Here is a 114239-nt window from a genome sequence, read left to right on the forward strand (position 1 = left end):
AAATCGTCGAGACGCGGTCGACCGCGTTCTCGAAATCCTTCTTGTCGACGACGAGCTCCTTGTCGTTGTTCTGCGGAATGACGCGGCCGTAATCGGGGAAGGTGCCGTCGATCAGCTTCGAGGTCAGCACGACGTTGCCGATGGTGAAGCGGATCTTGGCCTGCGACAGCTCGATCGTCATCTCGGCCTCGGTGTCCTCGATCAGGCGCTGCACCTCGCCGACCGTCTTGCGCGGCACGATCACGCCGGGCATGCCCTCGGCGCCCTTGGGCTGCACCAGGTCGAGCTGGGCGAGGCGGTGACCGTCGGTGGCGACACCGCGCAGGGTGGCGGCCTTTGGCGTGCCGGCGGCATGCAGATAGATGCCGTTGAGGTAATAGCGCGTCTCCTCGGTCGAGATCGCGAACTGGGTGCGGTCGATCAGCCGCTTGACGTCCTTGGCGGCGAGCGAGAACGAATGCGACATGTCGCCGGCGGCCAGATCCGGGAAATCGTTCTCCGGCAGCGTCTGCAGCGTGAAGCGCGAGCGGCCGGCGCGGATGGCGAGCACGGCGCGGTCGCCGTCGGCCTCCAGCACGATCTGCGAGCCGTCCGGCAGCTTGCGCACGATGTCGTAGAACATGTGCGCCGGTACCGTGGTGGAGCCCGCGGTCGCGGTTTCCGCCGGCAGCGTCTCGGTCACTTCGAGGTCGAGGTCGGTCGCCTTCAGCGACAATTTCGCGTTCTCGGCGCGCACCAGCACGTTGCCGAGAATCGGGATCGTGTTGCGGCGCTCGACCACGCGGTGGACATGGCCCAGCGACTTCAGCAGTTGTGCGCGTTCGACCGTAACCTTCATTGCACTACTCGCCCGATCCCTTAGGAAAACACAGCGTTGAGAAGGCCGGGCGGCGGGACGCGCGCCACGGCATCGAAGACCCCGACCGGCCGGATCATTCCTGCCGATATGACCAAAGCCGTCTGGGTCGCGCAAGGTGGCGCGGATGGCCCGCAGATTCAAGGCATTGGGGCCAGTTCCCCACGATTTACCGCCTCAAAACGAAGACCGCCGCCCAGGCAAGCCGGGGCGGCGGGAGCAGGGCGGGAGCCCTAGGCCTTTATTCCTGAAGCTGGCGCTTCAGCGATTCCACTTCCTCCGACAGCGCGGTGTCCTTGGAGACCAGCGCCTCGATCTTGCGCACCGCGTGCAGCACCGTGGTGTGGTCGCGTCCGCCGAAGCGGCGGCCGATCTCGGGCAGCGAGCGCAGCGTCAGCGTCTTGGCGAGATACATCGCCACCTGGCGCGGGCGCACCACGTTGGCGGTGCGGCGCGAGGACAAGAGGTCGGAGCGGCTGACATTATACTGCCGCGCCACCACGCGCTGGATGTCCTCGATCTTGATCCGCTTCGGCTCCTGCGGCCGCACCAGGTCGCGCACCTCGTGCTCGGCCATCTCCAGCGTCACCGGCCGGTTGTTGAGCTTGGAATGCGCCAGCAGCCGGTTGATAGCGCCTTCGAGGTCGCGGCCGTTATGGGTGATGGTGCGCGCCAGATAATGCAGCACCTCCTCGGGCACCTCGAACGTGGCGTGATGGGCGCGGGCCGCCGCGACGCGCGACTTCAGGATGCCGTGGCGCAGCTCCTCGCCGAGCGATCCCATCTCGACCACGAGCCCGCCGGCGAGCCGCGAGCGGACGCGATCGTCGAGGCTTTCCAGATCCGATGGCGGACGGTCGGCCGCGATCACGACCTGGCGGCCGGCGTCGATCAGCGCGTTCAGCGTGTGGCAGAACTCGGCCTGCGTCGACTTGCCCTGCAGGAACTGGAGGTCGTCGATGACAAGCACGTCGATGCCGCGCAGCGCTTCCTTGAAGGCCAGCGCCGTCTGCGTCTTCAGCGCGGCGACGAAGCCATACATGAATTTTTCGGCCGTGAGATACAGCACCTTGCGCTCGTTGCCGGAATTGCCGGCCCAGGTCACGGCCTGCAAGAGATGCGTCTTGCCGAGGCCGACGCCGGCATGGATGTAGAGCGGGTTGAACATCACGGGGTCGCCACGACGCCCTTCGGCGACCTGGCGCGCGGCCGCATGGGCCAGCGTGTTGGAGCGGCCGACGACGAAGCTCGCGAAGGTCAGGCGCGGATCGAGCGGCGAGCCGCCGAGCGCGTCGTGATTGGCCGAGACCGGCGCGGTCGCGGTCGAGCGCAATTCCGGCATCGGCGCGCGGCGCGCCTCGACCGGCGCGGGCGCTTCCTTCGGCTGCGCCGAGGGTCGCACGGCGGACCGCACCGTGAGGTCGATGCGATGCACTTCCGGCATCTCGGCCTGCCAGCACGACAGCACGCGCTCGGCATAATGGGCCTGAATCCAGCTCTTCAGGAATCGCGTCGGCACCGAGAGCCGCACGCTCTCGTCCTGCACGCCTTCCAGATCCATGCGCGCAAACCAGCTCGTGTAGACGTCCTCGCCAACGCTCGAGCGCAGCCGACCCTTCACGCGTGACCAGCGATCCTGTTCCATTGTCATCGTCAGAAAACTTCTCTTGAGAGATATAGTTGCGTTTGTGAGCGCCATGCAGGGTTCCTGCCACGGTCCCTGAAGTGACGCGACCTCGAGCGAGTCCATCGTCGGGCATGGCTCGACCGTTCGGCGCGAACGCCGCGGGTCAGATCAGCGATGTCAGAGATGGAGGGGTCGCGAGGTCAGCGCGTACTCGGCGCTCCGTCACGCGCGGGAGGCTGGAAATCCGACGGGGCTGAAACGGCATCGTTGGAAAAGGAAACGTGCTGCAATACCGCGTTGAGTCCGTAAGACATGATACCTCCCCGTCCTGCCGTGATCGCTCACGACAAGGTCCTGCGTGTCCTAAAGACAACCGCGCCGTACTCCTGTCGCGGATGCCTGCCCAAATGTACTAGTCGTCCGCTCGACTTCGCCACCTTGCGTGCCGGGGTAGCTTCGCGATGTCTCTCATATGAGCCTGGCGCGAGTAGATGCGCCTGGCGCGAGCGGGAAAGGTCCCGCTTGGAAACATTCAGACAAAGAGCTACCATTCCCACATTGCTGTGGGTTTTGCACCGACATCACTTTTTGAAGCGTCGCCTACGTGCACACCGCCGCCGATTTGCACGCTCGCCCCGTTTCCTAAACCGCGCTGGTCTGAAGATCGTGGGCGCCGCTGACTGGGTTAAGGAATACACTAAGCGGAAAGACTCGCAACGAAATTGATTCACAGTTGAGCCGTCAAAAAACTTGACCTCGGTTAACGTCGCACAGGAGTTGTTCACAGGCTGCGAAGCAAGTTTTTGAATCCGTGCACAGAATCGAGAAGGCCGCGCGTCATGTGACAATTCTCGTTCAGCGCCAAATTATTTTTATAAATTCGTCATGCGCCCGACGTGCGGGCGATTTTTCCAAATGCTTGTCGCTGCTATGTTGATAAGTGATTATCGAGCCATCGCTTTTCGAGACTCGTTTTGCAGGGTAACTCCACCGTGACACACGTTCCGGTGAATCTACGGTGTGCAGAACTCTCATCGGCCATCGATTCAATTCGCGCCCGCCTCACAGGGGTTTTTTGCAACGCAGTGAAGTTTCCTCTGTTGCAGAACATCGGCAGGTAGAATTACGGAATGAAGACTGACGCAGACGATGTAAATCATCCAAGCGAGGCGTGAGCCTCGCGTGACTGCTTGCGTGAATGTGACAGTCAACAAAAAAGCCCGGCGCGAGGCCGGGCTGTTTGACGCGCTGACCGGATCGACCGATCAGACGATGTCGCCAAGATGACTTAGCAGATTTACTTCGCGAGCTTGGCGATCTGCGCGGTGAGGCGCGAGACTTTGCGGCTGGCGTTGTTCTTGTGAATGATGTTGCGCTGGGCGGCGCGCATCAAGGCGGGCTCGGCCGTCGCGAGCGCCTTCACGGCAGCGGCGCGGTCGCCGCTCTCGATGGCTTCCTCGACGTTGCGCACGGCGCCACGCATCTGGGTGCGGCGCGACTTGTTGACGGCAGTGCGGCGGGCGATCTTGCGCGTCGCTTTCTTGGCGGAAGTGGTATTGGCCATGGTCTCAATGTCCTTTGCGGGTACCGGTCGCGTCTTGGTCGGGTAGCGCCGGCTTGCTTGACCGCGGAATCGACGCTCGGATTTAGGGTGTTCGGTTGCTGGGCCGTTCCCGGAACATGAGCGACCGCCTTGCGGCTGTCTCTGAGGCTCCAAGGTGTCTTCAAGCTCGGATGAGTCCTGAAGCCCAGGGTGCCTGCAACTGCTCAAAGAACAGCGGCGGCGGGATTGCGCCCACCGCCAGTTGGCGCCCTTATAGAGAGGGTCTTTCGCACCGTCAACGCTTTCGGGCGCCGGAAACGCCCCTTTGGCGGCCTGGATGAGTGCCGTAACGCCCTGAAGAGGTTGAATTTCTGCCGTCGCCCGGCTATTGGCTGGCATCGTTCCGAAAAGGTCGTCCGCTTCGACGGCCATCGTAGGTGAGGCATGATCCGCGGCTTTTTCCGACTGATTGGGCTGTTGCTGCTCGCCGGCGGGTTCATCTTCATGGTCTATGACGGCGCCCGCTGGGTGGCCGACCAGACCCTCAAATTCACCCGCTTCGGCCAGTTCTGGAACGATATCAATCAGGCCAGCCAATCGGCCTTCCGCACCTGGGTCGAGGCCAAGGCGCCCTGGCTCTGGACCTCGGTGATCCGCCTGGTGCTGGAGCAGCCGGTCTTCGCCGTCCTCGGCATTCTCGGCATCCTCCTGATGATCTTGTTCCGCCCGCGGAAACCGCTGATCGGCTATTCCCGGGATTGAGCCTGCAGCTGGCGCCGCGTAACAGCGCTGCCTCTTACCCTCCCCCTCCAGGGGAGGGTTGGAGCCCCACTCAACGCTTTATTAACCATAACCGGTGCATCACTGGAGCCGTCTCGTTTCGAGGATGGGTCCGGTGCCGGTTGCACGCGCGTTTCGATGGTCGAACTTGGCGTCCTTGGCAGCGTCCGCCGCGCTCGCTTTGGGCGGCTGCATGCAGACCGCAACTCCCGTCGCGATGGTGCAGCCTCGTCCCGATCTCGATGCCATGGCCTATGGCCAGCCCTATAATGCGCCGCGGCCGGTCGTCGTCGCCAATAACGGCGGTGGCGCGATCGCAGCGCTCAGCAATTCCTTTGCCGCTTCGCCCGCACCGATGCCTGTCGGCTACGCCGCGCCGATGGCGGTGCCGGTGCGCAATGGCCCCTCCTACCATCTCGACGCCGGCGACAAGCTTCGCGTCGTGGTCTACGGCCAGGAAGGTCTCACCAACAGCTATGCGATCGACGCCGGCGGCTCCATCACCATGCCGCTGATCGGCGCGGTGCCCGCCCGCGGCCGCACCACGGCAGGGCTGGCCGGCGAGATCGCCGCACGCCTGCGCAACGGCTACATCCGCGAGCCTTCGGTGGCGGTCGAGATCGAGACCTATCGTCCGTTCTTCATCCTCGGCGAGGTCCTCGCGCCCGGCCAATATCCATACGTGCCGAACATGACGGTTGAGAGCGCGGTCGCCATCGCCGGCGGCTTCTCCCCGCGCGCCAAGCGCGACATGGTCACCGTCACGCACACCGAGAACGGCGGCGCCATGCGCGCCGTGGTGCCGCTCGGCACGCCGCTCGCGCCCGGCGACACCGTGTTCGTCGGCGAGCGCTGGTTCTAGGGCTCTCTCCCCTCGTCATTCCGGGGCGCGCGTAGCGCGAGCCCGGAATCCATTCCTCGACTGGCTCTGATGCCCGATGGATTCCGGGCCTGCACCGCTGCGCGGCGCATCCCGGAATGACGGTGAGAGAGCCGGCCGCTACCTACGTCAAATGCTTCGCGAAAAAATCCATGCTGCGCGGCCAGGCGATGTCTGCGCTGGCCTTGTCGTAGCTGGCGCGCTCGTCGCAATGGAAACCATGCTGGGCGCCTGGATAGATGAAGACCTCCACATCCGGCCGCTTCGACTTGATGGTCTCGACATCGGCGAGCGGAATGCCGGCATCCTTCTCGCCGAAATGCAGCTGGGTCGGCACCTTCGGCGTCTCGTCGGCGAAGCGAACGACGGCGCCGCCGTAATAACCGATTGCCGCCTTCAGGCCGGTCAATCGCGTCGCCGCGACGAAAGCGATGCTGCCGCCTAAGCAAAAGCCGATGATGCCGACGGGCCCGACGCTCTTCACCGCATCGATCGCAGCTTGCGTGTCGCGCAGCATCGCGGCCCAGTCCGGGTTGGCCACGAACTTGCGCGCCTCCGCGATCTCGTCGGGCGAATAGCCCGACTGGAAGTTCGGCGCCGTCCGGTCGAAGATCGACGGCGCGATCGCGACATAGCCTTCCCCGGCGAGGCGGTCGCAGACCGAGCGGATGTGGTGATTGACCCCAAAGATCTCCTGGATCACCACCACCGCGCCCTTCGGTGTGCCGGCGGGTTCAGCGCGATAGGCGCCGAGCTGGAAATTGTCCGAGGCCGTCAGCTTGATGTCCTGTCCCACGCGGGTTGTCCTTCTTGGTTGTCGATCCGAAATTCAGCTCACTCCCCTCATCCTGAGGAGCGCGCACCTGCGCGCGTCTCGAAGGATGAAAGGCCGAGATGCAGCAGCCGGGCCTGCATCCTTCGAGACGCTTGCTGTGCAAGCTCCTCAGGATGAGGGGTAACACCTCACTCCCACATCCAGTTCTCGCCGTAATCCTCCTTCCATCCGGCCAGCCGGCCGTGGCGGAATTGCAGGAACAGGCGGTGGCGATGGGGGATCAGGCCGCTGCCGCCGATATTGCGCAAGGCGAGATAGATCTCGTGGCCGGGACGTCCCCGCACATATTGCAGCCTCTGCCCGAGGGCGCGCGCGGTCTGTTCGGCATCCATGCCGAAGGCGAGCGGCGTGTTGTTCGACAAGGTCGCAACGAAGGGCTGGCGCGGCGGCACGGCGCCGATCGGCTCGGCCTGTGCGGATAGCGACAGCAACATCGTCCCCGCAGCCAGCATCATCAGCTTCATCGCCTGTGTCCCTGCTCGATCGGCCTATGCCGGCAAGTTCTTCAGGAAAGGCACGACCGCGTCAACAAAAGCCTGGGGCTGATCGATGTTGACGGCGTGGCCGGCGGCGGGGATCACGACCTTTTGTGCGCCGGGGATTTTTGCGGCCATGTAGTCGGACGCGGCGAGGAACGGGGTGTCGTCGGCGCCGACCACGATCAGGCTGGGCACCTTAATCTCAGGCAACAGCTCCATCACGCGCGCATCGCGCTGGGTCAGCATGCCGCGCGCGGCGAGCGCAAGCCCGCTGGCGTTGCGATGGTTCGCGGTGGCGCGCTCGCGCGTCGCCGATTTCAGCACATCGAGGCCTTCGCGGTCGAGCCGGTCGGCCGTGGCGAGCGCTCGCGCGTTCCAAGCTTCGCGCGCATCGTCCTTCCTGAAGCCGGGGCCGGTGTCGATGATCAGCAGCGCGCGGGCCCGCTCCGGATGTGCGCGGTAGAACGCCAGCGACATGTAGCCGCCGAGCGAAAGCCCGCCGATGATGGCGCGCTTCGCGCCGACCGCATCGAGGATCGCCGCCATGTCACCGACCGTGAGGTCTTCGCTATAAGCACTCGCATCGTCAGGGTAATCGGACTGGCCGTGGCCGCGCATGTCCCACAGGATCAGCGCGTGGTCCTTCGCCAGCGCGTCGATTTGCCCATGCCACATCGCCGAGGTCGAGGAATAGCCGTGGGTGAGCAGCAGCGGCGGCCCGTTGCCATGAACCTCGTAGTAGATGTTGACGCCGTCGCGATTGATCTCCGGCATTGCTTCCCGCCCTTTCTTTTTCCTCGCCACGACACCGCTGCACCCTCTCCCCTTGCGGGAGAGGGTGACTTCGCTGAAAGCGAAGCCGGGTGAGGGGTCTCTATCCGCGCATGACTCTCTCAATGCGAGTGCGCGGATACAACCCTTCATCCGGCGCTTCACGCCACCGTCTCCCACAAGGGGAGAAGGAAGAAAGCGGCGGCAGCTGCACCTTAGCTCGCCAAGTTACCTCGAAGAAACTGCCTGAATGCGTAGCACGCATGCCGGAGGCATGCGCTGTTGTGTCCAGTGGCTGCGTCGACGCCCTTGGCGCGGCGCACAACGGGCGAGTGTGGCGAGCGCTTTTTCGACTCGTTCCAAATTGCATTTGCCTCCGCGCTGGAACGCGATCATTCTCGCCGGCAAGGCTGACGCCAGCCCGGTGGGCGTCCGCCATTCAAATTGCCGCCGTAAGCGGCTTTCATGCACCGGCAGGGGAAGACGCCTATGCCAACTCTCACCATCAACGGGCGGAGTCTGTCCGTGGATGCGGCGAACGACACGCCGCTCCTCTGGGCGATCCGCGAGCAATTGCAGATGACAGGCACCAAGTTCGGCTGCGGTGCCGGGCTGTGCGGTGCCTGCACCGTGCATGTCAACGGTGAAGCCGTGCGCTCGTGCCAGACCATGCTCAGTGACGTCGCCGGCAAGAAGATCACCACCATCGAAGGTCTCTCCGCCAAGGGCGATCATCCCTTGCAGAAGGCCTGGATCGCCGAGCAGGTGCCGCAATGCGGCTATTGCCAGTCCGGCCAGATCATGCAGGCGGCTTCGCTGCTCGCCAAGAATCCCAATCCGACCAAGGAGGAAGTGGTCGCCCATATGGACGGCAATCTCTGCCGCTGCATGACCTATTCGCGGATCCAGAAGGCGATCATGCGCGCCGCATCCGAGATGCGCACCGCCTCGGCCACCTCGAGCGAGCGGAGGCCCACATGAACGAGCATGTGAAGAAATTGACGCCCGAGACGACGGATCTCAGCCGCCGCTCCTTCCTCGTCGGCACCGCCGCGACCGGCCTCGTGCTCGGCTATGCCGGCGTGCCCGGCATCGAATCGGCAGCCGCCGCGCCCGCCAATTTCGAGCCGAGCGTGTGGTACGCGATCGCGCCGGACGGGCTTGTCACCGTGACCTGCGGCAAGGCCGATATGGGCCAGCACATCGCCTCCACCATGGCGCAGATCGTCTGCGAGGAGCTGGGCGCGAAATGGAGCGACATGCGCGTAGCGCTCGCCTCCAACGATCCCAAGTTCAACGATCCCGTGCTGGGCGCGCAGATCACCGGCGGCAGCTGGTCGACCATGATGAACTTCGAAGCGATGAGCCGGGCCGGCGCCGCCGGTCGCATCGCATTGACCGAAGGTGCCGCCGCCGCCATGGGCGTGCCGGCATCGGAGCTCGTGGTGCGCGATTCCATGATCGTGCATCCGAAATCGAAGAAGCAGATGTCGTTTGCCGATGTCGTGAAAAGCGGCAAGGCGACGAAAACCTTCACGCCCGACGAGCTGAAGGCGATCAAGCTGAAATCGCCGGACCAGTACACCATGATCGGCGTCTCGGTTCCGCAACTCGACATCCCCTCAAAGACCAACGGCACGGCCAAGTACGGTATCGACGTGATGCTGCCGGGCATGGCCTATGGCGCCCTGGTCACGCCGCCGGTGCGCTTCGGCGCCACCGTGAAATCGGTCGACGACAGCGCGGCAAAGAAGGTGTCGGGCTTCATCAAGGCCGTCACGCTCGACGACAAGACCGGGACGACATCGGGCTGGGTCGTCGCCGTCGCCAGCACCTACGCCAACGCCAAGAAAGCGGCGCAGGCGCTGAAGATCGCCTATGACGCGGGACCGAATGCGAAGGTGTCGAGCGAGTCGCTGCTCGACGAGGCCAAGCGGCTCCAGAAGCTGGACGATTCCGGCCAGTTCTTCGTTAAGGACGGCGATCCCAATGCAGCCTTCGGCTCGGCGGCCAAGGTGGTGGAGGCGGAATACACCACCAGCATCAACATCCACGCGCCGCTGGAGCCGATGAACGCCACCGCGGAGTTCAAGGGCGACATCCTGCACATCTATTCCGGCAACCAGTTCGCAACGCGCTCCGGCGCGATCGCGGCGGGAGCTGCCGGGATCGATCCGAAGTTCGTGGTCATGCACCAGATGTGGCTGGGCGGCGGCTTCGGCCGGCGTCTCGATGCCGACATGATGATTCCGGCGGTGCAGGCGGCCAAGGCGGTCGGCAAGCCGGTGAAGGTGATCTACTCGCGCGAGAACGACATGACGATGGATTTCTCGCGTCCCCTCACCTACCAAAAAGTGAAGGCCGGCGTGGATGGCGATGGCAAGCTGATTGCGATCAGCCACGACGTGGTCTCGGCCTGGCCGACCGCGCGCTGGGGAATCCCCGACTTCCTCACGCCCTCGGTCGACAAGAAGGGCCCGCTCGATTCCTTTACTGTGAACGGCGCGGACTTCTTCTACACCGTGCCCAACCATTATGTGCGCGCGATCAAGAACGAGCTCGCGCACAACGCCACGCCCTCCGGCCAGCTTCGCTCGGTGGCGCCGGGCTGGACCTTCTGGGCGGTCGAAAGCATGATCGACGAGATCGCGGCGGCGACGGGCAAGGATCCCGCCCAGTTCCGCATCTCGTTGCTCGACGGCGCCGGCAAGAACGACGGCGGCGCGCAGCGCTTGCGCAACACGCTGCTCGCCGCGATGGGACTGTCCGGCTACGGCACCAAGCAATTGCCGAAAGGCGAGGGCATGGGCGTCGCCTGCGTCTCGTCGCAGGAGCGGGCGACCGCGAGCTGGACGGCGTGCGTGGCTCACGTCGCCGTCGCGCCGTCGGGGGAGGTGACCGTGAAGAAGCTCACGGTCGCAACCGACGTCGGCACGCAGGTGCATCCCGACAATGTCCGCGCCCAGGTCGAGGGTGCGGCGCTGTGGGGCCTGTCGCTGGCGATGTACGAGAAGGCGACGCTGAAGGACGGTGGCATCGAGCAGACCAATTTCGATGGCTACACGCCCTTGCGCATGAGCCAGACGCCCGAGGTCGCGATCGCCGTGATCGCCAATGGCGAGAAGGCCACCGGCGTCGGCGAGCCCGCGGTCACCGTGGTCGCGCCGGCCATCGGCAACGCCATCTTCAATGCCAGCGGCGCCCGCGTCCGCGCCCTGCCGATCACCGCGGAAGCCGTGAAGGCGAGCATGAAGGCGTAAGTCGCGCTGCGATTGCCGAATGAGCTGATCCGCCGGAGGGCAACCTCCGGCGGATTTGTTTTGGAGCCGCCTCCACACCCTCACCGTCATGCCCCGGCTTGACCGGGGCATCCAGTACGCCGCGGCTTCTCGGTTTCAGCCGGACCGTCTCAGCGTACTGGGTCGCCCGGTCAAGCCGGGCGACGACAGCGGAGGGCGGGGCGATAGCGTCCAAAATTCCCCTTATCCATCAATGCCCGTTCTACTGTGCATGGGGTTGTTTTCGCCGGTTGTGAAATTCCCCCCGGAACCCCACTCCGTAAAATTGCGTGCAATTCCCCAAGGTTCCATTGAGCACGCCTCTTAAGGGCCAGAGAACCTGATCCGGCTTAGGCTCATCGGCCAATACGCCCGAGTTTCCGGTCCTTGTGGGGGAAGCCATGAACGCCACAGCCAAATCCGCCGCCAAACGCCGGCTCCTGCTCGCCTCCGATCGGAGCGACGGGAGCAGCGAGCTCGCCAGCATCCTGAAAGCGGTCGGCGACGTCTCCACGGTGAAGACGGACGAAATCCCCGCCCAGCCGTCGCGCGATCTCTCCGGGCTCGTGGTCGACATCAATCTGCGCTCGCCCGACAGCGTGCAGCGGGTCCGCAACAAGCTGCGCGGCGATGCCTATCGTTCGATGCCGCGGCTGTTCGTGCTCGCGGACGCCCTGCATCACGGCACCATGCAGGCCTGGGCGCTCGGGGCCACCGACACCATCTCGCGGCCGCTCCAGGCCGAGGCCATCCTGCAGCGCATCCGCGCCGCCTTCCCGGACACCGCGGCCTATGACGCGACCGATCGCGGCAAGACGCTCAACCGCGGCGTCGAGGCGGCGCATGCGGTGCTGACCAAGATGTTCGAGAAGCTGCCACTCGGCGTGCCCCTGACCTTCGATGACGTCATCGCCGCCGAGAGCAAGATCCTGAAGGCGATCAAGCATTCCTCGCTGCGGGAATGGCTCACCACGGTCGGCTGTCACCATGTCGGCAGCTACCGCCATTGCCTGTTCGTCACCGGCTTCGCCGTCGCCTTCGCCCAGCATCTCGGCATGCGCGAGGACGACCAGCGCCGCCTGACCCGCGCCGCGCTGCTGCACGACGTCGGCAAGGCCTTCGTTCCGGCCTGGCTGCTCGACAAGCCCGGCAAGCTCACCGACGAGGAGATGGCTGAGGTCCGCCAGCATCCGCGCCGCGGCTATGATGCGCTCGCCGCGCAAGGCGGCTTCCCGCCGGAGATGCTGGACGTGGTGCTGCATCACCACGAATTCCTCGACGGCTCCGGCTATCCGAACGGCCTGTCGTCGAACCAGATCAGCGACATCGTGCGCCTGACGACAATCGTCGACATCTACGCCGCGCTCGTCGAGAAGCGCGCCTACCGCATGCCCTTCACCCACTCCCGCGCCTTCACGATGATGGAAGGCATGGGCGGCAAGCTCGACCAGCAGCTGCTGCAGGCGTTCCGCCCGGTCGCGCTGGGGTCGTTCTAGTCGGGATGCCGTAGTCGTAGGGTGGGTTAGCCTCGCGGCTGCGCGAAGCGCAGGCGCCAGGCGTAACCCACCATGCCTCCGCAATTGCCGAACGAAGTAGGTGGGTTACGCCTTCGGCTAACCCACCTACGAGATCACCCCACCAGCTTCCGCAGCTCCGCCTTCGCCACCTTCTCCAGCGTCGAGCGCGGCATGTCGTCGACGAGCCTGATCTCGCGCGGCAGCTTGAAGTCGGCGAGGCCCCTGCGGCAGGCTTCCATCACGCGGTCCTGCAGGTCGGGGGCCGCGCCTGCGACGCCGCCCTGCGGGATGATGAAGACCACCGGCACCTCGTCCAGCATCGGGTGCTTCTTCGCCACCACCGCGGCCTCGCGCACGCCCGGCACGAGCGCGATCACCTGCTCGATCTCGGAAGCCGCAACGTTCTCGCCGCCGACCTTCAGCATGTCCTTGGCGCGGTCGCCGAACTTGATGAAGCCGTTCTCCAATCGCTCGACGCGGTCGCCGGTGAGGAAGAAGCCGTGCTCGTCAAAACTCTCGCGCGTCGCCTTCTCGTTGTGCAGGTACTCGGCGAACAGCGACAGGCCGGGGATGCCCCTGATCGCGAGATTGCCGGTGTCGCCGACCTCCGTCGGCCGTCCGTCGTCGTCGGTGATGCGGATCTGATACTCGGGCGCGGCGCGACCGATCGACATCGGGATGTTGGGCTGATCCACCTCGCCGACGATGCCGTGGGTGATGGTCTCGGTCATGCCCCACCAGCCGATCATCTTGACGCCGAAGGCGGCAAAGGCCGGCGGCTCGTTGATGGCGGTGCCCCACAGGCGGAACTTGTGGTCTTGCGGGACCTCCTGCTCGAGCAGCGCTTTCATGCAGAACGGGATGGTCGAGGTCCAGGTCGCGCCGTGCTCGCGCGCGACGCCCCAGAACCGGCTGGCGGAGAAGCGCGGCTGGATCACGCAAGTGGCGCCGACCCACAGCGTCGCCAGCATGGAATAGGCCAGCGCATTGGTGTGGAACAGGGGCAGGTACGCCTGGTGCACGTCGCGGGCATGAAGGTCCTCGTGCGCGGCGTTGATCTTGGCGCCCCACAGTGCGTTGGCGTGGGTCCACAGCACCGCCTTCGGCCGCGACGTCGTGCCCGAGGTGTATTGCACGCTGCATGGCGCGAGCGGATCGGTCGCGCGCCGGGGGCGATCGGCACTGTCGGCGAACAGCGATTCGAAGCTGTCGCCCCGCGAGACGCCCCGCGCGGGCGCCGCCCCCGCATCGTGCGAGGTCACCGCCAGCCAGCGTATGCTGCGGCAGTTCTGCGCGACGGCTTCCGCATAGGCCGGCTGCGTGATCGCGGCGACCGCGCCGCAATGATCGGCGAAATACGCGATCTCGGCCGGCGCCGAGCGCGTATTGGTGGTGACGGCGACGGCCCCGAGCTCGACGCAGGCGAACCAGGCCAGCATCGCCTCGATGCAATTGTCGAGATGAATGAGCACATACTCGCCCGGCTTGACGCCGCGCCTGGCGAGGCCGGCCGCGAGCGCGCCGACGCGCTCGTGAAACTCGCCGTAGCTCCAGCGCCGCGCCGGCGCGTCGAACGGGGCCCAGATCAGGAACGGATGATCACGCCGGACCTCGGCGCGCAGCTTGAGCAGCCAGGGCACGTCGAGCCCGTCGAACGGGCCCACGATTCCAGCTGTGGTCTGTTGAACTGGCATGGCGACCTCCCGTGCAGCCTGCATCTTGCCGGCGGCTGTCTTTTGATGATTGCGTCTTCCTGCCATTGGACGACGCGGGACGCAATCGGGGGTATGCGTGAGCGCGCTCTCTCCACCGTCATTGCGAGCGCAGCGAAGCAATCCAGACTCTCTCCACGGAGGCAGTCTGGATTGCTTCGTCGCAAGCGCTCCTCGCAATGACGGCGTTCGGGGGCGCGGCGGCCCTATCAGCCGGCGTCCCCGTACGACGAGATCTCGATCAAACTGCCATCGGGATCCCGGCAATAGACCGAGCGCAACGTGCCGCGGGCGCCTTGCCTCGGGCCCGGACCTTCCTCGATCGCGACGCCATGTGCCCGCAAATGCGCCACCACCTCGTCCGGCGTGGCCGAGGTGAGAAAGCACAAATCTTCGCTGCCCACCGTGGGATGGTTCGCGGTGAACCACTCCACCTTGTCGGCATCGCGTTGCCGGACGTTGATCCTCTGGTTACCGAATTCAAGGAAAGTCCGCGGCGCTTTGCCGCCGCCGGGATCGAACGCCTTGACTTCCATGCCGAGAATCTTGCCGTACCACGCAGCACTTGCCGCGACGTCGCTGACATTGATCACGAGATGATCCAGGGCATGAACCTTGACCGGCATGTCTCATCCTTTCGTCGTGATGTGCCCCGCGCACTTTCCGCACGCGGCAAGCTTTGTTACAACCGCAGCGACGCGGCTTTCAAGCCATCCGACTTCAAGAACAACACTGGGAGAACCCTTGAGATGATCACTCGCCGTACCGCGCTGGGCCTGCTCGCCGCCAGTCCGCTTGCAGCCACCCCGCTGTCGAAGGCCTTTGCCGCCGATTATCCGGCCCGTCCGGTGAAATGGGTGGTGGGCTATCCGCCGGGCGGCGCCACCGACATCCTGGCACGGCTGATCGGCCAGCGGCTGTCGGAAAAGCTCGGCCAGCAATTCGTGATCGAGAACAAGCCGGGCGCCGGGAACAACATCGCGACCGAATCGGTCATCAATGCCGAGCCCGACGGCTACACGCTGCAGCTGGTCAACCCGGCCAACTACATCAACGCCTCGCTCTACAAGAATCTCAAGTTCAACTTCGTGAACGATGTCGCGCCGGTCGCCTCGTTCCAGCGCGTGCCGAACGTGATGACCGTGAACAAGGATGTGCCGGCCAAGAACGTCGCCGAGTTCATCGAGTATGTGAAGGCCAATCCCGGCAAGGTGAACATGGCCTCATCCGGCAACGGCACCTCGGTGCATCTGTCCGGCGAGATGTTCATGGCCATGACCGGCTGCAAGATGCAGCACGTGCCCTATCGCGGCGCCGCGCCCGCGATCACTGACATGCTCGCCGGCCAGGTGCAGGTGATCTTCGACAACATGCCTTCGATCATTCAGCACATCCGCTCCGGCAGCCTGCGCGCGATCGGTGTCACCACCACGGAACGCTCGCCGCAGCTGCCCGACGTGCAGCCGATCGCCGACACCGTCAAGGGCTATGAGGCGAGCGCGTTGTTCGGCATGGGCGCGCCGAAGAACACGCCGAAGGAAATCATCGCCAAGCTCAACGCCGAGGTCAACGCGGTGCTCAAGGAGCCCGACATGGCCAAGCGCCTGGTCGAGCTCGGCGGCGAGCCGCGGGTGCAGACGCCCGAGGCGTTCGGCGAGGAGATCAAGGCCGAGACCGAGAAGTGGAAGAAGGTCGTCGACTTCGCCGGCCTGAAGGTCGAGTAGAAATCTCGTGATGACGAGGAAGAGAGCCCTGTCGTTCGGCAGGGCTTTTTTCTTGGCTGCATTGCCAGCAACCCGATCACGCTCTCGTGCGGATCCGCGCCCTGCGCCTTCCGGCTTGACGTTGTCGCGCTCGCGTCTATACTAAACCACATGGTTAAGTATCAGGACGAGACGCTGGACCGGACTTTTGCGGCCCTGTCAGACCCGACGCGTCGTGCCTTGCTGGCGCGCCTCGGCGAGCAGGACGGCCTGTCGGTGAGCGAGCTGGCGGCCCCGTTTGCGGTATCGCTGCCGGCGATCATGAAGCATCTCGACGTGCTCACCGATGCCGGGCTGATCGTGCGCGAGAAGACCGGGCGCACGGTCGCCTGCCGGCTGACCGCGCAGCCGATGGAGCAGGCGATGAACTGGCTCAATCGTTATGCGCAGTTCTGGTCCCACAATCTCGATCGCCTTGCCGCCTTCGTGGAGGAAGAGACATGGCCAACGCAACCGCCAACACCGCCGAACGCCCGGCAGAACGACCAAGCCTCACGCTCACGCGCCGGCTCCGCGCGCCGCCGCAAAAGGTCTACGCCGCCTGGACGCAAGCCGCGCAGCTAGCGCAATGGTTCGGGCCGCCGAACATGAAGCCGGCGACGCTTCAAGCCGAGCTCGACGTCCGCGTCGGCGGCCGGTTTCGCATCAGCTTCACCGGCGACGACGGCGAATATTTCGAGGCCGGCGGCCGCTATCGCGAGCTGGTACCGAACGAGCTTCTGGTCTTCACCTGGGCCTGGCACTCGACGCCGGAGCGTGAATCGCTGGTGACGATTTCGCTGAAGCCGGACGCTGCCGGCACCTTGATGATCTTCCATCACGCCCAGTTCTTCGACGAGACCGCGCGCGACAACCACCAGCGCGGCTGGAGCTCGATTTTCGACAAGCTCGATGCTTTCGTCGCCTGATCCCCAAGGAGAACGCCATGCAGCAACATCAGATCGTTTCGCGCGAGCAATGGATCGTCGCGCGCAAGGCCCTTCTGGCCCACGAGAAGGAATTGACCCAGGCCCGCGAACGGCTTGCCGACGAGCGCCGCCGGCTCCCCTGGGTCAAGGTCGACGAGGCGTACGAATTCGAAGGGCCGAACGGCATCGTGTCCTTGGGCGATCTGTTCAAGGGCCGGCCGCAGCTGATCGTGCAGCACGTGATGTTCGCGCCCGATTGGGACGCGGCCTGCAAGAGCTGTTCGTTCTGGGCCGATGGGTTCGAGCGCATGGTGCCGCATTTGGCCGCGCGCGACACCGCGATGGTTGCGGTCTCGCTGGCGCCAAGCGCAAAGCTCGAGGCCTTCAAGAAGCGGATGGGCTGGACCTTCGACTGGGTTTCCTCAGGCCGCAACGACTTCAACCGCGATTACGGCGTGACGTTCTCACAGGAAGAGGTCGCGACCGGCAAGCCGATGTACAATTTCGGGACCACGCCGTTCTACGGCCCCGAGCTGCCCGGCATCAGCGTGTTCTTCCGCGACGAGGCCGGCGCGATCTTCCACACCTATTCCTGCTTCGCCCGCGGCCTCGACATGATGAACGCCGCATATCAATATCTCGATCTCACCCCGCTCGGCCGTCACGAGGAAGGCCTGCCCTATCCGATGGACTGGGTGCGCCTGCGCGACCAGTACGAGCCGCAGCCGGCGAAGGGTGCGTGCTGCCACGGGTGAGGGGAGCGCTCGACGCACATCAAAGGTGTCATCGCCCGGCTTGACCGGGCGATCCAGTATTCCGAGACGGCAGTGATGAATCGAAAGGCCGCGGCATACTGGATTCCCCGCCTTCGCGGGGAATGACAGCTACGGGTGAGGTGCAGGGTGTGCCTTGCCCCGATAGCTACCGCTTCGCCTCCGCCTGCTCCGCCGCGTTGCACGAGATCAGCATCGTGTACGGCCGGGCGTTGGTGGCGATGTCGGTGGTCTTGAGCTCGCTCTTTGGCTCGGCGGTCTGATAGGGCACGATCGAATTGTCGAGGAAATCGCGCAGCACTCCGGTCTTGATGGCGAAGTTGATGTTTTCAGGGATGTTGCCGGTCGCCACCGCGATCCGCAAGGCTGGAATCTTGCCCGTGACCACGCCCACGACCTGACCCGTGTTGTCGAACAGCGGCCCGCCGCTGTTGCCAGGCTGCACGGGTGCGCTGATTTGCAGGAAGCGCGAGTCGTTGCGCATGCCGCTGAGCGAGCTCACGATGCCGGTGGTCACGCTGAAGTCCGAGGTCAGGATGCCGTGATAGGGAAAGCCGATCGCGATCACGGAATCGCCGGAGCGGATCGAGCGGTCGCGGATCCGGGCAAAATCCTTGAAGGTCGTCGTCGACGGCGCCTGCAACAGGGCGAGGTCGTTGTTGGCATCGCTCGAGACGACGCGCAGCACCATTGCGGCTTCGCCGGTGAGATTGCCCCTGACGTCGCCGACGCAGCCGTCGATCACATGATGGTTGGTGACGACGTGCCCGCTCGCGCTGACGACGAAGCCGCTGCCGCTCCTGGCTCGGGCGGGTTTGCCGCCGGCCGGCGCTGCCGTCTGCTTCTCCGCCGTCGCCGCCGGCTTGGCCGCACCCTTGGTGAAATCGCCGGCCTTGCTGAGCCCGTCTGCCTTCACCCGCGTGACGCAGTTCGCCAGCGCCGCGATCAGGGGGGCCGTCGACGTCAGCACAAATTGGAGTGGCTTGCTCCCGTTGGTCGTGATCACCATCAGGCTTGCCTTCTGGAAGGTGCGAGCGACGTTGGGGGGCAGGATGGTCGTCACCATATTGGTGGTGCCGGCGGTCGCAAACAACCTCGCCTGCTCCTGGCCGTCGAAGATGAAGTCGATGGGCGCGGTATCGCCCTTGTTGAAGCGAAAGCTGGGGCTGGCAAAGCTCAGCAGCCAGGAGCCGGCCGCATTCTGCGCGACGAAGAGACTCACGCCGTTGGCGTAAGGTGCGGTCGCCGCGCAATGGGAGAACGCGCCCGTCTCGTCATTGCTGAATGCGCCGCCTGCCCAGTTGCCGACCTTGACGGTTCCGAACGGCCCCGCCGCGTTCGCCCCGAACACACTCATCTGCAACACGAACGCAACGACCAACGACCTCAACCACATACCCCAGCCCCCGGCAAACGCACTCGCATCCATCTTATCCGCGAGGGCAGGTGAGGCGCAACCGTCAGTTGTCCGCACCAGTCGGTTCGGCTGACCGCAACAATTTGGGCTTGCATTTACTTTGCAGTGCCATATACTTTGCAATACAAAGTAACGGGACCGGTGTCCCGCGAAAGCCGGGGTGGGACGAGGTTTTGGCGTTGCCCATGCGCGATCTCGACAAGGCGCTGGCCGACATCGTGACGATCCGCAGCCAGATCGCGGCAGGCACCGCCTTCCGCGGTTACGGCCCGGCGACGATGGCGGCGACCGGTGCTGTTGCGCTCATCACCGCCGTCCTGCAATTCTGGTTGTTGGATGATCCCACCGGCGAGCCGCTCGTTTTCTTCATCGGCTGGTTCATCGCCGCCGCGCTGTCTGGACTGATCATCGGCATCGAGATGCGCGCCCGGTCGCGACGCCATCATTCCGGTCTCGCCGACGCGATGATCCACCAGGCGGTCGAGCAGTTCCTGCCGGCGGGCGTTGCCGGCGTTCTGCTCGCGGTGGTGATGTGGAAGTTCGCGAGCGAGACGCTGTGGCTGCTGCCGGGCCTGTGGCAGATCCTGGTGTCGCTCGGCATCTTTGCCTCGGTCCGCTCGCTGCCGCGCACGGTGGCGCTCGCCGGCGCCTGGTATTTCGTGTCCGGCTTCGCGGTCGTGGTGCTCGCGAGCCGAACCCACACGCTGTCGCCATGGACCATGGGCCTACCTTTCCTGATCGGCCAATCACTGATGGCGGCCATTCTGCATTTCGCGTCCGGAGACAACGATGTCGAAGACTGACAGCGCGCCCTTCTCCTATGAAGGCCTCGACCGCGTGATCCACGAGAAGGCGAGGCTCGGGCTTCTGACCTCGCTGATGGCGCATCCCAAGGGGCTGGCGTTCGGCGATCTCAAGCAGCTCTGCGGCCTCACCGACGGCAATCTCAGCCGGCACCTTGCCGTGCTGCAGGAAGCCGGACTGGTCGAGGTGACCAAGGGCTACGAGGGCAATCGCCCGCACACCACCTGCCGCCTCACCAAGGCCGGCCGCCGCCGCTTCCTCGACTATCTCGCCGTGCTCGAGCGGCTGGTGCGCGACGCGGCGAAGGCCGCTGGCCGCGAAGCGCCGCCGCTCGGCCGTCTCGGCATCGCCTCGACCTGATCTCCCCTTTTTTGACCGGAGACTTTGCAATGCAAAGTGACATCACGTCCCGCAACGAGAAGCTTCATGTCGGCATCATCATGGACGGCAACGGCCGATGGGCGACGCGGCGCGGCCTGTCGCGCGTGCGCGGCCACGAGGCCGGCGTCGAGACCATCCGCCGCATCGTCGAGGCCGCGCCCAAGCAGGGCATCGGCACGCTGACGCTTTACGCCTTCTCCACCGACAATTGGCGGCGGCCGAAGGCCGAGGTCGCGGCGCTGATGACCCTGCTGCGCTTCTACCTCGCGAACGAAGTGCAGAGCCTCGTCAAGAACGGCGTGCGCCTCTCCGTCATCGGCCGCCGCGATCGCCTGCCCGACGGCATCGCCGCCGCGATCGCGCGCGCCGAGGCGGCCACCGCCGATGGCCGCGCGCTGCATGTGCGCATCGCCGTCGATTATTCCGCGCGCGACGCCATCCTCAATGCCGCGGCCAAGGCGGCCGCGCTGACCAGCCTGACGCGCGAAGCCTTCTCGCAGCTCGTCACGGGCGAGGTTGGCCTTCGCGACGTCGACCTCATCATCCGCACCTCCGGCGAGAAGCGGCTGTCGGACTTCCTGCTTTGGGAAGGCGCCTATGCCGAGCTGTACTTCACCGAGCGGATGTGGCCCGAATTCGACGCGGGCGATCTTGCCGAGGCGCTCGCCGCCTTCCATGGCCGCGAGCGCCGCTTCGGCGGGCTTCAAGCCATTATGCCCGGAGAGGCGCCCTCGCTCTCGCAGGTGTGAGGCGCCTCGGCGCCCGCCGGCTCCCCCACCGATTGCCGCCCGGCACGGATCGTGCTCTAGTCTTCCGGCGTTGTGTACCCCTGCGACGGGAGCGTTCGCACCATGCGCGCAGTCCTCGATTACTGCACCGGCGGAACGGAGCGGCAGCTTGTCGCCGGCACCATCATCGTCGCCGAGGGGGGCACCTCCGGCCATCTCTACGTGCTGATGCAAGGCAGGCTCGAGGTGCTCAAGGGCGAGATGGTGGTCGCCACCGTCACCGAGCCCGGCGCGGTGTTGGGTGAGATGTCCGTGCTGCTGGGCCAGCCGCACACCGCAACGGTACGGGCCTGCTCCGACGCCATCGTCTACGAATTCGAGGATGCCGCCGCGTTCCTCGAGAGGGAGCCGGGCGTGGCGCTGCTGATCGCAAAAATGCTGGCGCAGAGGCTCAACGTCGCCAACACCTACCTCGCCGATCTGAAGCGGCAATATGCCGGCCACGGCACGCATCTGGCCATGGTCGGCGAAGTGCTCCAGAGCATGATCAACCTGCCGCCGGCTGAGGTTTCGCCCGGCTCTGATCGGCAATCCGATCCAAGAATGTGAGCCAGTCGGGCGGCGCCTCGATGGGGGCGGCGGGCCGCCGCAACGGCGCATTCAGGTCGATCCATTGCGCCGCGCCGGCCGCCAGCCAGAACGCCTTGTCGGCATCGAGATCGAGCACGATGCAGGTTGGGGGACGGCCGGGTTGCAGGCCCGTGTTGAAGACCCAGGTCTGGCCCAGCCGGTCGAACCACGATCCATTGCTGATGAAGGGCGATTGATGCACATGGCCCGAGATCACCATCGACGGCTGGTATTGCATGATCCACTGCACCAGCTCGACGTCGCCGAAGAAGCGCTTGCCGCCCCAGCTCGTCGGTGAATCCGCCGGCGGCGCATGATGCGCCCAGATCCAGCGCTGCGGCCTGACGGCTGCGGCATCGCGCAACTGCTCGATGAGGCGTTGCTTGACCTGGGGTCCGTCCCACCATGGGCACACCGTGAACAGGGTATCGCCGACCGTCAGGCCGTCGCCGTCGCAGGCGATGCCGAGCTCGCGCACCTCCGAGATCCAGCGCGAAATCTTCTCACCTTCGGCGTTGCGCTCGTCGAGATCGTGATTGCCGGAGCAGAGGATCACGCGGGTCGTCGCGGCCAGCAGCGCGAGATACTTCTTCACCACCACGATCTGGGCGCGGAAATCCACCATCGAGCCGATGTCGAGCGCGTCGCCGGCGAAGATCACGAGGTCGAATTGCGGCGCCGCGCTGACCAGCCAGTCGAGCTGCGGCAGCGAATAGTGTAGGTCGGCCACGACCAGGCAGCGCATGGAAAATCCGACGGCCAGAGATCAAAATGTCAGGGAATTCCAAAAACGGCATAAAGCAAGAAGCAGACCAGCCCGGCCGCCCCTTTGCATCAATCCAATGAGCGACAGCATGCTGCGTCCCGTCGCAGGGCGCAAGGGGCGGCAACGCGGGGCTGGACCGGATCGCCGAATTCTGGTGTCGTGGCCTGCCCTCAACACCCGTGTTCACATGACCCCCTTCAAGACCATTCGCGCCCGCGCCGAGAAGCGCAAGGGCGGGCCCAAGGCGCTGGACAAGTTGATGCCGGCCAAGCCGGACCTCAAGCAGCTCGCCAAGCTCGGCGACGATCGTATCCTCGCCGAAATGACCAAGCGGGTGTTCTGCGCCGGCTTTGCCTGGAGCGTGATCGACTCCAAATGGGACGGCTTCGAACAGGCCTTCCTGCATTTCCAGCCCGCCAAGCTCACGTTCCAGCCCGAAGACTATTGGGAAGGCCTGCTGCGCGACGCGCGCATCGTGCGCAACGGTGCCAAGATCATGTCGGTGCGCGACAACGCCGCCTTCGTGCAGGAGATCGCGAAGGAGCACGGCAGCTTCGGCAAGTTTCTGACGAAATGGCCGTCCTCCGACGAGATCGGCCTGCTCGACCTCCTCAACAAGCGCGGCAGCCGGCTGGGCGGCAACACCGGCCAGATGCTGCTCCGCTTCGTCGGCTGGGACGGCTTCGTGACGTCGAAGGACGTCGTGGCCTGCCTGCGCGCTGCCGGTCTCGACATCGCCGAGGAGGTCAAGTCGAAGGGCGATCTCGCCAAGGTGCAGGCGCAGTTCAACGCCTGGGCCGAGGAGTCCGGCCTGCCGTACACATATCTGTCACGCATCTGCGCGCTGTCGGTCGGCGAGAACAGCAGCGAGTAGCGCGTCGATCGATAGATCGTGTGCATCCTGTGGCGATCCTGTGCCGCGAACGCGGCCGATGAAACCCGCGATCACGAAATACATTTCGCAGGAACATTTATCCGCAGCACCTGTTCGGGATCAGAGCCAGGCACACAAGGGCGCAGGGAATGCTCGCTCCCGCCTGGCTCGATGAAACCGGATACAACAACGGAGCAGCTCATGAAGCTCACATCTGAACAGGTGAAGCAGACCGTCAACCAGCTCGGCGCTCAGGTGCTGCCCGACGAACATCCGGCGATGCCGCAGCTCAACAGCATGTTCGGCGAGCACACCTTCTTCGTCGACGAGATGGGCCTCAAGGTGCTCGAGCCGACGGGATCGCTCGGCAGCGACCGCCAGAGCGGCGAGGTCGTCAGCCTCGCTGATTGGGGCGATTCCGACCTGACGCGCCTGATGGCGCATGAGCCCGAACCGACCGGCGTGATCGTGGTGTTCGAGCATGTGAGGCATTGAGCAGCCCGACGGGACGTTTTGGAGACACGTGCGCCACGGCACTCCCGTGGCGCGCGGCTTTGGCGTGACTGGTGACGTGGTGATCAGCTCCGCCGTCTTGCGAACGGTCTGGTGCCGGTCGCATTATCTGTCGCGAATGCTCTGTGCGTAGCGCCACATTTCTCCGCGACAGGCCGGAAACAGCGCAACGATCGTGAGCGAAACCGCATATGAAAGGCAGAAGCAGGCTGCCAATTCCGGGATCCCTCCGATCGAACGCGCCAGCAGCCAGCGATGCAGCAGAGACACCGTCACCACGGAAGCGAGGGCTCCGGCGAGATGTGGCCCGACCACTTCCATGAGGTCTCGATGACGCACCGGGCCGCGTCGCCCAATCAGCCACCACAGGATGGGCGTGCGCACGCACTCGCTGATCGAGTATGCGCTGGCGACGCCGACTGGTCCGAACGGCAGCCCGCATATGAAAGCGAGAATCGATGTTGAGACATTGAACAGGCCCCAGCGCATGTATTCCTTGGTGCGGCCCTGGCTGAGGAAAAGCCAGTTGGCGGGGCTGTTGCTGGTCTGCAGCAGACCGGCGATGCTGAGGGCGACGAAGATCGGCGCAGCCTCGCTCCATTGGCCGCCGAGCAGGGTTTCGACCAGCGTATCGGCGGTCGCGATCATGAAGCCGACGCCAGGCAACACGAGCAGGAGCGCCGGCAGCACCGCGCGACGGAACGAATCCCGATAGCGCTCCGGCTCCTTCAGCAGGCCCGACAGCGTCGGCAGCATGATTCGCACCATCGGATTGCTGACTTGCTGAAGCGGAAACAGCAGCAACCGGTAGGCGCGGTTATACGCGCCAAGCGAGGCAGCCCCCCAGACCTTGCCGATCAACACCCCGTCGGTATTGCGGGACAGGAATTCGGCAAGATTGTAGCCGGTCACGCCGAGCCCGAAGTTCAGCATGTCGCGTGCAGCCTTGATCGAGCCGGGCCTCGACGGCAACCATCCCGAACTCAGCCACGCGCCGCTCGCGAGCACCAGACCTGATGTCAGGCTGCCGGCGAGAATGGCCCAATAGCTGTGATAGACGTACGCGACCGCGGCAGAGGTCAGTAATCCAGTCAGTGCGGCCGCGGACTCCAGGCCTGCCAGCGTCCAGAATCTCATCTGTCGCGTCAGCAACGACAAATGCTGGACGTCAGCGCCGCTGAGCAGCAACGTGACGCTCATACCAGATGTCAGTGGGGCGAGATTTGGCGCGCTGTAGAACCTGGCAACGAGCGGCGATAGCGCCACCTGTGTGGCCGCCAGTAGCGCGCCGACCGAGAGGTTCACCCAGAACAGCGCACTCAGCTCGTTGTGCGTCAACTCGTCCTTCTGCACGGTCGCGTGTCCAAGACCGAGATCCTGGAACAGCACCGCGAAGGCGAGCACCGGCGAAGCCATTGCATAAGTACCAAAGTCGACTGGCGTCAGTAGGCGCGAGAGCAGGATCACAGATCCGGTCTGCGTCGCTACACGCACGACCTGAGTGACGATCGCAGCGAGCGCACCTTTCCGTACGTTCCGGGACTGCTCGTCCTCGGACAAGCGCATGTTGAGTTGAGTCACGATCAGCTCCTCGAGCGGCGAACAACGAAAATTTCAAGCGCAGTTCGAAAGCAAGACGGTGAATCAAACGACAGTTTATCTTTTCGATTTCATGCGATTGGCGCTTCATTCATGTGCGATCAACCGGACGCCCTCATGCGCGGACCACCGCACGAGAGAGACATCGAGGCTATCGCGCGTGAGCAGCGTCGCGAAACGCCGACGACTATCCGTCAGTACGTGTCAATTGAATGGCGCGACCAAACTGCGTTCGCAAAAAACTTTACGTCGATCGCGCTCGAACGAACAGCCAATGGAGTGCATCTTGTTCAGAGCAGCGCGTCGAAATCGAAAAAGAGGCTGGTCTGTCAGCTTCACGTCAGGCAGTGCCTCGAAGATCGACACAGAACCGCTCGCAATAGTGTCAAACCTCTAGTCTTCGCGGTCCTCTTGCAACGTGTTCTTCAACGGGAATTTCGATGACGATCTGAGTTCCCGGACTCGCCTTGCTCTCGAGCAGCAAGCGCCCGTTGAGCGATGAGGTGACGAGATTGAACGCGATGTGCAGTCCCAGACCGGCATTGCCTTTCTCGCGACTTGTCGTGACGAATGGATCGAAGATGTGCGCCTGCAGGTGGTCAGGGATTCCGACGCCTTCATCAGCGCAGACAAGGCGGACTGATCTCGGATTCGGTTGGTTTACCGTGATCACGAACCGGCCGCCTCTCTTGTCAGGATACGCATGCGCTGCAGTGTTGAGGGCGAGATTGCTGATCACCTGAGCAAGCGCTCCGGGATAGCTGTTGAGCTTGATTCCCGCCGGGCAGTGTACCTCCACGGTCAGGGCATGATGCGACAGCAATGGCCCGAGCCGGGACATCAACTCCGATAGCCAATCCCTGAGCTCGAAACTGCGCCGGTCCTCATCGGCTTGATGGACCGCGACCTGCCTGAAGCTGTGCACCATTTCGGATGCGCGGTGCAGATTTTCGAAGGTCAGGTTGAGCCCCTGCTTGAGCCGGTCGATGCCCTTGGTTAGATCGGACCGCCGGACCGATGCTCCGCCCAATGCATCACTCATCGTTTGCAGGTCATCCTGCATGGCCGTCGACGTCGTCAAGGCGAGGCCGAGCGGGGTGCTGACCTCGTGAGCGACACCTGCCACCAATTGCCCGAGCGAGGCGAGCTTTTCCGCCTGCACGAGATGCTCCTGGGTCGCGCGCAGATCGCGCAACGATTTCTCGGAGCGTTCCTTTTCCTGTTGCAGCGCCTCGGATGTCCGGAACTGCTTTCGCGCCCGGTACTCGCGCGCAGCCACCGCGTAGAGCGACAATGCGTAGGCGTTGCCGACGAGAGAATGGTTGATGAAGCTCAGGCCGGTCGGCATTGTCGACGCGAATGTCTCGGCGACCAGCAACGCCACCCACGACAGCAGGCAGAAGATCGCCAGCGAGCCGATCCGCAAGGGCAGCATGGTCGAGACGAACAGTATGATCATCATCATGCCGGGCGCGGCAAAGGTGAAGCCCGAGGGAAGCACGAGATAGATGCTCGGCAAAATGCAGCCCGGGATGACGCAATAGATGAGAAAGATCGTCTCCGCCCATGGCTTCATCCGGCGCCGCGACAGCAGCGCCGTCAGCGGGAGCAGGATGACCACGGCGGTTCCACCGCGGATTGCGAGCGTGGTCGGCACGACTTCGGGGTAGAGCACCCAATCCCAGAGCGTGTAGCTGGCATAGGTGGCGGCGCCAAGCAGCATCGCGATCTGCGTCCATCCGAGACTGCCCCGGACATATTGGTCGACAAACCGGCGTTCCTCGATGCGGTCTTCGAAGCGCAGTCCGAGGCGTATCAATAAGGCAAGCATCCAAACTCAATCGCGAAAAGTCATGTCTGGTGTATCTACGACAGGTTTGGCGCCGCGTCGCGGATAAAGATGCCGCGTTCACCGAAGGGGCCTCAAGCCGCGTTCAGATGCCCAGCGTCAGCTGCGGCTCCGACTCGCCGGCGGGGTGGAGCGACGACAACGAGACCCCAAGCAGCCTGACGCGCTTGGGCAGCGGCATCTCGGCTTCGAGCAGGCCGCAGGCCAGCCGCTCCAGATCGTCGCGTCCGGCAACGGACGCCGCGACGGATCGGCTGCGCGTGATGATCTCGAAATCGGCGAACTTGATCTTCAGGGTGACGGTGCGGCCGCGATTGCCCGTCGCCTCGCAATGCCGCCAGACCTTGTCGACGAGCGGCCTTAGCTCGGCGGCAAGCGCGTCGAACGCATCGAGGTCGGTCGAGAACGTGTTCTCCGCGCCGACGGATTTGCGGATCCGGTTGGCGCGGACCGGCCGCTCGTCGACGCCGCGCGATATCCAATAATAATACGCGCCTGACTTGCCGAAATTCGCGTTCATGAACTCCAGGGATTGGTTGCGGATGTCCCGGCCGGTGAACAGGCCGAGCGCGTTCATCTTCGCAGCCGTCGCCGGACCGATGCCGTGGAATTTGCCGACCGGCAGCGGCTCGACGAAGGCCGGCCCCATCTCCGGCGAGATCACGAACTGGCCGTTGGGCTTGCGATGATCGGACGCGAGCTTGGCCAGGAACTTGTTGTAGGAGATACCCGCCGACGCGGTGAGGCCGGTCTCCGCCTTGATCTTCGCGCGGATCTCGAGCGCGATGTCCCGCGCCAGCGGGATGCCTTGCAGGTTCTCCGTCACGTCGAGATAGGCTTCGTCGAGCGACAGCGGCTCGATGACGGGCGTGTGCTCGGCAAAGATGTCGCGGATTTGTCTGGAGATCGCCTTGTAGACCTCGAAGCGCGGCCTGACGAAGATCAGATCGGGACATTGCCGCTTCGCCGTCACCGACGGCATGGCCGAGCGGACGCCGAACTTGCGGGCCTCGTAGCTCGCAGCCGCAACGACGCCGCGTTCCGCGGAGCCGCCGACCGCCACAGGCTTGCCGCGCAGCTCCGGATTGTCACGCTGCTCCACAGAGGCATAGAACGCATCCATGTCGATATGGATGATCTTGCGGACAGGCGAGGGCTCGCCGGTCGTCGGGTCGGATTCGCTCATGGAAAGATGATACGATCGCGTGGGGAGATGCGCGAGCTGAGGGATGCTTCCGTCGATCCGGCGGCTGAATTGAGCTGCACAATCGCGGCAGGGTCAAAAGCTATCTCAGGCTCGTGACGAGAGGCGCTCGTCAGTTCCGTTCAGTCGAGATGGCTTCGGCTCGGCCGCGATCGCTTGGGAGAGGCAGAGGCTCCTACTTGCCACGGATGAACTCAAGGAGCTGGCTTGAGGCTCCGTCGCCAACGCGCTGCGCACCTGCGACCGTGAGGTGATTGACGTCCCAATAGAGCCAGAGGCCGTCCATGGCGGTCGGACACTCGGCTTCTCCGCACAAATAGCGTTCTGGATAGAGCAGAAAGACCTGGTTCGGGTAGCGGCTCCGGATCTCCTCGAGCATGGCGTGGAATTCGCGATTGTCGGCCTGCACGCGATCAAGGGGCACGGCAGGACAGGGCTTGCTTGGTGCGTGCCAGAGGGGTCCCGGTGCGAAGCGGGACATCGGGCTGCGGCAGCCCGGCTCGACTCCGGGCGCTATGATCAGGATGCGCCGTCCGCTGCCGCCGAGCTCATGGATCGTGTTCTCGATGCCGGCCCGCCAGACCTGCAGGGCCGGTGCATTGACCTCCGGCGCGAGCTCGTTGCGGAGCGCATTGCCGTAAGTCATCCAGGATTGGCTGAGCACGATTGGAGCCTGGTTCTGCCTGATCGCGGCGAGGTAGGTATCGCGCTGGCGTTTGCAGTCCTGCGAGCCGTCGAACGCTGTTCGCACCAGCCCGACGAGCAACGGACAACCTTCGGCCGTATAGGCCTCTCCCCGGACGGCGGCGCGCTTTGCCGCCGGGTCCAGCGCTGCGACATAATGCTCGGCGAAGGAGTCGCCGAGCACTTGCACGCCAACGGGGTCGCTCAATGAACCGAAGGCACATTTCGATTGTGCGCTCTTGGCGCACGGCCAGAAGCCGAATCGCTGCAGATCGGCGACATCGCGGGCCTGTGCCGGGAGCCGCCATGGCCAGCCATCTTGGCGGTTGGCCACAAATGCAACAATCGCGAGCGCGACGATCGTCGCGGCGGCGGGGCCGGCGACTCGCAGCAGTGACGAGCGACCCGCGCGATAAGGCTGTTCGATCAGCCGATACATCAGCGCAGCCAGCGCCATCGCGAGGACGACGATCAGCACTTTCACCGCGACCGACTTGGCGTCATCGCCCAGGATGTAGTTTGCGTAGACGATCAGGGGCCAGTGCACGAGGTAGAGCGAGTAGGACACCAGCCCGATCCCCGCACTCAGCGGATTGGTCAGGACAGGCGAAAGGACGTGACGCTCGCCCGCCAAGATCACGCAGGCTGCACCCAGGCATGGGATGAGGGCCGTCGCGCCAGGGAAGGAGGTCGCACTGTCGAAGCTGACGACCGCGTAAGCGATCAAAGCGAATCCGGCGGCAGCCAACAGCGAGCGCGCTCCGGCCGGGAAGGTCAGCCTCTGCTCAGCAAAGATGACCAGCGCTCCGATCGCAAATTCGAAGGCGCGACAGGTCGGCAGGTAGAAAGCACCCGAGCTGTCGGTTGCGAGTGTCGCTTGCGCGACGCCGAGCGAAAGAATTGCGATGCCAAGGATGAGCAAAGGCAGTGCGCGACCGAGCAATCGGCGCCCCAGCAGAATGAACACGGGCCAAAACAGATAGAATTGCTCCTCGACGGCCAGCGACCAGAAGTGAAGCACGGGGCTAGGATCGGTCGAGTTGGCGAAATAGGCGTGGCTGCCGCGCCAGAAGTAGAAATTCGAGACCGATACCAGCGTAGCCACGGCGTCTTGAGTCAGGCCCTTGAAAAGCTCCGGAGAGAACCAGAGGCCACCGACGGCCAAGATGCCGATGATGGTGACGATCGCTGCGGGAAAGAGGCGCCGGATGCGGCGCTCGTAAAATCGCTGGAGCGAAAATTCGCCGCGATCTGCCTCGCTGAGAATGATCCGAGAGATCAGATAGCCGGACACGACGAAAAACAGGTCGACGCCAACGAAGCCGCCGCCGAACGGCGGAACGTCCAAATGATAGAGGAATACGCTCAAGACGGCGATCGCCCGGAGCCCGTCAATGTCGCGTCGATGGGATAACTTTGTAACCAATTGCTGAATCCACTGGCGGCGGTTCGTCCGACTGCGGATCCGCGCGCGCCCGCTTGCCTTTAGCGCGCCCGCATGCGTTCCTCAACCGCAGGACGGGCCGAATTCTCCCCCAATCGGGCTCGCCCCGGTCAGGCCGTCTCCGTCAACGTCGGCAACCCATCCGACGCTGCTGCGAGAAGACGCAGGACTTTGCCATGGCGCTCAGCGCATCGCTTCTCGTCGCACGGCCGCGGCTGCGCCAGGCATCGAGTCGGATTGGCTCATGGAAAGATGTTACAATCGGATGATGAGAAGGGCGAGGTGACGGATGCTTCAGTTGTTGGTCTTCGTGGCGGGCGTCGTCGGCACCGGCTGGTTGATCGGAGCGACCAATCCCCCCGGTGAATGGTATGCCGGCCTTGCCAAGCCGAGCTTCGTCCCGCCGAACTGGGCGTTCCCGATCGCCTGGACCATCCTTTACGTTCTGATCGCTGTTGCGGGATGGCGGACCTTTCGCCGTGAGCCCAGGGGCAAGGCGATGCTGGCCTGGGCGGCGCAAATGGCGCTCAACTTCATTTGGTCTCCGGTCATGTTCACGATGCACCAGATCGGCGCCGCGCTCGTCATTCTCGTCGGCCTGTTCATCGCGATCGTGACCTACATCGGTCTCGAGCTGTCACGCGACAGGCTCGCCGCCGGATTGTTCGTGCCCTACGCAGCCTGGGTCGCGTTCGCCGGTGTGCTCAATGCGGCGATCTGGCGCTTGAATTGAGGCGCTGGGTCTCGACCGATTCAAAAAACAATCTCAGGCTTGTGAGTGGCAAGCATGGGCACGCGACCCAATATGAGCCCGCGGAGGACAGCCCATGCAATACAGCTCCGAGCTCATTCACACCATGCGTCAAGCGCTGGAGACCGTGATGGCGAGTGTGCCGGCCCATCAATCGGTGTTCGGCCTGAAAGCGGCCGTCGCCGAATGCATCCTGAAGGCCGCCGCACACGGCCACACGTCATACGATGGATTGGAGACGGCAGCGTCCGACCAGCTCCAGGCGATCATCGCGATGCTGACGTGAGGGCCGCTGATTTCCTAGACGGTCAGATGGTTGACTGGCGCACCCGACACGATTCGAACGTGTGACCTTTGCCTTCGGAGGGCAACGCTCTATCCAGCTGAGCTACGGGTGCTAGTCGAGGTTCATTTAGCCGATTGGCGCGGGGCGGGCAACCGCTTCTCGATGGAAGCGCGCTTCAGGCCGATTTGCGCTTGACCGGGTCCGGAACCGGCTTGCCGCCGAGGGCGGCGAATTCGGCCAAAACCCGTTCGGCGCAGATGACGCGGTTGCGGCCGAGGCGTTTGGCGACATAGAGCGCCTCGTCGGCCGCGCCGAGCAGCCGGTCGGGGCCGCCGTCGGCACCGCCGGGAATATGGCTTGCGACGCCGACGCTGAGGGTAACGTGGTCGCCGGCGCCGATCGCGCCATGGGCGATCGCCAAGGCCATCACGGCGCAGCGGATCGCCTCGGCCACCATGCAGGCGCTGTCGCAATCCATGTCGGGGAGGATCAGCGCAAACTCCTCGCCGCCATAGCGGCTGGCGAGGTCGAGCGGGCGCACTGCGTGCCGGTTGACGACAGAAGCGACCGCGCGCAGGCACTCGTCGCCGCTCTGATGGCCGTGCTGGTCGTTGAACAGCTTGAAATGATCGACGTCGACGAACAGCAGCGCCAGCGGCTTCTGCGTGCGCTGGGCGCGGGCCCATTCGCCGAGCAGCATCTGGTCGAAGGCGCGGCGGTTCGCGAGGCCAGTGAGCCCGTCCTTGGTCGCGAGCTCCTTCAGCGCCATCTCGGCGCGCTTCTGGTCGGTGAGGTCGCGCAGAGTCTCCACCACCGCGATCAGGTTGCCGGCCTCGTCGTGGATCGGGCCGGCGTCGATGGCGAGATAGAGCTGGCTGCCGAGCTTGGGCATCACGCACCAGTTCTCCGCGGAGAAGCCGAGCCCGTTGTGGCCGCGCGCGGCATATTCCGAATAATACTCCGGCAACTGCTCGGGCCGGTCGAGGGCGACGAGGTCGGCAAGGCAAGGGCGCTTCGTCTCGTAGAACGCCTGCCAGTGCTTGCTGGTGCCGATCACTTCGGCGGCCCCGACGCCGGTCAGCCGCTCGCAGGCTCTGTTCCAGATCACGACGCGGCGCTTCGGGTCAATCACGAAGGTCGGCACCACGAGGTGCTGCATCAGCCGGACGGCGTAGGAATCGGCGACATCGAGCGCCTTGCGCGACTTCGGCATCAGGCCACCGCAGCCACGGGCAAGCCATCGGAGGTACCGAACAGCTTGCGTACCTCGCTGGCCGGCTTCGGTGCACTGAACAGATAGCCCTGCATCTGCGTGCAGCCGAGCGCGCGCAGCATGTCGCGCTGCGCCTCGGTCTCGACGCCCTCGGCGACCGTGGTCATGCTGCTGGCGGCCGCGATGTTCACCACCGCCTGCACGATGATGGGCGAGCCGCTCGCCTCGGCGATGTCGACGACGAAGCAGCGGTCGATCTTGATCTTGTCGAACGGGAAGCGCTTCAGATAGCTCAGCGAGGAATAGCCGGTGCCGAAATCGTCGAGCGCGATGCGCACGCCGATCGACCGCAACTGGTGCAGGATCGAGAGCGCCGCCTCGTCGTCGCGGATCAGCACGGCCTCGGTGATCTCGAGCTCGAGCCGGCGCGGGTCGAGGCCGGAGGCGGCGAGCGCGCCCGCGATTCGCAGCGCCAGCGTGTCGCATTTGAGCTGCACGGGCGAGACGTTGACCGCGAGGCGCACATGCGCCGGCCAGGTCGCGGCCTCGTTGCAGGCGGTGCGCAGCACCCAGTCGCCGAGCTCGGTGATGAGGCCGGTGTCCTCGGCGACCGGAATGAACTCCGCCGGCGACACCATGCCGCGCTGGGGATGGCGCCAGCGCAGCAGCGCCTCGCAGCCGGAGACTTCACCCGAGCGCAGGTCGACCAGCGGCTGATAGTGAATCTCGAAGCCGCCGTTGACGAGGGCCTGGCGTAAATCCTGCTCCATGCTGAGGCGTGCCTTGGCGCAGGCATCCATTGCGGGCTCGAAGAAGCGGTGGGTGCGCCGCCCCTCGGCCTTGGCCCCGTACATCGCGAGGTCGGCGTTCTTGACCAGCTGATCGAGATCGGCGCCGTCCTGGGGTGCCAGCGCGATGCCGATGCTGGCATCGGTGGAGAGCTGATGGCCGAGGCAATGATAAGGCTGCCGGATCGCCTGGTAGATCCGCTTCACGAAGGACAGCACGTCGGCGGAAGACCCGATGTCGGTCTGGATCACGGCGAATTCGTCGCCCCCGAGCCGCGCGATCAAATCGCCCTGCTTGAGACAGCCGCGCAGACGGCCGCCTATCGCCTTCAACAGCTCGTCGCCGACGTGATGACCGAGCGAATCGTTGATGCCCTTGAACTCGTCGACGTCGATGTATAGCAGCGCAAACTGGCCGCCTTCGGCGACCTTCTCCAGCTCGCATTCGATCTGCTCGCGGAACAGGGCCCGGTTCGGCAGGTCGGTCAGCGCGTCGTAATGCGCCATATGCGCGATCTTCTCGTGATCGCGCCGCCGCTCGGTGACGTCCTCGACGACATTGATGATGTAGCGCGGCTCGCCCGACCTGTCGCGGATTCCGATCCGGGTGGACGTGATGTAGCGCCGTCCGATGCTTGGCGTGGTCCACACGTGCTCGTCCAGGAACAGCCCGTCCGGCGATTGCAGCAGCTTGTCGTCGTCCCGGGTGATGATCCCGGCGGTTTCTGCCGGATAGAGATCGAACGCGGTCTTGCCGACGATCGTCTTGCTGGTTTCGCCGAGTTGTTGCTCGGCCACCTGGTTGGCCAGCAGGTAGCGCCGCGTGCGGGCATCCTTCACGGTGATCCGTGACGGGATATGGTCGATGATCTCGCGCAGGAAGGTGTAGTTGCGGTCGCGCTCCTGCTCCAGATTGCGCTGCTCGGTGATGTCCTCGATCGTGGCGACCCAGCCGCCCTGCGCGAGCGGCGTGTTGATGACCTGGAAGGCGCGGCCGTTGGCCAGCTGATGCGTTCTCGTCGAGACCGTGCCTTCGGCGACGACCCTCATGACGTCGGCGCAAAACGCTTCGACATCGCCATCGAATGCGCCGCGCTCCTTGCGATGATACATCGCCTCGCGGATGTGGCAGCCGGGCTTGATGACGTCGTGGGACAGGCCGAACATGTCGGCGTAGCGGCGGTTGCAGGTGACGATGGTGCCGCCCGCGTCGTACAGGATCAGCCCTTGCGACATGTTGTTGAGGGCGGTGTCGAGCCGCAGCCGCTCCGCTTCGATGCGCTGCTGGGCTTCGCGGTTCTGCCGGTTGATCTGGCGGATGATCAGATAGAGGATCAGCGCGATGGTGGCGGCCGAGAGGGCAGCGGTCGCCACCAGGAAGCCGGTCTGCTGGCGCCAGTCCGCGAGCGCGGCCGCTGTGGTGTTGGTGGCGATGATGACCAGCGGAAAGTGCTTCAGCGAGGCGGCCGAACCGAGCCGCTCCTCGCCGTCGATCGGGCTGTTGCCGCGGTGGCTCTGATGACCACCTTGCGCCAGCACCTTCTGCATCAGTGGCGCATCCCTGAAGTTCCGCCCGATCAGCTCTTCGCGATGCGGATGACGCGCCAGCATCTTGCCTTCGCGGTCGAACAGGGAGATTGCCGTACCCTCGCCGAGGGCGACGGAGGCGAAGTAGTGCTGGTAGCTGTCCGGATTGATCCGCCGGACCATCGCGCCGAGGAAGGTGCCGTCCGCGCCGTTCAAGCGGCGTGCGACGATCGTGGTCCATTTGTTGATGATGAAGCTGCGGACCGATTCCAGAAGCACCGGCTCGGACTGCGTATTCAGCTTGAATGTCTTGAAATAGGCGCGTGAGGAGACGTTGATCTTGGGCAGCGGCTGGGCCCGCGACCAGTTGATCAGATCGCCCTCGGCATCGTAGATCGCGATGTCGCCGAGATACGACACGGAGCTGATCTTGCTGCGCAGCATCTGGTTTGCCGCAGGCCCGGACATGCGCTCGCGGAACATCGCAGGCGAGGTGATCTCAGGCAGGTTCATCTGCCCGATCAGGTCGGCGGCGACGGCGTCGGAATCCTCGAATTGCTGATCGAAATGCCGTGCGATCAGCTTCACCGTGTTTTCGAGCTCACGCTCGCGGTTGGCGAGGGTCCGCTCGCGGAATTCGCCGACCGCCATGGCCGTGACGATGAAAATGCCCGCGACCAGAAATACGCCGCACAAGGTCAGCCACAGGACAGGACCGCGGCGCGCCAAGGCCTCCCAGCCGTTCCTCGCGGCTAGAGACATTCCGGCTGCTACCTTGGCAAAGACCTGGCGCATTCCCCCTCCCTGGAAGAACAGGAATACACCGCACAAATGGCGCAAACCTTAGGAAAACCAGTTACCTGAGCGTTAATCCGGTTGCGTGATGGCGCCAATATGTAGCCGCGCTTGTATCGCGCCGGTTGTGCGGCGCCCGCCGCAAACGCCGCGCCGCATCACGAATCATCGGTTAATGCGAGGCGCCGGCGGTCTTCTTGCCGCCGCCATGGCGCAGCCGTCCGACCACGCCGGTCGGGAAGAAATAGACGCTGGCGATGAATAGCAGCCCGAGCCACAGCAGCCAGCGGTCGGGATGCAACAGCCCCGGCAGCAACGGCAGCCCGGCTTCGCCCGCCGCCTTGGAGGCGACGCCCATCAGCGACTGCAGATAATTCTGGGCAAGGATGAAGATGGTGGCGCCGATGATCGCGCCGTAGATCGTGCCCATGCCGCCGATCACCACCATCAGCAGGATGTCGAGCATGATGGAGAAACTCAGCGAGGTGTCGGGACCGGCATAGCGCAGCCACAGCGCATTCAGGATGCCGGCGCTGGCCGCGACGAGGGCGGCGAGGCAGTTGGCGTAGGTGAGGTGGAACACGGTGCGGAAGCCGAGCGCCTCGGCCCGGAAACGATTTTCGCGGATCGCCTGGAGCACGCGCCCGAACGGCGAGTTCACGACGCGCAGCAGCGCGAGGATCATCAGGGCCGAGATCGCGAACACCAGGTAGAAGGTCAGGATGCGGCCGTTGATCTCGAAGCCGAACAGGTTCTTGGAGATCAGCACCGTGCCGGGGCGCAGCAGCTCCGGCAGCTGGAAGCTGCGCCCGTCCTCACCACCGGTCAGCCAGGACAGCTGCGAGGCCAGCACCTGGAAGGCCGAGGCGACCGCAAGCGTGATCATGGCGAAGAAGATCGCAGCGACCCGCAGCGAGAACAGCCCGATCGCGAGCGCAAGCAGGGCTGCGAGCGGCAGGCCGGCGACGATGCCGGTGGCGACCGCGGCCCAGTTCGGACCCATGCCGTACAGCGCGATCGCGATCGCGTAGCTGCCGATGCCGTAGAACATGGTGTGGGCGAACGACACCGACCCGGTATAGCCGAGCAGGAGATCGTAGGAGGCGACGAGGGCTGCGAAGATGCAGATCTTGGCCGCAACGTTCAGTGCCTTGGCGCCCGGGAACAGGAATGGCGTTGCCGCCAGCGCCAGGATGATGACGACGAGAACGAGCGTCAGGACGCGGCTGCGCGGCGGATCGCCTGAGAGGATCATCATCGGCTGGTCACCGCATAGAGGCCGCGCGGCCGCCACATCAGAATGGCGACCATCAGCAGGATGTTGGAGACGAGGGCGAGCTTCGGCACCAGGAAGCCGCCGTAATTGGCGACCATGGCGACGAGGATGGCGCCGATGAAGCAGCCGCCGATCGATCCCAACCCGCCGATGATGACGACGATGAAGATCAGGACGGTGAGGTCGTCACTCATGGAGGCGTGCACCTGCTCGCGGTAAAGCGCCCACATCACGCCGCCGAGGCCGGCCAGCGCCGATCCGGTCATGAACACGCCGAGGAACAGGCGGCGGATGCGGTAGCCGAGCGCCTCCACCATCTCGCGGTTCTCGACGCCGGCGCGGATCAGGAGGCCGAGCTTGGTGCGGTTGAGCACGAGCTGGATCGCGATGAAGACGGAAAGCCCGATCAGCATCGCCAGCACGCGGTACTTGGCGATCGCGACGTCGCCGATGATGAAGGAGCCGCGGAGCGAGGCCGGCAGAGGCATCGGGATGATCTGCGGCCCCCACAGCGCATAGAGCGTCTGCTCGGCGACGATCAGGCCGCCGGTGGTCATCAGGATCTGCTTCAGGTGCTGGCCGTAGACGGGGAGGATCAGCACGCGCTCGACGACGAGGCCGAGCGCACCCGACACCGCCATTGAGAGCAGCGCGGCTGGCCCCAGCACCGCGAGGTTCATCCAGAGCGAATCGGCCTGGATGGACGCCGCGAACGGCGCCAGCACCAGGGTCGCGACATAGGCGCCGACGGCGATGAAGGCGCCGTGGCCGAAATTGAGCACGTCCATCAGGCCGAACACCAGCGTTAGCCCTGAGGCCATGATGAAGATCATCATGCCCATGGCGAGGCTCGCGACGGTCAGCGTCAGCCAGGACGAGGTCGATCCGATCAGCGGGATCATCAGCAGCGCGAGCGCGAGCGGCAGCAGGATCGGCGCGAGATCGCGTTTCGGCTTCGGCAGCGGATCGGTTGCGGCAAGGTCTGTCACTGATGCGCCTCCAGGCTCAGGCCGAGCAGCCGCTCCTGCAGCGGCACGTCGGCGGCGAGTGCCGCCATCTCGCCGCGATGAACGATGGTGCCGTTGTCCATCACCAGCACGTTGTCGCCGAGCTCGCGGGCGGCAAAGAAATTCTGCTCGACCATCAGGATCGTGGCGCCCTTGCGCTTGATCTCCTTCAGGCACTCGATCAGCGCCATCACGATGGCGGGCGCGAGGCCCTTGGTCGGCTCGTCGATCAGGAGCAGCTTGCGCGGCTCGACGATCGCGCGCGCAATCGACAGCATCTGCTTCTGCCCGCCCGACAGGCTTCCCGCGCGCGACAGCCAGAAGCGGCGCAGCGCCGGGAAGAAGCCGAAGATCCAATCCAGCTGCTTGTCGTCGAGCGGCGCGTCGCGCGCCGCCAGCACCAGGTTCTCCTTCACCGTGAGATCGGAGAACACTGCCATGCTCTCCGGCACGTAGCCGACGCCGAGCCGCGCGATGTCGGGCGTCGCAAGGCTCTCGATGCGCTGGCCTGCCAGGGTGATCTCGCCTTTCGAGGCCTGCCACAGCCCCATGATGGTGCGCAGCGTCGTGGTCTTGCCGGCGCCGTTGCGGCCGAGCAGCATCGTGACCTGTCCTTCCGGCACCGTGAGATCGATGCCCTGCAGGATGTGATAGCGCCCGATATGGGTGTGCACGCCGGAAAGCTTGAGGAGATCGCTCATGCTGCGCTCCCTGCAGCGTTCTTGGGCGCGACGCCGAGATAGGCTTCCTGCACGATCGGCGAGGCGATCACCTCCGCAGGTACGCCGTCCGCCACCAGCTGCCCGTTATGCAGCACGATGATGCGGTCGGCGAGCGAGCGCACCACATCCATCTTGTGCTCGACCAGGAGGATGATCTTGCTCTTGTCCTGCTTGAGCTGCGCGATCAGGTTCAGGACGATCGGCACCTCGTCGATGCTCATGCCGGCGGTCGGTTCGTCGAACATGAAGACTTTTGGCTCGAGCGCGATCATCAGCGCCACCTCGAGCTTGCGCTGGTCGCCATGCGACAGCGCGGTCGCAGTGACGCCGCGGCGATTGCCGAGCGCGACCTGGTCGAGAATGGCGTCGGCGCGCGCGATCAGGTCGCGGCGCACCATCCAGGGCCGCAGCATGTCGTAATGCGTGCCCGCTGCCGCCTGCACTGCGAGGCGGACATTCTCTTCCACTGAGAGGTTCGGGAAGAGATTGGTGAGCTGGAAAGCACGTCCGAGACCCGCACGGGTGCGCATTGGTGCGGAATGCTCGGTGATGTCGGCGCCGTCGAACAGGATGCTGCCGCCGGATGCCCGCAGCTGGCCCGAGATCAGATTGAAATAGGTGGTCTTGCCGGCGCCGTTCGGCCCGACGATGGCGGTCAGCTCGCCCGGGCGAAACGTGCAGGAGACATTGTTGACCGCGACATGGCCGCCGAAGCGGATGGTGAGGTCGCGGGTTTCGAGGGTGAGCGGCATGGAGAGTCTGGCAAATGATGAAACGAGATAGATCCGCAGGTCACGCTGCGCTCCCTCCCCCGCTTGCGGGGGAGGGTCGGGGAGAGGGCTGTCTCCGCAGGCGAGAACCCCCAAGAGGAAGGAGTCCTCTCCCGGCCTCTCCGCATCCGCCTTCGCCAAGGCTTCGGCGGACAAGAGCGGGAGAGGTGAAGCAAGAAAGCTTACCGCTTGTTCTTGATCGGAACGTTCATGTCCTCGATCTTCAGCTCGCGCACCGGCTCGAGCACGGCCCAGGCGACGTTCGGATCGACCTTGACCTTGAAGTGATACATGCTCTGCAGCGCCTGATGGTCCTCTTTCCGGAACACCATCTTGCCCTTGGGCGTGTCGAACTCCAGGCCCTCCATCGCGCTGATCAGCTTCTCGGTGTCGGTCGACTTCGCCTTGGTGACGGCAGCGACGACGGACATCGCAGCCGCAAAGCCGCCCGCGGTGAAGAAGTCCGGCGGCGCGTTGAAGCGCTTCTGATGCTCGGCGACGAGCCAGTCGTTCACCGGGTTCTTCGGGATCTCATAGAAGTAGTAGGTCGCGCCTTCCATGCCGGGCAGACCCTTGTAAGCGGCGAGCGCCGGCAGGATGTTGCCGCCGGTGGAGAGCTCGATGCCGTAGCGCTTCGGGTCCATGTCCTGGAGCTTGGCCAGCGGATTGCCGGCGCCGGCCCAGATCACCCAGATCACCTTGCGGCCCGGCTTGTCCTTCAGCGCGTCGAACAGGCGCTGGCCGACCGCGGTGAAGTCGGTGGTCGAGGTCGGGGCATATTCTTCCGCCGCGAGCGTCGCGCCGGTCTTGGCGAGCGCTTCCTTGAACGCGGCGACCCCGTCGCGGCCGAAGGCGTAGTCCTGCGCCAGCGTCGCAACGGTAACGCCCTGCTTGCCGATCGCGACCGCGTTGGAGATCGCGTCCTGCGAGGAGTTGCGCGCCGTGCGAAAGATGTAGCGATTCCATTTCTCGCCGGTAATCTGGTCCGCGACCGCGGGCTCGACGATCAGGATCTTCTTGTTCTCCTCGGCGACGGGAAGAATGGCGAGCGCCGCGGCCGACGAGGTCGTGCCGATCGCGATATCGACCTTGTCATCCTGATAGGCCTCCGAGAGCGCGGCCTTGGCGAGGTCCGGCTTGCCCTGGTCGTCCTTGGTGATGATGACGATCTTGCGGCCGTCGAGCGTCATGCTGCCCTTGGTGGCGTATTCGAATCCCATCTTCAGGCCGGTCTCGGTCTGCTTGGCGTAGGCCTCGAGCGGACCGGTCTTGCCGTAGATCAGCGCGATCTTGAGATCGTCGGCGAGCGCGGAGGTGCCCGCGCCGAGCGCGAGGATGGTTGTTGTTATGATGAGTGATCGACGCACGATGGTCCCTCCTGATGTAAAGTTTCTGCCAACAGCGATTTGCACAACGTCACGAACATTGCAATTGATCCTTCCGGCGGCGTGCGCCGGAGCGAGAGCATGCATCATTTTTGAGCCTGGCTCGCATTGCGCGCCGCGCCGGCCTCGACCTGGCGCCAGTCCGACTGCGCTTCCTCCGCGCTCTCGAAGATGTGCGGCGCGACGCCGCGCTTCTCCAGGGCTTCGCCGAGCTTGATGCGCAGGAAACCCGACGTGGTGTAGCGCGACACGCCGGAATAGAAGCGGTCGACGAGGCTGCGCACCATGGCCGAATAATCGTCCATCAGTTCCGGCAGGATAGAAAAATTGTCATAATTGACGATGGCGTAGACGCGGCGTCCGAGCGGCGCCAGGCGGGCCTCGACGATGGCGGCGATGGTGTCGATCTCCGCCTTGCTGCGCAGCGGATAGCGCTCGAGATTGACGAAGAACAGGTTCTGCTGCTCGTCCAGCGTGAAGCGCTGGTCGAGCGGGATGGTGAGCAGGCGCTCGCGCAGATCCATCAGGCCGTCGCCGAAGATGCGCGCGTCCATCAGGGCGGGGTCGCGCGGGATCAGCGGCTTGAAGTCCATCAGGCGCAGGATGTCGCGCTCGATCTCGATGCCGGGCGCGACCTCGACGAGCTCGAGCCCGTCCTCCCGGAGCTCGAACACGCAGCGCTCGGTGACGTAAAGGGTGCGTTGCTTGCGTGCGGCGGCAAACGGGCCGCTGAAGGTGACGTGCTCGACATTCTCGACGAATTTGCGCGACGTGGCCTCGTCCAGGATGACGAGCTTGCCGTCCTTTACCGCGATGCGTTGCTTGCCCGCACCGAACGTGCCGACGAAGATCACTTCCTTGGCGTTCTGGCTGATGTTGATGAAGCCGCCAGCGCCTGCGAGCTTCGGCCCGAACTTGCTGACATTGAGGTTGCCGGTGCGGTCGACTTGGGCAAGCCCAAGGAAGGCGGCGTCCAAACCGCCGCCGTCGTAGAAGTCGAACTGGTAGGGCTGGTCGATCACCGCCTGCGTGTTGATCGCCGCGCCGAAATCGATGCCGCTCGCCGGGATGCCGCCGATCACGCCCGGCTCCGCCGTCAGCGTGATGAGGTCGATGATCCGCTCTTCATTGGCGACCGAGGCGATCCCCTCGGGCATGCCGATGCCGAGATTGACCACGCTGTTGGCCTTCAGCTCCAGCGCCGCGCGCCGGGCGATGATCTTGCGCTCGCTGATCGGCATCACCGGCAGCGAGGCGGCGCGGACCCGGATCTCGCTCGAGAAGGCCGGATTGTATTGCGTGCCGAAAGTCTGCCAGTGGTTCTCGGGCCTCGACACCACGACACAGTCGACGAGGATCCCGGGAATCCTCACTTGACGCGGATTGAGGCTGCCGGCCTCGGCGACGCGCTCGACCTGGGCGATGACGATGCCGCCGGAATTATGCGCCGCCATGGCGATGGCAAGCGCCTCCAGCGTCAGGGCCTCCTTCTCCATGGTGAGATTGCCGTCGGGATCGCCGGTGGTGGCGCGGATGATCCCGACATCGATCGGGAAGGTCTTGTAGAGCAGGCAGTCCTCGCCGCGCAGCGTGATCAGCTCCACCAGGTCCTCGGTGGTGCGTGCGTTCAGCTTGCCGCCGCCGTGCCGGGGGTCGACGAAGGTGCCCATGCCGACACGGGTGATGTGGCCGGGCCGGTGCGCGGCGATGTCGCGGAACAGGTGCGTGATGACGCCCTGCGGCAGGTTGTAGGCCTCGATCTGGTTCGCAATCGCGAGCTGCTGCAGTTTCGGCGCAAGGCCCCAATGCCCGCCGATCACGCGCCGCACCAGGCCTTCATGTCCGAAATGATTGAGGCCGCGCTGCTTGCCGTCGCCCTGCCCGGCCGCGTAGACCAGCGTTAGATTGCGCGGCTTGCCTTGCGTATAGGGCGCATCGCCCTCATGGGACAGATAGAGCTCCTCCAGTGCGATGGCGATCTCCTCGGCAAAGCCGATGCCGACGAAGCCGCCGGTCGCCACCGTGTCGCCGTCGCGGATCAGCATGACGGCTTCATTCGCCGAGACGACCTTGCCCTTCTCGGAGTTGCGCAAGTAAGGCAGAGCTGGATGATGGCTCACGGCGTTCCTCCCGCTCCCTGGACCGTAGGCCTTGTTGTGCTTGATCTTATCGCGAAGCGCTGCCCCGGAACAGGTTGCTCCTCGCGAAGGAAAGACGGCAAAGCGGAGAGCAAGGTCCGCGCCAGATCCCGCAGCTTCGCGCAAAACCGCTGAAATCTGCGGCAATTGCCTGCAATCTGTCCCGGAAGAGCAGCCGGGTGCGGTGTCCGGAATCCGAGACTCCGGACAGTCCGGTGTCTCGAAACTCAGACGGGCGCCGATCCCGAGGCGAGGCCGAATTTCGCGAGCTTCTTGTAGAAGGTCGCGCGCGAGATCCGCAGCATCCGGGCGGCCTCGGTGATCTGGCCGTTGCTGGCGGCGAGCGCCTGTTCGAGCGTCTGCTTCTCGAACTCGGCCTCGGCTTCGGCATAGGGTACCACCAATCCGGCCGGGCGCTCGGCCGGTGCAAGCCTGACCTCGGTGCCGATGGGGAGGATGCGGGCGACATCCTCGCCGGTCAGCCGCCCGGAATCGCTGAGGATCAGCGCGCGCTCGAGGATGTTGCGGAGCTCGCGGACATTGCCCGGCCAATCGTAACGGGCGAGCGCAGCGAGCGCGCTCGGCGTGATCTTCGCCTTGACGTAGTCGCCCGACGCGCTGATGTCGTCGAGCAGCCGGGCGCAGATATCGGGGAGATCGTCGAGGCAGTGGCGGAGCGGCGGCAGGTCGACTGAAAGCACGTTGAGCCGGTAGTAGAGATCGGCGCGAAATGCGCCGTCGCTGACACGCTTGCGCAGGTCCACATTGGTCGCGGCGATGACGCGGACGTCGACCCTGGTGATCTTGTCCGAGCCGAGCGGCTCGATCTCGCGCTCCTGGAGCACGCGCAGCAGCTTGGCCTGCAATTGCAGCGGCATCTCGCCGATCTCGTCGAGGAACAGCGTGCCGCCGTCGGCAATGCGGAACTTGCCCTCGCGTCCCCGTCGGTCGGCGCCGGTATAGGCGCCCGGCGCAGTGCCGAAGAACTCCGACTCGATCAGCGTCTCGGGGATCGCGGCGACGTTGACGCTGACGAACGGCTTGTCGGCGCGCGAGGAGGCGTTGTGGATCGCCTGCGCCAGCATCTCCTTGCCCGTGCCGGTTTCGCCGGTGAGCAGGACGGTGACGCTCTGCCGCGCGGCGCGGCTGGCGATCTCCTTGGCGCGCGCGATCGCCGGCGTCGTGCCGACGAAATCGGCAAAGGTGAAGCGCGCCCCGCGGGCGTTGGACAATTGCCGCCGCGCCAGCCGCAGATCGCTCTCGAGCTGGGCGACGCGGGCGAGCAGGGGCTTCAGGCTTTCGAGATGATCATAGAGCACGAAGCCGATCGCGCCGATCACCGTCCCGTTCTCGTCCTCGATCGGCATGCGAGTGACGACGAGCTGCTCGCCGCCGAGCTCCATGATGTCGAGCAGGATCGGCTCGCCGGTCTCGGCCACCTTCCGCATCAGGCTGTTCGGGATGACCTCCTCGATCGACCGGCCGATCGCCTCGCTGGCATGGTCGAGACCGAGCGCGGCAAGATATTTCTCGTTGACGTAGACGACGCGCCCGCCGCGATCGATCGCAATCGCGCCCTCGCAGAGCTTCTCCAGCCGCTCGAACAGCGTCTCCATCGCGCGCGCGCGGAGATAGGCGGGATCGTTGATCGAGGAGGCGGCGGCAGGCATGAGATACCTCGGGGAGGTCCGCCCGTGTATTAGCAAAAGTGTAGCGATTTCAAAGGGAGAAATGGCGCCAAAGGAGGAATGGGCGCTGAACCCAGCTCAGCAATCGCTGTCGTCCCGGGGCGCGCAAAGCGCGAGCCCGGGACCCATAATCACAGGACGCAGTGCTGCGCGACGCTCCCACCCCCAGTCTTCGCTAAATTGCTCCCTTTGGGTATGGGTCCCGGGCTCGCTTCGCGCCCCGGGACGACAGCGGTATGTGTCGCGCCGCCCCTACCGCCGGTACCCGCTCGCCCGCGAATAGCCCTGGCGGTTCTGTTGCGCCGGGCGGCTTGCCACGCTGACCCGCGCATCGCTCGAGGCGGGCGTTGCGAGCTTCAGCTCCTCCAGGAAGATCGGCCGGGAGAAATAATAGCCCTGCGCGTAGCGGATCTTGGTCGCCGCCTGCAGATAGGCCAGCTCCTCGTAGGTTTCGAGGCCTTCGGCGATCACCGTCATGCCGAGCGCCTCGCTCAAGGATTCGATCGCGCGCAGGATACCCTGGCTGCGCGGACGATTATGAATGTCGGTGATGAAGGAGCGGTCGATCTTGATCTCGTCGGCGGTGATGTCGGCCAGCGCCGAGAGCGAGGAATAGCCGGTGCCGAAATCGTCGATGGAGACGCCGACGCCGAGCTTGCGGAACATCGGCAGGATCTCGTCCTGAAAATGATTCTTGGCGACGAAAGCATCTTCCGTCACCTCGATCATGAACCGCTGCGGAAAGCCGGTCTCCTCCAGCGCCTGCGCAAAGCTGCGCATGAATTCGGGATTGCCGGCCTGCTTGGCGGCAACGTTGATGCTGATGGTCGCTTCCGGGCCGAACGTGTCGTTGATCAGGTCGATCGACTTGACGATCTCGGCGAGCACGAGATGGGTCAGCTCGTCGATCAGGCCGAGCTCGCCGGCAAGATTGATGAACGAGCCGGGCGCCTGGATCACGCCTTCGTCGTCGCGCAGGCGCACCAAGGCCTCGATGCCCTTCACGGCCTGCGTGCGGATGTCGACCTTGGACTGGAAGGCGCAGCAGAAGCGCTTTTCCAGGATGGCGAGCCGCAGCGACTGCTCGACCTTCATCCGCGCCTGCGCCTCGCGCTCCATGCTGGCATCGAAGAAGGCGGCCAGTCCCTTGCCATTGTTCTTGATGCGGTACATCGCGATGTCCGCGTTCTGCCGCAGCGTTTCGAAGCTGCGTCCATGGTCGGGATAGAGGCTGATGCCGACTGAGGTCGAGGCGAACACTTCCGAATGGTCGATGAAGAACGGCGCGGTCAGCCGCTCCAGCGTCGATTGCATGAATTCGGCGACTTCCTCCTGGCTCTGGACCGGTGACAGCAGCAGCAGGAATTCGTCGCCCGAGATGCGCGAGAGTATGTCGGAATCGCGCAAGTCCCGTCCGAGCCGCTTCGCCAGCTCGACCAGCAGCGCGTCGCCCACGGCGTGGCCGTAATAGTCGTTGATGTGCTTGAAATTGTCGACGTCGAGGAAGGCCAACGCAAAGCGTTCGCCGCCGTCGTCGCGCGCGAGCAGGGCATTGGCGCGGTGCTCGATCACGCGGCGCGAGGGCAGCCCGGTCAGCTCGTCGAAATAGGCCGAGCGGAACAGCTGGTCCTCGAAATTCTTCTGCTCGGTGATGTCGGAGGATGCCGAGATCAGCAGCTCGCGTCCGTCGAGACGAACGGGGCGATGGGTCGTGAGCAGCACCTTTCGCGCGGCGCCGACGTGAAGCGCTTCCTCGGTCACGACGGGCTGCCCGTCGCTCAGGGCCTGGCGGCAGGCCTCGCGCCGCGGCGTCAGATCGGGTGAAGGACGGCTGCCGTCCAGGCCGAGCTGCGCGGCGGCGGCATCGTTGACCAGCAGCAACTCGCCATGCGCGTCCTGCACGGTGAGGCCGGCCGGCAGCATTCTAACGATTTCCTTGAGAAAACCGAGCTCGGCTTCAGTCGCGCCGGAATATTGATTGTCGTTCATAGAAGTCATGAATCTTGTTGTTTCAGCGCGCCTTTGCAATGAGCGCGATCTTCCGCGGTTCCCTCTTAAGTTTGGTTAAGGGGTCAGGAGAAATACGGGGGTGTTTTGGAGAAAACTTGCGACGATCCGACGCGCGCTGGCGATCGTCATTAACGGAGCGTCAACGCGCTCGGCGAAACAGCGAAGTATCCGCGTGGGAGCGATTTCGCCTGCGGCCATCCTTCGAGACGCCCGCCGTGGGCGGGCCCTCAGGATGAGGGCCGGAGTGCGCTGCGCGATATCACCCGAGCACCGATGCCGCTTAGCCTCATCCTGAAGAGACCGCGAAGCGGTCGTCTCGAAGGACGAGGCGCTTGCTCAGGTCGCGCAAGTGCCACACGCGATTGCGCCACCGCGCGGGCAGCAAGGAGCACACCTTACATGTTGCGACGTCTACTCGCTTCGTGGAATTCGGCACTGCATGATGCAATGCAGCCCGGTTTTCAGATACGAGATCTCAGTTTTGCCGTCGAAAGCCGACAGTGCCGACTTCAAGAGCTTGGTGCCGAAGCCGGGCTCCGAAACCTTGTCCACGCTCGGTCCTTCGGTTTCGTCCCAGGTGATCGTCAGGCGGTCGTCGGTGATGGTCCATGACACCTGCAACAGACCGCGCGGTGAGGAGAATGCGCCGTACTTGCCTGCATTGGTGGCAAGCTCGTGAAACATCAATGACAGCGTGACCGCGAGCTTGGGCGGCAGGAACAGCCGCTCGCCGTTGAGCGTGAAGCGGACATGGCCGTAAGGCCCGAGCTCGGAGATCAGAAGGTCGCGGATGTCGCAGCCGGCTTTGTCGATCCGCGAGATCAAATCATCGGTTGCGGCCAGCGAGCGCAGCCGCGGATCGACCCGGGCCCAGACCTGCGGCTGGTCGTGCAACACCTGGTGCACCACGGCATGCACCGTCGACAGCTTGTTCTTCAGCCGATGCTGGAGCTCCTCGACCAGCAGCTTGCGATAATCTTCTTCCTCGATCAGGCGTCTGGAAATTCGGCGCTGCTCGGCCAGCATGGTGCGATAGTGCTCGACACCCCAGATGGTGATCGCGCACACGGTCCAGTAAAGCGCCAGCAGGACAAACCGCGCGCGATCGGCAAACGCATCGCCGAAATTCAGCGCGACGCCGAGCACGCCGCCGACGAGCGCCGTCACGATGCCGATCCGGAATCCGCCCAGGGCCGCAGCAAAGAAGACGGCCGGGAAGTACGGCGTGAAATAGATGTCGGGACGAACCTGAGCGAGGCCCCAGCGGACCAGGGTTGCAGCCAACAGGCAGACCACCGCAAAGCCGATGCTCAGAGCGAGCGAGGGCGGCGCCGCACCCTGCCAGCCCTTGCGGAACTCCTCGATCAGCTTCCTCATGCACTGCCTGGTTGCGATAGGCGTTCGACGGTCGAGCGGCCCGTGAGGATGTTACGCATGCCGCCCATACAAGCATAGCTTGCCTTGTCGGAAGCGGGCAGGAATAGTGACCGCTGCGGCGACGGCGGCGGCCGGCATTCGCCATTTGGCATCAAATCACTCGAAAACAGGAACATTCCATGGGCAGGCTGGACGGCAAGGTTGCGGTGATCACGGGGGCGACGAGCGGCATCGGATTGCGCACTGCGGAAGTCTTCGTTGCCGAAGGTGCCAAAATTGTGATCGCAGGCCGGCGCGTACCGGAAGGCGAGGCGCTGGCGCAGCAGCTCGGGGAAAGCTGCGTCTTCCGTCAGACCGACGTCACCGTCGAAGCGCAGATGCAGGCGCTGATCGCGCTCGCGGTCGACAAGTTCGGCAGGGTCGATTGCCTGTTCAACAATGCCGGCGGGCCGGCGCAGACCGGCGGCATCGAAGGCCTCGAGGTCGAGCGGTTCGATGCGGCGATGGCGACGCTGGTGCGCAGTGTCATGCTCGGCATGAAGCACGCCGCACCCTACATGAAGAAGCAGGGCGGCGGCAGCATCATCAACAATGGCAGCATTGCCGGCCGCCTCGCCGGCTTCTCGTCGTCGATGGTCTATGGCGCGGCCAAGGCGGCGGTGATCCATCTCACCAAATGCGTGGCGATGGAGCTCGGCGAATCCAATGTTCGCGTCAATTCGATCTCGCCCGGTGCGATCGCGACCGGCATCTTCGGCAAGGCGCTGGGGCTCTCGACCGATGCCGCCGAGAAGACGCCGGCGGTGATGCGCGAAGTCTACAAGACCGCGCAGCCGATCCCCCGCGCGGGTCTTCCTGAAGATATCGCCCAGGCCGCAGTGTTCCTGGCCAGCGACGAATCCAGCTTCATCAACGGCCACGACCTCGTCGTCGACGGCGCCATGACCGGCGGCCGCAACTGGAGTCAACAGCAGCAGGGCTATGTGGCCCTGCGCAAGGCGTTCGATCAGGGGGCGTAGCAGCTCCGGCGATGGTGCCGTAGGGTGGGCAAAGGCGCGCCCTTCGCGCGCCGTGCCCACCATCGATGTGTGCACCCGGAGAAACGTGGTGGGCACGCTTCGCTTTGCCCACCCTACGAGATCGGCGTCTAAACCGCCTTCACCGTCACCCGCAGCCCGTCCCGCGGCTTCGGGATCGGCCACATCTGCCAGTCGGGCTTGTAGCCTGGCGCGAGCGACACTTCGATATTCTCCAGGAAATGCCGCGCGAAACATTTCGCCTGCATGTAGGCGAAGTGCAGGCCTAGGCACATATGCGCGCCGCCGCCGAACGGCACGAAGGCGAAACGGTGACGGCCACGCTGTGCGTCCTCGGTGAAGCGCATGGGATCGAAACGGTCCGGCTCCGGCCAGATCTCCTTCATGTGGTGGGTATAGAGCGGGTTGATGCCGATCGCCGTGCCGGCGGGAATCGCAAAACCCTTGAAGCTGAAATCGCGCATCGCGCGGCGCGGCATCGACGGCACCGGCGGCTTGAGCCGCAGCGCTTCCTTGAACGCCATCTCGGTCAGCGGCATCTTCTCGAGATCGTCGAAGCTGGTCGGCGCGCCGGAGGCGAGGCCGAGCGCGAGCACCTCCGCGCGCAGCCGGTCCTGCCAGTCCGGATTGGCGGCGAGCTCGCCGATGAAGGAGGTCAGCGACGAGGTCAGCGTGTCGTGCGCGGCCATCATTAGGAAGCTCATATGGTCGATGATGTCCTGGTCCGACAGCAGCGCGCCGTCCTCGTGCGTGGCGCGGCAGAGCTGCGAGAACAGATCGTCGCCACCGTGATTGCCGCGCCGCAGCGGAATCTGCTCGCGGAAATAGGCGATGATGCGCTTGCGCCCCTTGACCCCTCGCGCCATCTGGGTGCCGGGCAGGGGGCGGCGGATCGGGGTGACGGCGGCGGCCACCATGTCGACGAAGGCGCGGTTGATCTCATCGACCTCGGGCCCGATATCGGCGCCGAGGAACGAGGCCGCGGCGAGATCCAGCGTAAGCTGTTTCATCGCCGGATAAAGCTGCATCTCGCCCGGCTTCGCCTTCCACTGCGCGACGCGCGCGGAAATGCCCCGGTCGAGATCGCCGAGATAGGACTTCATCGGCCCGGACTTGAACGCGACCGAGAGCGCCTTGCGATGCAGGCGATGCTCCTCGAAATCGAGCAGCATCAATCCGCGCGGAAACAACAGCCCCAGCACCTTGTCCCAGCCATGGGTCGAGGAGAACAGCTTCTGCTGGTCGAACAGGACAAGCTCGTTGGCCTCGGGCCCGAGCAGCACGACGTTGGTCTCGCCGAAAAAGTGCGTGCGGTAGACCAGACCGTATTTGGCGCCGTTCGCCTCGATATGGCCCTTGGGATCGGCGAGCACCTGAAAGGTCTTGCCGATGATCGGCCAGCCTTCGTCACCGGGAATGTGGGTCAGCTCGTTGCGCCTGGGCGGAGTGAACGGAAGCGCAGGGGCGGCCACATTCTGCATCGACATGACGATTGCTCCGGTTCGCTGGCCCCGCAAACATAGCACGATCCGGCCGCGATGAGCTGCGGTCGTCTTGCGCACAAAATCGTCACTCCCACCGCCGTCGTCCCCGCAGAGGCGGGACCCATAACCACAGGGAGGAGTTTTGGTGCGGAGGCTGGTAGCTCCGAGTCTTCGTAAATCCGCATCCTGTGGTTATGGGTCCTCAGATGCGCAATTGCGCATCATAGCTCGCGCTGCGCGCGCCCCGGGACGACGAGTGGAGTGCCTACCGCTTCGCCGCTTCCTTCTGCAGATCCGGCGCGTTGACGGCGGGAATGGCGACGCGGCCGGGGCCGGTCACCTTCAGAGCCTCGGCGGCCTTCTCATTCTCCATGATCTTGGCCATTACGGCTTGGCCCGCACGCTCGAAGATCGCGCGGTTCTCGATCACGAATTTCTGCGACCTGCGCAGCCCGTCGATATAGCCGTTGATCTCCGGCACGACGTAGCGCGCCACCATGTCCCAGCTGCGCCGGGTGGCTTCCGGATTGGCCCAGTCGTGAACGAAGCCGATGACGGCGCCGACGCCGCCGGAGACCTGCATCACGTTCTTGATGGTCTTGACGAGATCGTCGGGCGTGCCGATGGTGGACGCCGCCCCCTCGACGAAGGCGGTCTTGTCGACGGCCTCGTCGGGCGAGGAGAACGCGGTGAGGCCCGGCCGCTGCAGCGTGCCGACATTATATTCGTTGTGCCAGCGCATCAGCCCGGCGCCGGCCTCGCGACGGGCTTGTTCACGCGTTTCCGCGATGTGCCAGGTCAAGAGCACGCGCCAGTCGGCGCGACGCACCGTGGTTCCGTGCTTTTTGGCGGCATCCTCGGCGAACTGCCATTGCTGCTGCAGCGACATCAGGCCCTGCGTCGTCATCGAGCCCAGCGAGATGATGCCGATGCCGTATTTGCCGGCGAGCGTCATGCCGGAGGGCGAGATCTGCGAGGCCACCACGAACGGCATCTCCTCCTGCAAGGGCAGGATCTGCAGCGCGGCGTCGTTCATCGTGAACCAGTCGCTTTTGGCGGTGACGCGCTCGCCGTTGAAGAGGCGGCGGATGATGCCGATCGCCTCGTCCTGGCGGTCGCGCTGCGTCATCGGATCGATGCCGAGCGTGTGCGCGTCGGAGGCGAGCGCGCCTGGTCCGGAGCCGAAAATGGCGCGGCCGCCGGTCATGTGGTCGAGCTGCACCATGCGCTGGGCAACGTTGAAGGGATGGTGATAGGGCAGCGACACCACGCCGGTGCCGAGCTTGATCCTCTTGGTGCGCTCGCCGGCCGCAGCCAGAAACATCTCGGGCGAGGCGATCATCTCCCAGCCCGAGGAGTGATGCTCGCCGCACCAGAACTCGTCATAGCCGAGCGCATCCAGCTGCTCGACCAGGTCGAGATCGCGCCGGAACTGCAGCATCGGATGCTCCCCGATCGGGTGATGCGGGGCAAGAAAGGCTCCGAACTTCAGGCGCGCCATGGCGGTCTCTCCGGCTGAATTTTCTGTTTGTTGGTCGTGTCAGGCTACGTGCCTGACGGCACGAACGCAATCACGCGATGTCCCGCGCGGTGGAATGCAGGCATGCGCGGTGGCAAGCGAGACGTTGCGTAGTCCTCGCCCGCTTCGCGCTTCATCACGATAACGACACGCAGCGCGACTGGGCGGGTCCCTTCATTCGCGTTCGACACCTCCGCGAAGCCTCACAATCAGCGCGCGCAGAATTCCTCGCCTCGCTCTTGTCATTTGTGACATTCGTCATGATGGGCGCCGCATTTCCGGCGCGGATACGCCGCGCATCGGCACGAGATTGCGGACGTTGCGGTTAATACGTGCGGATTCTTGCAGATTTTCAGCCAATTTCCCGAGATTGACAGCGCACGGTCTTTTTATTTTGCGCCGCAGCAACTATCTGGTTGGGCTGGACGTTGAGCGTCGCCCACCAGGAACTTGCCGTGTCGTTAGCCAGAAACATCGACCTCTTGAGACGTCTGCCCCGGCTGGACGGACTGCGCTTCGCCGAGCCCGGCCGCGGTGCAGATGGATCGAGCCCGCTGCAGGAGGTCACTGGCTTCGGCGACAATCCCGGCGCCTTGCGCATGTTCGCGTTCGTGCCGGCGCAATTGCAGCGGCCGCGCGCGCTCGTCGTCGTGCTGCATGGCTGCGGGCAGACGGCGGCCGCTTACGATCTCGGCGCGGGCTGGTCGACGCTCGCGCAACATTACGGCTTTGCGCTATTGATGCCCGAGCAGCAGCGCATCAACAATGCCAACACCTGCTTCAACTGGTTCAATCCGGAGGACACCGCGCGGGACAGCGGCGAGCCGGGTTCGATCCGCGCGATGATCGCGCATATGGTGAAGACGCATCGCATCGATCCCAGGCGCGTCTTCATCACCGGCCTGTCGGCCGGCGGCGGCATGACCTCGGTGATGCTCGCGACCTATCCGGAAGTCTTCGCGGCCGGCGCGATCATTGCCGGGCTGCCTTACGGCATCGCCTCGAACTTGCGCGAGGCGCTCGACGGCATGTTTCATTCCCCGGCGCGCCCTTCGCGCGAGCTCGGCGATCTCGTGCGCAGCGCCTCCGATCATCGCGGGCCCTGGCCGAGGGTCTCGGTGTGGCACGGCAGCGCCGACCGCACCGTCAATCCCGGCAATGCCAACGAGATCGTCAAGCAGTGGCTCGACCTGCATGGCCTGCCCGAACTGCCGATGGCCGAGACCAATGTCGACGGCTATCCGCGCCAGGCCTGGTGGGACAAGGACGGCGAGACGCTGGTCGAGTCCTATGCCATCACCGACATGGCGCACGGCACGCCGCTGGGGCTCGCCGACAACGATCAGCGCTACGGCATCGAAGGCGCCTTCCTGATCGAGGCCGGCATCTCCTCGTCCTACCACATCGCAAAGTTCTTCGGCCTCACCGGCTGGATTGCGGACGCCGCGACGACGAAGGCGGAAGCCAAATCCACGACGAAGCCCGCCACGAAGCCTGGCGCGAAACCGGCACTGTCGCCGGCACCACATCTCGCCCGCTCGATCCGCACCGCGGTCGCCGCGGAGCCGGCCGAGCCGCAGGGCGAGAAGGTGCGCGGCTTCGACCTCGGCCAGATCATCACGCGCGCGCTCACGGCCGCGGGATTGATGAAGTAGCCTCGCTGTCGTCCCGGACAAGCGCGCCTGAAGCGCGTGCCGATCCGGGACCCATAGCCACAGGACAAAGTTGGGCACGAAGAGGTGACTCCGAGTCCCCGTAACCACATCTCCCTGTGGTTATGGATCCCGGATCTGCGCTTGCGCTTGTCCGGGATGACAGCGGAGTTTGTAGCGGCGGCTTCAATTCAGCTCCGCGAAAAGCTACCCCGTCTGATCGATCACCTCGACCGGTGTCACGCTGATCTCGCCGCCCGCGACCTTCCGCGTCACCTCCTGGTAGTGCTTGAAGAAGTCGCGCGATTGCAGCGTTTTCTGCGCAGCATCGTCGGCGACGCTGGCGAAGTGGAGATAGCTGCCGTCGTCGCGATGCTTCAGGCAACGATAGCCGATCCTCCCCTTCAGCTCCGCATCGGCGTCGATCGCCCTGATGAAGCGGCCGATCTCGCGGTGCCACTCCTCCGTCGTGCCGTTCTTGAACGCGTATCTGATCATGAAGTGCTTCATGTGACGCTCCCTGCTCGTCTTGTGCGTCATCATCTGCGCGCTTGATACGATCCCGCAAGTATGGACAAAATTGATAGTATGGACTTTTTCGCCGTTGCTCCTATCCTCATCGCATAGCGTTTTCGAGCGAAGTGGATACCGGTTCGCGTAAAGAAAACGCGTCAAAACAAGAATCTTCCACATGGAGGAAACGACATGGCGAAGACGTCTCCCGCGCGCACCTGTCCGGTTGCGGCGTTTCAGAAGATGATCAGCGGCAAATACAAGCTGCGCATCGTCTGGGACCTCAAGGACGGCCCGCGCCGCTACGGCGAGATCAGAAGCGGCTTGCTGCGCGGCGCATCAGGCAGCGCCGAGATCACCCCGCGCGTGCTCAGCCGCGAATTGAAGGCGTTGACGATGAGCGGCCTGATCGACCGCAAGGATTTCGGCGAGGTGCCGCCGAAGGTCGAGTACCGCCTGACGCGCAAGGGCAAGAGCTTCGTCCCCGTCGTTGCCGCAATCCGCGAGTGGGGCGAGCGCAATCTCGGTGAGGCGACGGCACTCGCGGACGCCGCTGAATAAGCCTACATCTCGCCGGTGATGAACGGATTGGTCATCCGTTCCTGGCCGATGCTCGAGCCGGCGCCGTGGCCGCAGATGAAGCCGACATCGTCGCCGAGCGGCAGCAATTTCGTCTTGATCGAACTGATCAGCGTGGCGTGACTGCCGCCGGGCAGGTCGGTGCGTCCGACCGAGCCGGCGAACAGGACGTCGCCGACATGGGCAAACCGCAGATCCTTGTTGAAGAACACCACGCTGCCGGGCGAATGACCCGGACAATGCAGGATATCGAACTGCAAGCCGCCGATCGACACGCTGTCGCCCTCGTCGAGCCAGCGGTCGGGCGTGAAATCGCGTCCTCCCGTCATGCCGAAGCGCGCGCCGCTCGCCACGACGTTGTCGAGCAGGAACTTGTCCGCGACATGCGGTCCCTCGATCGGCACCGTCAGCGCATCGCGCAGCTCGGCCGCGCCGCCGACATGGTCGATATGGCCGTGGGTCAGCCAGATCTTCTCCACCGTGACGCCGGTCTGCTTGATCGCATCCAGGATCTTCGGCACGTCGCCGCCGGGATCGATCACCACGGCCTTCTTGGAAGGCTCGTCCCAGATGATGGTGCAGTTCTGCTCGAACAGCGTCACGGGAACGATGATCGCGCCCGCCTTGGCTTGCCGGGATTCTCGCCGGAATTCTTGAGTGTCGTTTTGCTCGGTCATGGCCTCACAATGCCGATTTTTGCCGGGCCGCCAAGCAAAAGATTCGGGCCCGCGCCAGGGAACAACCGTCACACGGCCGTCCCAATTGGCCTGCCATTTTGAACCGGGGCGTTGCTGTCGCGTTCTCCCGCGCAAGGCGTCAGATTTGGGTGGTCTTCGGCATGGCTCACGACAACGAGAATTGGTGGCGCGACGGCATCTTCTATCAGATCTATCCGCGCTCGTTTCAGGACTCGGACGGTGACGGCGTCGGCGATCTCGCCGGCATCCTCAAGAGGCTGCCTTACGTCAAATCGCTCGGCGTCGATGCGATCTGGCTGTCGCCGATCTTTCCCTCGCCGATGGCCGATTTCGGCTACGACATCTCGGACTATGTCGGCATCGAGCCGCTGTTCGGCACGATGGCCGATTTCGACGCGTTGCTCGCGGCCGCCCACGACAATGGCCTGAAGCTGATCCTCGATCTCGTGCCGAACCACACCTCCGACCTGCATCCCTGGTTCACCGAGAGCCGGTCCTCGCGCGACAATCCCAAGCGCGACTGGTACATCTGGCGCGATCCTGCGCCAGGCGGCGGCGTTCCGAACAATTGGTTGTCCGAGTTCGGCGGCAGCGCGTGGGCTTTCGACGAGACCACGGGACAATATTACTACCACGCCTTCCTCGCCCAGCAGCCGGATCTCAACTGGCGCAATCCGGACGTCCGCAAAGCGATCTACGACGTGATGCGGTTCTGGCTCGACAAGGGCGTCGACGGCTTTCGCGTCGACGTGATCTGGCACCTGATCAAGGACGCCGAATTCCGCGACAATCCGGCCAACCCGCACTACGTCGAGGGCCGTCCGCCGAACGAAAAAATCCTCACGCAATATTCCACCGACCAGCCGGAGGTGCATGACGTTATCGCCGAGATGCGGCGCGTCACCGATTCCTATGGCGCGCGCGTCTTGATCGGCGAGATCTATCTGCCGCTGCACCGGCTCATGGCCTATTACGGCAACGATCTCACCGGCGCGCAGATGCCGTTCAACTTCGCGCTGCTCTCGACCTTCTGGAGCGCCCGCTCGATCGAAAAGATCATCGAGGATTACGAAAAGGCATTGCCGCGCGGCGCCTGGCCCAACTGGGTGCTCGGCAATCACGATCGTCCGCGCGTCGCGAGCCGCGTCGGGCCCGAGCAGGCCCGCGTCGCGGCGATGCTGCTGCTGACGCTGCGCGGCACGCCGACGCTTTACTACGGCGACGAGATCGGCATGCACCAGCTCGCGATCGCGCCGGAGGACGTGCGCGATCCCTTCGAGAAGAACGTCCCCGGCATCGGTGTCGGCCGCGACGGCTGCCGCACGCCGATGCAATGGGATTCCTCGAACTTCGCAGGTTTTTCGCAAGCAAGGCCCTGGCTGCCGCTGCCGGAGGACCACATCCGCGAGAATGTCGCCAATCTCGAAGCCGACCCGCGTTCGATCCTCAACCTCTACAAGCGCCTGATCGGCTTGCGGAAGAGCTGCCCTCCGCTGGTCACGGGCGATTATCATCCGATCGCCGCGCAAGGCGATCTGCTGATCTATCGCCGCGCGGCCGGCGGCAAGGCCGTGATCGTCGCGCTCAATCTCGGCCCCGATCCGGTCGCGGTGACCAGCAGCGCGATCCGTTTCGGCAGCAGCATCTTGCTGTCGACGTTCCTGGATCGCGAAGGTGAGGAGATCGAAGGCGTGCTGGACCTGCGCGGCAACGAGGGCGTGGTGGTGGCGTCACCCACCTAACTGTCGTCCCGGGGCGGGACGAAGTCGCGAGCTATGATGCGCAATTGCGCATCTGAGGACCCATAACCACAGGAAGAAGTTTTGCGACGACTCGGAGTTGCCCGCTTTGCCCCACACGTCTCCCTGTGGTTATGGATTCCGGGCTCGCGCTGCGCGCGTCCCGGAATGACGGGCGGGATGGAATCGGCTATTCTCCCGCCATGGACAACATCGCCCGCATCACACTCGTGCCGCCGCCGGATCGTCGCCAGTCGGAGACGGCGCTGGCGATCGCGCGCGGCACCGCGCGTCTGTTGCGCTCGCTCGGCTTCTCCTGCATCAGCGAATTGCCGCTGCCGTCGGGCCGGCGCGCCGATCTCGTCGCGCTGAACGAGCGCGGCGAGATCTGGATCGTCGAGATCAAGTCGTCGATCGAGGATTTGCGCGCCGATCAGAAATGGCACGAATACCGCGCCCATTGCGACCGGCTGTTCTTCGCCTTCACGCAGGATCTGCCGTGCGAGATCTTCCCCGATGACACCGGCCTGATCGTCGCCGACGCCTACGGCGCGCACCTGCATTGCGAGGCACCCGAGCACAAGCTCGCCGCCGCCACACGCAAGCAGATGACGGTACGTTTCGCGATGACGGCGGCCTTGCGGATCAACCGCCTGGTCGATCCGCAGGGCCATGCGGATTTCTGGGAGTAGGCTGACTTCGTAGCCCGGATGGAGCGCAGCGCAATCCGGGACAATTGCAGCCCGTCGCGCCAATCCCGGATTACGCTGCGCTCCATCCGGGCTACGCAGTGTCGTAGGGTGGGCAAAGCGAAGCGTGCCCACCAATTAAAATTAATCAGGATCGAAATAGAGAACGTGGACACGGCGCAAGGGCGCCTTTGCCCACCCTACGAGACCGCTACCTCGGCGCGCGCTTCGCCAGGATCCGCTGCAAGGTACGCCGGTGCATGTTGAGCCGGCGCGCCGTTTCCGAGACGTTGCGGTTGCACATCTCGTAGATGCGTTGGATGTGCTCCCAGCGGACGCGGTCGGCCGACATCGGGTTGGCCGGCAGCTCGGATTTGTCCGTGTTGGTCGACAGCAGTGCGGCGACGACGTCGTCGGCATCCGCGGGCTTGGAGAGATAATCGATCGCGCCCATCTTCACCGCGGTCACCGCAGTGGCGATGTTGCCGTAGCCGGTCAGCACGATCGCGCGCGCATCCGGCCGCTTCTTCTTGAGCGCCGAGACCACGTCGAGGCCGTTGCCGTCGCCGAGCCGCAGATCCACCACCGCGAACGCCGGCGCCGATTTGCCGATCTGCGCAAGCCCGTCCGAGACCGTGTCGCATGATGTCACCGAAAAGCCGCGGCTCTCCATGGCCCGTGACAAACGCTCCAGAAACGGCTTGTCGTCTTCAACGATGAGCAGCGAGCGGTCGGTCTGTTCGTTCAGGTCGGCAATGGCGTTCAAGGTTGTTTCCTCTCTCCAGCGCATCGACATATGGCGTCGCAATCGCGCGGTGCCAAGGCGGCAAATGGTCGACCCGCCCCGTTGTGCGACGCAAGGTCGCGGCTATCCTATTGTTTCTTCGAGCGTCTCGATAGCCTCAAAACGCTGTCTCGGCCATGTGATCTGAACCACCGCACCATGGTCCGGAAAGATGCGGTTGGTAAACGAGACCTTCGCGCCGGTGCGCTCCAGCAAGGTGCGCGCGATGAAGACGCCGAGGCCGAGGCCGCGCCGTTCGCCGCCACCATCATCCTGGGGGGGGCGCCGCGACAGATAGGGCTCGCCGATCCGGTTGAGGATATCGGGTGGAATGCCCGGTCCGTCGTCGGAGATCACGAGCTCGATATGGTCCTGGTTCCACCAGGCGTTCACCTCGACGGTGGTGCGGGCGAAATCGACCGCATTCTCGACGATGTTGCCGATGCCGTAGAGGATGGCGGGATTGCGCGAGCCGACCGGCTCCGCCGCCGCGGCCACCGCGATCCGCACCTTGATCTCGACGCCGAAATCGCGATGCGGCGCCACCACCTCCTCGATCAGCTCCGACAGCTTCATGTGGTCGAACGGCGCGCCGGTGGGGGAAAGCTGGGTGATCTTGCTGAGGATGTCGCGGCAGCGCTGGGTCTGCTCGCGCAAGGTCTTCAGGTCGGCGGCGATGCTTGGCTCCTTCACCGTCTTTTCCAGCTCGCGCGAGATCAGGAAGATCGTCGCGAGCGGCGTGCCGAGCTCGTGTGCGGCCGCGGCGGCAAGACCGTCGAGCTGGGTCAGGTGCTGCTCGCGCGTCAGCACCAGTTCGGTTGCGGCCAGCGCGTCCGCAAGCTTGCGCGCCTCCTCGGTCACCTGGAACGAGTAGAGGCTGGTGACGCCGATCGCGAGCGCAATCGAAAGCCAGACCCCGACGAGATAGACCGGCGGCAGCACCAGGGGATCCTCGGAATCCCACGGCAGCGGAAAATGGAAGAAGAACAGGATCGACGCGCAGGCCACCGCGAGCAGGCCGAGGCCGAAGGTGAAACGGGCCGGCAGCGCCGTGGCCGAGATCAGCACGGGCGCGAGGAACAGGAACGAGAACGGGTTCTGCAGTCCGCCGGTGAAGAACAACAGACCGGCCAGCTCGACGATGTTCAGCGCGAGCAGGCCGGCCGCCTGCATCGGCTCCAGCCGCTGCATCGGATTGGCTGCGGTCTGGAGTGCGAGGTTGAGCGCCGCCGAGAGCGCGATGATGCTGACGCAGGGAATGATCTCGACGTTGAACTCCAGCCCCTGGGCCACGATGAAGATCGCGGCGAGTTGCCCCAGCACCGCCAGCCAGCGCAGCCGCAGGATCGTGTCCAGCCGGATATGCCGCTGCGCGTGATGGAAGTCGGAATCGGCAATTTTGGTCATATCGGCCAATGTGGCGGCGCCTTCCAAGGTCACGGACGCCGGGCTGACGGAACCGCCCGGTGAGGAGCCCTTACATCGAGCCTTGCGCTCGCCGATGCAATAGCAGAAGAACGGCCAGCATGACCGAGAATGGCAAGGCTTCAAGTCGGCCGACTGTCGCGGATCGAGATTCGTCCGCGGCAATTGCCGTCGATCACCTCGTCAAGGTCTACAAGCAGACCCGCGCCGTCGACGACATCTCCTTCTCGCTGCCGCGCGGCAGCATCACCGGGCTGCTCGGCGGCAACGGCGCCGGCAAGACCACGACCATCGCGATGATCATGGGCTTGGTGCTGCCGACCTCCGGCCGCGTGCAGGTGCTCGGTCACGAGATGCCGGACGAGAGTGCGTCCGTGCTGGGGCGGATGAATTTCGAAAGCCCCTATGTCGACATGCCGATGCGGCTCACGGTGCGGCAGAACCTCACTGTGTTCGGCAAGCTCTATGCGGTGAAGAACCTCACTGAGCGCATTGCCAGGCTCGCCGCCGATCTCGACCTCGGCGATTTCATCGACCGCGCCAACGGCAAGCTCTCCGCCGGGCAGAAGACCCGCGTTGCGCTGGCAAAGGCGCTGATCAACCAGCCGGAGCTGCTCTTGCTGGACGAGCCGACCGCCTCGCTCGACCCCGATACCGCCGATTGGGTGCGGGCGCATCTGGAGCGGTATCGCCGGGACAACAACGCCACCATTCTCCTCGCCTCGCACAACATGCTCGAGGTCGAGCGGCTCTGCGACCGCGTCATCATCATGAAGCGCGGCCGCATCGAGGACGACGACACGCCCGAGGCGATCATGGCCCGCTACAACCGCACCACGCTGGAGGAGGTGTTTCTCGACGTCGCCCGCGGCCGGGCAAACGGGGCGAAGGAGGCGGTGAGGTGAGGGAGAGCTGTAATCGTAACTTCAATGGAGCGACGTCATTCCGGGGCGCGCGGAGCGCGAGCCCGGAATCCATAACCACAGGCGGCAGCTGTGAGGCGAGACTGGTAAATCCGAGTCTTCGCCAAATTCAATCCTGTGATTATGGATCCCGGGTTCGCGACTACGTCGCGCCCCGGGATGACACTTTCCATCCCGGCCACGGGGTACGGCCATGACCGAGCTCTCCCTCCACCGCGGCATCTCGCTCCACCGCATCGGCGCGATGATCCTGCGCTATTGGTATCTGCTGCTGTCGTCCTGGCCGCGGCTGCTCGAGCTGCTCTATTGGCCGGCGCTGCAGGTCATCACCTGGGGCTTTCTCCAGTATTACATCGCCGAGAACGCCAATTTCTTCGCGCGCGCCGGCGGCACGCTGATCGGCGCCGTCATCCTCTGGGACATCCTGTTCCGCGGCCAGCTCGGCTTCTCCATCTCGTTCCTGGAGGAGATGTGGGCGCGCAACCTCGGCAATCTCATGATGAGCCCCTTGAGGCCGATCGAGTTTCTGTTGGCGCTCATGGTCATGAGCCTGATCCGGCTTGCGATCGGCATCATTCCGATGACCCTGCTCGCGCTGTTCCTGTTTCACTTCAACATCTATGCCCTCGGCCTGCCCCTGATCGCGTTCTTCTGCAATCTGATCTTCACGAGCTGGTCGGTCGGCATCTTCGTCTCGGGCCTCGTGGTGCGTAACGGCCTCGGCGCCGAGAGCATCGTCTGGACCTTGATGTTCGCAATCCTGCCGCTTGCCTGCGTCTACTACCCCGTCAGCGTGTTGCCGGTCTGGCTGCAATACGTCGCCTGGGCGTTGCCGCCGACCTATGCCTTCGAGGGCATGCGCGCGCTGCTGATCGAGCAGACCTTTAGGAGCGATCTGATGATGGAGGCGTTGCTCATCAACGCCGTCCTTTTGGTTGCATCTTTTGGGGCATTCCTTGCCCTTTTGCGCAGCGCAAAGCGGCACGGCTCGCTGCTGTCGGGCGGTGAATAAAGTCACTTTCCCGTGGATTCACGCTGATTTGGCGGTTTTCGCCACGTAGATGTACGGAACCATGCATTGACGCAATATTACGCATTCGGCAGTATGCTGCGATGCGAAGAGGAATATGACGATGCCTATTGGTGAGTTCGGCGGCGCACCGCCCCTGGCGGCAGAAGGCAGTCCGGTCCTGACGACGCCGATGTACTGGATGTACGAGATGGCGCACGCCTCTCTCAATCCGGCGCGTGCGGTCACCGACGCGACCAAGCTGCTGTTTCAGAACCCCCTCAATCCCTGGTCGCGCACCGAGGTCGGCAAGTCGGTCGCCGCGGCCTGCGAATTGTTCGAGCGCACCACGCGCCGCTACGGCAAGCCGGAATGGGGTCTCAACGACACCGAGGTCAACGGCATCCGCGTCCCCGTCGAGATCCGCTCGGTCTGGGAAAAGCCGTTCTGCAAGCTGCTCTACTTCGATCGCAAGTTCGCCCGTCCGCTGCGCAGCCCGCAGCCGCGCGTGCTGATCGTGGCGCCGATGTCCGGCCATTATGCGACGCTGCTGCGCGGCACGGTCGAAGCCTTCCTGCCGGCGCATGAGGTCTACATCACCGACTGGGCCGATGCCCGCATGGTGCCCTTGAGCGAGGGCCGCTTCGATCTCGACGACTACATCGACTATGTCATCGAGATGCTGCATGTGCTCGGCGGCAACACTCACGTGATGGCGGTGTGCCAGCCCTCCGTGCCCGTCGTCGCGGCGGTCTCGATCATGGAAGCGCGGCGCGATCCGTTCGTGCCGACCTCAATGACGCTGATGGGCGGCCCGATCGACACCCGCCGCAATCCGACAGCGGTGAACAATCTCGCCCAGGAGCGCGGCATCGACTGGTTCCGCAACCACGTCATCACCAAAGTGCCGTTCCCGCATCCGGGCATGATGCGCGACGTCTATCCAGGATTCTTGCAGCTCAACGGCTTCATCAGCATGAATCTCGACCGGCACATGGATGCCCACAAGCAGCTGTTTGCCCATCTGGTGAAAGGCGACGGCGATCTCGCCGACAAGCATCGCGACTTCTACGACGAATATCTCGCAGTGATGGATCTGTCGGCCGAGTATTACCTGCAGACCGTCCACACCGTGTTCGTGAAGCACTCGTTGCCGAAGGGCGAGATGACCCATCGCGGAACCCGCGTCGATCCTTCCAAGGTCAAGCGCGTCGCGTTGATGACGGTGGAAGGCGAGAACGACGACATCTCCGGTCTCGGTCAGACCGAGGCGACGCACAAATTGTGCAGCGCGATTCCCGATCATCGCCGCGTTCATTACGTCCAGAAGGGCGTCGGACATTACGGCGTGTTCAATGGATCGCGTTTCAAGTCGGAGATCGTGCCACGGATTCACGACTTCATGGTTTCGGCTGCGAATCCTGCTTCGTTGCAGGCGCTTGCGGCTGAATAACCTCGAATTTCGGCTTTCCCGTCGAAATTTCGGCCCCTGTCGCGGCCTCCGGCGGGCGCAACTCCACGCCAGATTCGCGGTATTTAGGTAGCTTTATAGGAGTGAGTCTGCCCTCACCCCTTGGGGGTGTTGCATGCGTCCAGCGGGGGCGAAAAAAGCCGGTTCCAACCCCAGTCTGTAGGGTCTCCCGGACGCCTGACCGCTGTATATTGGGCAAATGATTTGTTTTTGCGCCGAGCGCTTCCCATGGCGGCGGTTATGGCAGAATCCGGGCGCCCTCCTGCCCCCCGGACTGACAGACATGGCCACCCGCGCACTCCTTTATCGTAGGCCCCACGAACCGAAGACCCTCGTCATCACCCACGGATCGCAATTTTTTGCGATTCGGCTGCGCCGGCACCGCCGCGCGCGCCGTTACACGCTCAGAATCCATCCGAGCGACCGCGAAGCCATCCTCACCATGCCGCCGCGCGGCACGCTTGCGGAGGCCAAGGACTTCGCACAGCGTCACGGTGCGTGGATCGCAGCGCGCCTCGGCCGCTTGCCGAAGGCCGCACCGTTCCAGCCGGGCACGGTGATACCGCTGCGCGGGACGCCGCATCGCATCGTTCATCGCGCCGGCACCCGCGGCACGGTGTGGACCGAGGTGCGTGACAGCGGTGAGCGCATTCTCTGCGTCGCCGGCGGCCTCGAGCATGTCGATCGGCGCGTCAGCGATTTCCTAAAGCGCGAGGCGCGCCGCGACCTGCAGCGCTCGGCGGAGGTCTACGCGGCCGAGCTCGGGGTCAGGGTCAAGCGCCTCTCGATCCGCGATCAGTCCAGCCGCTGGGGCTCCTGCACCTCGGCCGGCTCGCTGTCGTTCTCCTGGCGGCTGATCCTCGCCCCGCCCTTCGTGCTCGACTACCTCGCCGCGCACGAAGTCGCCCATCTCGTCGAGATGAACCACTCGCCGCGCTTCTGGCGCGTCTGCGGCAAGGTCTGCCCGTCGATGGAGCGCGCCAAGAAGTGGCTCGACACGTACGGGAATGATCTGCACCGGTATGGCGTCGAGGATTAGTTCCTCGCAGATCAGGCCGCGCTCCCAGCGCTGTCATCGCCCGCGAAGGCGGGCGATCCAGTACGCCGCAGCAGCCGTTATGAATCTCGATGCCTCGGAGTACTGGATTCCCCGCCTTCGCGGGGAATGACAGGAGAGAGTGGGCAGGCATCACCGCTCCATTCTCGCCACACTTCGCGACGATTGCGCCGCTTGCCTGATTAATCCCGGCGCATCAACCGCTTCGCAGCATCCAGCGCGCATCGCGCCGGACCTCGTCTTCTACTGTGCATGGGGTTGTTTTCGCAGTTTGTGCTTTGAGGCCCGAAGGGTCCCAACCCACAACTACCGATTCCCGCCGAACAGCCGGTCCATCAGCCAGCCATCGAGCCCGGCTGCCGCCTCGGGGCGCACATTGGCGCGCGTCGGAGGCGGCGGGCGATAGCCGCCGGCGTTCGGTTGTGGCGGTGCCGCGGGCGTCGGCGGCGACACCTGCGAGGCCGCCTGCGCGAGGTTCGACAGGCCCCAGCCGCCGGGTGAGCTCGGCAACGCCGCCACCGGCACGCCCTCGTGCGCGGCCTTCATGAAGCGCGACCAGACTTCGACCGGCAGGCCGCCGCCGGTCGCCTTCTTGGTCGGCGAGTTGTCGTCGTTGCCGAGCCAGACGCCGGTGACGAGACTCGCGGTGTAGCCGATAAACCAGGCGTCGCGATAATCCTGGCTGGTGCCGGTTTTGCCCGCCGCCGGCCAGCCCGGGATCTCCGCCTTCTTGGCAGTGCCCGAAACAAGCGTCTCCCGCATCATCGCGTTCATCATGCCGACATGGCGGGGGTCGATGACCTGGTTGCGCTCCTCCGCCTGGCGCATGTAGAGCAGCTTGCCGCTGACTGTCCTGATCCTTGTGACGACATGCGGCGCCACGGCGAGGCCGCCATTGGCGAACGGCGCATAGGCGCCGACCAGCTCGACCATGGAGACTTCGGAGGTGCCGAGCGCGATCGAGGCGTTGGGCTCGAGCTTGGAGGAGATGCCGAGGCGGTGTGCGGTGCGCACCACGTTCTTCGGCCCGACCTCGAGGCCAAGACGGATCGCGACGGTGTTGAGCGACATCGCCAGCGCCTGGGTCAGCGTCACCGCGCCGAAATATTCATGGGTGTAGTTCTCAGGACGCCAGCCCTTGACCTCGATCGGCGCGTCCTGGCGCATGGTGTCGGGCGTCAGCCCCTGCTCGAGCGCGGTCAGGTACACGAACGGCTTGAACGAGGAGCCCGGCTGACGTTTTGCGGTGACCGCGCGGTTGTACTGGCTGTCGGAATAGTTCCGCCCGCCCACCATGGCGCGCACTGCGCCGTCGGGCGTCATGGCGACCAGCGCGCCCTGGCTGACGTTGAACTTCACGCTCTTGGCCGCGAGCTCGTCGATGATGGCGGCTTCCGCCACGCTCTGCAGTTTCGGATCGATCGTGGTCTCGACCTTGATGCTCTCGTCGATCTGCCCGACCAGATCGTCCAGCACCTCGCCGATCCAGTCGGCGACATAGTTCACCGTGCCGGCGCCGGCCGGCTTCACGTTGTAGGAGGGATGGCCGATCGAGGCCTTCGCCTGCGCGTCGGTGATGAACTTCGCATCCGCCATCGCCGCGAGCACGATCTGGGCCCGCGCTTCGGCACCTTCCGGATTGCGGTTCGGGGCAAGGCGGGATGGCGACTTGACGAGGCCGGCCAGCATCGCGGCTTCCGCGACCGTCACGGCCTTCGCCGACTTGCCGAAATATTTCTGCGCTGCCGCCTCGACGCCGTAGGCGCCGGAGCCGAAATAGACGCGGTTGAGATAAAGCTCCAGGATCTCGTCCTTGGAATGCTTGCGCTCCAGCCAGATCGCGAGCTCCACCTCCTGCAGCTTGCGCCGGATAGTGCGCTCCTGGGTCAGGAACAGGTTCTTCGCGAGCTGCTGCGTCAAGGTCGAGCCGCCCTGCGAGACGCCGCGATGAAGCAAATTGGTGACGAGCGCGCGCAGGATGCCGACCGGGTCGATGCCGAAATGCGAATAGAAGCGGCGATCCTCGATCGCGATGAACGCCTTGGGCAAATACGGCGGCAGATCCTTCAGCGCGACATTGGCGCCGGCCATCTCGCCGCGCTGGGCCAGAATGCTGCCGTCGATGCCGACGATCTGGATCGTTGGCGGGCGCTTCGGGATCTCCAGCGACTGGATCGGCGGCAGATGCGCGCCGACATAGATCACGACGCCGATCACCGCGATGACGCCCCACAGGCTCAGCACCGCGCCCCAATAGACAAGGCGGCCGAGACCGAACCCGCCACGCGACTTCGCTCGACGCTTGGCGCCGCTGCGGCCGGCTGGCGCCTTGCGCTCGCGCGGCGGCTCGGTGCCGGCATCCTCGCTCTTGCGCTTGGCGGATGGTTTCGCGGATTTCTTCGGCTTGTCGTCGCCGCCGGGAACGCGGTCTGCCGGCGTGAGGCGCAGATCGGCGAGCGCCGCGGGCAAGCCGAACAGCGGCTCCTTCCGCGCACCCTTTTTCTTTCCCCACGCCATACGCAAAACGCCCGGTCAGCCCGCCCCGCCGAGACGCTAGCGGTCGCTGTTTAAGGCCGGGTTACCCCGGCGTTAACGCACGATTAGGAGATGCGGCATTCGCCGGCCGCAGTTCCGCTTCCGGGGCCGCAAGGCTAGGATCGCTCGTATCAATAAGATGAGGGAGCGCCATGGGCCATATCGATCCGACCAAGGAGATCTTCGCGCAATTCCGGGAGAACGATCGGCCGGGCCCGATCCACATGCTCAACCTGGTGCGCCTGCGCAAAGAGGCGGCCTATCCCGACGGCCGCAAGGCCAGCGGCGCGGAAGCCTATGCGGCCTATGGCCGCGAAAGCGGCCCGGTGTTCGAACGGCTCGGCGGCCGCATCGTCTGGCAGGGCAAATTCGAGCTGATGCTGATCGGCCCGCAGGAGGAACGCTGGGACCATTGCTTCATCGCCGAATATCCAACCGTCGCCGCCTTCGTCGAGATGATCCGCGACCCCGTCTATCGTGAGGCGGTGAAGCACCGCCAGGCCGCGGTGGAGGATTCGCGGCTGATCCGGCACGCCGTGCTGCCGGTCGGGAAGAACTTTGGAGAGATACCGACCTGAACGCCAAGTAGGAGGCTCTCTCGATCGTCATGGCCGGGCTTGACCCGGCCATCCACGGCTTCCTTGACGCCCCAACAACGTGGATGCCCGGGCCTTCGCCTCGCCGAAGCGGCTCCGGCCGCGCAGGCGGGACAAGCCCGGGCATGACGTCGCAGAGGCAGATGCGTTCTAGCCCGACGGGCCGGTGTCCTCGATGATCGGTCCGAACAGCTCCCAGCGCTCGCCGTTGAACTTCATCATCTGCATCTGCTTGTTGACGCGGTAGTCGTTCGGCCCGGTGTTGATCTTGATGCCGGGCAGCGCCAGGCTCGGCGTGTAGCCCTTGATATTGGCGGCCTGCTTCATGATGTTCGCACGCGTCAGATCGTCGCCGCATTGCTTCAAGACCTGCACCAAGAGCTCGGCGACCGAATAGGCGTAGGTGTTGATGGTGTTGAGCTTGTCACCTTCCGGGAAATACTTGTCCATGAAAGCGAAGAAAGCCTTCACGCCGGGATCGTCCTTCCACTGCGGGTCGCTCGGCTCCTTGCCGTAATTGGTCGAGATGATGCCCTTGGAGATGTCGAGGCCTGCCGGCTTCAGCGTCGCCGAAATCGGGCTCGCATTGATGTCGAGGATGTGCACCGGCGTCCAGCCGAGATCGGCAAGCTTCTTGATAGCCTGCGCCGCGAATTTCGGCGTCGAGGCGTTATAGAACAGGTCGACGCCCATCGACTTCAGCTTCACCACCTGCGAGTCGACGGTGGGGTCGGTCACCTCATACGACACCTCGCCGACGATCATGTTGGCCTTGTCGCCGAGGCCGCTCTTGAGGCCGGCAAGATAGTCGCGGCCCATGTCGTCGTTCTGGTAGAGCACGCCGATCTTGGCGTTGGAGTGATTGGCGAGAATGTATTTTGCGTAGATCCGCCCCTCGGACACATAGTTGGGATTGTAAGCGATGGTCCAAGGATAGTTCTGCGGATCGTTGAAGCGCGCGGCGCCGGTCGAGGCCAGCAGCTGAGGTACCTTCTTGCCGTTGAGGTACTTCTGCACGGCGGCGTTCGCGGCTGTGCCGATCAGCTGAAAGGTGAACAGGACCTCGTCGCCCTCGACCAGCTTGCGCACCTGCTCGACGGTCTTCGGCGGCGAATAGGCGTCGTCATACTGGATCAGGTTGATCTTGCGGCCGTTGATGCCGCCCTGATCGTTGATCATCCTGAAATATGCGGCCTGGGTCTTGCCGATATTGGCGTAGACCGAATAGGCGCCGGAGAACGGCACGGTCTGGCCAATCTTGATCTCGGTGTCGCTTGCGCCGGTGTCGTATTTCTTCTGGGCGAGGGCCTGGCTGGTCGAGACTGCGACGGCGAACGCCGCCGTGGCAGCTAAGAAGGCTCTGCGATTGTTCATATTGGAACGTTCCTCCTGACGGAATTATCGGCCGATGGTCTTTCTCCGTTGATTGCAACGGTCGCCATCGCTGCCGAAGATTGTGGAGGAAGCTTCGCCGCAGCGCAAGGATCGCGGCGCTGTGCCGTAGCGTCTCAGGCGAGAAACATCGCAATCAGCGCGATTGCCGCCGGCAGCGCCTGCACGATCAGGATCCGCGTGCTGACGGTCGCCGCGCCATAGGCGCCGGCCACGATCACGCAGAGCAGGAAGAACACCTTGATCTGGAATGCGAAGGCCGGGTTGCCGTGGAACAGGCCCCAGACCAGGCCGGCCGCGAGGAAGCCGTTATAGAGACCCTGATTGGCGGCCAGCACCCTGGTGATCTCGGCCTTCTCGGGCGAATTCCGAAACACCTTCAGGCCCAGCGGCTTGTCCCAGAGAAACATCTCCAGGACGAGGAAGAAGACGTGCAGCGCCGCGACCAGCGCCACCAGGATATTGGCGATCAGGATCAAGGTGAGCTCCCCCAAAAGCATCAGCTTTCGGGTGGACGTTAGCACGGCCGCCGTGGCAAGTGCGATCGATGTGTTTCGATTGCTGGTGCCGCAATGTCCGCTCGATCAACCAAGGTGCCTGAACGCTTCGGTCTCGACCACCTGGCGACGCCGATCGGGATTGCGCTGCTCGTCACCGATGCCGAGGGCAAGCTGCGCGCGCTCGACTGGGAAGACTATGAGCACCGCATGCGCGATCTGCTGCGCCTGCACTATGGCACAGTGGATCTGCGTGATCAGCCTGCGCCGTCGGACATGCGGACCGCACTCTCGCGCTATTTCGACGGTGATCTCGGTCAGCTCCAGAGCATCGCATGGCGTATCGCCGGCACGCCGTTCCAGCAAAAAGTCTGGACCGCGCTCGCGCAGATCCCCGCCGGCACCACGATGAGTTACGGCGCGCTCGCCGCGAAGATCGACATGCCCAGGGCGATACGAGCCGTCGGCCACGCCAACGGCTCAAATCCGATCAGTGTGGTGCTCCCGTGCCATCGCCTGATCGGAGCGGACGGTTCGCTGGTGAAGTATGGTGGTGGCCTCGAGCGGAAGAGATGGCTGCTGCGGCACGAGGGGGTGGAGGTTTGACGCGCAGCTCAGATGCTGTTCGGGTTAATGCGCGGATCCCCTGTTTCCAGTCAACCCATTCCTCTGCGTCTCGAAGCGAAACAAAGTCGGCGATCGGAATGTCTGTTAGGTCAGCGCGCCGTTCGATCACACGCCATCCGCCCTGTTCGAGGCGCTGGATTATGTAAGATTCGACCGGAAGGTAATCAGTCATTGCGGCTGAGCCTTTTGGGATTGCGAGGCTGGTTCAAGCCGCCGGCTGCACCGCCTTGTCGCCGGCCATCACATGGGTCAGCGCGCTCTTGATCGCGGCCTGGCGCGTCGGCGCGTTGATCTGCGCGCCCAGCAGGTCGGTGACGTAGAACACGTCGCGCGCGCGCTCGCCGAAGGTCGCGACATGGGCCGAGGCGATGTTGAGATTGAGCTTGGAGATCGCGGTGGTCAGCTCGTAGAGCAGGCCGGGCCGGTCGAGCCCGGAGACCTCGATCACGGTGTAGCGATCGGACCATTGGTTGTTGATCGTCACCTCTGGTTCGATCACGAAAGGCTTCGCCTTGCTGCGCACGGTGCGCCGCGCCACCACTTCCGGCAGGCGCAGCTTGCCCTCCAGCACGTCCTCGATCATCTCGCCGATGCGCGTGGCGCGCCGTCCCTCGTCCTCGTCGCGGTCGTATTCGCGCGAGATCGAGATGGTGTCGAGCGCGCGGCCGTCGGTCGTGGTGTAGATCTGGGCGTCGACGATGTTGGCGCCGGCCGAGGCGCAGGCGCCCGCGATGATCGACAGCAGCCAGGGATGGTCGGCGGCGAAGATCGTCAGCTCGGTGACGCCGCGCACCTCGTCGAAACCGACATTGATCGCGAGCTTGTGGCCGGCCTGCTCGCTGGAGCGGACGAAGCGGGCGTGCCGGATCTTGCGCGGCAGCTCGACCTTGAGCCAGTAGGCCGGATAGTGCCGGCCGATATAGGCGTCGAGCTCGTCGTTCGGCCATTCGGCGAAGGCCATGCGGAATTCGGCGTGCGCAGCGGCGAGGCGCTTGCCGCGGTCGACCTCTGAGAAGCCGCCGGTCAGCACCGGCTCGGTCTCGTAGTATAGCGAGCGCAAGAGCTGCGCCTTCCAGCCGTTCCACACGCCAGGGCCGACGCCGCGGATGTCGGCGGTGGTCAGGATGGTCAAGAGCTTCATCTGCTCCACAGACTGCACCACGGCAGCGAAATTCTCGATGGTCTTGCGATCGGAGAGGTCGCGCGACTGCGCGACCGTGGACATCGTCAGGTGCTCCTCGATCAGCCAGGCCACGAGCTCGGTGTCGGCCGGGCTGAAGCCGAGCCGCGGGCAGAGCCGCCGCGCCACCTTGGCGCCGGCGATGGAGTGGTCCTCGGGACGGCCCTTGGCGACGTCGTGCAGCAGCGTTGCGATGTAGATCACCGCGCGGTGCTCGGGCCGGATCTTGCGGAACAGGTCGCTCGCCAGCGCGAACTCCTCGATGCCGCCGCGCTCGATGTCCTGGAGGAAGCCGATGCAGCGGATCAGGTGCTCGTCGACGGTGTAGTGATGATACATGTTGAACTGCATCATCGAGACGATCTTGCCGAAGGCGCGGATGAAGTGACCGAGCACGCCGGTCTCGTTCATCCGCCGCAGCACGATCTCGGCATTGTCCGAGGTCAGGATCTCCATGAACAGCCGGTTGGCCTCGGGATTTTCGCGCAAGCCCGCATTGATCAGGCCGAGCGAGCGCGTCACGTCGCGCATCGCATCCGGATGGAAGGCAAGGTTGTTCTTCTGCGCGAGGCGGAAGATGCGGATCAGATTGACCGGGTCGTGCTTGAACACGTCGGGCGCGGCAACATTGATGCGGTTGTTGTCGACGATGAAGTCGTCGCTGTCGGGGACGCGCCGCTTCACTGCGCTCGGTCGCAGCCGCGCCATCACCCGGCTCAGCACCGGCGCGGGCTTGGCCTGCTGGTCCTCGAGCTTGGCGCAGAGGATGGCGGTGAGGTTGCCGACTTCCTTGGCGACCAGGAAGTAGTGCTTCATGAAGCGCTCGACGTCCTGCATGCCCGGATGCGAGGTGTAGCCGAGACGTATCGCGATCTCGCGCTGGAGGTCGAAGGAGAGGCGCTCCTCGGCGCGACCAGAGTAGAAATGCAGATTGCAGCGCACCGACCAGAGGAAGTCGGCGCAGCGGCGGAAGGTGCGATATTCCTGCGCGTCGAACACGCCGCGCCCGACCAGCTCGTGGGTGTCGCGGACGCGGTAGACGTATTTGGCGATCCAGAACAGTGTGTGCAGGTCGCGCAAGGCCCCCTTGCCGTCCTTGACGTTGGGCTCGACCAGATAACGCGACTGGCCGCCGCGGCGGTGGCGCTCCTCGCGCTCGGCGAGCTTTGCGGTGACGAATTCGGACGCGGTGCCCTGCACCACTTCCTTGTCGAAGCGCTCGACCAGCTCGTCGTAGAGCGGCTTGTCGCCGGTCAGGAAACGCGTCTCCAGGATCGCGGTCCGGATGGTCATGTCGCCGCGCGCCTGCCGGATCGATTCATCGACCGATCGCGTGGCGTGGCCGACCTTCAACCCCATGTCCCAGAGGCAATAGAGAATGGCTTCGGCGACCTGCTCGCCCCAGGCGGTCTGCTTGTAGGGCAGGATGAAGAGCAGATCGATGTCCGATTCCGGCGCCATCAGCCCGCGGCCGTAGCCGCCGGTCGCCACCACCGCCATGCGCTCGGCGCCGCTCGGGATCGGCGAGCGGTAGAGATGGCGCGTCGCGGCCGAATACAGGATGCGGATGATCTCGTCCTGCACGTGGCACAGCCGCTCGGCGCAGCGGCGGCCGTGGCGGTCCTTCAGAAGGATCGCCTGGGCGGCGGCGCGCGCGGCGATCAGCTCCGCCTTGAGCAATAGCGCCATCGCCGTGCGGAACGCGTCCTCGCGCCCCTCGTGCTTCTCGGCAAGCGCATCGACCGCGGCGGTGATCCGCGCGGTATCGAAGCGCTCGTCCACCTGTGGCTTCTGCTCAGTCGCGACGCTGTCCATGTCTTACCGGATATAAGAGGTGACAGGCGCTGTCACGAGACATTCGCAAGGGACGATCGGCGAGTTTCGCCGTGCAGATGAATCGGCTTCGATATCGATATCGGCGCCTGGGGTAACGTCATGAATGTGCTCAGATTTTTCTCCTGGATCCCGGCTGGTCATGACTGCCTCCATCAATCATGGGCTGACACAAAACCAATCGCGCTCTATACCGCTCATCGATATCCCCGGGAGAGAACAAGATGGACGCTGCAGAGCTGCGCCAGATGCAGGCCCCGATCAAGGAGCGCTACAAGACCGATCCCAAGGCTGCGCTGATCACGCTGAAGGCCAAGGGCTCCACCGATAGCGAAGGCATCGCGTGCAAGGTCGAGACCGGCCGCGCTATCGCGATGGCCGGCCTGCATCCGGGCACAGGCGGTTCCGGCCTCGAGCTCTGCTCCGGCGACATGCTGCTCGAAGCCCTGGTCGCCTGTGCCGGCGTCACGCTGAAATCGGTCGCGACCGCGATCGAGGTGCCCTTGAAGACCGGCAACGTCTACGCCGAGGGCGATCTCGATTTCCGCGGCACGCTCGGCATCGACAAGGAGACCCCGGTCGGCTTCGCCGAGATCCGCCTGCGCTTCGAGGTCGACACGTCAGCGCCGCAGGACAAGCTCGATCTGCTGCTCAAGCTCACCGAGCGGTATTGCGTGGTCTATCAGACCATCAAGAACGGCCCGAAGGTTTCGGTGTCGATGCAAAGGATGTAAGACGCAGGTCGTCATTCCACCGATTGGTGTCGTCCCGGGGCGCGCCGCTTGGCGCGAGCCCGGGACCCATAATCCCCGGCCGTCGGGATTTTCGGACGGTCGTTGCTCCTAGCTCTTAAGCCACCATGGCCTGTGGTTATGGATTCCGGGCTCGCGCTTCGCGCGCCCCGGAATGACAGATAAAATGTCCCTCGACCTCCACTTCCTCCTCTTCCTGCTCCTGCGCATGGCGATCGCGGCGGCGTTCGTGGTGACGGCGTCGATCATCACCGAGCGCTCCGGACCGGTGATCGGCGCGCTGATCGCGACCCTGCCGGTCTCGGCCGGGCCGTCCTACGTCTTCCTTGCGATCGATCATGACGCCGCGTTCGTCGCCCAGGGCGCGCTGGCGAGCCTGCCGGTCAATGCGGCAACGATCTTGATGTGCCTCACTTACGTTGTGCTGTCGCAGCGGCACGCTCTCGTGGTAAGCTGCGGAAGCGCTTTCGCGGTATGGATCGGGATGGCCTCGATCATCCGCCAGTTCGACTGGTCGCTCGCCGCGGGGCTCGCCGCCAATCTGATCGCGTTCGGCATCTGCATTCCACTGCTCGCGCGCTATCGCCATGCGAAGATGCCGCTGGTGACGCGCCGCTGGTACGATGTGCCGATGCGCGCTGCGCTGGTTGCGACCCTTGTCGCCATCGTGGTTTCGACATCGAGTTGGGTCGGCCCGCGCATCAGCGGCATCATTGCACTCTTTCCCGTGGTGTTCTCCAGCATCATGGTCATCCTGCATCCGCGCATCGGTGGACCGCCGACCGCTGCCGTGCTCGCCAACTCCGCCTGGGGCCTGCTCGGATTTGGCATGGCGATTGCGGTCCTGCACGTTGCAGTCGTGTGGTTCGGCTCCGCCGCCGGCTTGTGCCTCGCGCTCGCAACCTGCGTGGCATGGAATCTGACGCTGTGGAGAATAGGACGGCGCGCCTTGCGCCGCACGCGGCCGATGCCGTGAGACTACGGATATGCGCGACGCCACGTCGCGAGAAGCCGATGTGGCCCGCTCGGACCAACCGTTGAATGAGCGCCATCATTTCAAGTCCTGCCGTACTGTTCCGGTGTGAGCTCCAGCGGCTCCTCGCGCTGACATGCTGATAACCCCCGTCGAATTCCCGACAGTAAAATTAGAACTTTGTTCGAGCTTTTGCCGTAAAGAATCAGGCTGCTCGCCCGCTTCGTTGCTGTCCGACCATCGCGACGGACCTTCCAATCGGATCTGGGGGAGACGCAGATTGGAATATGTCAGCACTGCTGCGCGATCAGTTCCTCGATACTGACGAGCATATCCCCCTTCGGCTCAATTCGAGATGGAGATTTCCTGATGTTCGGCCGTAAATTCCACACTGATGCACAATCGCGGCTCGATGCCATCGGCCGTTCGCAGGCGATGATCGAGTTCAATCTTGATGGGACGATCATCACGGCCAACAAGAATTTTCTCGACGCACTCGGCTACCGTCTCGAGGAGATCCTGGGCAAGCATCACTCGATGTTTGTGCCGGCCGACCAGCGCGACAGCGCCGAGTACAAGGCGTTTTGGGCCGCATTGAACCGTGGCGAGTATCAGGCGCGCGAGTTCAAGCGGATCGCGAAAGACGGCCGCGAGGTCTGGATCGAAGCATCCTACAATCCGGTGCTCGACGGCAACGGCAAGACGGTGATGGTCGCCAAGATTGCGACCGACATCACCGAGAAGAAGATCCGCAGCATGACGGACGCCTCCAAGATCGCTGCCATCAGCCGCGCCCAGGCCGTCATCGAGTTCAAGCTCGACGGCACCATCCTCTCGGCCAACGAGAATTTCTGCAAGGCGCTCGGCTATTCGCTCGACGAGATCAAGGGCAAGCATCACAGCCTGTTCGTGGCCGAGGCCGACCGAAACAGCCCGGCCTATCGCGAATTCTGGGCCGCGCTCAACCGCGGCGAATACCAAGCCGGCGAGTTCAAGCGGATCGGCAAGGGCGGCCGCGAGGTCTGGATCCTTGCCTCCTACAATCCGTTGCTCGACGAAAACGGCAAGCCGTACGGCGTGGTCAAGTTCGCGACCGACGTCACCGCGGAGAAGCTGAAGAATGCCGATCTCGCCGGCCAGATCGCGGCGATCGACAAGGCCCAGGCCGTGATCGAGTTCAACATGGACGGCACGATCATCACCGCCAACGCCAACTTTCTCGGCGCGCTCGGCTATTCGCTGGCCGAGATCAAGGGCCGCCACCACAGCATGTTCGTCGAGCCCTCCGAGCGCGACGGTGCCGGCTATCGCGAGTTCTGGGCCGCGCTCAATCGTGGCCAGTACCAGGCGGCGGAGTACAAGCGCATCGGCAAGGGCGGCAAGGAGGTCTACATCCAGGCCTCCTACAATCCGATCCTCGACCTCAACGGCAAGCCGTTCAAGGTCGTGAAATACGCCACCGACGTCACCAAGCAGGTCCTGGTCCGCATGGGCAACGAGCGCGTGCGGGGCATGATGGAATCGGTCGCCGCCGGCTCGGAGGAGCTCAACGCCTCGGTGCGGGAGATCTCCGAGGCCATGACCAAGTCGCGCGAGACCGCGATGGGCGCGGTCGAGCAGGTCGGCGCCGCCGACGCGCAGGCCCAGCGCCTCACCGAGGCCGCGCAGGCGATGAGCGGCATCGTCGAGATGATCAACAACATCACGGGGCAGATCAACCTGCTCGCGCTCAACGCCACGATCGAATCGGCGCGCGCGGGCGAGGCCGGCCGCGGCTTCGCGGTGGTCGCTTCCGAGGTCAAGAGCCTCGCCAACCAGGCCAAGCAGGCGACCGACAAGATCGGCCAGGAGATCGGCAGCCTCAACAGCATCTCCGGCGACGTCGTCAGCGCGCTCGGCTCGATCAAGCAGGCGATCAACAATGTCAGCGAGTACGTGACCTCGACCGCCGCCGCGATCGAGGAGCAGAGCACGGTGACCAACGAGATGTCGACCAGCATGCAGCGCGCCGCCGCGGAAGCCGCGGCGATCGCGGCGCGGGGCTAGGCCGGGCTCGGAATTGCAGGGTGGGCAAAGGTGCGCTCTTTGCGCGCCGTGCCCACCATCTCTCCCCGATCGCTTCATGGAGCGGTGGGCACGCTCCGCTTCGCCCACCCGACGGCACCGTCACTGCTTCGGCAGTTTCGCCTTCAGCGCATACAGAGCATCGAGCGCCTCGCGCGGCGACATCTCGTCGGGGTGCAGCGCCTTCACCGCCTCCATCAGCAGCTCCGCTTCGCTCGGCGGCGCGGCTTCAGTGGCGGCGCGCGAAGGGACAGCGAACAGCGGCAGATCGTCCACCAGGGCTCGTGCGGTCTGGCCGCGGTCCTGCGCCTCCAGCTTGGACAGCACCGATTTGGCGCGCGTGATCACCGCCGGCGGCAGGCCGGCGAGTTTCGCCACCTGGATGCCGTAGGAGCGGTCGGCCGAGCCCGGCAGCACCTCGTGCAGGAACACGACGTTGCCCTGCCATTCCTTCACCCGCACCGTGGCGTTGAACATCCGCGGCAGTTTCGCCGCGAGCGCGGTCAGCTCGTGATAATGCGTCGCGAACAAGGTTCGGCAGCGGTTGCTCTCGTGCAGATGCTCGATCGCGGCCCAGGCGATCGAGAGGCCGTCGAAGGTCGCGGTGCCGCGGCCGATCTCATCGAGGATGACGAGCGAGCGCTCGCCGGCCTGGTTCAGGATCGCCGCGGTCTCGACCATCTCCACCATGAAGGTGGAGCGGCCGCGGGCGAGATCATCGGCGGCGCCGACGCGCGAGAACAGGCGGTCGACGATGCCGATCCGCGCGCGCGTCGCCGGCACGAAGCTGCCGATCTGGGCCATCAAGGCGATCAGCGCGTTCTGGCGCAGGAAGGTCGATTTACCGGCCATGTTGGGACCGGTGAGCAGCCAGAGCTGGCCTGACTTCTGCGCCGGCGCGGGAGAGAGGTCGCAGGCATTGGCGATGAACGGCTCGCCGTTGCGCTTGAGCGCCTGCTCGACCACGGGGTGGCGGCCGGCCTCGATCGCAAAGCTGAGCGAACCGTCGACCTCGGGCCGCACATAGTTCTCGTCCACGGCGAGCTTGGCCAGTGACGTCGCGACGTCGAGCAGCGCAAAGCCTTGCGCCGCGGCGCGCAGATCGTCGCTGATCGCGAGCGCCTTGCCGCAGAGCCGCTCGAAGATCTCGAGCTCGAGGCCGAGCGCGCGGTCGCCGGCATTGGCGATCTTGGCCTCGATCTCCCCTAACTCGGCGGTGGTGAAGCGCACCTGTCCCGCCAGCGTCTGGCGATGGATGAAGGTCGCGTTCAGCGGCGGCGACATCAGCTTGTCGCCGTGCTGGGCGGTGACCTCGACGAAATAGCCGAGCACGTTGTTGTGCCGGATCTTGAGACCCTTCACGCCGGTTTGGTCGGCGTAACGGGCCTGCATCGAGGCCACGACCAGACGCGAGGCATCGCGCAGGTTTCGCGCTTCGTCCAGCGCGGGCGCGTAGCCCTGGCGCACGAAGCCGCCGTCGCGCTTGATCAGCGGCAGCTGCTCGTCGAGCGCGCTGGCGAACTCGGCTGCGAGCGCGCGCGACGGCCTTTGCAGCGCCGCCATCACCGCCGCGATTTCCTGCGGCGGCTGATCCAGTTCGGCGAGCCGCGTCAGCACCTGGTCGGCGGCGATGATGCCGTCGCGGATGCCGGCGAGGTCGCGCGGCCCGCCGCGGCCGACCGAGAGTCTGGCCAGAGCGCGCGACATGTCGGGCGCGCCGCGCAGGATGCTGCGGATGTCCTCGCGCGCGGCGGAATCGGCCACGAAGGTGCTGACCGCGTCTAGCCGCCGCGCGATCGCCGGCGCATCGGTCAGCGGCGCCGCCAGACGCTGCGCCAGCAGGCGGGAGCCTGCCGAGGTCACGGTGCAGTCGATCGCGTCGAGCAGCGAGCCGCGGCGTTCGCCGGCGAGCGTCCGCGTCAGCTCGAGATTGGCGCGCGTCGCCGGATCGATCGCCATGGTCGCACCCGAGGCTTCGCGCGCGGGCGGCGAGAGCGGCGGATGCTTGCCGACCTGGGTGCGGTCGACATAGGTGACGGCGGCGGCCGCCGCGGTGGCCTCCAGTCGCGTCAGCTGCGCGAGCCCGTCCATGGTCGCGACGGCAAAGTAGTCGCAGAGCCGCTTCTCGGCGGTGGCGCCGTCGAAGACGTCGCGAGTCAGCGGTGTCACCGCCGGCAGCTCGCGCAAGGTCTGGCCGAGCTCGTTGTCGCCAAAGAGCGCGTCGGTGACGATCGCCTCGTTCGGGTTGATGCGCGCCAGCGTCGCGGCGAGCTCGCCGCCCGAGACCTCGGTGACCATGAATTCGGCCGTCGAGATGTCGATCCAGGCAAGGCCGAAGCGGTCGCCGCCGGCGGAGGAGCGGGCGCGCGCGATCGCCAGCAGGTAATTATTGGCACGTGCATCCAGCAGCGTGTCCTCGGTCAGCGTGCCCGGCGTCACCAGCCGCACCACGCCGCGGCGTACCACGCTCTTGTTGCCGCGCGCTTTCGCCGCGGCAGGATCCTCGGTCTGCTCGCAGACCGCGACCCGATGCCCGGCGCTGATGAGACGATGCAGATAATCCTCTGAGCGCTCGACCGGCACGCCGCACATCGGGATATCCGCGCCCTGGTGCTTGCCGCGCTTGGTCAGGACGATGCCGAGCGTCCTCGAGGCGATCTCGGCATCCTCGAAGAACAGCTCGTAGAAGTCGCCCATCCGGTAGAACAGCAGCAAGCCCTGATGCGCCGCCTTGATCTCCAGATACTGCTCCATCATCGGCGTGACGCGCGCGGCAGCCTCGGCCTGCGGCGCGGGCGTGTCATCGGCGGGCGGAACTTGTATCGGCTGTTGCATCGTCATGGGCGGCGCAACCTACAAAATTTCGGCACCTGCTCCTATTTGCTTTGCCGGGGAAGCGAAGGTTTTCCACGTTGTCCGTGTAGCGCATGCGGCTGCCACATTTTCCGCCGTCATTCCGGGATGCGCCGGAACGGCGCAGGCCCCGAATCCATCGGGCCGCACGTCACGCCGACAAATGGATTCCGGGTTTGCGCCAAATGGCGCGCCCCGGAATGACGTCTGCTCCGCGAAACCGTCAATTGACCTGCCGCGGGCGCCCTCCTAAAACTCCGCCGACATTGAAGAATTTGGCCGGATCGCGGCATTCAGGGAGAACAACGATGCGTGACGTCTTTATCTGCGATGCCGTGCGGACCCCGATCGGCCGTTTCGGCGGCTCGCTCGCCAAGGTGCGCGCCGACGATCTCGCCGCCGCCCCGATCAAGGCGCTGATGGCCAAGCACCCCAATCTCGATTGGGCACAGGTGGACGAGGTGTTCTTCGGCTGCGCCAACCAGGCCGGCGAGGACAATCGCAACGTCGCGCGCATGGCGCTGCTGCTGGCGGGCCTGCCGGATTCGGTTCCCGGCCAGACTCTGAACCGGCTCTGCGCCTCGGGCCTCGATGCGGTCGGCGCGGCGGGCCGCGCCATTCGTTCCGGCGAGATCGATCTCGCGATTGCCGGCGGCGTCGAATCGATGACCCGCGCGCCCTTCGTGATGGGCAAGGCGCAGGAAGCCTTCTCGCGCTCGGCCGAAATCTTCGACACCACGATCGGCTGGCGCTTCATCAATCCGCTGCTGAAGGCGCAGTATGGCGTCGATGCGATGCCGGAGACCGGCGAGAACGTCGCCGAGGAGTTCCAGGTCTCGCGCGCGGACCAGGACGCCTTCGCCATCCGCTCGCAGCAGCGCGCAGGCGCAGCGATCGCCGCCGGCTATTTCGCGGAAGAAATCACGCCCATCACCATTCCCGGCGGCAAGGCCGGCCCGATCACCATCGACAAGGACGAGCATCCGCGTCCTGAGACCACGCTGGAAGGTTTGGCAAAACTGAAGCCGATCGTGCGCAATCCCGGCACCGTCACGGCCGGCAACGCCTCCGGCGTCAATGACGGCGCCGCCGCCATGATCCTGGCCTCGGAAGCCGCGGTCAGGAAGCACGGCCTGACGCCCCGCGCCCGCATCCTCGGGCTCGCCTCGGCCGGCGTGCCGCCGCGGATCATGGGCATCGGCCCGGTGCCGGCGACCCGCAAGCTGATGGAACGGCTGGCTAAGAAGATCAGCGATTTCGACCTGATCGAGCTGAACGAAGCTTTCGCTTCGCAGGGCATCGCCTGCATGCGCCAGCTCGGCGTCGCCGATGACGCCGATTTCGTCAATCCGCATGGCGGCGCCATCGCGCTCGGCCATCCGCTCGGCATGAGCGGCGCCCGCCTCGCGCTCACTGCCGTGCACGGCATGGAGAAGCGCGGCGGCAAGCTCGCACTCGCCACCATGTGCGTCGGCGTCGGCCAGGGCGTCGCGGTTGCGATCGAGAAGCTGAATTGAACTCTCTCCTTCACCTCTCCCCGCTCTTCGCGGGGAGAGGCGAAGTGCCCGGGCTCGCGCATTTCTCTCGCGTTCCGGAAAGACAGGGAGAAAATAGCCTGTGATCATCGAGCGCGAGAAGGACGTCACGGCCGCGGCCCTGGCGGTAATGGAACGGACATCCGATCCGCGGCTGCGCGAGATCATGGTCTCCCTGGTCAAGCATTTGCACGCCTTCGTCCGCGATGTCAGGCTGACCGAGAAGGAGTTCCGCGACGCCGCGGCGATTGTGGCCGAGCTCGGCAAGCTGACCACCGACACGCATAACGAAGTCGTGCTGATGGCGGGGTCGCTCGGCGCCTCCTCGCTGGTGTGCCTGCTCAACAACGGCGATCAAGGCAATACGGAGACCGATCAATCATTGCTCGGGCCGTTCTGGCGGTTGAATTCGCCCCGGGTCGAGAATGGCGGATCGATCGTGCGCTCGGAGACACCGGGGGCCACGCTGTTCGTCAGCGGCCGCGTCGTCGATAAGGACGGCCGGCCGGTCGCCGGTGCCGAGGTCGATGTCTGGCACGCCTCGCCGGTCGGCCTCTACGAGAACCAGGACCCCGAGCAGGCCGACATGAATCTGCGCGGCAAGTTCACGACCGATTCTGACGGGCGCCTTTCCTTCCGCTCGGTGATGATGGTCGGCTATCCCATTCCGACCGACGGTGTCGTCGGCCGCCTGCTCGCGGCGCAGGCCCGCCACCCCTATCGTCCCGCGCATCTGCATGCCCTGATCTTCAAGCCGGGATTCAAGGTGCTGATCTCGCAGGTCTATGATCCCAGCGACCCCCATATCGACAGCGACGTGCAGTTCGGTGTGACGCAGGCGCTGATCGGCAAGTTCGTGCGCCACGATACGCCGCATCCGACGGCGAAGGACGCCTCGTTGCCTTGGTATTCGCTCGACCATACCTACCGGCTCGAGGCCGGAGAGGCCGTGCTTCCGCGTGCGCCGATCAGGTAGCAGCGGCCGGCTGCCATGCGCGGGAACGCCGCCAAACCGGCTTTCCCAAATTAGTTATATCCTATAATGATTGGCGGAAGAGTTGACTGGCCGGACCGAAAACGGCCGGGAGGAGTTCGCCAATGACATTCATCTATCCCACCGGCAGCAACGCGGCGCATCCGCTGCCGCTGTCGCCCGACTACAAGAGCTCGATCAAGCGCGCGCCGAACAAGCCCTTGATTCCGATGCCCCATACGCTGTCGGAGCTGACCGGGCCGGTATACGGCCACGAGACCGTGCGCGAGGGCGACAACGACCTCACCCGCCAGCACGCGGGCGAGCCGCTCGGCGAGCGCATCATCGTGCACGGCCATGTCCGCGACGAGGACGGCCGCGGCGTGCCGAACTCGCTCGTCGAGATCTGGCAGGCCAATTCCTGCGGCCGTTATGTCCACGTTCGTGATCAGCATCCGGCGCCGCTCGATCCGAATTTCACCGGCGCGGGCCGCACCGTGAGCGATGGGTCCGGCTATTATCGCTTCGTGACGATCAAGCCTGGCGCCTACCCTTGGGGCAATCATCATAACGCCTGGAGGCCTGCGCACATCCATCTGTCGGTATTCGGCCATTCCTTCGTCACGCGCCTCGTGACGCAGATGTATTTCCCGAACGATCCCTTGTTCCCGTTCGACCCGATCTTCAACTCGGTGCCGGACGAGAAGGCGCGAGCGCGGATGGTCTCGTCGTTCGACTTGGAGAATACCCAGCCCGAATGGGCGCTGTGTTACCGCTTCGACATCGTGCTGCGCGGCAAGGACGCCACCCCCATGGAGAACCATTAAGTGCAAGAGTCCGCGAAGCCCGACGGGATCACCCCATCGCAGACGGTCGGTCCGTTCTTCAAATACGGCCTGACGCCGACCGGCGAGTACGCCTGGAACGACGCGTTCACCAATTCGACGCTGACGCCCGATGTCACCGGCGACCGCATCCGCATCGAGGGCCGGGTGTTCGATGGCGACGGCGTGGCCGTCCCCGATTGCATGCTGGAGATCTGGCAGGCGGATGCGCAGGGCCGCTTCGCCGATCCCCAGGACAAGCGCGCGCTGCCGAATGCGAGCTTCCGCGGCTTTGCCCGCTGCGGCACCGACAAGGACGGCAACTATTCTTTCGAGACCATCAGGCCGGGCGCGGTGCCGGATCCTGAGGGCAAGCCGCAGGCGCCGCACATCCTGCTTGCGGTGTTTGGCCGCGGCATGCTCAGGCATCTCTACACCCGCATCTATTTCAGCGACGAGGCCGGCAACGCCGCCGATCCCGTGCTGGCGCTGGTGCCTGCCGACCGCCGCGCCACGATCACTGCGGTCCGCGAGGCCGGCAAACCGGTCTACCGGCTCGACCTGCACCTGCAGGGCGACAACGAGACGGTGTTCTTCGACGTATGAGGGCAGGGCGTGCCGGGGAGGCCTGCTCCTCGGCACACATATCTCATTCGGCGCATCGGAGCCGGTGCTGCGTTGCCGCATCAGACTCGAACGTTGGTTTGCGCGGTTGTGCGTCAGCCTCGCTGACTCAATACCGATGACTTGACGCCTAATCTCCGTATTCATGCGGGGTTCGTGAAATACAATTCCGGCGCGAATCAATCCCGTATTTACCGTAGTCGTCTAGGGTGGCCGCAGTTTCGACGCCGACCTGGATTGTTTCATGAAATTTCGTCTGTCCTTGTCCTCTGCGATCGTCGCGTTTGGCATCGTTCTCGCCATTGGTTTCGCCGCCGTTGTTTCGACCAGCCTGTACGCCCTAAAAGAGCTCAAGGTCGGCGGTCCGCTCTATTCCGACATCAAGCTCGGCAATGACCTCATTGCCGACATCCTGCCGCCGCCCGAATACATCATCGAAGCCTATCTCGAGGCGACGCTGGCCATGCGCGAGCCGGATCAGCTGGCGGCCCACGGCGAGCGTCTGGTCCAGCTGCGCAAGGACTACGACGAGCGCAAGGCGTTCTGGGTCTCCTCCAGCCTCTCGGCCGACCTCAAGACCGCGCTGGTGTCGAAATCCGATGCGGAGGTGCAGAAATTCTGGAAGGCGTCGGATCAGCTTCTGCCCGCCCTCAAGGCCAAGGACGCGGCGGCTTCCGAGCGCGTCTATGCGCAGCTCAAGGAGGCCTATACCGCGCATCGCGCCGTCATCGACAGCATCGTCGAGAGTGCTAACAAGCGGAATGCCGCCATGGAGAAGCTGGCCGCGGACCGCGACAGCGCGATGCTCTATATCCTCCTCGGCGTCTCCATCGCCGTCCTCGCCTTCGTTACCGCCGGCCTGCTGGGTGTTGCCCTCGGCGTGGTGCGCCCGATCGTGCGCATGACGGACACGATGCAGAAGCTCGCGACGGGCGATCTCGCCGCCGACATTCCGTTCGCGCAGCGCCAGGACGAGGTCGGCTCGATGGCGGGTGCGCTTGTGGTGTTCAAGCAGGCGGCGGTCGAGAACTCCCGTCTGCGCGAGGAGCAGTTGCGGCAGGAACAGGCGGCGGCGCTCGCCAAGCGCTCCGCCCTGCACCAGATGGCCGAAACGGTCGAGCGCGAGACCGGCCGCTCGGTCGATACCGCGACCGCGGCGACGCAGGGCGTGGAGCAAGCCGCCTCCGGCCTCTCTGAGATCGCAAAGTCGCTCTCTGCGCAGTCGCAGGCGGTGGCGGCGGCCTCGACCCAGGCGCTCGGCAGCTCGCAGGCCGTCTCCGCTGCGGCCGAAGAGTTGAGCGCCTCGATCCGCGAGATCACGAGCCAGGTCGCGCGGACCAGCACCGTCACCAAATCGGCCGTCGCCGGCCGCGAGCAGGCGCGTTCGACCATTCAGGCGCTGGCCGGATCGGTGAAGAAGATCGCGGAGGTCTCCGACCTCATCGGCGGCATCGCAGGCCAGACCAACCTCCTCGCGCTCAACGCGACGATCGAGGCGGCGCGCGCCGGCGAGGCCGGCCGCGGCTTCGCGGTGGTTGCCGCCGAAGTGAAATCGCTGTCCGACCAGACCGCCAAATCCACCGAGGAGATCGGGCGGCTGATTGCCGAGATCCAGGCCTCGACGCAGGCCGCGGTGGACGCCGTCGAGGCTATGGGAGGCCACATCATCGAGATCGACGGCGTGGCGACATCGGTCGCTGCCGCGATGGAACAGCAGGATGCCGCGACCCGGGAGATCACGCGTTCGATTTCCGAATCGGCCTCCGCCGCACAGGAGGTCTCGGCCAAGATCGGCGACGTCAGCCGCGATGCCGCCTCCGTCAACCAGCGCGCCGCGGATGTGAGGCAGGCGATCGCCGGGATGACGGCCAATCTCGATCAACTGCGCGCGATCGTCGTGCGGACGGTGCGCGACTCGACCGCCGCAGCCTGAGCCGGCGGCAGCCGCTGGTGCCCGGGCATGTGATCGTGCAGTATGACGCGGGACAGGGGCATCGTGGTTCATGACATCTCCACAATTGCCGGCGGTCGTTGAGCCCGCCCGACTGACGGCCGCGCTGCGCCGGGGCGGCGCGCTGGATGCAGGCGCCGTCCGCGAGGTGAAGGTGCTGCATCAGCGCGACACAGTGGTGTCGCATATCGTCAGGCTCGGGCTGCGCTATGTCGGCGAGTCCGCCGGTGCTCCGCAGTCGCTGATCCTCAAGACGCCCAATGCCGCTTTCGCCAAGCGCCTCGCCAATGGCGGCCGGCGCGAGGTGGGCTATTACACGCAGCTGGTGCCGCAGATGCCGCCGGGACTCGTGCCGCGCTGCTTTGATGGGCATTTCGACGAGGACAGCTTCGCCTGGCATCTGCTCCTGGAAGATCTCACCGACAGCCACGAGATCGCGACGGCCTGGCCGGTGCCGCCGTCGCGTGAGCAGACGTTCGCCATCGTCACGACGCTGGCGCGCTGGCATGCAGCCTGGTGGGACCATCCGAGCCTCGGCGAGACCCTCGGCACCTGGGCCAGCGTGGAGGACAGCGCGCAACGCATGGAGACGTTCGCGGGGCATTACGACCGCTTTGCCGATCTTCTCGGCGATCGCCTCAGCGAGGAACGGCGGATCCTCTATCGTCGGCTCATCGATCAGTCGGAGCGGCTGTCCCAGCGTTACCATTCACGCCGCCACCTCAGTATCACGCATGGCGATGCCCATGTCTGGAATTTCCTGCTGCCGCGCACGGGAATCGATGACACCGTGCGCATCTTCGATTTCGATCTTTGGAGCATCGACGTTCCGACCCACGATCTCGCCTACATGATGGCGATGCATTGGTATCCGGAACGCCGGCAGGCGCTCGAACGGCTGCTGCTCAATCTCTACCACGACACGCTGATCGAGAGCGGCATCACCGGCTATTCGCGCGGAGCGCTCGACCGCGACTATCGCTGGGCGGTGCTCTGGCAGATCACGCGGCCGGTCTGGCAGTGGAGCATCAACATCCCGCCGCTGATCTGGTGGAACAATCTGGAGCGGGCGTTTGCGGCCGTGGATGATTTGGGCTGCGAGGAGCTGTTGTAGCGCTGTTGTGTTCCGGACGCGGTGCAACGTGTAGCGCTGCGCTGCGTCCGGGGCCCGAGATCCGCTACTCCATCACCGCATGCTCCGGCCCCGCCGCCTGCTTGCGCAGCGTCGCCTTGGTCGAGCCGATCAGCAAAGCGAGCGGGATGGTGCAGAGGATGAAGAGCATCACCAGCTGGTAGTCGTGCGCGAAGGCGATGATCTGCGCCTGCACGTTGACCATTCTGTCGGCCATGGCGCGGCCGGTGTCGGTCGACAGATTGATGATGCCGCTGACGCCGGGCATCTGCAGCGCGTGGTTGAACGGGTTGATGTGCTCGGACAGGATCGCGTAGGTCCATCGCGTGCCTTGCGTCAATTGCGCGATGACGACGGAAATGCCGACCGAGCTCGCGACGTTGCGCATCAGGGTCAGCATCGCGGTGCCGTCGGTGCGCAGCTCGTTCGACAGTGTCAGGAACGCCACGGTCGAGAGCGGCACGAAGACGAGGCCGAAGCCAAAACCCTGGATGACGCTGACCGTGACGATCTCCGGCACCTGGGTCAGATCGGTCCAGCCCGTCATCTGGAACAGCGAGCCCGCCGTCAGCGTCAGGCCGCAGATGATCAGCGTGCGCGCCTCGATATAACGCATCATGCGGCCGACCAGCATCATGGCGAAGAAGGTGCCGATGCCGCGGGTCGCCAGCAGCAGGCCGGCGGTGATGATGGGATAGCCGATCACGTTCTGCATGTAGGGCGAGGCGAGTGCCATGGTCGAGAACAGGACGAGCCCCATCACGATCATGAACAGGCAGCCGGTGACGAAGTTGCGGTCCCGGAACAGGGCGAAGCGGATGAACGGGGTCGAGGTCGTGAAGGAATGCGCGAGGAAGAAGTAGAACGCGACGGCCGAGACGATGAACTCGGCGAGGATCTCGTTCGATTCCAGCCAGCCCAATTGCTCACCGCGGTCGAGCGCGAGCTGGAGCGCGCCGATCGCGACCGCCAGCGCGGCGAAGCCGAACCAGTCGAATTTGAGGCTGAAATCCTTCCTGGTCTCGTCCATGAAGACGACCAGCCCGAGCACGGTGATGATGCCGAACGGCAGGTTGACGAAGAACACCCAGTGCCAGGAATAGGTCTCGGTGAGCCAGGCTCCCAGCGACGGTCCCATGATCGGACCCATCATCACGCCCATGCCCCAGATCGCCATCGCCTTGGCGCGTTCCTGAAGCGTGTAATAGTCGAGCATGACCGATTGCGACAGCGGTACCAGCGCTGCGCCGAACACGCCCTGCAGCAGGCGGAACAGCACCATCTGGTTGATGTCCTGCGCGAGGCCGCACAGCACCGACGCCATGGTGAAGCCGGCCGAGCAGATGATGAAGATGCGCTTGCGGCCGAAGCGGTTGGCGATCCAGCCCACCGGCGCCGTCATGATCGCGGCGGCGACGATGTAGGAGGTCAGCACCCAGTTGATCTGGTCCTGCGAGGCCGACAGCGTGCCCTGCATGTAGGGCAGCGCGACGTTGGCGATGGTGGTGTCCAGCGCCTGCATGATGGTCGCGGTCATGGCGCAGATCGTCACCATGTTCCGGCGCAGGCCGGGGACCATCGGGCTGGCATGGGGGCCGGACATCGCGCCAGTCCTTGTCTTATTCTTTATCCTGGCCCGCGGTCGCGGACAGGCCGAGCAGGCCGGCAAGCGACCGCCGATGACCGGTGTCGATGGTGGCGTAGACGCTCATGCCGGCTTTCAGCTTCCGCACATATTTGTCGGTCTCGTCGAAATAGATGCGGATCGGCACGCGCTGCACCACCTTGACGAAATTGCCCATGGCGTTCTGCGGCGGCAGGATCGCGAATTGCGCGCCGGTGCCGGGCGAGAGCGAGCCGATCTTGCCCTTGAACACATGGTTCGGGAATGCGTCGACCTCGAGCGTGACGGACTGGCCTTCGGTGACATAGGTGAGGTCGCTCTCCTTCGGATTGGCGTCGACCCAGGGATGGGCGACGTCGATGATGGAGAACACCGGCGTGCCGGCGGGCACATAGCGGCCGAGCTGAATCTGCTCGACCTGCGTCGCCACTCCATCCATCGGCGCGCGCAGCACGGTGTGGTCGAGGTTGCGCTGCGCGTCATCCAGCTTGGCTTTTGCCTGAGCGTAGGGCGGGAATTGCTCGAGCGGCAGATCAGGGTTGCCGAGCAGCTGGGTCTTTGCGTTGGAGAGCTGCTGCTTGATGTACTGCGCCTGCGCCCCGGCGGTGACCAGTGCGTTGGAGGCGTTGTCGAGATCGAGCTGGGAGCCGAAATTGTTCTTCACCAGCGCCTGCTTGCGCTCGACGTCGCGCTGCTTCAGATCGATGCCCTGCTGGGCGAGGCCCAACATGTCGCCGTAGATCTTGATGTTGGCGACGAGGTTGTCATAGGTCGTGCGCGCCTGCGCGAGCTGCGCCTTGGTCTCCTCGACCGCGAGGCGGAAAGGAACCGGGTCGATCTCGAACAGTTCGTCGCCGCGCTTGACCGACTGGCCTTCCTTGACGATGACTTTCAGGATCTTGCCGGAGATGTCGGGTGTCACCAGCACCTTCTGTGCGCCGACATAGGCATCGTCGGTGCCGACATAGCGGCCCCCATGCAGATAGAAGGTGATGCCGCCGATGGCGACGATGACAGGCAGCACGACCAGGAGCAGGAAACGGCGATAGCGGCGCAGGCCCGCCAGCAGGCGGCGGCGCGGATCGGTGCCGGCCTTCTTGGTCGGCTTGCCGCTGTCGCTCTTCTGCTCGGGCTGCAACTTGACGACCTGATCAGCCATGGCGCTGCTCCTTGCGTGCTTGCTCCGCGCCGGATGCCTGGATCGCGGTTCGCACGTTTTCCTTGATGGTTTCGAGCTGGGTGAGGAGGCGGTGCGCGTCCGCCGGATTGATGCCGTCGAGCGCGTTCGCCGTCAGCTCCGACTTCAGGCCGCTCATGCGGCCGAGCAATTGCCGCCCGGCCTTCTTGAGGTACAGGCGCTTGACCCGGCGATCCGAAGCGTCGCTGCGGCGCTCGATCCAGTCGTTGTCGCAGAGCTTGTCGATCAGCCGTGTCAGCGTGATCGGCTGCATCTCCAGGAGCTCGGCGAGCTCGGACTGCTTCATGCCCTCGCTGCGCTCCACCTTGGCCAGCACCGCCCATTGCGCCCGGGTGATGCCGAAGCGCGAGGCCTCCTTGTCGGCATAGACGCGCAAGAGGCGATAGAGCTCACCGAGCGTGAACAGGAAATTCTGGTCGACCGACCCGCGGCTCATGAGCGTCGTCTCCAATAAGCTTGAATATTATAAGCAAGCTTATGATTAATTCACGGACCGGGGGCGCGGTGCTGTCCCGCGGGAGGAGCATGGCTGGCAGCCGGACGGCTCGTCGTGCTTTGGGTTCCCCCGCCGAAATGCTAGAAGACGGCGACATGAGCCTCGCAAAGCCGGCATTCCCCGCGCCCGACCATGATCACGGCCGCTGCACCGCGGACGCGCTTGCGCATGCCGAGGTGGTCTGCCAGCAGCGCGCGCAGAAATTCACGCCGATCCGCCGCCAGGTGCTGGGTGCCTTGCTCTCTAGCCACCGCCCGCTCGGCGCCTACGAAATCATCGACGAGCTTGCCAAGTCGATGGCGCGGCCGGCACCGATCACGATCTATCGTGCGCTCGACTTCCTGATGGCCAACGGCCTCGTGCATCGCATCGAAAGCCGCAACGCCTATCTCGCTTGCGCAGCCCACGACCACGATTCGACCTCCGCGGTGGCGTTCCTGATCTGCGAGCGCTGCGGCCTGGTCGGCGAGATCTCCTCGGCGTCCTTCGCCAAGGACCTCAACGCCGCCGCGCGCAGCTCAGGCTTCGCGCCAAAGCTGTCTGTGGTGGAGATCACGGGCGTCTGCACGCATTGTCAGAAAATGTCTTGAAGCAACAACGGCGCAAAGCCGGATTTTTGGGAAGAAATGTCCGCACCTCAAGCCATACCGTCCGCCGGCCGTCCCCTCAGTGCCGGCGCCATCGCCCTGATGCTCATGCTATGCCTGACCTGGGGATTCAACCAGATCGCGGTGAAGCTGGTGCTGCCGGACATTCCGCCGATGCTCCAGGCCACCATCCGCTCGATGGGCGCGCTGCCGGTGCTGTTCCTCATCGGCACCTTTCGAGGCGTCAAATTCTTCGAACGTGACGGCACCTGGAAGCCCGGCCTGATCGCCGGGCTGATGTTCGGCATCGAGTTCGTGTTGATCTTCCAGGGGCTGCACTTCACGTCTGCTTCTCGTGCGGTGGTGTTCCTCTACACCGCGCCGTTCTTCGTGGCGCTCGGCTCCTACCAGGTGCTCGGCGAGCGTCTCGGTGGCGCGCAATGGCTCGGCCTTGCCATCAGCTTTGCCGGCGTGGCGCTTGCGATCGGCGTGCCCCAGCCCAATGTCGATTCGCAGGTTCTGCTCGGCGATCTCATGATCGTCGGAGGCGCCGCGCTGTGGGCCGCGACGACGCTGGTTGCCAAGGGCACGCGGCTGCGCTTCGCCGCGCCCGAGAAGGCCCTGGGTTATCAGGTCGCGACCTCGATCCCGATCCTGGGGCTGGCGGCCTGGCTGTTCGGCGAATCCATCACCCACACTCCGTCGCCGCTGTCGCTCGGCCTGATGGCCTTCCAGGCGATCTGGGTGGTCGGAACCACGTTCACGCTTTGGTTCGCGCTGGTGAAGGCCTATTCGGCCAGCAAATTGTCCGCTTTTACCTTCATCACCCCTTTGTTTGGCGTGGTGGGTAGCTATTTCATCATGCACGACACCCTCAGCCTGACATTCGGGGCCGCAGCGGTCCTTGTAATTGCTGGGCTTTTTCTGGTTAACCGTCCCAGCCCATCAGCTGCGGCGCCGCGTGATGCATTGCTGAACGTCACCAAAACCTGATATTTGGACCGCCATGAACAAGCTCGAAAACCCTCTCGATTCAGACATTGCGGGCCCGGCGCCCCGGCATCGGACCACCCAGGTCAAGGTCGGCAACGTCACTGTGGGCGGCGGTGCGCCGATCGTCGTGCAGTCGATGACCAACACCGATACCGCCGATGTCGAAGGCACCATCGCCCAGGTCGCAGCGCTCGCGCTCGCCGGCTCCGAAATGGTCCGCATCACCGTGGACCGCGAGGAGGCCGCAGCCGCCGTTCCGTACATCCGCGACGGCCTCGCCAAGCGCGGCATCACCACGCCGCTGATCGGCGACTTCCACTATATCGGCCACAAGCTGCTCGCGGCCTATCCGGCCTGCGCCGAGGCCCTGGCCAAATACCGCATCAATCCCGGCAATGTCGGCTTCAAGGACAAGCGCGACACCCAGTTCGCCGACATCATCGAGATCGCGAACAAGAACAACAAGCCGGTGCGCATCGGCGCCAATTGGGGCTCGCTCGACCAGGAGCTTTTGACCAAGCTGATGGACGAGAACGCGGCCTCGCCCAATCCGCGCGACGTGCGCGCGGTGACGCGCGAGGCCATGGTGCAGTCGGCGCTGCTCTCGGCGGCGCGCGCCGAAGAGCTCGGCATGCCCAAGGACCGCATCATCCTCTCGGCAAAAGTCTCGGCGGTGCAGGACCTCATCGCGGTCTATCAGGATCTCGCGTCCCGTTCGGACTACGCCATCCATCTCGGTCTCACCGAGGCCGGCATGGGCTCCAAGGGCATCGTTGCGTCCTCGGCCGCGCTCGGCATCCTCTTGCAGCAGGGCATCGGCGACACCATCCGCATCTCGCTGACGCCCGAGCCCGGCGGCGACCGCACCCGCGAGGTGCAGGTCGGCCAGGAGCTCTTGCAGACCATGGGCTTCCGCACTTTCGTGCCGCTGGTTGCCGCCTGCCCAGGCTGCGGCCGCACCACCTCGACCACGTTCCAGGAGCTGGCCCGCTCGATCCAGGATTTCATCCGCGACGAGATGCCGACCTGGAAGACCAAATATCCCGGCGTGGAAGAGCTCAACGTCGCGGTGATGGGCTGCATCGTCAACGGCCCCGGCGAGTCCAAGCACGCCAATATCGGTATCTCGCTGCCCGGCACGGGCGAAGCGCCGGCCGCGCCCGTCTTCGTCGACGGCAAGAAGTTCCGCACGCTGCGCGGCCCGACCATCTCCGCCGACTTCAAGGCGCTGGTGATCGACTACATCGACCAGCGCTACGGCCAAGGCGCCAAGGTGCCGGCTCCTGCGGCAGAGTAGGCGCTCCTCAACATCGGAATCGTAGGGCGGGTTAGCACAGCCTAACCCGCTCTATTTTTTTGCGGGCGCGAGGTGGCGGGTTACGCTTCGCTAACCCGCCCTACGTTGCTACGATGGCTCCCAATCAAAAACGATCGGGAGACACGCCATGAGCTCACTCGCCGGCAAGCAGGGCCCGCGCTATCGTCACACCGCTGAAGACGGCGCGCCGTATGAGACCATCGCCGTCGAGAAGCTCACCCCCATCATCGGCGCGGAAATCTCCGGCGTTGATATCGGCAAGCTCGTCTCGGACGATGCCCGCTCCAACCGGCAGATGGACGAGATCCACCGCGCGCTCGCCGAGAATCTCGTCATCTTCTTCCGCGACCAGCACATCACACCGCAGCAGCATCTTGCCTTCGGTCGCAAGTTCGGCGAGCTGCATTTTCATCCCGCCGCCCCGCATGAGGACGAAGACCCCGCCTTGATGAAGATCTATGCGGACAAGAACTCGCCGCGCGCCAATGGCGAGGGCTGGCACTCCGACGTCTCCTGCGATCTCGAGCCGCCGATGGGCTCGATCCTCTACATCAAGCAATGCCCGCCGCGCGGCGGCGACACGCTGTTCGCCAACATGTACGCGGCCTATGAGGCGCTGTCGGAGCGCATGAAGGCCTATCTCGACGGCTTGACGGCGCTGCATGACGGCGAGCCGATCTATCGCGGCCTCTATGCCAATTATGGCGTTGCCGATCGTCCCTCCTATCCCCATGCCGAGCATCCCGTCGTGCGCACGCATCCGGTCACCGGCAAGAAGGCGCTCTACGTCAACCGCGGCTTCACCCGCCACATCAACGGCATCCCGCGCGACGAGAGCGATGCGATGCTCGCCTATCTCTACCAGCACGCCGAAAACCCGCTGTTCCAGTGCCGCTTCCGCTGGACCGAGAACGCCATCGCCTTCTGGGACAACCGCTGCACCCAGCACCGCGCGATGTGGGACTACTGGCCACACACACGCTCGGGCACGCGCGTGACGGTGAAGGGCGAGCGGCCGGTTTGATGGGGCCGGGCTCGGGAGAGCAACTTCGATCAGTCAGCTTCGCGCAAAAGGAAAGCCCCGGACGCGAGACCGGGGCTTCGTTTCTTGAAGAGCGGCCAATTCAGTACTTGGCGACGATCGGCCCACCGAAGCGGTAATTGACGCGGGCGGTGACGATGTCGACATCCTGACGGATCGTATCCCCGCGCGTGACCCCCGGAACGATCGACGAGCTAAAGGTGATGTCGCGATGGCCCATGAACAGGTGATCGTATTCGAGCGCCAGCGACCAGTTCGGCGCGAAACCGAATTCGATGCCGGTGCCTACGACGCCGCCCCAGCGGGTCTCGGTGGCGCGATCAAACACCAAGCCGATGCTGGTGATCACGCCCTCGTACTTGTCGCGGGTGACGGCGGCGCCGCCCTTCACGTACCAGAGAACGTTGTTCCAGCTGTAGCCGACCTGGCCGGTGAATAGGCCGAGCGCATCAACCTCGGAGCGGTTGGTGAAATTGCCGTAGAACAAGCTGGAATTGGAGCCGGTGAAGTCGGCCCAGTTGCCCTGCGCCTCAACACCGAACACCCAATTGGTGGCCTGCCAGCGATAGCCGATCTGACCACCGACGGTGGCGCCGCTCGCATTGTGGCAGCCTTCCCGGAAGGGCGGCGCAACGGTGAAGCCGGCATCGTTGTAGATATCCCAGCACTTGTCGGCCCAGCCACCACCGCCGTTGATGCCGACGTAGAAGCCGCTCCAGTCGTAGATGGGGGCGATTGCGGGTGCCTTGGTGTAGGGTCGGGCTGCAAGGTCAGCGGCCGAAGCAGCGCCTGTGAACAGCACCATCAGAGCGGCGGTTGCGAATGCGAGTTTCTTCATTTGACCCCGTAGACATTCAATGGACGATTCGAATTCAAACCCCGTCTAAATACCGGCTAGTTGCGCGTTCGTCCGTCGCTCCGCCGCAACAGTCGCCGACAATCTCCGCGAGCGTGGGAATCGCGCGATTGCCAGTGCCGCATCGCGCAACGACACGATCGTCATTTTCATTTAGTCTCAAATACTTAGTTGCCGACGCGATGGTCGGCCTGATCGCCCAAGACAGGGGGCGCCCTGGGGTCAGACCGCGCGTTGACGCTCGGACCTCCCTGCGTCAAGGTGATCAAAAGCAAAAAGCACCGCCGAAGGTCGCGTCATCCTTCGTCCCGAATGACTACAACTTCCTCACCGAAAGCGGTGCCGGCACCGGCATGCGTGAGCAGCAGCGGAGTAGCGCTTGAGGCACCTGCGGAGCGTCATCGTCGGGCTGGTCGCCTCGATCGTTCTGTCATCGCTTGCATTCGTCACGGCCAGCGAGGCTGCTATCGCGCGCAAGAGTGCGAGACATGGGCCGAAACCCTCACCTTCATTCAAGTGCGAGACGCCCAAATTCCGGATCGTCGTGGATGTCGGCCACACGCCGGACTCCTACGGTGCATTGAGCGCGCGCAACGATCCGGAGTTCGGCTTCAACTTCCGCCTCGCACGGCTCATCACGGCCAAGCTCAAGGCCGAGGGCTTTGCCGCAACCCGCCTGCTCGTCACCGACGGCAAGGCACGGCCGAGCCTGTTCAAGCGCGTCGGCGCTGCGAACGAAGGCCGCGCCGATCTGTTCCTGTCGGTCCATCATGATTCGGTGCCGGACAAGCTGCTCGAGACCTGGGAATTCGACGGCGCAAAGAGCTATTTCAGCGATCGTTTTTCCGGCCACTCGCTGTTCGTGTCGCGGCAGAATCCGCACTTCGCCACCAGCCTGATGCTGGCTCGCATGATCGGCCGGCAATTGAAGCAGCAGGGCCTGCACTATGCGAGCCAGTACACCTTGCCGGTGATGGGCCGCTACCGGCGCCAGCTGCTCGACAAGGATGTCGGCGTCTACCGCTATGACGGGCTGGTCGTGCTGTCGCGCACGCGGAGCGCCGCCGTGCTGCTCGAGGCCGGCTCGATCATCAATCGCGACGAGGAAATGGAGATGAACTCGCCGGAGCGACACGAGGCGGTCGCACAAGCCGTCGCGGCCGCAATGAGGGAGTTTTGCGAGAGACGGTAGTTGGCCCTGCCGGTTCAGCAGCAGTCATTGCGAGCGCAGCGAAGCAATCCAGAGTCCTTCCGCAGAGGCAGTCTGGATTGCTTCGCTACGCTCGCAATGACGAGGAAGCTACAGCGGCCCGGCTCGATATTCCCTATTCGCCAGGCTCGCCTCCTCCAGATCCAGATCGCGCTCGATCCGCCGCCGCGTCTCGTCGGTGATCTGGCCGTCGCGCAGCAGCTTGTGGATGAATTTGCGCTCGGCGGCGATCAGGTCGCGGGTCAGAGCGATGCCGGCGGCAGAGATGTCGTGACGGTTGGGATCGAGCGAGTCCGGGAGCTGGTTGAAGCGGATCTCGTGGCGGGCGCGCAGCAGCCGCATCACCTCGTCGGAAACCTCTTTTTCCGCCGTGAGCGCGTCGAGCGATTTCAGCGCGGCCTCCAGCGCCTGACGGCGCGCGGCGATCTCCGCTTCGTGCTCGGCGGCATGCTCGTGACGACCGGCTTCGGCGACGCCGAGCCACCGCACGATCGGCGGCAGCGTCAGGCCGACGCCGATCAGCGTCACGAAGATGACACCGAAGGCGACGAACAGGATCAGGTCGCGATACGGAAACGCCTCGCCATTCGGCAGCGTGAACGGCAGCGCCAGCGCGGCGGCCAGCGACACCGCGCCGCGCACGCCGGTGAAGGCGAGCACGAATGGCCATTGCCATGGCGGCGAAGGATCGCGCTCGCGCAGCGACCTGGAGAGCATTCGCGGCAGATAAGTTGCGGGATAGAGCCAGGCAAAACGCGCGATCACGACGATCACCAGGACCAATGCGGTTGCGATGAGAATGTCGTCGAGCGGAAAAGTCTTTGATTTCTCGTAGAGCGCGCGCATCTGGAAACCGGTGAGCAGGAACAGCATGCCCTCGATCAGGTAGATCACGAGATCCCAGAAGAAGATGCCTTGCAGGCGCGTCGCCGAGGAGATCAGCAATGGGCCGTTCCAGCTGACGTAGAGGCCGCAGGCCACCGTTGCGATCACGCCGGAGCCGCCGACATGCTCGGGCAACCAGTACGAGACATAGGGCGTGATCAGCGACAGCGTCAGCTCGACCTGCGGATCTCCAGACCATTTGCGAAGGCGCAAGGAGAGCCAGCCGACGCCGATGCCGAAGGCGATCTCGCCGGCGACGATGAGGAGGAATTCACCGGCCGCGAGCGGCAGCGAGAAGTGGCCGACGAGGATCGCGGCGAGCGCGAAGCGGTAGAGGATCAGCGCGGTGGCGTCGTTGGCGAGACCTTCGCCTTCGAGCACGACCAGGATGCGGCGCGGCATGTTCAGCCGGCGCGCGATCGCGAGCGGCGCCACCACATCGGGCGGCGCGACGATGGCCCCGAGCAGGAAGCCGACGGTCCAGGGCAGGCCGATCATGTAGTGTGTGGCGGCCGCCACCATCGCCGTGGTGAAGATCACGGCGCCGACCGCGAGCAGCACGATCGGACGCAGGTTCTTCTTGAATTCGCGCCAGCTCATCGCGACGCTGGCCGAGTAGATCAGTGGTGGCAGCACCACCAGCAGCACCAGCTCCGGCGGCAGCTCCACAGTCGGCATGCCCGGCACGAAAGCGAGGCCGACGCCCGCCAGCATCAGCAGGATGGCAGGGGCGACGTTGAAGCGTCGCGCGGCCAGTGCCACGCCTGCCAGCGCGGCCAGCAGGATGAGAAAGGTCTGAAACTTCGCTTCCATGATGGTCTGTCTTGACCCGGAAGCGACGGCTAGGTCAATGCGCGGCTCACGCCAGCCGTTCGGCCACCATCCGCCCAATCCGCGCGAACGCGGATGTGATCTGCGCCGCGCTCGGCGTGCCGCCCTGGGTATAGGCCGCGATCAGGATCGGCGTATCCGGCTTCGGCCAGGCGACCGCGATGTCGCCCGAGGCGTCCTTGCCGTTGTTGCCGGTCTTGTCGCCGATCTTCCAGCCTGCCGGGAGTCCGCCACGCAGGCGATTTGCGCCGGTCTTGCAGTTCACCATCCAGTCGGTGAGCAGGGCCCGCGAAGCAGGCGACAGCGCCTCGCCCGCGACCAGCCGGCGCAAATTTCTCGCCATCGCTGCCGGCGTCGTGGTGTCCCGGGGGTCGCCGGGTTGCGAGCGGTTGAGCTCGGGCTCGTTGTGGTCGAGCCGCGAGGTGGTATCGCCGAGCGACCGCCAGAAGGCGGTCAGCGCGGCGGGGCCGCCGATCCGCGCCAGCAGCAGATTGGCGCAGGTGTTGTCGCTGAGCTCGACGATGGCCTTGCACATCTCGCCGACCGACATCTTGCCGGCCGCGAGATTTTCCCTCGCCACCGGCGCGTATTCCAGCAGATCCGACTGGCCATACCGGATCATGGCCGCGAGTTGCTCCTCGCCGCGATCGACCCGCGCCAGCACGCTGGCGGCGAGCGAAGCCTTGAACGTCGAACACATCACGAACCGTTCGTCGGCGCGCCAGGAGAGCTTCTTGCCGGTTGCGAGATTCTCCGCATAGAGCCCGATCCGCCCGCCGCTCTCGCGCTCGTAGGATTCGAATTCTGATGGGGCATCCCCGGCGAGCGCAGGGGAGGCGGCCAACCAGGCGAATGAGGCGAGCAGGGAGCGGCGGTCGACAAGCATGGTGATTTCCAGGCGCGCAGGGGTGGGAGATGGAGCGGACGCTGCATCCGCGTCGTCATTGCGAGCGCAGCGAAGCAATCCAGACTGTCTCCGCGGTGAGATTCTGGATTGCTTCGCTGCGTTCGCAATGACGGAGAATTGGATAGCGAGTGCGTCCGAATTCGGGCAGCAGGACGGCGCCTGTCAGTCCCTCAAATCATATCGGTACGACTTCGACACGATCTGCCAGCCGTCGGCGAGCTTCATCGCCACGAGATAGTCGGTGAAATAGCGCGGCGGCAGCTGGCAGCGCACCTTGATGAAAGCGGTCTTATCGTCCGAGCGGTCGATGGTGACGATGAAGTCCTCGCGCGGCTTGCCTTCGGCCTTGGCCGAGGCGCGCTTGCGCACGCGGTCGAGCCAGTCCGGCACGGTCAGAACCTGGAGCTCGCCCTTTTCGACCCAGCGCAGATCGGCGGAGGGATGGAAGATGGCGCCGAGCTTGTCGGCGTCGCCCTCGTAAAGTCCGTCAAAATAGGATTGCACGACGGCTTCGACGCTCGACCGGTCCTGGCTCATGGATCGTTCCTTTGCATGATGGCTTCGGGCCAACTTAGTCGTACACGTCGAAATGCGCTATGGGTGTGTCAGCGATTTGCGTGAAGGCGTCACGATGACAGAATCAGAAAATTCGAACGCTCGCATTCTTGTCGGCGAATGCTTTTGCCGCGCCGTGCGCTTCGAGGTGGCCGATGCGTTCGCCTATGCGATGAACTGCCACTGCTCGAACTGCCGGCGCACCACCGGTGCCGCCTTCAAGCCCTTCGCCGGCATCCGGCAAGACAGGCTTCGTATTGTCAGGGGTAGCGACCTCCGGATGATTTTCGGCGACGACACCACCCATGACGCGCATTGTGGCCGCTGCGGCTCGCTGCTCTATTCCCGGGTCCGGGAAGGAGAGTGGGTCCACGTCGCCATGGGAACCCTGGTCGATGCCCCCTCGATCCGGCCGAGCGCCCATATTTTCGTCGGCTCGAAGGCGCCCTGGCATGAAATTGCGGACGATCTGCCGCAATATCGGGAGCACGTCGGGGTTGTCTGACGGAACCCGGTCCGCACCGCCATCCGTTGGCGAACCGCGACAGCGCTGGCGCGACAAACAAGAGAGGTCGTACGGCCTGCCGCCGGGGTCCGCTTCGTGACCTCCATCACAAGCGCCGGCGGAGGATGTTGCTAAAGCGGTCCCAAAGGGCCGGACGGCCTGGAACCATCGGAAGTCGTGTCATGCGCAGCTTGCTCAGACTTTGTCCGCTTTTCGTCGCCCTCGGCCTGATGTTCGGCGCCGGGCCTGCTTTTGCCGGAAAGCGCGTGGCGCTGGTGCTGGCCAATTCGGCCTATCAGCACGCGCCCTCGCTCGCCAATCCCGTCAATGACGGGTCGGTGATGGCCAAGACCCTGAAGGAGGCCGGCTTCGACGTCGTCGACTCCCGGCACGATCTGTCGGCGCTGGAGACACGGCGCGTGCTGCGCGACTTCGCCGACGCGACCCGCGACGCCGAAATCGCCGTGGTCTACTACGCCGGCCACGGCATCGAGGTGGAGGGCTCGAACTATCTGATCCCGGTGGATGCCAAGCTCGAGCGGGACACCGACGTCTTTGACGAGGCGCTCTCCCTCGACCGTGTCCTGGTCGCGGTCGAGCCCGCCAAGCAATTGCGTCTGGTGATCCTCGATGCCTGCCGCGACAATCCGTTCAGCAAGCGGATGAAGCGCACGGTCGCTTCGCGCGGCATCGGCCGGGGCCTCGCCCAGGTCGAGCCGTCCAGCCCCAACACGCTGATCGCCTATTCGGCCAAGGCCGGCTTCACCGCGCAGGACGGCGACGGTGCCAACAGCCCGTTCACCATCGCGCTGTCGAAGCATCTGACGACGCCGGGCCTCGACGTCCGCCGCGCCTTCGGCTTCGTGCGCGACGATGTCCTGAAGTCCACCGGCAACAAGCAAGAGCCGTTCGTCTACGGCTCGCTGGGTGGCGAGGACGTGCCGCTGGTGCCGGTCAAGCTGGCGCCGGCGGCGCCCGTAGCCAATCCCCAGGCCGATATCCGCCGCGACTACGAGCTCGCGCTCCAGGTCGGCAACCGTCCGGCGTGGGAAGCTTTCCTCGCCCAGCATCCCGACGGGTTCTATGCGAGCCTTGCCAAGCTCCAGCTCGAGAAGATCGGCGCGGAGCAGGCGCATGCGGCGGCGATCGCGAAAGCGAAGCAGGCCGAGGCCGAGCGCGACCGCCTTGCTGCGCTCGGCGCGCAGAAGGATGCGCAAGCCAGGGCCGCGGCCGATGCGAAGGCCGCCGAGCAGGCGCAGCTTGCTGCGCAGAAGGCGAAGGAGCAGGCCCAGCAGCAGGCCGCCGCTGCCGAGCAGCAGCGCGTCAACCTCGCCGCCACGGCGCCGGGCGTTGCGCCGGGCAACACCACGAGCGCCGCCGGCACCAACGTTGCCGCGCTCACCCCGGCGACCGCGCCGGCCGACCTCAACCGCTCGGTGCAGAGCGAGCTCGGCCGCGTCGGCTGCTTCTCCGGGCAGGCCGACGGCAATTGGAATACGTCCTCGCAGCGGTCGCTGTCGCAGTTCAACCGCTATGCCGGCACGAAGCTCGACGTGAAGGTGGCGAGCACCGACGCGCTCGATGCGGTCAAGGCCAAGCCATCACGGGTCTGCCCGCTGGTCTGCGAGCACGGTTTCAAGGCCGAAGGCGACAAGTGCACCAGGATCGTTTGCGGCAACGGCTATGTCCTGAACGACGACAATGAATGCGAGAAGAAGCGCGCGGCCAAGCCCGCGTCAAAGCCCGCGACCTCGCGGCGCGACGACGGCGAGGACCGCCCTGCGCGGCAGCGGGCCGGTGCTGCTGCGGGTGGCTACGGTGCAGCCGCGGCGGCTGGCGCGGGCCGTGCCTCGAGCGGCAGTGGTCAGATCTTTTGCAACGCTCTGCTCTGCCGGCCGGTCAGGCCCGGTTGCCGCCTCGTTTATCGCGGCGGCGGCGGCCCCCACGTCGACGCCAATGTCGAGGTCTGCAACTGAAATGGCACGGCTTTCCTGACCACTCGAACAATAACCTAAAGCGCGATGACGATTCATCCTGATCGCATCGCGCTTTAGCTCAGTTCTTCCGCTCGGCCACGAAACGCGCGGCGGCCTGCAAAATTGCGGCGCGGTCGCCGAAGATCGAGACGGCGCTGTCGGCGCGCGCGAGCAGGTCGCGCACGCGCTGCTTGGCGCCTTCGATCCCGAGCTGGGTCACGAAGGTGGTCTTGCCGAGCGCGGCATCGGCGCCGGCCGGCTTGCCGAGCGCGGCCGCATCGCCCTCGACGTCGAGCAGATCGTCGGCGATCTGGAAGGCTTCGCCGAGCGCGCGGCCGTAATCGTCGAGCGCCTGATATTCCGCCTTCGAGGCCTGGCCGAGGATCGCGCCGGCAATGCAGCCGTAGCGCAAGAGCGCGCCGGTCTTCATCTGCTGGATACGGGCGACGTCGATCGGCTCGTTGCCGCCAAAGCGGCCTTCGCCGGCGAGATCGAGGATCTGGCCACCGACCATGCCGCCGATGCCGGCGCAGCGCGCCAGTGCACGCGTCAAGAGCAGCCGCACATCGGCGTCGCGATGGACCTCGTCGCGGGTGATGATATCGAAGGCGAGCGTCAGGAGGCCGTCGCCGGCGAGGATCGCGGTGGCGTCGTCGGTTTGCTTGTGCAGGGTGGGGCGGCCGCGGCGCAGGTCCGAATTGTCCATGGCCGGCAGGTCGTCATGGATCAGCGAATAGCAATGGATGCATTCGAGCGCGGCGCCCACGAGCAGGGCCGCCTCGCGCGGCACGCCGAACACGGCGGCGCTCTCGACCACCAGGAACGGCCGCAGGCGCTTGCCGCCGTTCAGGCTCGAATAGCGCATTGCGTCCATCAGTCGCTTGGGCCGGGCGATTTCGTCATGCAGGATGTCGTCCGACAGCAGGCGCCCGAGCAGGGCTTCGGTGTCATCAGCGGTCTTGTCCAGACGTTTGGCGAAATCGGACGGGGACGTGCCGGTCATCAAGAAGGGCTCCAGAACTAAAATTCGGCGGGACAATCCTTTATGCGCCCGCGCCAGTCAATCGTTTGGAAGGCCTAAAAAGTGCTGGAAAAGGCCCGAATTATCACAGACTTAATGCTCCAGCCCGTGGCCGCTCGTCAGTTCGTGCCGGAAAGGTCGATTTGCGCATCGTCAAAATCCTGCTGGTGGTGCTCGCGCTCGTGGTCCTCGCGCCCTATGTGATCGCGCCGTTCTACCGCACCGGCCACCCAGTTTCGACGCTGATGGCCTGGCGCAGCCTGCGGGGCGCGCCGATGCAGCGGGAGTGGATCGATCTCGCTGATATGTCGCCCTCTCTGCCGCGCGCGGTGGTGGCGGCCGAGGATGCCCATTTCTGCAAGCATCACGGCATCGATTGGGGGGCGCTGCGCGAGGCGATCGACGACGCCAGGGAGGACGGCACCGCCTTCCGGGGCGCCTCCACCATCACCCAGCAGGTCGCGAAGAACCTGTTCCTGTGGCAGGGGCGCGACTTCGTTCGCAAGGCGCTCGAATTCCCGCTGGCGCTTTGGATCGACCTCGTCTTGCCCAAGCAGCGGATTCTCGAAATCTACCTCAACATCGCCGAGCTCGGCCCGCAGGGGCAGTTCGGGGTCGAGGCGGCCAGCGCCTATGCCTTCGGCAAATCGGCCGAAAGCCTCTCGCCCCGCGAGGCGGCGCTTCTGGCCTCGATCCTGCCGAATCCGGTCAAGCGCAGCGCCCGGACCCCGGGACCGGGCGTCCGGCGGCTGGCAGCCACCTATATGGCGCGGGGGCAGGCGAGCTCGCTTGCGACCTGTTGGCGGGAAAATCGCTGATTTTTTGGCCCGTTCCGGGCGCATTTTCCGGCCCAAGAGTCTAGCTTTACAGCCAGCCTTCCTCTATAAGCGCGGCCTTGATCGGCATTCAGCTCGCCTCGTTATTTGCGGGTGCTGAGCCGTCCCTTCGCGGACGATGCCCTGATGACACCAATCCCTAGAGGATATTGAAATGGCCGTTCCGAGAAGAAAAACCTCGCCGTCGCGCCGTGGCATGCGCCGCTCGGCGGACGCCATCAAGAAGCCGACCTATGTGGAAGACAAGGACTCCGGCGAGCTCCGTCGTCCGCACCATCTCGACCTCAAGACCGGCATGTACAAGGGCCGCCAGGTCCTGAAGAAGAAAGAGTCCTGAAGCCAGGATCTTTCTCGGGCGGGAGATCGACCCGCCCGATTCGGCCAACCCATGAGATAGACGGTGACGGCGGCGGAGCGGATGCTTCGCCGCTGCATTGTTCTGTCTGGATATCTTGATCGAGAAGGCATCAAGCCGATGGTCGGTTTCCCGCTGCTCCTGATTCCGCTCGCGGTCTACAACATCATCGCCTTCCTGATGCCGACCGTGTCCTTCACGGACGTGCTGTTCAAGGTGCCTATGGTGTCCGGAGAGGTCTGGCCGGTCACGCTCGCCGATCTCCTGCTCGCGCTCGGCATCGTTCTGCTGCTGCTCGAGGTGGTCAAGGGTGCGCGGCCGGGCTCGAAATTCCTGATGGATCATTTGCTGTCGCTGATCATCTTCGGCGCGGCCGCTGCCGAATTCGTGATGTGGCCCAAATTCGGCAACTCCACCTTCTTTTTGCTGGTGCTGCTGGCGATGGCGGACTTCTTCGCTGGCATCGCCCAGCGCACGCGCCGCCGAGTCACCTATGTCGCCGAGACCACGGTGCCGGCCCCTCGTAAGGCCAAGCGCAGGGCCGAAGCGCCGGCGGAAGACGTGGAGTCCGAGCGCAAGTTCGAGCCGGTGATCGCGCCGCAGCCGGCGCCGGCCGCACCTACCGCGCAATCCGTCGCCGAATCCGTGCTGATGGATCACCCGGCGCCCAAGCCCGTGCAGGGCGCCCCCTCGCCGGAAATTCCCTCGCCGCAGCTGCAGCCGGGGAACGGCACGCCGTCTTCCGACACGCCGCCGCGCTGATTTCTCTGAATTGGCTCGCATCTCACCGCCGCGGCAGTGTGCTCCCTTGCCCCGTTCTTACGGGGAGTGGGTTGGGGTGAGGGGCCTCTCTCCGCGGATGCGATAGCCGCGGGACCTGTACCCCCTCACCCGGATCGCACCGGACGATGCTTCGCATCGCCGAGGCGATCCGACCTCTCCCCGCAAGCGGCGAGAGGTAAGAAGCGCGCTCTCACTTCAATCAATCTTAAGCTACCTGACGCGTGCGCGCGCTGACGGTTCCGAGCGGGCGCTTGCTGCCATAGGCCATCAGCGCATCCTCGGAGGAGGCGCGGCGGAGCCGGCTCGTTTGCGGCAGCTGCTCGGCATTGGCGATCAATTGTGTGACGAAGCTCGGATCGGGGCGGGGCAGGGGCACCTTATGGACCCACCGCAACGTCGGCATCAGCGGCACCAAGGCCGTGCCTGTGCCGTTGTCCGCCGCGTCCGATCGATCAGTACTCAACATCGCAATCACCGTTGATCCGGCGAAACTGTCGCGTTTCGAGACGCGGGGGCCGGCGCGAGTCCTGTACTCGCAAGGCCTATGCCGGCCGGGCCGATTTGGTTCCGACGCCTTCGGAAACGTGGTTTCCAAATTGTTTATCAACTTTGCCTAGGTTCGGCAGCGAATCTGGCTCTATCCTGTGCCGGCTCAGGACTTCTCCACTGTCCCGAAACGAGGCGACTTTGACCCCTGGATTGCCGCAAGCCTCCGACATCCTGGCCGCGCTCGGTCAGGCCGTGTTCGCCTGGGACATCGCCAGCGATGCCATCGTCTGGGGTGAGCAGGTCAGCGCCGTATTCCCCGGCATTCCCGCCGAGCGGCTTTCGACCGGCGCCGAATTCGCCAAGCTGATCGAGCCCGCGCAAACGCTGCGGACGGCGGCGCTGGCACTGACGTCCCCGGTGCACGGCGCCGACGGCACCCCTTACCGAATCGAGTACGGCGTGCGCATGAGCGCCTCCGATCCCGTGATCTGGATCGAGGAGACCGGCCGCTGGTTCGCAGGTCCCGACGGCCGTCCCACGCGAGCGATCGGCTCGGTCCGCATCAACAATGAGCGCCACGCCCGGGACGAGGAATTGAGCAGGCTGGCCCGGCTCGATCCGCTGACCGGCGAGCTCAACCGCTCGCATCTGATCGCGGCGCTGGCCGAGGCGATCGAGGAGACCACGCGCTTCCGCTCGACAGCGGCCTTCATGCTGGTCGGCATCGATCATCTCGCCCGCGTCAACGATGCTTTCGGCTTCGACGTCGCCGACGCCGTGATCCTCGACGTCGCCAAGCGCATTCGCGCGCGCCTGCGCGGCGGCGACGTGCTGGGGCGCTTCTCCGGCAACAAGTTCGGCCTGATCCTGAAGAACTGCACCGTCGACGACATGAACGTGGCCGCCGAGCGCTTCCTCGCCGGCATCCGCGACGAGGTGGTGCCGACCAAATCCGGTCCGGTCTCGGTCACCGCCTCGATCGGCGCGGTCAGCCTGCCGCGTTATGCCCGCAACACCGACGAGGCCGTCAACCGCGCCCATGAGACGCTGGACGCCGCCAAGCGCCGCCGCTCCGGCTCGTTCGCGGCCTGGCGTCCGGATGCCGCGCGCGACGCACAGCGCCGCGTCAACATCCGCGTCACCGACGAGATCGTCACCGCGCTCAACGAGCGCCGCATCAGGCTCGCCTATGAGCCCGTCGTCTCGGCTGTCTCGCGCGAGCGCGCATTCCATGAATGCCTGGTGCGGATGGACCAGGGCGACGGCCAGGTGCTGCTCGCGCCCGACATCGTGCCGGTCGCCGAACGGCTCGGCCTGATCCGCCTGGTCGATCACCGCGTGCTCGAGCTCGTGGTCGCCGAGCTCGCGGCGGCGCCCGACGTCTGCCTCAGCCTCAACATCTCGCCGGATACGACCATGGATCCGGACTGGTGGGCGGGGATCGAATCGCTGATGCTGGCCCATCCCGGCGTCGCCGAGCGGCTGATCGTCGAGATCACCGAGACGGTCGCGATCCAGGACATCGACGACGTCCGCGCCTTCGTCAGCCGCCTCAAGCATTTCGGCAGCCGCATCGCCATCGACGATTTCGGCGCCGGCTACACCTCGTTCCGCAATTTGCGCAAGCTCGGCGTGGACATCGTCAAGATCGACGGCGCCTTCGTGCAGAACATCACCCATTCCGCCGACGACCGCGCCTTCGTGCAGACCCTGATCGACCTCGCCCGCCGCCTCGACATCAAGACCGTCGCCGAATGGGTGCAGGACGACGAAGCCGCAAACATGTTGCGCGACTGGGGCTGCGACTACATCCAGGGCCGCCTGATCGGACTGGCATCGGCGGAGCGCCCGTGGGGCCTGCCGTCGGATGCGCTGCCTGCGGCGGGCTGAGATGCCGTAGGACCTCCTAGCCTTGGTCAAGAGGTTTCGTGCCTTAATGCAACAGGGTAGCGCGGTGGGTTAGCCGAAGGCGTAACCCACCACTTTACTCTCCGCGTCGAGAGAGAAGCGGTGGATTACGCCTTCGGCTAATCCACCCTACCGACTACGAGATCTTCTCACGCCCCCTCGTCCAGCGCCACCAGCTCGCGCTTCTTACGCAGCGACGGCAGCAGCGGCGCGATCAGCAGCACCAGGGCAAACACAAGACACACTGCCGAGATCGGCCGCTGCACGAAGGTCCAGAGATCGCCCTGCGACAGGATCAGCGACTTGCGCAAATTGTTCTCCATCATCGGACCCAGCACGAAGGCCAGCACCAGTGGCGCCGGCTCGTAGCCGAGCTTGCGCATGAAATAGCCGATGATCCCGAACGCGATCATCACATAGACGTCGAACACGTTGTTGCTCGAGCAGTAGACGCCGAGGATCGTGAACAGGATGATCAGGGGGAACAGGATGTTGTAGGGCAGCTTGAGCAGCTGCACCCACATGCCGATCATCGGCAGGTTCAGGATCAGCAGCATGACGTTGCCGATATACATGCTGGCGACGATGCCCCAGAACAGGCCGGGGTTCTGCGTGATCATCAGCGGGCCCGGCTGCAGGCCGTGAATGACGAAGGCTCCGAGCAGCAGCGCCATCACCACGTTCGGCGGGATGCCGAGCGTCATCAGCGGAATGAAGGCGCCGCCGGCTGCGGCGTTGTTCGCCGATTCCGGGCCGGCGACGCCCTCGATCGCGCCGTGGCCGAACCTTTCAGGGGTCTTCGACAGCCGCTTCTCCAGCGCGTAGGACGCGAATGACGAGACCACGGCGCCGCCGCCCGGCAGGATGCCGAGGAAAAAGCCGAGGATGGTGCCGCGGCCGACCGGACCGGCGCTCGCCTTCCAGTCCTCCTTGCTCGGCAGGAGATGGGTGATCCTGGTGTTGATGACGTCGCGCTTGATCGCCTGCTCGGTGTTGAGCAGCACCTCGGCGACGCCGAACAGGCCCATCACCACGGGCACGAGGCCGATGCCGTCGATCAGCTCCATGCGGCCGAAGGTCAGTCGCGGCTGCGCGGTGATGCTGTCGAGCCCGATCAGCCCGAGCACGACACCGATGCACGCCATCAGCAATGCCTTCGGCATCGATCCCTGGGTGAGGAAGGTGAGCACGACGAGGCCGAGCACCATCAGGCTGAAATACTCGGCCGGGCCGAAAGCAATGGCGAGACTGGCGAGCTTCGGCGCCACCAACATCAAGGCGACCAGCGCAAAGGTGCCGGCAGCGAAGGAGCCGAATGCAGCAATGCCGAGCGCGGGGCCCGCGCGGCCCTGCTTCGCCATTTGGTGGCCGTCGATGCAGGTGACGACGGAGGCCGCCTCGCCGGGGATGTTGACCAGGATCGAGGTGGTCGAGCCGCCATACATCGAGCCGTAATAGATGCCGGCCATCATGATGATGCCGGATTCCGGCGTTCCCGACAGTGTCACCGGTAGCAGCAGCGACATCGCCGAGATCGGGCCGATGCCGGGCAGCACGCCGACCAGCGTGCCGATGAAGACGCCGATGAAGCAATAGAGCAGGTTGACCGGCAGCAGCGCGACGCCGAATCCATGTGCCACGTTGACAAGCGTATCCATGGCGTCAGCCGATCCCGAACAGGCCTGACGGCAACTGGATCAACAGCAGCCGCTTGAGCACCCACCACATGCCCAATGGCACCAGCACCGCGATCGGAATCGCCAGCGTCCAGCGCACCGGATCGATCAGCCGCAACAGCAGCAGCATCAGCGGGATCGATGACAGCAGGAATCCCAGCGGCTCCAGCGCGAACGCGAATGCAGTGAGGCAGGCGATGAGGACAAGCGGCTTGCTCCAGCGCACGTTCTCCCAGCGCGAGGCCAGCGTCGGCCCACCCTCGGTGATCGCCGAGACGATGATCGCGCTCGCGAACACGCACATCAGGATGCCCGTGTAGAACAGCACATAGCCGGAGCCGGGATCGTTGATGGTGCCGAGCCTGAGCTTCAAGCCCGACCAGATCACGAAGCCGCCGAGTGCGAGCCCGATCAGCCCGCCCCAGAGTTCGGAGTTGCTGAGGCGGAGCTTGACGTTGGTTGGATCGTTCATCGATTCTCTCTCGTGCCCCGGACGCAGCGCAGCACCGCAAGTTGCGTTCACGCACGTCTTCGACGTGCTATGGCAGGTGCGCTGCAAAGCCGGGGCCCATGCGTGTGGGCGAAGAAGATGGGTCGGGGCACTGCGCAGCAGCGTTGCACGCTGCAGCGCGTCCGGGACACAAGCAGCGCGGTCTTACTTCTTCGCGAGCCCGAGCGTTTCGATCACTTTGCGCTCGGATTCCGTGACCTCGACGATGAATTTCTTGTAATCCTCGGTGTTCTTGTAGTTCGGCACCATGTCGTATTTGGCGAGCGTCGCCACCACCGCGGGGTCTTCGACCGCCTTCTTGAAGGCGTCGTGCAGCTTGGCCACGATCTTGGGATCCATCCCTTTCGGTCCTGCAATGCCGAACGGGGAATCATAGACCATGGGATAGCCGAGCTCCTTCAGCGTCGGCACGTCGGGATAGTTCGGCGAGCGCGCGCCGGTCCACACCATCAGGAGCCGCAGCTTGCCGGCGTCGACCAGCGGCCGCCATCCCGTGGAATCAGCCTGCAGCATGGTGTGCTGTCCCAGCACGGCGGCGTTGGTCTCCGCGCCGCCCTTGAAAGGGACCTGGGTCAGCTTGATGCCGGACATCGCGGCGATCTGCTCCATGCCGATATGCAGCGAGGTGCCGGCGCCGGGCGTGGCATAGGTCACCTTGCCCGGATTCGCCTTTGCGAACTCCACCACGTCCTTCCAGCTCTTGAACTGCGATTCCGCGCTCGTGGTCACGCCGAAGGTGTAGCCGGTGAGATGGACGATATAGGTGAAATCCTTTGCCGGATCCCACGACACCTCCTGCATCAAGGGCAGGCGAAACACGGTGATCGGGATCTGCGAGATGGTATAGCCGTCCGGCTTCGCCGCCGCCGCCATCGTCGCCGGCCCGACCGTGCCGCTGCCGCCGGCCTTGTTGTCGATCACGATCGGCTGGCCCAGCACCTTCGAGGCGCTGTCGGCGATCGCGCGCATCGAGAGATCAGTCGATCCGCCGGCCGGCCAAGGCACGATCAACGTGATCGGCTTCGTTGGATAGTCCTGCGCATTGACCGCCGTGGAGAGCAATAAGCCCATGACGGCGTGCACCGCGGCAAATGCAATCGTCTTCAGCCCGTATCCCGACATCGAAAGCCTCCCTCGCGGCGGCCTCTCTGGGGGCGCCGTCTCTCGTTGCGAGGCGATTGTTCCTGAATTTGACGGAGAAGAAAAGCGTGTTGCGCGCATCGATGTGCGGCCGTCGGTCAGCTAACGCCGACAGAGCCGACCTCTGCGACAATTCGTCGTTTGGCCGCGTGCCGAGAGGCGGAATTTGAGCGGCCGAAGCGGTCAGGCCACCCGCCGGACCGTGTTCAGCGTCTCGATGGTGCGGCCGACTTCCGAGGCGAGACACGGCTTGCCGAAATAATAGCCTTGGACCGCGGTGCAGCCGCATTCGCGGACGAAGTCGAGCTGTTCCTCGGTTTCCACGCCCTCCGCCGTGGTCTCGACGCCGAGCACGGAGCCGAGGCTCGCGATCGTTCTGACGATGGCAACGCTCTCCGGGCTTTCGCCGAGCGTGCCGACGAAGGAGCGGTCGATCTTGATGCGGTCGAATGGAAACTTGCGCAGATAGCTCAGGGAGGAATAGCCGACCCCGAAATCGTCGAGGCTGACGCGCACCCCGAGCGCGCGGAGCTGGTGCAGGATGTCGATGGTCGCCTTGCTGTCGTCGAGCAGCGCCGTCTCGGTGACCTCGAGCTCGAGCCGCTGCGGCGGCAGGCCGGCTTCCGCAAGCGCGCTCGTGACCATCGCCACCAGGCCGCGGGAGCGGAATTGCACCGGAGACAGGTTCACCGCGACGGTGACGCCGGGCCAGGACGCGGCGGTGGCGCAGGCCGTGCGCAGCACCCATTCGCCGATCGGAACGATCAGCCCGTTCTCCTCCGCAATCGGGATGAACTCGGCCGGAGAGACGAAGCCGCGCGAGGGATGCTTCCAGCGCAGCAATGCCTCGAAGCCGGTGAGCTCGGAGGAATCGAGCCGCATCTGCGGTTGAAACACCAGGTGGAATTCACGCCCTTCCAGCGCGCCGACCAGGTCCTGCTCCAGCGCGTGCCGGCTGCGCGCCTGTTCCTCCATCTCGGGCTCGAACAACTGATAGGCTCCGCGCCCCTTGGCCTTGGCCTGGTAGAGCGCGAGGTCGGCGCATTTCATCAGCTCATCGGCATCGAGTCCGTGATCGGGCGCGATCGCGATGCCGACGGAGACGCCGACATGGATCGACTGGCTTTCCAGCGGCGGCGGATGACCGATGATCTCGACCAGGCGGCGGGCGAGCGCCTCGGCCGATTGCGGCTGCGGCCCGCGCTGGAGCACGGCGAACTCGTCGCCGCCAAGCCGCGCGACGGTGTCGTGCTCGCCGACATTCTCCTTGAGGCGCGCCGCGACCCAGCGCAGCAGGCGGTCGCCGGCGGCGTGGCCGAGGCGGTCGTTGACGGTCTTGAAATTGTCGAGGTCGAAGCACAGCACGGCCATGGCGCCGCCGGCGATCGCGACCTGGTTCAGCCCCTCGCCCATCTTCTCGCGGAACAGCGTGCGGTTGGGCAGGTCGGTGAGCGAATCGTGCCGCGCCATGTGCGCCACCCGGGCCTGGGCCTTGTGGCGCTCGGTGACGTCCTCATAGGTCACGACCCAGCCACCATGCTCCATCCGCTTGTGGTTGAGCTTGATGATGCGGCCGTCGTTCAAATGGCGGTGCAGCGTGTGCTCGCCCTCGCGCAGCCTCTCGACGTAGTCGGCATAGAGCTTGGCGCCGGTCATGTTCGGATGGATGCCGAGCTCGCAGGCGTGCTCCATGATGTCGCGCATCGAGACGCCTGGCTTCACGGTCTCCGGCGACAATCCATACATCTCGATGTAGCGGCGGTTGCAGACGATCACGCGCAGGCTGGCGTCGAGCATGCACAGGCCCTGGCTCATGTTGTTCAGGGCAGCGTCGAACCGGCGGTACTGCTCGCTCAGCTCCTCGATCGCACGCTCGCGCTCGGTAATGTCCTCATAGGTGGCGACGAAGCCGCCTTCGGCCAGCGCGCAATAGCGCACCGAGATCACCGTGTCGTTCGACATGCGCCGGCGCATCGGCGAGGAATCACGGCTTGCGATCCGCGCGCGGGCGGCTTTGAGGATCTGCTGCGGGCTGTATTCCGGGGAGAACGCGCCGTTCGCCATGGATCGCTCGATCAGCTCGGCGAGGTGGGTGCCGGGGCGGGTCTCCTCCGGCGACAACAGGTAGATCTTGAGGTAGGTGGAGTTGCAGACCCGAAGCCGCATGTCGCTGTCGAAGAAGGCGAGCCCGTGGGCCATGTTCTCCAGCGCCGCATCGAGGATGAAATTCTGCTGCCGCAGCGTTTCCTCGTATTGCAGCCGCTCCGTGACGTCCTCGTGCACCGTCACCCAGCCGCCGTCGGGAAGGAAGCGGGAGACCGCCTGCACCATCCGTCCGTCGTAGCGCATCACCAGCAGCGTCTTCGGCTTCCTAGTGCGCACGTCCTCCAGCCGGTTCTGGTAGAATTCGTCGCCCGACATGCCCGGCAGGTTGCCGCGCGACATCCAGTGCTCGATCACCGTGGAATGCGCGACGCCCGGCTTCACGATCTCGGGGTCGAGGTTGTAGAGCTTCAGGAACCGTTCGTTGCAGACGACGACACGGCTGTCGACGTCGTACATGATCAGTCCGTGCGACATGTTGGCGAGCGCGTGCTGGCTGCGCTCGGTCTGCACGCGCAGTTCCGCTTCGAGCCGGGCGAGGCGGGTGACGTCATCGCAGATCGTCATCCAGCCGCCGCCGGGGAGCGGCTTCAGCTCGAGCGACATAACGAGGCCGCTCGCCAGCATTTGCTCGGTGCGGAACGGCTTGCCCGCGGCGATCTGCGCCATCCGCCTCGAATACAACGCGTCGAGCTGGTCTTGCGGAAAGTTGCCGCGGCTTGCGCTGTGCGCGAGCACCTCGCAATAGCTGGTGCCGACCCGCACGATTTCGGCCGACATGTCGAACAGCGTGAGATAGCGCTGGTTCGTCACCACGATCCGGTTGTCGGCATCGTAGACGCAGACGCCCTGTTCCATGTGGTCGAGCGCAAGCTGGCTCAGCGCGACCAGGGCGCCTGGGCCCTGCTCACGGCCTGTACCAAGCTCGCTGTCGCGGGTCGACATCATGGGGTCGGTGGGGCCTCGGCCAGCAATAGACTGAATGCAACCTAATTCAGCCGCCGAGGCTAGCGAACAGGCCGGAAAATTCCCTTAAGCGCTGTAGTTTACGGAGGATGACCGGCGATGGTGAGCGCACGCGTAAACGGCCCGCTGCCAAGGCGATAGGCCGTAGCTCCGGACGAGCGCGGCGATATTCCCGCTCCGCTCGTACAGATTTACAGCGC

At 64.8% G+C, this 114239-nt stretch carries 96 protein-coding genes, 1 tRNA gene and 1 pseudogene (1 of these 98 only partly in view); 48 read left to right on the plus strand and 50 right to left on the minus strand.

The window, feature by feature from the left end; genetic code table 11:
• The 3 genes from dnaN to rpsT form a co-directional block, all read right to left on the minus strand.
• Window positions 1–838 carry the 5' portion of a DNA polymerase III subunit beta gene (gene dnaN, locus I6F24_RS28025; protein WP_036002613.1) on the minus strand. The gene continues 281 nt to the left of window position 1, outside the view, so 838 of the gene's 1119 nt are visible here — the first part of the coding sequence; its start codon is at window positions 836–838; its stop codon lies beyond the left edge, outside the window.
• 259 nt (window positions 839–1097) lie between these two features.
• Window positions 1098–2507: a chromosomal replication initiator protein DnaA gene (gene dnaA / locus I6F24_RS28030; RefSeq protein WP_036024069.1), complete on the minus strand. Its 1410-nt coding sequence runs from the start codon at window positions 2505–2507 to the stop codon at window positions 1098–1100.
• Window positions 2508–3780: 1273 nt separating this feature from the next.
• Window positions 3781–4047 (minus strand): 30S ribosomal protein S20, encoded by a 267-nt coding sequence (rpsT, locus tag I6F24_RS28035; RefSeq protein WP_036002606.1) that lies wholly within the window; start codon window positions 4045–4047, stop codon window positions 3781–3783.
• Window positions 4048–4470: 423 nt separating this feature from the next.
• Between rpsT and I6F24_RS28040 the strand changes: the two genes are divergently transcribed.
• Both I6F24_RS28040 and I6F24_RS28045 read left to right on the plus strand, forming a co-directional pair.
• A complete protein-coding gene (locus I6F24_RS28040; RefSeq protein WP_025033220.1) occupies window positions 4471–4788 on the plus strand; it encodes a hypothetical protein in 318 nt (105 codons plus the stop codon).
• A 133-nt stretch (window positions 4789–4921) separates the two neighbouring features.
• The gene (locus I6F24_RS28045; protein WP_036002627.1) at window positions 4922–5668 is read left to right on the plus strand and encodes a polysaccharide biosynthesis/export family protein; all 747 of its coding nucleotides are present in this window, start codon (window positions 4922–4924) and stop codon (window positions 5666–5668) included.
• A gap of 142 nt (window positions 5669–5810) precedes the next feature.
• Here I6F24_RS28045 and I6F24_RS28050 read toward each other — a convergent pair whose 3' ends face one another.
• The 3 genes from I6F24_RS28050 to I6F24_RS28060 all read right to left on the minus strand — a co-directional run bounded on the left by I6F24_RS28050 (window position 5811) and on the right by I6F24_RS28060 (window position 7774).
• On the minus strand, window positions 5811–6482 hold the full coding sequence (locus tag I6F24_RS28050; protein WP_109142045.1) for a dienelactone hydrolase family protein: 672 nt from the start codon (window positions 6480–6482) through the stop codon (window positions 5811–5813).
• Between the two features lie 167 nt (window positions 6483–6649).
• Window positions 6650–6985, minus strand: coding sequence for a hypothetical protein (locus I6F24_RS28055; RefSeq protein WP_225152273.1), 336 nt, complete (start codon window positions 6983–6985; stop codon window positions 6650–6652).
• A gap of 24 nt (window positions 6986–7009) precedes the next feature.
• On the minus strand, window positions 7010–7774 hold the full coding sequence (locus tag I6F24_RS28060) for an alpha/beta fold hydrolase (RefSeq protein ID WP_225152275.1): 765 nt from the start codon (window positions 7772–7774) through the stop codon (window positions 7010–7012).
• A 486-nt stretch (window positions 7775–8260) separates the two neighbouring features.
• Here I6F24_RS28060 and I6F24_RS28065 point away from each other — a divergent pair, with 486 nt between their 5' ends.
• The 3 genes from I6F24_RS28065 to I6F24_RS28075 all read left to right on the plus strand — a co-directional run bounded on the left by I6F24_RS28065 (window position 8261) and on the right by I6F24_RS28075 (window position 12545).
• Entirely contained in the window at window positions 8261–8752 is a 492-nt protein-coding gene (locus I6F24_RS28065; protein WP_025033225.1) for a (2Fe-2S)-binding protein, read from the plus strand.
• Window positions 8749–11031 (plus strand): molybdopterin cofactor-binding domain-containing protein, encoded by a 2283-nt coding sequence (locus tag I6F24_RS28070; protein WP_074447595.1) that lies wholly within the window; start codon window positions 8749–8751, stop codon window positions 11029–11031. The genes I6F24_RS28065 and I6F24_RS28070 overlap by 4 nt, the downstream gene beginning before the upstream one ends.
• Before the next feature lie 419 nt (window positions 11032–11450).
• Window positions 11451–12545 carry an HD domain-containing phosphohydrolase gene (locus tag I6F24_RS28075; RefSeq protein WP_036024045.1) on the plus strand — a complete coding sequence of 365 codons (1095 nt, stop codon included), beginning with the start codon at window positions 11451–11453 and terminating at the stop codon, window positions 12543–12545.
• A 134-nt stretch (window positions 12546–12679) separates the two neighbouring features.
• On the opposite strand, the gene I6F24_RS28080 is transcribed toward I6F24_RS28075, so the two are convergent.
• Both I6F24_RS28080 and I6F24_RS28085 read right to left on the minus strand, forming a co-directional pair.
• Window positions 12680–14260: an AMP-binding protein gene (locus I6F24_RS28080; RefSeq protein WP_036024055.1), complete on the minus strand. Its 1581-nt coding sequence runs from the start codon at window positions 14258–14260 to the stop codon at window positions 12680–12682.
• A 227-nt stretch (window positions 14261–14487) separates the two neighbouring features.
• On the minus strand, window positions 14488–14904 hold the full coding sequence (locus tag I6F24_RS28085) for a VOC family protein (RefSeq protein ID WP_036024044.1): 417 nt from the start codon (window positions 14902–14904) through the stop codon (window positions 14488–14490).
• Window positions 14905–15027: 123 nt separating this feature from the next.
• Between I6F24_RS28085 and I6F24_RS28090 the strand changes: the two genes are divergently transcribed.
• From I6F24_RS28090 to I6F24_RS28105, 4 genes and pseudogenes are all read left to right on the plus strand, one after another.
• Window positions 15028–16002, plus strand: coding sequence for a tripartite tricarboxylate transporter substrate binding protein (locus I6F24_RS28090; protein ID WP_036024043.1), 975 nt, complete (start codon window positions 15028–15030; stop codon window positions 16000–16002).
• Between the two features lie 150 nt (window positions 16003–16152).
• Complete coding sequence (locus I6F24_RS28095) at window positions 16153–16605, plus strand: metalloregulator ArsR/SmtB family transcription factor (protein WP_036002521.1); 453 nt, start codon at window positions 16153–16155, stop codon at window positions 16603–16605.
• A gap of 8 nt (window positions 16606–16613) precedes the next feature.
• Window positions 16614–16949: pseudogene (locus I6F24_RS28100) on the plus strand (SRPBCC domain-containing protein); the annotation flags it as partial.
• Between the two features lie 17 nt (window positions 16950–16966).
• Entirely contained in the window at window positions 16967–17704 is a 738-nt protein-coding gene (locus I6F24_RS28105; protein WP_225152277.1) for a thioredoxin family protein, read from the plus strand.
• A gap of 166 nt (window positions 17705–17870) precedes the next feature.
• On the opposite strand, the gene I6F24_RS28110 is transcribed toward I6F24_RS28105, so the two are convergent.
• Window positions 17871–19118 (minus strand): serine protease, encoded by a 1248-nt coding sequence (locus I6F24_RS28110; RefSeq protein WP_225152279.1) that lies wholly within the window; start codon window positions 19116–19118, stop codon window positions 17871–17873.
• Window positions 19119–19324: 206 nt separating this feature from the next.
• Between I6F24_RS28110 and I6F24_RS28115 the strand changes: the two genes are divergently transcribed.
• The 4 genes from I6F24_RS28115 (at window position 19325) to I6F24_RS28130 (ending at window position 21661) form a co-directional block, all read left to right on the plus strand.
• Window positions 19325–19942: a hypothetical protein gene (locus I6F24_RS28115; RefSeq protein ID WP_036002509.1), complete on the plus strand. Its 618-nt coding sequence runs from the start codon at window positions 19325–19327 to the stop codon at window positions 19940–19942.
• The gene (locus I6F24_RS28120; protein ID WP_025033235.1) at window positions 19929–20303 is read left to right on the plus strand and encodes a transcriptional regulator; all 375 of its coding nucleotides are present in this window, start codon (window positions 19929–19931) and stop codon (window positions 20301–20303) included. Before I6F24_RS28115 ends, I6F24_RS28120 begins: the two co-directional genes overlap by 14 nt.
• A gap of 29 nt (window positions 20304–20332) precedes the next feature.
• Window positions 20333–21073 carry a di-trans,poly-cis-decaprenylcistransferase gene (locus I6F24_RS28125; protein ID WP_225152281.1) on the plus strand — a complete coding sequence of 247 codons (741 nt, stop codon included), beginning with the start codon at window positions 20333–20335 and terminating at the stop codon, window positions 21071–21073.
• 102 nt (window positions 21074–21175) lie between these two features.
• Window positions 21176–21661, plus strand: coding sequence for a cyclic nucleotide-binding domain-containing protein (locus tag I6F24_RS28130; protein WP_225152283.1), 486 nt, complete (start codon window positions 21176–21178; stop codon window positions 21659–21661).
• On the opposite strand, the gene I6F24_RS28135 is transcribed toward I6F24_RS28130, so the two are convergent.
• Complete coding sequence (locus I6F24_RS28135) at window positions 21600–22427, minus strand: metallophosphoesterase family protein (RefSeq protein ID WP_225130178.1); 828 nt, start codon at window positions 22425–22427, stop codon at window positions 21600–21602. The genes I6F24_RS28130 and I6F24_RS28135 overlap by 62 nt on opposite strands.
• Before the next feature lie 208 nt (window positions 22428–22635).
• On the opposite strand from I6F24_RS28135, the gene I6F24_RS28140 reads away from it, so the two are divergent.
• Both I6F24_RS28140 and I6F24_RS28145 read left to right on the plus strand, forming a co-directional pair.
• Entirely contained in the window at window positions 22636–23322 is a 687-nt protein-coding gene (locus I6F24_RS28140; protein ID WP_109142059.1) for a DNA-3-methyladenine glycosylase I, read from the plus strand.
• Window positions 23323–23523: 201 nt separating this feature from the next.
• Entirely contained in the window at window positions 23524–23817 is a 294-nt protein-coding gene (locus I6F24_RS28145; RefSeq protein WP_036024052.1) for a hypothetical protein, read from the plus strand.
• 123 nt (window positions 23818–23940) lie between these two features.
• On the opposite strand, the gene I6F24_RS28150 is transcribed toward I6F24_RS28145, so the two are convergent.
• From I6F24_RS28150 to I6F24_RS28165, 4 genes are all read right to left on the minus strand, one after another.
• Entirely contained in the window at window positions 23941–25416 is a 1476-nt protein-coding gene (locus tag I6F24_RS28150; protein ID WP_225156529.1) for a lipopolysaccharide biosynthesis protein, read from the minus strand.
• 403 nt (window positions 25417–25819) lie between these two features.
• On the minus strand, window positions 25820–27265 hold the full coding sequence (locus tag I6F24_RS28155; RefSeq protein ID WP_225130172.1) for a HAMP domain-containing sensor histidine kinase: 1446 nt from the start codon (window positions 27263–27265) through the stop codon (window positions 25820–25822).
• A 103-nt stretch (window positions 27266–27368) separates the two neighbouring features.
• Complete coding sequence (dinB, locus tag I6F24_RS28160; RefSeq protein WP_225143030.1) at window positions 27369–28469, minus strand: DNA polymerase IV; 1101 nt, start codon at window positions 28467–28469, stop codon at window positions 27369–27371.
• A 193-nt stretch (window positions 28470–28662) separates the two neighbouring features.
• Window positions 28663–30597 carry an acyltransferase family protein gene (locus I6F24_RS28165; protein ID WP_225152285.1) on the minus strand — a complete coding sequence of 645 codons (1935 nt, stop codon included), beginning with the start codon at window positions 30595–30597 and terminating at the stop codon, window positions 28663–28665.
• Between the two features lie 307 nt (window positions 30598–30904).
• Here I6F24_RS28165 and I6F24_RS28170 point away from each other — a divergent pair, with 307 nt between their 5' ends.
• Together I6F24_RS28170 and I6F24_RS28175 are read left to right on the plus strand one after the other, a co-directional pair.
• Window positions 30905–31348, plus strand: coding sequence for a TspO/MBR family protein (locus I6F24_RS28170; protein ID WP_036024016.1), 444 nt, complete (start codon window positions 30905–30907; stop codon window positions 31346–31348).
• 94 nt (window positions 31349–31442) lie between these two features.
• The gene (locus I6F24_RS28175; protein WP_036024015.1) at window positions 31443–31652 is read left to right on the plus strand and encodes a hypothetical protein; all 210 of its coding nucleotides are present in this window, start codon (window positions 31443–31445) and stop codon (window positions 31650–31652) included.
• Between the two features lie 35 nt (window positions 31653–31687).
• On the opposite strand, the gene I6F24_RS28180 is transcribed toward I6F24_RS28175, so the two are convergent.
• The 12 genes from I6F24_RS28180 to I6F24_RS28235 all read right to left on the minus strand — a co-directional run bounded on the left by I6F24_RS28180 (window position 31688) and on the right by I6F24_RS28235 (window position 48348).
• Window positions 31688–31764: transfer RNA gene (locus I6F24_RS28180), tRNA-Arg, on the minus strand.
• A gap of 63 nt (window positions 31765–31827) precedes the next feature.
• Window positions 31828–32865, minus strand: coding sequence for a diguanylate cyclase (locus tag I6F24_RS28185; protein ID WP_225152287.1), 1038 nt, complete (start codon window positions 32863–32865; stop codon window positions 31828–31830).
• Window positions 32865–35975, minus strand: coding sequence for an EAL domain-containing protein (locus tag I6F24_RS28190; protein ID WP_225152288.1), 3111 nt, complete (start codon window positions 35973–35975; stop codon window positions 32865–32867). The genes I6F24_RS28185 and I6F24_RS28190 overlap by 1 nt, the downstream gene beginning before the upstream one ends.
• 172 nt (window positions 35976–36147) lie before the next feature.
• Complete coding sequence (locus tag I6F24_RS28195) at window positions 36148–37233, minus strand: branched-chain amino acid ABC transporter permease (RefSeq protein WP_225130158.1); 1086 nt, start codon at window positions 37231–37233, stop codon at window positions 36148–36150.
• Window positions 37230–38240 (minus strand): branched-chain amino acid ABC transporter permease, encoded by a 1011-nt coding sequence (locus I6F24_RS28200; RefSeq protein ID WP_036002397.1) that lies wholly within the window; start codon window positions 38238–38240, stop codon window positions 37230–37232. Before I6F24_RS28200 ends, I6F24_RS28195 begins: the two co-directional genes overlap by 4 nt.
• Complete coding sequence (locus I6F24_RS28205) at window positions 38237–38959, minus strand: ABC transporter ATP-binding protein (protein WP_109142068.1); 723 nt, start codon at window positions 38957–38959, stop codon at window positions 38237–38239. The genes I6F24_RS28200 and I6F24_RS28205 overlap by 4 nt, the downstream gene beginning before the upstream one ends.
• Complete coding sequence (locus I6F24_RS28210) at window positions 38956–39732, minus strand: ABC transporter ATP-binding protein (RefSeq protein ID WP_225152290.1); 777 nt, start codon at window positions 39730–39732, stop codon at window positions 38956–38958. Before I6F24_RS28210 ends, I6F24_RS28205 begins: the two co-directional genes overlap by 4 nt.
• A gap of 200 nt (window positions 39733–39932) precedes the next feature.
• On the minus strand, window positions 39933–41117 hold the full coding sequence (locus I6F24_RS28215) for a substrate-binding domain-containing protein (RefSeq protein ID WP_036002387.1): 1185 nt from the start codon (window positions 41115–41117) through the stop codon (window positions 39933–39935).
• Between the two features lie 104 nt (window positions 41118–41221).
• Window positions 41222–43255 (minus strand): acyl CoA:acetate/3-ketoacid CoA transferase, encoded by a 2034-nt coding sequence (locus I6F24_RS28220; RefSeq protein ID WP_225152292.1) that lies wholly within the window; start codon window positions 43253–43255, stop codon window positions 41222–41224.
• A gap of 245 nt (window positions 43256–43500) precedes the next feature.
• On the minus strand, window positions 43501–44943 hold the full coding sequence (locus tag I6F24_RS28225; protein WP_225152294.1) for a sigma 54-interacting transcriptional regulator: 1443 nt from the start codon (window positions 44941–44943) through the stop codon (window positions 43501–43503).
• A 270-nt stretch (window positions 44944–45213) separates the two neighbouring features.
• Window positions 45214–46950: an EAL domain-containing protein gene (locus I6F24_RS28230; protein ID WP_225152296.1), complete on the minus strand. Its 1737-nt coding sequence runs from the start codon at window positions 46948–46950 to the stop codon at window positions 45214–45216.
• A 432-nt stretch (window positions 46951–47382) separates the two neighbouring features.
• Complete coding sequence (locus I6F24_RS28235; RefSeq protein WP_057025911.1) at window positions 47383–48348, minus strand: HWE histidine kinase domain-containing protein; 966 nt, start codon at window positions 48346–48348, stop codon at window positions 47383–47385.
• Between the two features lie 179 nt (window positions 48349–48527).
• Between I6F24_RS28235 and I6F24_RS28240 the strand changes: the two genes are divergently transcribed.
• The gene (locus I6F24_RS28240; RefSeq protein WP_225143049.1) at window positions 48528–49367 is read left to right on the plus strand and encodes an SDR family oxidoreductase; all 840 of its coding nucleotides are present in this window, start codon (window positions 48528–48530) and stop codon (window positions 49365–49367) included.
• Window positions 49368–49495: 128 nt separating this feature from the next.
• Here the strand turns inward: I6F24_RS28240 and I6F24_RS28245 are convergent, their stop codons facing one another.
• Together I6F24_RS28245 and I6F24_RS28250 are read right to left on the minus strand one after the other, a co-directional pair.
• Window positions 49496–50872 (minus strand): cytochrome P450, encoded by a 1377-nt coding sequence (locus I6F24_RS28245; protein WP_225152298.1) that lies wholly within the window; start codon window positions 50870–50872, stop codon window positions 49496–49498.
• A 262-nt stretch (window positions 50873–51134) separates the two neighbouring features.
• Complete coding sequence (locus I6F24_RS28250; protein WP_225152300.1) at window positions 51135–52370, minus strand: LLM class flavin-dependent oxidoreductase; 1236 nt, start codon at window positions 52368–52370, stop codon at window positions 51135–51137.
• Between the two features lie 473 nt (window positions 52371–52843).
• On the opposite strand from I6F24_RS28250, the gene I6F24_RS28255 reads away from it, so the two are divergent.
• Complete coding sequence (locus I6F24_RS28255; protein WP_225152302.1) at window positions 52844–54043, plus strand: PHB depolymerase family esterase; 1200 nt, start codon at window positions 52844–52846, stop codon at window positions 54041–54043.
• Window positions 54044–54247: 204 nt separating this feature from the next.
• Here I6F24_RS28255 and I6F24_RS28260 read toward each other — a convergent pair whose 3' ends face one another.
• The gene (locus I6F24_RS28260) at window positions 54248–54550 is read right to left on the minus strand and encodes a hypothetical protein (RefSeq protein WP_225130141.1); all 303 of its coding nucleotides are present in this window, start codon (window positions 54548–54550) and stop codon (window positions 54248–54250) included.
• Between the two features lie 195 nt (window positions 54551–54745).
• Here I6F24_RS28260 and I6F24_RS28265 point away from each other — a divergent pair, with 195 nt between their 5' ends.
• Entirely contained in the window at window positions 54746–55114 is a 369-nt protein-coding gene (locus I6F24_RS28265; protein ID WP_036038584.1) for a helix-turn-helix domain-containing protein, read from the plus strand.
• A gap of 2 nt (window positions 55115–55116) precedes the next feature.
• Here the strand turns inward: I6F24_RS28265 and I6F24_RS28270 are convergent, their stop codons facing one another.
• Complete coding sequence (locus I6F24_RS28270) at window positions 55117–55809, minus strand: MBL fold metallo-hydrolase (RefSeq protein WP_225152305.1); 693 nt, start codon at window positions 55807–55809, stop codon at window positions 55117–55119.
• Window positions 55810–55970: 161 nt separating this feature from the next.
• Between I6F24_RS28270 and I6F24_RS28275 the strand changes: the two genes are divergently transcribed.
• Both I6F24_RS28275 and I6F24_RS28280 read left to right on the plus strand, forming a co-directional pair.
• Complete coding sequence (locus I6F24_RS28275; protein ID WP_036002408.1) at window positions 55971–57572, plus strand: alpha-amylase family glycosyl hydrolase; 1602 nt, start codon at window positions 55971–55973, stop codon at window positions 57570–57572.
• A 200-nt stretch (window positions 57573–57772) separates the two neighbouring features.
• On the plus strand, window positions 57773–58261 hold the full coding sequence (locus I6F24_RS28280) for an MmcB family DNA repair protein (RefSeq protein ID WP_225152307.1): 489 nt from the start codon (window positions 57773–57775) through the stop codon (window positions 58259–58261).
• A gap of 208 nt (window positions 58262–58469) precedes the next feature.
• Here I6F24_RS28280 and I6F24_RS28285 read toward each other — a convergent pair whose 3' ends face one another.
• Both I6F24_RS28285 and I6F24_RS28290 read right to left on the minus strand, forming a co-directional pair.
• Window positions 58470–59024 (minus strand): ActR/PrrA/RegA family redox response regulator transcription factor, encoded by a 555-nt coding sequence (locus I6F24_RS28285; RefSeq protein ID WP_036002403.1) that lies wholly within the window; start codon window positions 59022–59024, stop codon window positions 58470–58472.
• Between the two features lie 102 nt (window positions 59025–59126).
• The gene (locus I6F24_RS28290; RefSeq protein ID WP_225152309.1) at window positions 59127–60449 is read right to left on the minus strand and encodes an ActS/PrrB/RegB family redox-sensitive histidine kinase; all 1323 of its coding nucleotides are present in this window, start codon (window positions 60447–60449) and stop codon (window positions 59127–59129) included.
• Window positions 60450–60568: 119 nt separating this feature from the next.
• On the opposite strand from I6F24_RS28290, the gene I6F24_RS28295 reads away from it, so the two are divergent.
• From I6F24_RS28295 to I6F24_RS28310, 4 genes are all read left to right on the plus strand, one after another.
• Window positions 60569–61372: an ABC transporter ATP-binding protein gene (locus I6F24_RS28295; protein WP_036023980.1), complete on the plus strand. Its 804-nt coding sequence runs from the start codon at window positions 60569–60571 to the stop codon at window positions 61370–61372.
• A gap of 211 nt (window positions 61373–61583) precedes the next feature.
• Window positions 61584–62402 carry an ABC transporter permease gene (locus I6F24_RS28300; RefSeq protein WP_036002338.1) on the plus strand — a complete coding sequence of 273 codons (819 nt, stop codon included), beginning with the start codon at window positions 61584–61586 and terminating at the stop codon, window positions 62400–62402.
• A gap of 121 nt (window positions 62403–62523) precedes the next feature.
• Window positions 62524–63852 (plus strand): polyhydroxyalkanoate depolymerase, encoded by a 1329-nt coding sequence (gene phaZ, locus I6F24_RS28305; RefSeq protein ID WP_225152379.1) that lies wholly within the window; start codon window positions 62524–62526, stop codon window positions 63850–63852.
• Between the two features lie 217 nt (window positions 63853–64069).
• Entirely contained in the window at window positions 64070–64909 is an 840-nt protein-coding gene (locus tag I6F24_RS28310; protein ID WP_036023974.1) for a SprT family zinc-dependent metalloprotease, read from the plus strand.
• Window positions 64910–65233: 324 nt separating this feature from the next.
• Here the strand turns inward: I6F24_RS28310 and I6F24_RS28315 are convergent, their stop codons facing one another.
• Entirely contained in the window at window positions 65234–67444 is a 2211-nt protein-coding gene (locus I6F24_RS28315; protein ID WP_036023971.1) for a penicillin-binding protein 1A, read from the minus strand.
• Window positions 67445–67614: 170 nt separating this feature from the next.
• Between I6F24_RS28315 and I6F24_RS28320 the strand changes: the two genes are divergently transcribed.
• Entirely contained in the window at window positions 67615–68040 is a 426-nt protein-coding gene (locus I6F24_RS28320; protein ID WP_036002330.1) for a DUF1330 domain-containing protein, read from the plus strand.
• Window positions 68041–68208: 168 nt separating this feature from the next.
• Here the strand turns inward: I6F24_RS28320 and I6F24_RS28325 are convergent, their stop codons facing one another.
• Both I6F24_RS28325 and I6F24_RS28330 read right to left on the minus strand, forming a co-directional pair.
• Window positions 68209–69432 carry an ABC transporter substrate-binding protein gene (locus tag I6F24_RS28325; RefSeq protein ID WP_225152311.1) on the minus strand — a complete coding sequence of 408 codons (1224 nt, stop codon included), beginning with the start codon at window positions 69430–69432 and terminating at the stop codon, window positions 68209–68211.
• A 134-nt stretch (window positions 69433–69566) separates the two neighbouring features.
• Window positions 69567–69950 carry a DUF1304 domain-containing protein gene (locus tag I6F24_RS28330; RefSeq protein ID WP_081494490.1) on the minus strand — a complete coding sequence of 128 codons (384 nt, stop codon included), beginning with the start codon at window positions 69948–69950 and terminating at the stop codon, window positions 69567–69569.
• A 72-nt stretch (window positions 69951–70022) separates the two neighbouring features.
• Between I6F24_RS28330 and I6F24_RS28335 the strand changes: the two genes are divergently transcribed.
• A complete protein-coding gene (locus tag I6F24_RS28335; RefSeq protein ID WP_225152313.1) occupies window positions 70023–70553 on the plus strand; it encodes a methylated-DNA--[protein]-cysteine S-methyltransferase in 531 nt (176 codons plus the stop codon).
• 226 nt (window positions 70554–70779) lie between these two features.
• On the opposite strand, the gene I6F24_RS28340 is transcribed toward I6F24_RS28335, so the two are convergent.
• Entirely contained in the window at window positions 70780–73569 is a 2790-nt protein-coding gene (locus I6F24_RS28340; RefSeq protein ID WP_109142080.1) for a [protein-PII] uridylyltransferase, read from the minus strand.
• A gap of 242 nt (window positions 73570–73811) precedes the next feature.
• Between I6F24_RS28340 and I6F24_RS28345 the strand changes: the two genes are divergently transcribed.
• The 3 genes from I6F24_RS28345 to I6F24_RS28355 all read left to right on the plus strand — a co-directional run bounded on the left by I6F24_RS28345 (window position 73812) and on the right by I6F24_RS28355 (window position 77358).
• On the plus strand, window positions 73812–74321 hold the full coding sequence (locus I6F24_RS28345) for an OsmC family protein (RefSeq protein WP_036002314.1): 510 nt from the start codon (window positions 73812–73814) through the stop codon (window positions 74319–74321).
• Between the two features lie 184 nt (window positions 74322–74505).
• On the plus strand, window positions 74506–75315 hold the full coding sequence (locus I6F24_RS28350; RefSeq protein WP_225152315.1) for a hypothetical protein: 810 nt from the start codon (window positions 74506–74508) through the stop codon (window positions 75313–75315).
• 366 nt (window positions 75316–75681) lie between these two features.
• Complete coding sequence (locus tag I6F24_RS28355; protein WP_225130567.1) at window positions 75682–77358, plus strand: PAS domain-containing methyl-accepting chemotaxis protein; 1677 nt, start codon at window positions 75682–75684, stop codon at window positions 77356–77358.
• Between the two features lie 120 nt (window positions 77359–77478).
• Here I6F24_RS28355 and mutS read toward each other — a convergent pair whose 3' ends face one another.
• Window positions 77479–80217, minus strand: coding sequence for a DNA mismatch repair protein MutS (gene mutS, locus I6F24_RS28360; RefSeq protein ID WP_225152317.1), 2739 nt, complete (start codon window positions 80215–80217; stop codon window positions 77479–77481).
• Window positions 80218–80537: 320 nt separating this feature from the next.
• Here mutS and pcaF point away from each other — a divergent pair, with 320 nt between their 5' ends.
• The 6 genes from pcaF to I6F24_RS28390 all read left to right on the plus strand — a co-directional run bounded on the left by pcaF (window position 80538) and on the right by I6F24_RS28390 (window position 87250).
• Window positions 80538–81746: a 3-oxoadipyl-CoA thiolase gene (gene pcaF, locus I6F24_RS28365; protein WP_036002283.1), complete on the plus strand. Its 1209-nt coding sequence runs from the start codon at window positions 80538–80540 to the stop codon at window positions 81744–81746.
• Window positions 81747–81846: 100 nt separating this feature from the next.
• Window positions 81847–82740, plus strand: a complete 894-nt coding sequence (locus tag I6F24_RS28370) for a dioxygenase (protein WP_225152319.1) — start codon at window positions 81847–81849, stop codon at window positions 82738–82740.
• A gap of 122 nt (window positions 82741–82862) precedes the next feature.
• Window positions 82863–83564 carry a protocatechuate 3,4-dioxygenase subunit beta gene (pcaH, locus tag I6F24_RS28375; protein ID WP_225152321.1) on the plus strand — a complete coding sequence of 234 codons (702 nt, stop codon included), beginning with the start codon at window positions 82863–82865 and terminating at the stop codon, window positions 83562–83564.
• The gene (gene pcaG / locus I6F24_RS28380; protein ID WP_225152322.1) at window positions 83565–84167 is read left to right on the plus strand and encodes a protocatechuate 3,4-dioxygenase subunit alpha; all 603 of its coding nucleotides are present in this window, start codon (window positions 83565–83567) and stop codon (window positions 84165–84167) included.
• A gap of 262 nt (window positions 84168–84429) precedes the next feature.
• Window positions 84430–86118, plus strand: coding sequence for a methyl-accepting chemotaxis protein (locus tag I6F24_RS28385; protein ID WP_225152324.1), 1689 nt, complete (start codon window positions 84430–84432; stop codon window positions 86116–86118).
• A gap of 70 nt (window positions 86119–86188) precedes the next feature.
• On the plus strand, window positions 86189–87250 hold the full coding sequence (locus tag I6F24_RS28390) for a phosphotransferase (protein ID WP_036023951.1): 1062 nt from the start codon (window positions 86189–86191) through the stop codon (window positions 87248–87250).
• 64 nt (window positions 87251–87314) lie between these two features.
• On the opposite strand, the gene I6F24_RS28395 is transcribed toward I6F24_RS28390, so the two are convergent.
• Genes I6F24_RS28395 through I6F24_RS28405 form a run of 3 tightly spaced genes read right to left on the minus strand, consistent with a single transcriptional unit; the run spans window position 87315 to window position 90526 of the window.
• Window positions 87315–88871 carry an MDR family MFS transporter gene (locus I6F24_RS28395; RefSeq protein WP_036023949.1) on the minus strand — a complete coding sequence of 519 codons (1557 nt, stop codon included), beginning with the start codon at window positions 88869–88871 and terminating at the stop codon, window positions 87315–87317.
• A gap of 16 nt (window positions 88872–88887) precedes the next feature.
• On the minus strand, window positions 88888–90051 hold the full coding sequence (locus I6F24_RS28400; protein ID WP_036023947.1) for an HlyD family secretion protein: 1164 nt from the start codon (window positions 90049–90051) through the stop codon (window positions 88888–88890).
• Entirely contained in the window at window positions 90044–90526 is a 483-nt protein-coding gene (locus I6F24_RS28405; RefSeq protein ID WP_036002289.1) for a MarR family transcriptional regulator, read from the minus strand. The genes I6F24_RS28400 and I6F24_RS28405 overlap by 8 nt, the downstream gene beginning before the upstream one ends.
• Window positions 90527–90681: 155 nt before the next feature.
• On the opposite strand from I6F24_RS28405, the gene I6F24_RS28410 reads away from it, so the two are divergent.
• The 4 genes from I6F24_RS28410 to I6F24_RS28425 all read left to right on the plus strand — a co-directional run bounded on the left by I6F24_RS28410 (window position 90682) and on the right by I6F24_RS28425 (window position 94508).
• Entirely contained in the window at window positions 90682–91176 is a 495-nt protein-coding gene (locus I6F24_RS28410; RefSeq protein ID WP_036002259.1) for a transcriptional repressor, read from the plus strand.
• 36 nt (window positions 91177–91212) lie between these two features.
• Window positions 91213–92166 carry a DMT family transporter gene (locus tag I6F24_RS28415; protein ID WP_036002256.1) on the plus strand — a complete coding sequence of 318 codons (954 nt, stop codon included), beginning with the start codon at window positions 91213–91215 and terminating at the stop codon, window positions 92164–92166.
• Between the two features lie 13 nt (window positions 92167–92179).
• The gene (gene ispG / locus I6F24_RS28420) at window positions 92180–93463 is read left to right on the plus strand and encodes a flavodoxin-dependent (E)-4-hydroxy-3-methylbut-2-enyl-diphosphate synthase (RefSeq protein ID WP_036023944.1); all 1284 of its coding nucleotides are present in this window, start codon (window positions 92180–92182) and stop codon (window positions 93461–93463) included.
• 148 nt (window positions 93464–93611) lie between these two features.
• Window positions 93612–94508, plus strand: a complete 897-nt coding sequence (locus tag I6F24_RS28425; RefSeq protein WP_225152326.1) for a TauD/TfdA family dioxygenase — start codon at window positions 93612–93614, stop codon at window positions 94506–94508.
• A 100-nt stretch (window positions 94509–94608) separates the two neighbouring features.
• On the opposite strand, the gene I6F24_RS28430 is transcribed toward I6F24_RS28425, so the two are convergent.
• Window positions 94609–95364 carry an outer membrane beta-barrel protein gene (locus tag I6F24_RS28430; RefSeq protein WP_225152328.1) on the minus strand — a complete coding sequence of 252 codons (756 nt, stop codon included), beginning with the start codon at window positions 95362–95364 and terminating at the stop codon, window positions 94609–94611.
• Window positions 95365–95770: 406 nt separating this feature from the next.
• On the opposite strand from I6F24_RS28430, the gene I6F24_RS28435 reads away from it, so the two are divergent.
• The gene (locus I6F24_RS28435) at window positions 95771–96574 is read left to right on the plus strand and encodes an N-acetylmuramoyl-L-alanine amidase (protein ID WP_225152381.1); all 804 of its coding nucleotides are present in this window, start codon (window positions 95771–95773) and stop codon (window positions 96572–96574) included.
• A gap of 108 nt (window positions 96575–96682) precedes the next feature.
• Here I6F24_RS28435 and I6F24_RS28440 read toward each other — a convergent pair whose 3' ends face one another.
• From I6F24_RS28440 to I6F24_RS28450, 3 genes are all read right to left on the minus strand, one after another.
• Window positions 96683–98290 carry a Na+/H+ antiporter gene (locus I6F24_RS28440; protein WP_225152330.1) on the minus strand — a complete coding sequence of 536 codons (1608 nt, stop codon included), beginning with the start codon at window positions 98288–98290 and terminating at the stop codon, window positions 96683–96685.
• Between the two features lie 46 nt (window positions 98291–98336).
• Window positions 98337–99194: a class A beta-lactamase gene (gene bla, locus I6F24_RS28445; protein ID WP_225152332.1), complete on the minus strand. Its 858-nt coding sequence runs from the start codon at window positions 99192–99194 to the stop codon at window positions 98337–98339.
• A 183-nt stretch (window positions 99195–99377) separates the two neighbouring features.
• Window positions 99378–99752 carry a nuclear transport factor 2 family protein gene (locus I6F24_RS28450; RefSeq protein WP_225152335.1) on the minus strand — a complete coding sequence of 125 codons (375 nt, stop codon included), beginning with the start codon at window positions 99750–99752 and terminating at the stop codon, window positions 99378–99380.
• A gap of 94 nt (window positions 99753–99846) precedes the next feature.
• Here I6F24_RS28450 and I6F24_RS28455 point away from each other — a divergent pair, with 94 nt between their 5' ends.
• Both I6F24_RS28455 and I6F24_RS28460 read left to right on the plus strand, forming a co-directional pair.
• Entirely contained in the window at window positions 99847–100275 is a 429-nt protein-coding gene (locus tag I6F24_RS28455) for a GFA family protein (protein ID WP_225152384.1), read from the plus strand.
• A gap of 182 nt (window positions 100276–100457) precedes the next feature.
• Window positions 100458–102251: a caspase family protein gene (locus tag I6F24_RS28460; protein WP_225152337.1), complete on the plus strand. Its 1794-nt coding sequence runs from the start codon at window positions 100458–100460 to the stop codon at window positions 102249–102251.
• Between the two features lie 79 nt (window positions 102252–102330).
• Here the strand turns inward: I6F24_RS28460 and I6F24_RS28465 are convergent, their stop codons facing one another.
• Window positions 102331–103254 (minus strand): polyprenyl synthetase family protein, encoded by a 924-nt coding sequence (locus tag I6F24_RS28465; RefSeq protein ID WP_225152339.1) that lies wholly within the window; start codon window positions 103252–103254, stop codon window positions 102331–102333.
• Window positions 103255–103415: 161 nt separating this feature from the next.
• On the opposite strand from I6F24_RS28465, the gene mtgA reads away from it, so the two are divergent.
• The 3 genes from mtgA (at window position 103416) to I6F24_RS28480 (ending at window position 105225) form a co-directional block, all read left to right on the plus strand.
• Entirely contained in the window at window positions 103416–104090 is a 675-nt protein-coding gene (mtgA, locus tag I6F24_RS28470) for a monofunctional biosynthetic peptidoglycan transglycosylase (RefSeq protein WP_036002223.1), read from the plus strand.
• 172 nt (window positions 104091–104262) lie between these two features.
• A complete protein-coding gene (gene rpmF, locus I6F24_RS28475) occupies window positions 104263–104445 on the plus strand; it encodes a 50S ribosomal protein L32 (RefSeq protein WP_007598106.1) in 183 nt (60 codons plus the stop codon).
• A gap of 138 nt (window positions 104446–104583) precedes the next feature.
• On the plus strand, window positions 104584–105225 hold the full coding sequence (locus tag I6F24_RS28480) for a hypothetical protein (protein WP_036002287.1): 642 nt from the start codon (window positions 104584–104586) through the stop codon (window positions 105223–105225).
• A gap of 226 nt (window positions 105226–105451) precedes the next feature.
• Here the strand turns inward: I6F24_RS28480 and I6F24_RS28485 are convergent, their stop codons facing one another.
• Window positions 105452–105712 (minus strand): hypothetical protein, encoded by a 261-nt coding sequence (locus I6F24_RS28485; protein ID WP_036002219.1) that lies wholly within the window; start codon window positions 105710–105712, stop codon window positions 105452–105454.
• A gap of 221 nt (window positions 105713–105933) precedes the next feature.
• Here I6F24_RS28485 and I6F24_RS28490 point away from each other — a divergent pair, with 221 nt between their 5' ends.
• The gene (locus tag I6F24_RS28490; protein WP_109142101.1) at window positions 105934–107625 is read left to right on the plus strand and encodes a bifunctional diguanylate cyclase/phosphodiesterase; all 1692 of its coding nucleotides are present in this window, start codon (window positions 105934–105936) and stop codon (window positions 107623–107625) included.
• 167 nt (window positions 107626–107792) lie between these two features.
• On the opposite strand, the gene I6F24_RS28495 is transcribed toward I6F24_RS28490, so the two are convergent.
• The 4 genes from I6F24_RS28495 to I6F24_RS28510 all read right to left on the minus strand — a co-directional run bounded on the left by I6F24_RS28495 (window position 107793) and on the right by I6F24_RS28510 (window position 114021).
• Entirely contained in the window at window positions 107793–109301 is a 1509-nt protein-coding gene (locus I6F24_RS28495) for a tripartite tricarboxylate transporter permease (protein ID WP_036002213.1), read from the minus strand.
• A gap of 4 nt (window positions 109302–109305) precedes the next feature.
• Window positions 109306–109791 (minus strand): tripartite tricarboxylate transporter TctB family protein, encoded by a 486-nt coding sequence (locus tag I6F24_RS28500; protein ID WP_036002211.1) that lies wholly within the window; start codon window positions 109789–109791, stop codon window positions 109306–109308.
• Window positions 109792–109974: 183 nt separating this feature from the next.
• Entirely contained in the window at window positions 109975–110952 is a 978-nt protein-coding gene (locus I6F24_RS28505) for a tripartite tricarboxylate transporter substrate binding protein (RefSeq protein ID WP_036023927.1), read from the minus strand.
• A 201-nt stretch (window positions 110953–111153) separates the two neighbouring features.
• A complete protein-coding gene (locus I6F24_RS28510) occupies window positions 111154–114021 on the minus strand; it encodes a PAS-domain containing protein (RefSeq protein WP_225152341.1) in 2868 nt (955 codons plus the stop codon).
• Window positions 114022–114239: the final 218 nt, after the last annotated feature.

The organism is Bradyrhizobium sp. BRP23 (assembly GCF_020194135.1).
In the GTDB taxonomy this organism is placed as follows: domain Bacteria; phylum Pseudomonadota; class Alphaproteobacteria; order Rhizobiales; family Xanthobacteraceae; genus Bradyrhizobium; species Bradyrhizobium yuanmingense.

What these genes read in the sequence shown, in the direction of transcription:
- phaZ (WP_225152379.1), top strand. Translation starts at nt 62,524, where the DNA reads ATGCCTATTGGTGAGTTCGGCGGCGCACCGCCCCTGGCGGCAGAAGGC.
- I6F24_RS28315 (WP_036023971.1), bottom strand. Translation starts at nt 67,444, where the DNA reads ATGGCGTGGGGAAAGAAAAAGGGTGCGCGGAAGGAGCCGCTGTTCGGC.
- I6F24_RS28225 (WP_225152294.1), bottom strand. Translation starts at nt 44,943, where the DNA reads ATGCCTGCCGCCGCCTCCTCGATCAACGATCCCGCCTATCTCCGCGCG.
- dinB (WP_225143030.1), bottom strand. Translation starts at nt 28,469, where the DNA reads ATGAGCGAATCCGACCCGACGACCGGCGAGCCCTCGCCTGTCCGCAAG.
- bla (WP_225152332.1), bottom strand. Translation starts at nt 99,194, where the DNA reads ATGCTTGTCGACCGCCGCTCCCTGCTCGCCTCATTCGCCTGGTTGGCC.
- I6F24_RS28480 (WP_036002287.1), top strand. Translation starts at nt 104,584, where the DNA reads ATGGTCGGTTTCCCGCTGCTCCTGATTCCGCTCGCGGTCTACAACATC.
- I6F24_RS28450 (WP_225152335.1), bottom strand. Translation starts at nt 99,752, where the DNA reads ATGAGCCAGGACCGGTCGAGCGTCGAAGCCGTCGTGCAATCCTATTTT.
- I6F24_RS28440 (WP_225152330.1), bottom strand. Translation starts at nt 98,290, where the DNA reads ATGGAAGCGAAGTTTCAGACCTTTCTCATCCTGCTGGCCGCGCTGGCA.
- I6F24_RS28320 (WP_036002330.1), top strand. Translation starts at nt 67,615, where the DNA reads ATGGGCCATATCGATCCGACCAAGGAGATCTTCGCGCAATTCCGGGAG.
- I6F24_RS28295 (WP_036023980.1), top strand. Translation starts at nt 60,569, where the DNA reads ATGACCGAGAATGGCAAGGCTTCAAGTCGGCCGACTGTCGCGGATCGA.
- I6F24_RS28185 (WP_225152287.1), bottom strand. Translation starts at nt 32,865, where the DNA reads ATGCCGAAGTCGCGCAAGGCGCTCGATGTCGCCGATTCCTACGCCGTC.
- I6F24_RS28125 (WP_225152281.1), top strand. Translation starts at nt 20,333, where the DNA reads ATGCAAAGTGACATCACGTCCCGCAACGAGAAGCTTCATGTCGGCATC.
- I6F24_RS28040 (WP_025033220.1), top strand. Translation starts at nt 4,471, where the DNA reads ATGATCCGCGGCTTTTTCCGACTGATTGGGCTGTTGCTGCTCGCCGGC.
- rpmF (WP_007598106.1), top strand. Translation starts at nt 104,263, where the DNA reads ATGGCCGTTCCGAGAAGAAAAACCTCGCCGTCGCGCCGTGGCATGCGC.
- I6F24_RS28410 (WP_036002259.1), top strand. Translation starts at nt 90,682, where the DNA reads ATGAGCCTCGCAAAGCCGGCATTCCCCGCGCCCGACCATGATCACGGC.
- I6F24_RS28105 (WP_225152277.1), top strand. Translation starts at nt 16,967, where the DNA reads ATGCAGCAACATCAGATCGTTTCGCGCGAGCAATGGATCGTCGCGCGC.
- I6F24_RS28135 (WP_225130178.1), bottom strand. Translation starts at nt 22,427, where the DNA reads ATGCGCTGCCTGGTCGTGGCCGACCTACACTATTCGCTGCCGCAGCTC.
- I6F24_RS28385 (WP_225152324.1), top strand. Translation starts at nt 84,430, where the DNA reads ATGAAATTTCGTCTGTCCTTGTCCTCTGCGATCGTCGCGTTTGGCATC.
- I6F24_RS28090 (WP_036024043.1), top strand. Translation starts at nt 15,028, where the DNA reads ATGATCACTCGCCGTACCGCGCTGGGCCTGCTCGCCGCCAGTCCGCTT.
- I6F24_RS28275 (WP_036002408.1), top strand. Translation starts at nt 55,971, where the DNA reads ATGGCTCACGACAACGAGAATTGGTGGCGCGACGGCATCTTCTATCAG.
- I6F24_RS28055 (WP_225152273.1), bottom strand. Translation starts at nt 6,985, where the DNA reads ATGAAGCTGATGATGCTGGCTGCGGGGACGATGTTGCTGTCGCTATCC.
- I6F24_RS28245 (WP_225152298.1), bottom strand. Translation starts at nt 50,872, where the DNA reads ATGTCGATGCAGAATGTGGCCGCCCCTGCGCTTCCGTTCACTCCGCCC.
- I6F24_RS28405 (WP_036002289.1), bottom strand. Translation starts at nt 90,526, where the DNA reads ATGAGCCGCGGGTCGGTCGACCAGAATTTCCTGTTCACGCTCGGTGAG.
- I6F24_RS28290 (WP_225152309.1), bottom strand. Translation starts at nt 60,449, where the DNA reads ATGACCAAAATTGCCGATTCCGACTTCCATCACGCGCAGCGGCATATC.
- I6F24_RS28400 (WP_036023947.1), bottom strand. Translation starts at nt 90,051, where the DNA reads ATGGCTGATCAGGTCGTCAAGTTGCAGCCCGAGCAGAAGAGCGACAGC.
- I6F24_RS28340 (WP_109142080.1), bottom strand. Translation starts at nt 73,569, where the DNA reads ATGGACAGCGTCGCGACTGAGCAGAAGCCACAGGTGGACGAGCGCTTC.
- I6F24_RS28205 (WP_109142068.1), bottom strand. Translation starts at nt 38,959, where the DNA reads ATGAGCGATCTCCTCAAGCTTTCCGGCGTGCACACCCATATCGGGCGC.
- I6F24_RS28505 (WP_036023927.1), bottom strand. Translation starts at nt 110,952, where the DNA reads ATGTCGGGATACGGGCTGAAGACGATTGCATTTGCCGCGGTGCACGCC.
- I6F24_RS28430 (WP_225152328.1), bottom strand. Translation starts at nt 95,364, where the DNA reads ATGAAGAAACTCGCATTCGCAACCGCCGCTCTGATGGTGCTGTTCACA.
- I6F24_RS28210 (WP_225152290.1), bottom strand. Translation starts at nt 39,732, where the DNA reads ATGCCGCTCACCCTCGAAACCCGCGACCTCACCATCCGCTTCGGCGGC.
- pcaF (WP_036002283.1), top strand. Translation starts at nt 80,538, where the DNA reads ATGCGTGACGTCTTTATCTGCGATGCCGTGCGGACCCCGATCGGCCGT.
- I6F24_RS28110 (WP_225152279.1), bottom strand. Translation starts at nt 19,118, where the DNA reads ATGTGGTTGAGGTCGTTGGTCGTTGCGTTCGTGTTGCAGATGAGTGTG.
- dnaA (WP_036024069.1), bottom strand. Translation starts at nt 2,507, where the DNA reads ATGACAATGGAACAGGATCGCTGGTCACGCGTGAAGGGTCGGCTGCGC.
- I6F24_RS28060 (WP_225152275.1), bottom strand. Translation starts at nt 7,774, where the DNA reads ATGCCGGAGATCAATCGCGACGGCGTCAACATCTACTACGAGGTTCAT.
- I6F24_RS28145 (WP_036024052.1), top strand. Translation starts at nt 23,524, where the DNA reads ATGAAGCTCACATCTGAACAGGTGAAGCAGACCGTCAACCAGCTCGGC.
- rpsT (WP_036002606.1), bottom strand. Translation starts at nt 4,047, where the DNA reads ATGGCCAATACCACTTCCGCCAAGAAAGCGACGCGCAAGATCGCCCGC.
- I6F24_RS28415 (WP_036002256.1), top strand. Translation starts at nt 91,213, where the DNA reads ATGTCCGCACCTCAAGCCATACCGTCCGCCGGCCGTCCCCTCAGTGCC.
- I6F24_RS28395 (WP_036023949.1), bottom strand. Translation starts at nt 88,871, where the DNA reads ATGTCCGGCCCCCATGCCAGCCCGATGGTCCCCGGCCTGCGCCGGAAC.
- I6F24_RS28345 (WP_036002314.1), top strand. Translation starts at nt 73,812, where the DNA reads ATGGACGCTGCAGAGCTGCGCCAGATGCAGGCCCCGATCAAGGAGCGC.
- I6F24_RS28095 (WP_036002521.1), top strand. Translation starts at nt 16,153, where the DNA reads ATGGTTAAGTATCAGGACGAGACGCTGGACCGGACTTTTGCGGCCCTG.
- I6F24_RS28335 (WP_225152313.1), top strand. Translation starts at nt 70,023, where the DNA reads ATGTCCGCTCGATCAACCAAGGTGCCTGAACGCTTCGGTCTCGACCAC.
- I6F24_RS28240 (WP_225143049.1), top strand. Translation starts at nt 48,528, where the DNA reads ATGGGCAGGCTGGACGGCAAGGTTGCGGTGATCACGGGGGCGACGAGC.
- I6F24_RS28390 (WP_036023951.1), top strand. Translation starts at nt 86,189, where the DNA reads ATGACATCTCCACAATTGCCGGCGGTCGTTGAGCCCGCCCGACTGACG.
- I6F24_RS28190 (WP_225152288.1), bottom strand. Translation starts at nt 35,975, where the DNA reads ATGCGCCAGGTCTTTGCCAAGGTAGCAGCCGGAATGTCTCTAGCCGCG.
- I6F24_RS28085 (WP_036024044.1), bottom strand. Translation starts at nt 14,904, where the DNA reads ATGCCGGTCAAGGTTCATGCCCTGGATCATCTCGTGATCAATGTCAGC.
- I6F24_RS28195 (WP_225130158.1), bottom strand. Translation starts at nt 37,233, where the DNA reads ATGATGATCCTCTCAGGCGATCCGCCGCGCAGCCGCGTCCTGACGCTC.
- I6F24_RS28330 (WP_081494490.1), bottom strand. Translation starts at nt 69,950, where the DNA reads ATGCTTTTGGGGGAGCTCACCTTGATCCTGATCGCCAATATCCTGGTG.
- I6F24_RS28120 (WP_025033235.1), top strand. Translation starts at nt 19,929, where the DNA reads ATGTCGAAGACTGACAGCGCGCCCTTCTCCTATGAAGGCCTCGACCGC.
- I6F24_RS28270 (WP_225152305.1), bottom strand. Translation starts at nt 55,809, where the DNA reads ATGACCGAGCAAAACGACACTCAAGAATTCCGGCGAGAATCCCGGCAA.
- I6F24_RS28230 (WP_225152296.1), bottom strand. Translation starts at nt 46,950, where the DNA reads ATGAACGACAATCAATATTCCGGCGCGACTGAAGCCGAGCTCGGTTTT.
- I6F24_RS28310 (WP_036023974.1), top strand. Translation starts at nt 64,070, where the DNA reads ATGATTTGTTTTTGCGCCGAGCGCTTCCCATGGCGGCGGTTATGGCAG.
- I6F24_RS28355 (WP_225130567.1), top strand. Translation starts at nt 75,682, where the DNA reads ATGTTCGGCCGTAAATTCCACACTGATGCACAATCGCGGCTCGATGCC.
- I6F24_RS28280 (WP_225152307.1), top strand. Translation starts at nt 57,773, where the DNA reads ATGGACAACATCGCCCGCATCACACTCGTGCCGCCGCCGGATCGTCGC.
- I6F24_RS28070 (WP_074447595.1), top strand. Translation starts at nt 8,749, where the DNA reads ATGAACGAGCATGTGAAGAAATTGACGCCCGAGACGACGGATCTCAGC.
- I6F24_RS28300 (WP_036002338.1), top strand. Translation starts at nt 61,584, where the DNA reads ATGACCGAGCTCTCCCTCCACCGCGGCATCTCGCTCCACCGCATCGGC.
- I6F24_RS28500 (WP_036002211.1), bottom strand. Translation starts at nt 109,791, where the DNA reads ATGAACGATCCAACCAACGTCAAGCTCCGCCTCAGCAACTCCGAACTC.
- I6F24_RS28485 (WP_036002219.1), bottom strand. Translation starts at nt 105,712, where the DNA reads ATGTTGAGTACTGATCGATCGGACGCGGCGGACAACGGCACAGGCACG.
- I6F24_RS28235 (WP_057025911.1), bottom strand. Translation starts at nt 48,348, where the DNA reads ATGAGGAAGCTGATCGAGGAGTTCCGCAAGGGCTGGCAGGGTGCGGCG.
- ispG (WP_036023944.1), top strand. Translation starts at nt 92,180, where the DNA reads ATGAACAAGCTCGAAAACCCTCTCGATTCAGACATTGCGGGCCCGGCG.
- I6F24_RS28080 (WP_036024055.1), bottom strand. Translation starts at nt 14,260, where the DNA reads ATGCCAGTTCAACAGACCACAGCTGGAATCGTGGGCCCGTTCGACGGG.
- I6F24_RS28425 (WP_225152326.1), top strand. Translation starts at nt 93,612, where the DNA reads ATGAGCTCACTCGCCGGCAAGCAGGGCCCGCGCTATCGTCACACCGCT.
- I6F24_RS28115 (WP_036002509.1), top strand. Translation starts at nt 19,325, where the DNA reads ATGCGCGATCTCGACAAGGCGCTGGCCGACATCGTGACGATCCGCAGC.
- mutS (WP_225152317.1), bottom strand. Translation starts at nt 80,217, where the DNA reads ATGACGATGCAACAGCCGATACAAGTTCCGCCCGCCGATGACACGCCC.
- I6F24_RS28265 (WP_036038584.1), top strand. Translation starts at nt 54,746, where the DNA reads ATGGCGAAGACGTCTCCCGCGCGCACCTGTCCGGTTGCGGCGTTTCAG.
- I6F24_RS28260 (WP_225130141.1), bottom strand. Translation starts at nt 54,550, where the DNA reads ATGAAGCACTTCATGATCAGATACGCGTTCAAGAACGGCACGACGGAG.
- I6F24_RS28075 (WP_036024045.1), top strand. Translation starts at nt 11,451, where the DNA reads ATGAACGCCACAGCCAAATCCGCCGCCAAACGCCGGCTCCTGCTCGCC.
- pcaH (WP_225152321.1), top strand. Translation starts at nt 82,863, where the DNA reads ATGACATTCATCTATCCCACCGGCAGCAACGCGGCGCATCCGCTGCCG.
- I6F24_RS28175 (WP_036024015.1), top strand. Translation starts at nt 31,443, where the DNA reads ATGCAATACAGCTCCGAGCTCATTCACACCATGCGTCAAGCGCTGGAG.
- I6F24_RS28170 (WP_036024016.1), top strand. Translation starts at nt 30,905, where the DNA reads ATGCTTCAGTTGTTGGTCTTCGTGGCGGGCGTCGTCGGCACCGGCTGG.
- I6F24_RS28325 (WP_225152311.1), bottom strand. Translation starts at nt 69,432, where the DNA reads ATGAACAATCGCAGAGCCTTCTTAGCTGCCACGGCGGCGTTCGCCGTC.
- I6F24_RS28350 (WP_225152315.1), top strand. Translation starts at nt 74,506, where the DNA reads ATGTCCCTCGACCTCCACTTCCTCCTCTTCCTGCTCCTGCGCATGGCG.
- I6F24_RS28465 (WP_225152339.1), bottom strand. Translation starts at nt 103,254, where the DNA reads ATGACCGGCACGTCCCCGTCCGATTTCGCCAAACGTCTGGACAAGACC.
- I6F24_RS28065 (WP_025033225.1), top strand. Translation starts at nt 8,261, where the DNA reads ATGCCAACTCTCACCATCAACGGGCGGAGTCTGTCCGTGGATGCGGCG.
- I6F24_RS28510 (WP_225152341.1), bottom strand. Translation starts at nt 114,021, where the DNA reads ATGATGTCGACCCGCGACAGCGAGCTTGGTACAGGCCGTGAGCAGGGC.
- I6F24_RS28460 (WP_225152337.1), top strand. Translation starts at nt 100,458, where the DNA reads ATGCGCAGCTTGCTCAGACTTTGTCCGCTTTTCGTCGCCCTCGGCCTG.
- I6F24_RS28155 (WP_225130172.1), bottom strand. Translation starts at nt 27,265, where the DNA reads ATGCTTGCCTTATTGATACGCCTCGGACTGCGCTTCGAAGACCGCATC.
- I6F24_RS28495 (WP_036002213.1), bottom strand. Translation starts at nt 109,301, where the DNA reads ATGGATACGCTTGTCAACGTGGCACATGGATTCGGCGTCGCGCTGCTG.
- I6F24_RS28250 (WP_225152300.1), bottom strand. Translation starts at nt 52,370, where the DNA reads ATGGCGCGCCTGAAGTTCGGAGCCTTTCTTGCCCCGCATCACCCGATC.
- I6F24_RS28130 (WP_225152283.1), top strand. Translation starts at nt 21,176, where the DNA reads ATGCGCGCAGTCCTCGATTACTGCACCGGCGGAACGGAGCGGCAGCTT.
- I6F24_RS28140 (WP_109142059.1), top strand. Translation starts at nt 22,636, where the DNA reads ATGACCCCCTTCAAGACCATTCGCGCCCGCGCCGAGAAGCGCAAGGGC.
- I6F24_RS28455 (WP_225152384.1), top strand. Translation starts at nt 99,847, where the DNA reads ATGACAGAATCAGAAAATTCGAACGCTCGCATTCTTGTCGGCGAATGC.